The sequence below is a fragment of the Epilithonimonas sp. genome (assembly GCF_032055105.1).
Lineage (GTDB): Bacteria > Bacteroidota > Bacteroidia > Flavobacteriales > Weeksellaceae > Epilithonimonas.
In genome coordinates this window covers 1-115343 of sequence record NZ_DAMBRK010000012.1, presented here as the reverse complement: position 1 = coordinate 115343, position 115343 = coordinate 1, and the positions used below count along the sequence as shown (strand labels likewise).

The following is a 115343-nucleotide window of genomic DNA, read 5'->3' as shown; positions in this document are numbered from 1 at the left end:
GCACTTCCACTAAAGTTATCGTGGACAAAGTTAACACCTGTAATATTAGTTTGAGCAAAATTCGGAATTGTTTTGATTAATACGCCATCAATGTAAAATTTGATTTCGTTGCTGTTGGTTTCAGATCTTAGATGGTACCATCTGTTGGCTTCCCAAGTAAAATCGGTACTTTCATAGCCATAATCTTCATCATTTACTACTTCTAGATTACCTGTATAGTTGAAAGAGTAGATAGAAACCGGCATAAACTCGTCTGTATCTACAACTCCAAAAGTTCCAAACTCAAATGTAGAGCCTTCTAATTCTGTAATAAAAACATCAAAATCTACGATTGTATGTTGAAAATTATAAGCTCTATCAAACATTTTAGCAGCTCCATAGATTGGAAACCAGCCAAAATCTTCTGCTTCATCTACACTTATTTTCAAAGATTGAGTTCCTTCAAAAGCTTTTTCTGTGGAAATCGTTTGATTGTTGATAGGATTTTCATCATTATTAAGTGTAACTTCCCAACCATTTTGTGCGTTAATACTTCCAGCAGAATAACCTTCGGAAGCTTCGAAAGAAATGGTTTGTTGTGCCAATGAAAATGACGAGATAAAGGATAGAATCAATAAGTATTTGTTCTTCATAAATTAAAAATTTGCCAATGATAAGCAAAATAAAACTTAAATCAAATCATTTTTGATAATGAAATGTTTTTAATTGTGATTTTTTGTTAAAACAAGTTTTCGTTAAAATAAATTTTGATGGAATTGCTAAACCTTTTGGCTTAATTACCTTTTCTAGAAAAATTCAAATATTATATCGATGAAAAATAAAAGCTGAATCACTCAGAAATGATTCAGCTTTTTGATTCTTGAAAGGACTTTAGATTACCAATTCTTATCAATCATATAAATTAATTGTCCCATTGCAACTGCACCCAAAAGCATTTCTCTACGATTTACTTTTTCAAAAGTATCTTCTGCAGTATGATGAATGTCAAAATAACGTTGAGAATCAGGAACAAGTTCTGCCGTTGGAACATCTAATTCATTCAGAGGTTCTACATCTGTTCCCGAATATGTTTTCGTGAAATCATAAATGCCATAAGGGAAAAACAAACTTGCCCAAGATTGAATTTGTCTGCGTTTATCCTCTTTCATATCCAGCCCAAAACCTCTTGGTGTAAAACCTCCGCCATCACTTTCTATTGCAAAAAGATGTTTCTCATTATTTTTCTGAGCTTCTTCCTTATACTTTTTTCCACCTTTTACGCCGTTTTCTTCATTCGCAAAACAAACAACGCGGATTGTGTGATTATTTTGAAGATTAAGTTTTTTGAAAGTTCTTAGGATTTCGATACTTTGTACAATACCTGTTCCGTCATCAGAAGCGCCTTCTCCAACATCCCAAGAATCAAGATGACCACCAACCACAATCACGCTTTGGTCTTTCTTGCCAGTGATTTCTCCAATCACAGAATGTGAAAGTTTGTCCGGTTTCATTGTGCAGTTGGAATTCAGTTTCGCCAATATTTTTTCAGATTTGAGTGTTTTTTCAAGTTCATCAGCACTTTTTGGTCCTATTGCTACAGCGGGAATTTTTTCTATTCCTTCCTGATATCTCATCATTCCAGTGTGAGGCACATCATCAAAAGACGAAGAAAGCGAACGTATGATTACAGCTTTTCCGCCTTTTTTAGCAACTAAAGAAGCGGTTGTAGATCGATACTTTCCTGCATCACCATAAGCTTGTCCGGTAGAAATAAATGTCTGATTGAATGAATAATTAAAGAAAACAATTTTACCTTTTACATCAGCTTCAGACAGTTTATTGAACTCATCAAAGGATTTTACAAGGATAATTTCTGCAGTCAGATCTTGACCTTTTGTCCCTTCTGAATTTCCTAATGACAGCATATTCAATTTTTTCCATTGTCCTTTTGTTGTTTTGATTTGTAAAGATTCTTTGCCTCGTACCCAAACCGGAACCATCACTTCCTGATACCAAACTTTGTCTGCACCTGCTTCTTTTAGTTTGTTGAATGCCCATTTTGTAGCTTTCTCATAAGATTCGGATCCGCTGAGTCGATGACCGATATTTTTGGTAAGGTCATATAAATTAGAATAGGCTTGTTCGTTGATTAGGATTTCGTCTGATATTCTTTTGAACTGAATAGAATCCTGTTTGTTTTGTGCAAATAAAATTCCGCCCAGAAGGAGCGGAAGTATTTTGATTAAGGGCTTTTTCATTTATAAAGTAGATTTTTCATTTCAAAATTAAACAATTAATATCATTATCCGGTTATATTTTGAATTTGTCCGAATCAAATGCAGGAATAGGCTTAATTTGAAAAGTAAATTATTTATTTTTGCGGAATGGATTTGAATTCAATTTTTACCAATCAACGCACAGGAAATAATCCGCATACCAAAGTTTCCAGAACCGATTTTCAACGAGATTTTGACAGGATCATTTTCTCATCAGCTTTCCGAAGACTACAGAACAAGACTCAAGTTTTTCCACTTCCGGGAAGTGTTTTTGTACACAATCGTTTGACACATTCTTTAGAAGTTTCTTCTGTTGGTCGTAGTTTAGGAAGTGTGATTGGTGAGTTTATCCACGATAATTTCATCAATGATCTTAATGAAGATTCCAAGAATTTTTATCTTCATAATCTAGGAAATGTGATTGCAGCAGCTTGTCTTTGTCATGATATTGGGAATCCTGCTTTTGGACATTCGGGAGAAGATGCAATTGCGAGTTATTTCGATAGAAATGAATCTGACTTGAAATCAAAATTCAATGAAAAAGAATGGGCAGATCTTATTAATTTTGAAGGAAATGCCAACGCCATCAGAGTTCTTGCGCAACAACAGCAAGGCAAAGATGCAGGCGGAATTCAATTGACTTTTGCAACATTGGCAAGTATTGCAAAATATCCTTGCGAGGCGATTGCTAAGACGAAAGGTATTATTCATCGTAAGAAGTTTGGTTTTTTTCAGAATGAGAAAGATATTTTTCTTGAGATTGCAAAGGGAACATCAATGATTCAAGAAAATGAAAATCCTTATATTTTTAAAAGACATCCGTTTGTTTGGTTGGTAGAAGCTGCTGACGATATCTGTTACAACATCATTGATATGGAAGATGCGCACAGATTGGGAATTGTTTCTACTGCGGATTGTAAAAATCTCTTCTTCGAATTGGTGAAGTCTGAAACCAATGATATCAATAGAGTAGAGCAAAAACTGAATTCTATCAGTAACGAAAATGAACAAATCTCTTATCTGAGAGCCAAAGTTATTAATGCATTAATCAATAAATCTGTAGAACTTTATAAAAGTAATTTCAATACAATTCTGGAAGGTAATTTGGACAAAGGACTTTTGGATATTTACAAATCTGAGAACAAAACTTTACAGGATATTGAAAGTTTTTCTATTGAAAAAATTTACAATCATAAAGCGGTTGTTGAAATCGAAAATGCTGGTTACAACGTGATGTACGAATTGTTGGATCATTTTATTCCTTCGATTTTGAAATCTGTAGGTGAAAGAAAATCTTACGATAAAAAAGCATTAAAGCTTCTGCCAAAACAATTCTTTTACGAAGAAGGAACACATTATCAAAAAGTGCTTGGCGTAATTGATTTTGTTTCCGGAATGACGGATAATTTTGCAACCGATCTTTACAGAAAAATTAAAGGAATTGATATAGGAATGACAATGTAAATAAAAAAAACTCGGAAATTATATTCCGAGTTTTTTTATATTAATTCACAGCCAAAAACGTCAGCAAAATGTTTCTTGATTTTGACTTTTACTTCTTCATAATCTACTTCTTTTTCTAATTCCCGTTTCAAAGAAGTGACTTGTTTGTCAGTAATGCCGCAAGGAATGATATATTCGAAGTAACGCATATCTGTGTTCACATTCAAAGCAAATCCGTGGATCGTAACCCAACGTGAAGCTTTGACACCCATTGCGCAGATTTTTCTAGCATAAGGTTTTCCAACATCCAACCAAACGCCTGTTTCTCCATTCGAACGTTCTCCTTTCAGTCCATATTCTGCAATAGTTCGGATGATGACTTCTTCCAAATCTCGCATATAACGATGAATATCTGTGTAGAAATTCTCCAAATCCAAAATAGGGTAGCCGACAATCTGTCCAAATCCATGATAAGTAATATCGCCACCACGATTCACTTTGACATAAGTCGCATTGATTTCTTTCAGTTTATTTTCATTAGCTAAAAGATTTTCTTCGTGACCGCTTTTCCCTAATGTATAAACGTGCGGATGCTCTACAAATAACAGATAATTATTAGTTTCTTTCTGATCTTCCGGATTGTCTCTGTTGTGCTTCTTAGTATCGAGATTTTGTTTCAGTAATTCTTCTTGGTAATCCCAGCTTGGTTGATAATCTTTGATTCCTAAATCCTGAAACTTGACTTTTTTATTGATGATAGAATTCACTTCAATTGAATTAATTATACAAAATTACTCATTATTTCACCAAATAACAATAAACGAAAAAAACCACCCGAAGGTGGTCTTATAAAGAATAAAATCTGAAAATATAGCTTATTTTACAATAAGCTTTTTAGTTTCTATCTGTCCTCCGTAAGTGATTTTAACTAAATAAGTTCCTGTAGAAAGCTTGTTTAGATCCACTTCTTGGGTAGAGAATCCAGACTGATTAATAATCGAAGTTTCATATACTTTTTTCCCTGAGAAGTCAAATACTTCGATGTTTCCATTTTTAGAAGCGGCTTCTTTTACATCAAATAATATATTAACTTTTTTGTCTTCTTTTGTTGGATTTGGATAGATCCCGAAAGTTCCTTTTTTCCCAAAGTCTGCTACAGAAAGTTCTCCTGTAATATCTTTGTATTTGAAATACATATTACCAGTCGTTGCTCCTCCGTTTGATGTGAAGTACATTCTATAATATTTGTTCCCTTCTTTTACATAATAAACAACATCTTCATAAGCAATAGGAGTAAAACCACTAGTTCCTTTCCAAGAATGACCAATTGTTGTGATTTCTTTTTTGAACGCATTGGTTGTAGGAAGTGTATTTGTAGCAGTACTTTGTGTTTCTGGTTTTACATAAGCTACCGTTACGTTTGGAGATTGTATAGTTCCGGACATCAGATACATCATTATACCATTATAAAAAGTCCAATATCTTGTAAACATCAAGTCCCATGCATCTTTTGCTGGTTCTAGATTTTCAATTTTTTCACCTGTAGCGAAAGAGAAGTAGTTGAAGTATGCATTATCAGAGCCGTTAGCAATTGTTTTGGTTTGTGTAGTTCCCCAAGCACTACCATTCCATTTAGCATATTTGAAGGTGTAACCGCTGAAGTAATCTTCTATAAAAAATTTGTATAAGTCGCCATTACCATATTTTAAAATAAAAACCACTTTACCTTTGATATGATGATCAGAACCATAAGTTCCCCAACTGTAGTTTGGATGCCCCGGTGGTAGAAGTGTTGCATTATCAAAAGCTCCATCCTCAAGATAGTCGGTTTTATCAGGGTTGTAAAGTGGATCTCCAGCATTATCAATATCTCCAGGAACAACAGTGTCAAAATCTGCTGGATTAGATGAGATTTGATAAACATTTATTTTGCATCATTTATTTTTTCTCCAAAACCCATCGCTGAATTTCTGTAAAAAGCGATATCCCATCCTATTGCAGGTTGAGTAACTATTTTGTTTTCAGAAAAATCAAAAAAGACTCTATTTGCATATTGAGCTCCCATTGATAGATCAACCTGTGTGTAACCAAATTCATCAGTTTGGGATAAAATAGTCTGACTTACCGAAAGAGAAAGTACAGCTGCAAAAAATAGTTTTGTTTTCATAATTATAATTGAATTCTGTTATTTAGAATGATTCTACAAAACTAACATTTAATTCTTATTTAGAATTATTAAAAACTAAAATATTTTATGAAATGATAAATGTCATCAGCTGATTAGATTTTGTGTAACACAAAAAAAGCCTTTTAAGAAAACTTAAAAGGCTGGTAGTTTTAAAATAATTGTTAATTATTTTTTGATGAATTTAGATTTTACAGATTGTCCATTTTTGTTTTCAATAACGATGAAATAAACACCAGTTTTCAATCTTGTAATATCAAGTGAGTTATCAATTATTTTTCCTTCATTTGCAATTGCTCCGGTAGCCGAATAAACTTTTGCGCTAGAAAGTTGCTCTGTAGTAGAGAATTTTAAAGAATTGTTATCTGCAGAAACAGCAAATTTCAGGTTACTTGAGTTGAAAGCACTTTCGTTAACTGCTAAGTTTGCACCATATTTTACATTATCGATACGGATAGGTGTATGCATAGTAGCAGAAGTAGTTCTTATAACTAGATAAGTGTCTGTAGAAGCTGGGATTACCACTTTTACATTTTGAATAGTCGTACTTGTAAGTTCAATTGGATTACCTACAGCTACAAAGGTTGTCATATCCGCAGGGTTACTTGCAACTCCAACTTGTACGACTCCTGTTGTACCAAGACCACCGGCTTCCATTGCTGTGTCGAAAGATAGAGTTTTGTCTCCAGCTGGTGCTACAATCTGTGGAGTGATAAGGAACATGTCCTTTGCAACATTAATTCCTGGATATGCTTGGATATATTTATTAGAACCTGCAGTAACAATCATCATAGCTGGTGGTGCTGAGGTGAATCCAGGCAAACTTACAGACCATCCATTTTGAGGGAAAGTTGTGTTACCAGATGTGAAGTTATTGAAATCTTCATTAATTGTTATTAATTGCGCATTAGCAACTACCGCTAATAAAGATGCTGCCAAAAATAATTTTGCTTTCATATTAGATATTGTTAAACTTAAATTGTTATTTAGAATTATTCCACAAAAGTATGAATTTATTTTTAATCATTCTAAATAAAAGCTTATCTTCGCAAAAATTTTTTTCAATGAAGAAGCGAACGATGAGCCTTCTGTCCATAGCTGTTTTGAATTTTGCCTATGCTCAAATAGACTCAATTAATCAAAAAAATATTGAAGAAGTTGTTGTTACAGGACAATATAATGCTCAATCTGTTAACAAGTCAATCTACAAAGTTGAAGTAATCAATGCTGAGCAGATCAAAAATATGGCAGTAACCAATGCTGCTGAAGTTCTAAACCAAAACCTTAATATTCTTATTGTACCAAGCGCAAGTTCTGGAGATTCTCAAGCTAACATTATGGGTTTGAGTGGAGAATATACAAAGGTTTTGATTGATAATATCCCTGTAGTGAGCGATCAAGGAATGGGTAATATCTTTGATCTTACCAAGATCAATGTCAATAATATCGAACGTATAGAAATAGTAAAAGGCTCAATGGGTGTAGAATATGGTAACAATGCAATGGCAGGTGTTATTAATATTATTACCAAAAAGGATTATCAGAAGAAAATCAATATCAACGCTTCTTTGCAAGAAGAAACGGTTGGGAAAAATTATGATTGGTACAAAAAAGGAAACGGGAGACATATTCAGAGTCTTAATTTAGGATATAGAATATCAGATAATTGGACTTTTTCCGCAGATATTAATCATAATGATTTTCAAGGATTTCAAGGCATACAAAAAGGTTATAAACATTTTGATGAGAGCGTAAATGGAGAACGTGGTTATGAATGGCAACCAAAAGATCTATTAATTGCTAATGCAGCATTGCGATACGCAAAAAATAAGACGACATTGTTTTATAAAGTTAATTTTTTGATCGAAGAAATTAATTACTATGACCCTAATACTAATGTTTTACCTTTTGCTGGTGGTGAAAGAACATTTACTTCAAATGATGTGGATTATTTTACAAAAAGATGGATCCATCAGCTAAATGTGACTACTAAATTAGGCGCAAACATTAATTATACAGGAGATTTCTCTTATCAAATCCAAGAAAGACAATCTCAAGATAAACTTTATGATGTACCCAATAGGTATGTAAGATCTACAGATCCAAAAGAGACCTTTTATAAATCTGAAGTTCTATATTCTAGAGGCATGTTCAGTAACTTTTTAAATAGTGATAAAATTAATTTTCAGATTGGTTATGAGCTAGATCGTACAAAAGGTTTTGCAAATTCTTCTACTTTTGAAAATCAAATTGGAGATAACGACAAAAATATAAACAGAACCATTTTCAATTACGCTAATTTTCTTTCAGCAGAATGGAATCCTTTGAATTGGTTATCCTTTCGTCCAGGTATTAGATTGGCTTTGAGTGATAAATTTGATGAACAGTACAATTACTCATTAACTACCAGATTCAGAACATCGGAAAATTCAAATATCAGAACTATTTTAGGTTCCGCCAATCGTTTTCCGAAGTATGATGAGCTCTACACTTACATTGTAGATAGTAATCACGATATAAGAGGTAATGAAAATCTAAAGCCAGAAACGGGATATTCTGCAGGTGCTTTTTGGGATTATGCAACGGCTACTTCGGGCAATTGGAAACTTAATGTTGGACTTAGTGGGATGTATATGGATGTAAAAGATCGTATAGAAAGTGTAATTGTAAGTAACGTTCCATTACGATACACCTATCTGAATGTGGATAATTACAAATCAATACTATTTGGTGGAAGTTTCAGTGCAAGAAAAGATAATTTTTCTTTCAATGCTGGGATTTCTACACTAGGAATTTCACAAAACTTAAATACAGGAAATGCTACTTCCGATGATAATTTTAATTATTATATGGAAATTAATGCTGCTGCAAACTATACCTTGCCAGTAACTAATACTTTATTTGCCTTATACTACAAATATACCGGCAAAAGCAAATTATATTCATTAGAGTTTAAAGATGCTGCAGATACAGGAACATACGTATTAGGAGATATTGGAGATTTTAGTATGTTAAATTTTACAGTTAGCCAACCATTCTTCAACAACTATTTTGAACTAGCTCTTGGTATTAAAAACATTTTTGATGTTACTAGTATTAGAAATACTGTTCAGTCTGGCAATGCGCACAATGGTCCTGCTGATACTCAGAATTTGTTCTATGGAAGAAGCTATTTTGCAAGAGTTAATTATAATTTTTAAAAGCTGAGAAAATGAAAAAATTATTGTTCATACTAATATCAATTATTACACTTCAATCTTGCCTTAAAGATAATGAAGATCCAATTGCCGTTTCTCCAATAGAGGGAGCTATTGCTAATCCAAGCGTTGCGGGACCTACTCAGCCAAATCAAGTATGGGTAGATTTAAGTGATGTTGATGCTCAAGGTAATCCCAAACAGACGCTTAATGTGCGTACAGATTGGGATTTGGCTTTCTATTCTGGTGATCAATTTAAGGTCGTTCTCAATTCTTCAATAATGATGGCGGCTGGAAAAATTCCTAACGTTACAGATATTAATCTTGTAAAAGAATCAGAAGTTGCAGAGCTTAAAACTAAAGTTCAGGTTGCTAATTTTGATCCAACCAATGTTTCTTATGTTGATGATGTAAAAGGTAATTTTCCTACTGATTATACTGCTATTTCAGAAATTGCAATTAATGATGCAGATAATGCAGTATATCTTGTTAATTTAGGAAAAGATATTTACACTGGAACTGTACCTGTAGGTTCAATAACTACTGGAGGTAATGAAAGAGGCTGGATGAAAATCCAAATAACTAGAGCAGGATCCGAAGCGTATAAAATCAAATATGCCAATTTGGGCGATACAACTTATAAAGAATATACTATTGCTAAAAATACGGATTATAATTATACTTTTTTTAGTCTGAAGAATAATAAAGAACTTCTTATTCAGCCTCAAAAAGAAAAATGGGATCTTTGTTTTACGGTCTTTACTAATGTGATAGAAGGAGCGGGAACTTACATTTATGGAGATTTTGTATTGGACAATATAATGGGAGGAGCGGCTTCTTATCAGGTAACAATTCCTTCAAATGTTAATGCCACAGAGTATTATAACAATTTCAAAGCTTCTGATATTGATATGTCAAAATTTAATTATACAGATCAAAGAACAATCGGTGCAAACTGGAGAAATCCTGTTGGAACAAACGGATTAGAAACTTATGGAGACCGATTTTACGTATTGAAGGATCCTGAAGGTTTTTATTTCAAAATTAAGTTTCTGAGAATGACAAATGACGATGGCGTTCGTGGCTATCCACAATTCGAATACAAACCACTTTAATCAAACCAAAATAAACATATGAAAAATATCAAAATAGCTGTTCTCTCAGCGCTTCTTTTGGCAGGGTTTTCTTGTAAAAAAGAAGATTCTAAAGTTGCAAAACCGAAAGAATCTAAAACTGAAGTACCGGTTTCTAATCAAAAAATAGTAAGTATCAGTGGAGGTGTTACGGAGATTGTAGCTGCGCTTGGTCACGAGAAAGAAATCGTTGGGATTGATGTTACAAGTACGTATCCGGAAAGTTTGAAAACTACAGCTGAGGAATTAGGACACGTTCGTTCTATGACTATTGAACCGATTATGAAACTTAATCCAACTTTGATTTTAGCTTCTGATAAAGACATCAATCCGGATTTATTAGAAAAAATCAAAGCTTCTAAAATCAAAACGGAATTATTCAATCAAGAGTTTTCTATTGATGGAACTAAAAAGTTAATTGACCAAGTTGCAAAAGCTTTAGGAAATACAAATCAGCAAGCATTATTAGAGAAAATTGATGTAGACGTAAAACAAATCCAGCCAATCGCTAAAAAACCAAAAGTCCTTTTTATCTACGCTAGAGGAAATATGATGATGGTTGGCGGAAAAAATACACCAATGGCAAGTATTATAGAAATTGCAGGAGGGCAAAATGCAGCAAATGATTTCGAGGATTTCAAACCTTTAACACCAGAAGCGGTTGTGCAGTCAAATCCTGATGTACTGTTGTTCTTCTCAAGTGGTTTACAAAGTTCAGGTGGAATAGAAAGTGCACTTAAAATGCCAGGCGTTCCTCAAACCAATGCAGGTAAAAACAAAAAAGTAATCGCATTGGACGGCGGATTATTATCATCTTTCGGACCAAGAGTTGGAGAAGCTGCTTTAAGTTTAAACAGATTGTTAATCGAGTCTTCAAAATAAAACTTTGAACCTAAAAGTTCAACATTAATAGTTGTAGGTCTAACCTATGGAAAGAAATAATTAAGCGTTTTGAAATCAAAAAGTCTTACATTTTACGCCATCATCGGTATTATTTTATTAATAATGATGATGATTTTAGCTTTAAATATCGGGGTCTATGACTTCGGAGGTTCTTCTTCATATGAAGTATTGTGGAAGTTTTTTACCGATGATTCTTCATTATCATTAAGTGAAAAATATGTGATTTGGGATGTTCGAACTTCACGGATTGTAATGGCAGTTTTAATTGGAAGTATGTTAGCGGTTTCTGGAACAACCTTACAAGGAATGTTTAAAAATCCTTTAGCAACGGGAGAATCGATTGGTCTAACATCGGGAGCAACTTTACTAGCGGCGATTACAATCGTTCTCGGACATACTTTTGAATCTTATCTTCCTGAAATCATAAGAAATTCATTAGTTGGCGTTTCGGCGTTTGTAGGTGCATTCTTAGCAATGGTTATTGTTTACAGAATTTCCACAAGCGCAGGAAAAACAAATGTTGTAATGATGCTGCTTTCAGGAGTTGCCATTACATCTATTGGTTTTTCATTTGTAGGGTTTTTGATTTATATATCTAAGGACGAACAGCTTAGAGATTTAACATTCTGGAATCTAGGAAGTTTAGCAGGCGCAACTTGGACAAGGAACATTATTTTATCAATTGTTCTATTGTTTTCATACATCATTATTTTACCGAAAGGAAAAGCGTTAAATGCAATGTTATTAGGCGAAAAAGATGCACAGCATTTGGGAATCAATGTTGAGACTTTGAAAAAACAAATCGTATTGATAACTTCATTAATGATAGGGACTTGCGTTGCATTTTCGGGTACAATCGGTTTTGTCGGACTTATTGTTCCTTACATTTTGAGATTATTATTCCGTTCAGATTATCATTTCATTTTGCCTTTATCAGCAATTTGCGGAAGTATTTTGTTATTGCTTGCAGACACAATCAGTCGAACAATCGTTGCACCGTCAGAATTACCAATCGGAATTTTAACATCATTGATTGGAGGTCCAATTTTCATTGCAATTCTTATCAAATATAAAAATACTTTGAGATGATAAAAGGACACCAAATCAATTATCAAAGTCAAAACGTCAGTATCTTAAAAGGTGTTGATATCAATGTCGGTTACGGAGAATTTCTGGCGATTGTTGGTCCAAATGGAGCAGGGAAGTCAAGTCTGTTAAACGTTCTAGCCAACGAAATCAGAACCGATAAAAAACAGGAGATATTCTTCAAAGACAAAATAATTTACGCCTGGAAACTCGAAGAATTATCAAAACATAAAGCCAAATTTTCCCAGCACAACGCTCAGGATATCCCGCTTTTGGTGAAAGATGTTGTGATGATGGGGCGTTATCCTTACTTCGGTTCTCAGCCGACTTTGGATGATATAAAATCCACGGAAATTGCTATGGTGGAAACAGAGATTATTCATTTTCGAGACAGAGATTACAACTCGCTTTCCGGTGGTGAAAAGCAGAGAGTTCATTTGGCGAGAGTTCTTGCTCAGTTGGACAACGAGATTGCGCACAGGCTTTTGTTTTTGGACGAACCACTCAATAATCTGGACATCAAACACCAACACAATACATTAGAATTAATTAAAAAATTTACTCAAAATAATAACACCGCAGTCGTTGTTTTACACGATTTGAATTTAGCTGCCAGTTTCGCAGACAAAATTCTGTTGATGGAAAAAGGAGAAGTTTTAGCTTACGGTGCTCCGGAAGAGATTTTTACGGAGGAAAAAATCAGCCGAGCTTACAACTTTCCGTGTACCATTTGCAAACATCCGGTCAACGACAGCACAATGATTTTATTTGGTTAAAAGAATTATTTGGGCAGCTTAATCCGCCTTCCGCTCCCAATCTTTTCACTTCGCTACGCTGCGTAAAAAGGATTTCCGCTCAAGTCGGGCTGCGAGTGATTCAACGGTTAATCTGTAAAATCAGCGAGAAAAATAAATCTTAGCTTCAAAAAACTAAAAAATGACAGAACAAGAACTCAAAATATTAGCACAGCAATTATCCAATCCGGAAGGAAAAACCGGAAAAGAAGTCGCGAAAATGATGAACGAAACCAATATTTCGATGACCAAAGAAAGCATTAAAGCTTTACATTTGGCGGACAACGAAAGCGTTTTAGAACTTGGTCACGGCAATGCGGGACACTTGTCTTATCTTTTGGATTTTGCAGAAAATATCAAATACACAGGCTTAGAAATTTCTGGAACAATGAAATCCGAAGCTGAAAGTATCAATTCAAAATATCTTTCTCAAGCCAATTTTCAATTATACGACGGAAACAAAATTCCTTTTGAAAGTGAAAGCTTTGATAAAGTAATGACTGTCAATACAATTTATTTCTGGGAAAATCCCGTGGAATTCTTTAATGAAATTTACAGAGTTTTAAAGAAAGACGGAAGTTTTGTCCTCACATTTGCAAAGAAAGATTTTATGAAAAACCTTCCTTTTACAGCAGATTTCAAGCTTTACAATTACGAAGATGTGGAAGAATTAGTCGCACAAACCAATTTCAAAAGGATGATTCGCTCCGATAAAGAAGAATGGATAACCAGCAAAACCGGAACATTCGTAAAAAGAGAGTACAAAGTCCTAACAATCAAAAAGTAAAAAAAATAGTAGCTTATATTTTCAACTTTTCTAAGCGATAGCGCCTTTGTGAACCTTAAAACAATTAATAATAAAAAATCTTTGTGAGCTTTGTGTTAAATAAAGCAAGCACTTAAAATAAACAATCAAAAAACAAATCAATATGAGTACATTAATAAATGATTTAAAGTCAAAATGGGAAGTTCTGAAAGCAGAAAATCCACATCTTAGAATAAGAAACGCCGCAGAACAGTTAGGTGTTAGCGAAGCAGAGCTTTTAGCAACAAACATCGGAAATGGCGTTACAGTTCTTAAGCCAGAATTCTCATCGCTTTTGCAGGAAGTTGTAAAGCTTGACAAAGTAATGGCTTTGACAAGAAACGACGAATGTGTTCACGAAAGAAAAGGTGTTTATCTGAATCCTGATTTCAGCAATCCTCACGGACAGGTTTTCGTAGGAGAGGACATCGATTTGAGAATCTTTATCAACTCTTGGAAATTTGGTTTTTCTGTTGTTGAAGGCGATAGAAAAAGTTTCCAATTCTTCGGAAAAGACGGATTGGCACTTCATAAAATCTATTTGACAAACAAAAGCAACGAAGCAGAATTTGATGCTTTAACAGAAAAATATAAAGCTGACGAACAATCTTCCGAAATTGTAACAGAACCAATTGCTTCAAAACCTGCAGAAAAAGCAGATTCTGAAATCGATGTAGTAGGTTTTCAACAAGCTTGGAAAGATTTACAGGACACACACGATTTCTTTATGATGACTAAGAAATTCGGGGTTAGCAGAACGCAAGCGTTGAGATTGGCTCCGGAAGGTTTCGCTCAAAAAATCGATAATTCTAAAGTCGTTAATGTTTTGGAAGATGCTTCTGAAAAACACATTCCAATTATGGTTTTTGTTGGAAACAGAGGAATTATTCAGATTCATACCGGCGAAGTTAAGAAGACGCTTTGGCATCAACAATGGTTCAATGTAATGGATCCGGATTTTAACCTACACCTTGATACAACCAAAATTGGTGAAACTTGGATTACGAAAAAACCAACTGAAGACGGCGAAGTAACTTCGGTAGAAGTATTCAACAAAGACGGTGAATTTATCGTTCAATTCTTTGGAAAAAGAAAGCCGGGAAATCCAGAACTCCAGGAATGGAAAGACTTGGTTGCCGGCTTATAAATAAGAAATAATTATTAATCTGAAGTCGTTTTATAGCTTTAATTTACTTTAGAACGACTTCTTTATTTTATTGCTAATGAAAAAGTTATTATTGTTTATCGCTATAATAAGTTTAAGTAATATAAATGCACAAAATTTTGATGCATTTAAATTCTATAACAAGAAATCAAAAGAGGTTTCTTCCAAAAATTTAATTAAAGAATTGGCGGATTATGATGTTGTTTTTATTGGCGAACATCACGATAATTCTATTAACCATTGGTTGGAAAAAAGAATTACAGAAGCTCTTTTCGAAAAGAAAAACGGGCTGATTATTTTAGGAGCAGAAATGTTCGAAAGAGATAATCAACAAGCTTTGAATTCTTATTTAGCAGGAAAAATTGAAGCCAAAAATCTGAAAGATTCTTTAAGACTTTGGAAAAATTACGAAACCGATTACAGACCTTTGGTTGATTTTGCGAAAGACAAAAAACTCAGTTTCATTGCAACGAATGTTCCTAGAAAATACGCTTCCCAAACTTCCAAAAACGGAATTAGCAGTTTGAATGAACTACCAGAAGCAGAAAAGAAATTCATTGCGAAATTGCCGATAGAAGTGACCTTTGAAACGCCTGGCTACAAAGAAATGAAATCTCTGATGGGAGACCACGTTGACGAAATGAAATTAATGAATTTTGTCTCAGCTCAAGCCATAAAAGATGCAACAATGGCTGAATCGATTTTCCAAAATCTACAGTCCGGAAAGATTTTCATCCATTACAATGGCGATTATCACAGCAAGCAATACGGCGGAATCTATTGGTACTTAAAAAAGAAAAATCCAAATCTTAAAATCGCAGTTATTTCAGTTTTTGAATCTGAAAAACCGGATTTGTCTTTACCTGAGAAAGATTTTATTCCGACAGAATTTAACCTTGTGATTCCGAGTGATATGACGAAGACTTATTAGAATTGGTCTAATATTTTTTTAGGCAGAACTTTTAATAATTGAGACTTATAATCTTTTTCAACTATTACAAATTTCCATTCGTTTCCATTACTAGAAACTGCGCAAGCTTTCATTTTAGCATTAATTATATAATCATCTTGTTTTGAAGAATAAGTTACATTTTCTTTTCCAAACTTTTTGTAAAGACCATCACTAATTTGTGCTTTTATTTGTTGATTATTCGGAAAAGAAGTCCAATCAATTTTTAGATTCATTTGGAATCCATAATTTGTAAATGAGAAAAATTCATTATTAATTTTTTCTGGTTTTTCAACATCAAGAACTTTAAAATCTAAAATTGTTGTTTTAATAGCTGGATTGTTATAAGTGAAATTCAAAATTTTTTTCATTTGCTCTTTTGAAACAACATTAAAATATTTTGGATAGATATGTTCAACGGCTTTGTCCATATCTTTTGACTTCATATTTTGTACAAAAGAAGTTAAGTCTTTTTTTATAGTATTCTCATAATTATTTTGGCTGAATAAAAATGTATAAAAGACTGAAAGTAATAAGATTAATAGTTTTTTTCTCATCATTAAAAAATATCCTCAAAGATAATATTCTTAATTAAAGAATTGAAAAATATTTCTCCTTGTCTCTCTTCCCAAATTACTTTTTCCCATATTTGTAAAATAAATCATCACAAAATGCAGGCTTTACTTTTAGAAGACGATGCAATCTTGTCTTCAGAAATTGCACTTTTCCTAGAATCCAAATCCATCAAAACCGATAAAGCGGAAGACGGAGAAAAGTTTCTTGATATATTTTCAACCAAACCTTATGATATTTTTCTTTTGGATATCAATGTTCCGAAAATCAATGGATTAGACATCTGTAAAACCATTCGAGAAACCAATTCCGAAACGCCGATTATCATTATTTCTGCTTATGACGGAATCGAGGAAAAGAAAGAAGCTTTCTTGAGAGCAGCGGATGATTATCTGGTGAAACCATTTTTGTTGGAAGAATTGTTGCTTAGAATCAATTCTCAAATGAGAAGACTCTCGCCAAAAACAGAAGAGAAAGAAAAAATCGTTGTTGATGACTTAATTATTTATCCGGAAGACAGCAAAGTTTTCCGTTCAGGAGAAGAAATTAGTCTGACTGTAAAAGAATTTCAGTTATTGGTTTTATTAGCCAGAGCCAACGGAAGAACACTTTCTAAACAGTATATTTCTGACGAAGTCTGGAAAAACCAATTCCAATCTACAAACAATGCCATCGAAGTTTATATTAACTTCTTAAGAAAAAAAATTGATAAAAACTTCAAAACTAAACTCATCCACACAAGACCAGGTTTCGGATATTACCTAAGTCCACTTTAAAATTAATCATTCATCATTTATAATTAATCATTCTAAAAATGTCTTTGAAACGCAAAATCGCATTCAGTTTAAGCATCGCACTTTCCTTGATTTTTGGGATTATGATGTTTGTGGTTTACGTCTCTTTCAATGATTTTCGTAGAGATGAGTTTAAAGAAAGATTTCAGAAACGTTTGGTTTTCACGGTTAATTTTATTGAAAAGTCAGGCGATTTTGAAAAAGAAGCACCTATTTTCTTTGATGAAAACTCTGATAATGTTCTTTTGAATGAGAATATTATGATTTTTGGAGCTGAAAAGAATTTGGTTTACAGTACTTTAAAAGATAAAAAAATAACTTGGGATGAAGGTTTGTTAAAACGATTGGATGTAGAAAAGACGATTTATAACGAACGTTCTGTTCCAGAAATCTATGCGGTTTTACGAAACATCAAAGGCGAAAACTATTACATTCTAACTAGCGCTCAGGATGTTACAGGTCAGTCAAAACTTGATTTTCTAAAGTACACATTGATTTTTTCCTATTTTATAAGCATATTACTCATTTGGTTTTTTAGTTATTATTTAGTTTCAAAGTTCCTTGAACCTTTAGAATTTTTAAAACAAGAAATCTCCGATATCAGCGTTCACAAGCTCACTTCACAAGTTGTTGTGAAAAATACCGAAGACGAAATAGGTGTTTTAGCAAAATCGTTTAATCTGATGACGAGCCGTTTGGATGACGTTTTCCAATCGCAGAAAGATTTCAATTCCAGTGCAGCTCACGAGATGAGAACACCGCTCACAAGAATGGCTTTTCAGTTGGAAAATCTGATTCAGTTAGAAAATCATTCTGATAAAACTAAATCTACGTTACAACAAATGCTGCAGGATGTTTATCAATTATCTGACCTTACAAAATCATTGCTCTTGCTTTCCAAATTCGATAAAGAAGGCATTGCAACAGTTTACGAAGAAGTGAGAATTGACGAAGTGGTTTTCGATGCTTTTGAATCGGTTCATCGTAACTTTCCAGAATTCAAAATGGATTTTCAGATTGATGAAGAAAGTATTGATGATTCGGTTTTAACGGTAAAAGGCGTGAAGTCTTTGCTGGAGATTACCTTCATTAATTTGTTTAAAAACGCTGCATTGTATTCGGATAATCAAGAAGTTGATATTTCTATCAAAGAAACTGATTTTAGAATTATTGTTAAGGTTTATTCCGTGGGTTCTACCATTCCTATTGAAGAACGAGAAAGACTTTTCGAAGCATTCAAAAGAGGAAGTAATTCTCATAACAAAACAGGTTCTGGTCTAGGTTTACGTATTGTAAAACGTATCTTGGAATATCACAAATCCGAAATCACTTATTCATCACTTTCTGATAGAGAGAATCTTTTTACTGTGATTTTCAATAAGTAATTTTTTTTTTAGGGCAGCTTAATCCGCCTGTAGTTTATCCTGAGCTTGTCGAAGGGCTCCCAATATTTTTTGCTCGAAGATTTCAGAATAAGTAGAACTTTAAGGTTTGCAAAAAAGGATTTCCGCTCAAGTCGGGCTGCAGATTCGCATAGATTCAACATTCTAAGCTTAAACACAACCTTTGTCATTCCGTAGGAATCTTAACAGTTTAGATTCTTTCAGAATGACAAAGTGTGTACAAAATCTATCAAATATCCGTCTATTATCTCTCATCTCAACCAACAATTAAGCTTTTTTTAAGTCCTATTTAAGTCCGTTTTAATCTCATAAAGCCACTTTTGCAAAACCAAAACGAGATAAGAATGAACAAAATTACAACGCTGGTGTTATCCGTTTCGGCATTTGTTGGTCTTTCTGCGCAACAACAGATGTCTCTTCAGGATTGCGAATTAGCATTTCAAAAAAACAACCTCCAGCTCCTCGCCGCACAATACAATATCAATATGGCGGATGCCGATATTATTCAGGCAAAAATCTGGGAACTTCCTCAGATAGAAGGCTATGTGAATGCCGTGAATCCTCAAGACAAAAAGGTTTTCGATGTTAGCAAAGCCAAAGGAGTTGAAATCACGCAATTGATTTACTTAGGCGGAAAAAAGAAAAACGAAATCCAATTTGCAAAGTCAAGTAAAGAGCTTTCGCAACTGCAGTTTAATCAATTATTGGTTGACCTTCGTTCGCAATTGAGAAGTACATATTATAACTTGATTTATGAGCAAAAAAAGCAAATCAGTGTTGATGCGCAGTTGAAATATATGAACGAACTTTTGGCTGCTTACAAAGTTCAGACAGATAAAGGGAATATTTCGCTTAAGGATTTTGTAAGACTTCAAAGTATTGTAATTCAATTGAATAATGATAGAATTGAAATCAATAATAATATTCTTGGATTCCAACAAACGATGAAAGTTCTGACTGGAAATCAGGCAAAAACCATTGCCAATTTCTCAAAACCAGAAGAAAACGAAATCCTGATTTCTCAACCATTCGGAGATTTGGAAATCCTTCAGGAAAAAGCGTTGCAAAACAATGCAGATTATCTCTATAATTTGAAATTGATTGATAACAGCAAGCTTTACGCACAATGGCAAAAATCGCTCAACACACCAGATCTTAATCTCGGTGCCGAGTATGACCAAGCTTCTGGAACTTTTAATAATGAAATTAATCTGAAAATCGGCATTCCAATTCCGCTTTGGAAAGTTAATAAAGGTAATGTTGAAAAAGCAAAATATGCGATTCAGCAAAACGAAAAAAACTTAGAATATCAAAAACTGAATCTCCAAACTCAAGTAGAATCGGCTTATCAGACTTGGAAAAATCAATACGACCAATATTACGAATTGAAGCCAATCGATTTGGAAGACCTGCAATCTGTTTATGACGGAATCCTCAAAAACTTCCGAAATGGTAATGTAAGCTTGATAGAGTTCACCGATTTTATGGAGAGTTACAGACAGACTGTTTTACAGATTTATGAGATGAAAAAGCAGATTATGATTTCTGCAGAAGACCTGAACCAATTAGTACAAACCAAAATCTTTTATTAATGCGAAAAATTATTACACCCATTATCATTTCAGCAGTTTTGCTGTCTTGTTCCAAACAGGAAGAAGTAAAACCAGAGGAAACAAAAGGTTTTGAACTCAGCCAAACGATGTTAAAATCCACAACATTTGCGAAAGTTGAGAAGAAATATATCGAAGACGAATTCAATTTTTACGGTAAAATCTCTGCTGATAAAAATAAATATATTGACATTTTCCCTTTGGTTGGCGGAAACGTTCTCAGCGTGAATGTAGAATTGGGAGATTATGTCACCAAAGGTCAGGTTTTAGCAACGATTAGAAGTACAGAGTTGGCAGAAGTTCAGAAAGATGTCAGCGATTCCAAAACCGATTTGGTAGTTGCAGAGAATAATCTTCGTGTTGCAAAAGAACTTTACGCAGGAAAATTGAACACAGAAAAAGACGTTCTAGAAGCCGAAAGCGAAGTTAAAAGAGCCAAAGATGCAGCCAGACGATCTAATGATGTAAGCACAGTTTACAATGTGAAAAAAGGTAATATCTACAGCGTTATTTCACCGATTAACGGTTACATCGTTCACAAGGACATCAACAAAGATATGGAGTTGAGAAGCGACAGAAGCGAGAATATTTTTGATGTGGCTAATACCAAAAATGTTTGGGCAATAATGAACGTTAATGAAGCAGATATCGATAAAATCACGTTGGGAATGAAAGCTCAGGTTTCTACATTGTCTTATCCTGACAAGGTTTTTTATGGACAAATCGATAAGATTTTCAAAATTATAGACCCAGACACCAATGCGATGCAGGCTAGAGTAGTGTTGGATAATTCGCAGGGATTGTTGATTCCCGACAGCAAAGCGACGATAAAAGTTTCCAAATCCGAGAACACAACAGCCTTAGCAATTCCTTCCAAAGCCGTGATTTTTGACGACAACAGATATTTTGCTGTGGTTTACAAATCGCAGACCGATATCAAGGTCAAAGAACTTAAGATTTTGAAACAAAACTCGGAGACAACTTACGTTTCAGAGGGACTTTCCGAAGGAGAAAGTATCGTAACCAACAATCAATTATTGATTTATCGCTCTTTGAATAACTAATGAGATGAAAGATGATAGAGAAAAGATAAAAGACCTACAATTTTTTTGTTTTTATCTCTAAAGATATCTTCATAATTAATTTTAAAATTCATCGAAAGAATCCGAAGGATTCAATTTGAGTAGCCGTAGGTGAAACCTATGGATAGAATCAACATTTCATACGAATCCGAAAGGATTCAATTTGGATAGTCGTAGGTAAAACTATGGAACAAAATTCAACATACAAATAGAACCCGAAGGGTTCAATATCAATAACCGTAGATACAATCTATGGCAAAAACAAAAACGTATGAACAAATTCATCAAAAACATCATAGCATTCTCACTCAAGAACAAAGCTTTCACATTCATTTGGGTAGCGATTTTGGCGGTCTCGGGATTTATCAGTTTCAAAAATATGCCTATTGAAGCATTTCCTGATGTGACCAATACCCAAATTGTCATCATTACCCAATGGAACGGACGAAGTGCAGAAGAAGTAGAACGTTTCGTTACCACACCAATAGAGCTGGCAATGAGTCCTGTTCAGAAAAAGACCAGTGTCCGAAGTACCACAATGTTTGGACTTTCCATTGTCAAGATTTTATTCGAAGATGGAGTGGATGACATTTTCGCTCGAAATATGGTTAATAACCAATTACGAACAGTTAGTCTACCTGAGGAAATCGACCCAGAAGTTCAACCGCCTTACGGACCAACGGGAGAGATTTTTCGATATACGCTCGCAAGCAAAGACAGAGATTCCAGAGACCTTTTAACATTACAGACTTGGGTGGTTGACAGAGCACTTCGAAGTGTTCCAGGTGTTGCTGATATCAACGTTTTCGGAGGTCAGGATAAAGTTTTCGAATTAAGTATTGACCCAAGAAAATTAGACAAATATAATCTCACACCTTCCGAAGTTCTGGATGCTGTAACCAACAGCAACCTGAATGTCGGTGGAGATGTAATCGAGAAAAGTGGACAAGCTTATGTTGTTCGTGGAATTGGTTTGGTAAAATCGATTTCAGATATAGAAAATATTACTGTTCACAGCGACGGTGGAAACCCGATTTTGGTAAAATATGTAGCTGACGTTCACGAAGGTTCTTTGCCAAGAGTTGGTCAGGCTTCATTAGATAACGAAAAAGATACGGTTGAAGGAATTGTAGTAATGCGAAAAGGTGAAAATGCGCAGGAAGTTCTTCTAGCTGTAAAAGCTAAAATCGATGAGCTGAATAAAAAGATTCTTCCGAAAGATGTGAAGATGAAAACCTTCTACGATCGCCAAAATCTAATGGATTTCACCACCAAAACGGTAATGCATAACCTTTTGGAAGGGATCATTTTGGTAACCGTGATTGTCTTAATTTTTATGGCAGATTGGCGAACTACTTTGATTGTTTCTATTATCATTCCATTATCCTTATTATTTGCGTTTTTCTGTCTGAGGATGGCAGGAATGAGTGCTAACTTATTATCATTAGGAGCCGTCGATTTTGGGATTATCATAGATGGAGCCGTCGTAATGGTCGAAGGATTATTCGTAATGCTCGACCACAAAGCTCATAAATACGGAATGGAACGTTTCAACAAAATGGCGAAAGCAGGTTGGATAAAACAAACCGGAACAGGATTAGGAAAAGCAATTTTCTTCTCAAAACTGATTATTATTACCTCACTTTTACCCATCTTTTCTTTCCAGAAAGTGGAAGGTAAAATGTTCTCTCCATTAGCATTTACATTAGGATTTGCTTTGTTAGGGGCATTGATATTTACACTGACTTTAGTTCCTGTAATGTCGCATTTACTATTAAAGAAAAATGTAAGAGAAAAGAACAACCCATTTGTGAATTTCTGGGACAGAAGTGTAATGAAAGGCTTCAAATTCACTTTTAGAAATAAGAAAATAAGTCTTTTAGTTTCAACTGTAATTCTAGCCATTACATTATTCTCAGCTAAATTCCTTGGAACAGAATTCTTACCTCAATTGAATGAAGGTTCGCTCTGGATAACTGCAGAAATGCCGATGAGTTCATCGCTTAAAGAATCTCTGAAAACGGCTGATGTTCTCAAAAAAGATATTATGAGTTTTTCAGAAGTGACAGGTGTTTTAGCGCAGACGGGTAGAAGTAATGATGGAACTGACCCGAATGGATTTGGATTCGTGCAGTTTGCCGTAAGTCTGAAACCAAGAGAAGAATGGAAACGAAAAATCACTTATGATGAATTGGTAGAAGAGATTGATAAAAAACTGAAGAATTATCAGGGAATTACCTTCAACTATTCCCAACCGATTTCCGATAACGTTGCCGAAGCTGTTGCAGGTTTCAAAGCAGAAAACGGAATCAAAATCTACGGAGATAACCTTCATACATTGGACAGATTAGCTGAAGAAGTTTTGGTAGCAATCAAAGATGTGGAAGGTGTAAAAGAACCTGGAATTATCAAAAATATTGGTCAGCCCGAAATAAGTGTAGTTCTTGACCGAAATAAAATGGCAGCTTACGGTGTTTTACCAGCCGATGCACAAGCCGTTTTGGAAATGGCTTTCGGTGGGAAAACAGCGTCTGAGATGTTTGATGGCGAAAGAAAATTCCCAATCAGACTGCGTTATGCGGAAGATTATAGAAAGAGTGAAGAAGATATCGCTTCTTTGATGGTTCCGACTCAAGACGGTGCGAAGATTCCGTTGAAGGAAATCAGTACGATTGAAAAAGAAAATGGTGCTGCGTTCATTTACAGAGATGATATTAAACGTTACATCGGAGTTAAGTTTTCTATCCGTGACCGTGACCTTGGAGGAACGATTGCCGATGCTCAAAAGAAAGTGGAAAAAATCAAATTACCAGAAGGCTACAGAATCGGATGGACAGGGCAATTTGAAAACCAGCAAAGAGCTACGAAACGATTGGCTCAAGTTGTTCCAATCAGTATTCTGGGGATTTTCTTCCTGTTGTTCATTTTGTTTGGAAATATGAAAGATTCTCTTTTAGTTTTGGCAAACGTTCCATTTGCATTGATTGGAGCTATCATCGCGCTTCATTTGACGCATATGAACTTTGGGATTTCTGCCGGAGTTGGAATGATTGCCTTGATTGGGATTTGTATTCAGAATGGGGTGATTTTGATTTCGGAGTTTCATCAGAATGTCAAGAATGGTTTGTCATTAGATTCATCCATAATGGAAGGTGTGAAAGTGAGAACCAGACCTGTTGTGATGACTGCTTTGATGGCTTCGATTGGATTGCTTCCTGCGGCGCTTTCTACAGGAATTGGTTCGGAATCTCAGAAACCTTTGGCAATAGTCATCATTGGTGGATTAATTACTGCAACCGTTTTGACGCTTTTGATTTTCCCTATTATTTTCTGGATTTTCAATAGAAGAAAGAATGAAGTTATAAATTAAGAGTTAAGAATCTCAATATTAATTTGAGTTATAGTTGTTACATTTTTCTCTTTATTATTGGCGTTCCTCTAAGATTTTCTTTGAGGAACGTTTTATTTGTAATTATAGATTATAGAAAACGCCCTTATCTTTCACCTAAAACGTCGAAACATTCTACCCAAAAAGTCTCGACGTTTTTGATGTCCTCTACATATTTTCTATTCATCGGACTTTACAAAGATCATTTTTTGAACTTTGGATTAATTTAGATTTGGTTGAAAGTTGATTCGGATTGGTCAATTTCTATTAAGCGAAGCGCACCCCGACTTGAGCGGACTCTTCGAGAGCCTCAGAGTGACAAATTGGGAGCCCTTCCACAAGCTCACGATGAACTACGGAAATCATAAAAACATTATTCAAATTCTTATCTTTGATTTAAAATTAAAATTATGCGGAATTTTGCTTTAATATTATTACTATTCATAAGTTTTAACGGGTTTTCTCAGAAGTTTTCTAAAGAAGAAAAAGAATTAATCTTAGCTGGCGATGTAAAAACTGCTTTGCCTATTTATCAAACGGATAATGATGACCAACACAAGGTTCTGCTGGCTCAGTCCGAGGAGATTTCGCCCAAAGATAAAACTTTGCCGATTTTGATTGAAAGAATGAGGTTGGCTTTGGCTGAAACAGGCGGTGGTGTTGGAATTGCTGCGCCTCAGGTTGGGATTAATAGGAGAGTGGTTCTTGTTCAGCGCTTTGATAAAACGGGTCTTCCTGTGGAATATTTTATCAATCCAACAATCGTTTGGCGTTCGGAACTATTAAATAAAGGACCAGAAGGCGATCTTTCTATTGAGAATTTTCGCGATGCTTTCTACAGAAGCCACGTTATCCGATTGGAATATTATGACCTTGAAAACAAGAAGCACGACGAAATGGTAGAAGGCTTCACTGCGGTGATTTTCCAGCACGAGATAGACCATCTGTCGGGGATTTTGATTCCGGATAAATTGGAGAATGAAAAAGACTGGCAGTACAAAGAATTGAAATTTTATCAGAAATCTAAGAATTAGGTCTGCTTTTTGAATAGAAAGTTTTAATCAAATAAATCTTTAAACTATGAACTTTATTATCCGTTTGCTGATCACAGCCATTTCAGCTTTTTTACTTAGCAAATTCCTTACGGGAGTACATTTTGAATCATTTGGTTCTACCATTATTTTCGCTATTGTTCTGGGAATACTGAACATCTTTGTGAAGCCAATTCTATCAATCCTGTCTTTACCTATTACCATTCTTACATTAGGATTATTTGCGTTCGTTATCAATGCATTGATTATTCTTTTGACAGATTATTTTATGAGTAGTATGCAAGTCGATGGTTTCCTTTGGGCATTGCTTTTCAGTATTTTGCTATCACTTGTGACATCGGTTTTTACAACGATTTTTGAAAAAGATTAAGAAAAAAATTGTTGACAAAAAATGTAAAAAGAGCTGTCTTATGATTAAGATAGCTCTTTTTGTTTTTATCTGTAGGATTAAAATTATTGGGATTTTGGTACTTTAATTGATTCTTGTAATTTACAATCAAGGTTTGTATATATGAGTGAATTTTATGAGTTCTACAATAATCTAGAAATTGATAATGGACTTCTGGTTATGTTGATGATTATGAGTGTTTTTGTTGCTATCTTTCACACCATTATTACCATTGGACTATACGAAATCAACCTAAAACCAAAAGGGCTTTTCTTTGTCCTGAATCCTTTATTAATTTGGCAAAGTTTACTGTCTGACAATAGATTGGGAGCTTTGGTTGCTATTATTCTCTTTCTTTCTGTTTTTGTTCTGGGAATTATTGGGATGATTGTTTCGGCCGTCAGAAGTGGTTATCAAAGTTCAAAAGATGAAGATGCACGCCGAAGAAAAATGGGAAAAGAAACACTTCCAGTTTGGAAAAAGATTCTTTATACACTTTCAGGATTATTGTTATTTGGATTTGTATTCACTTTAGGAATTCCTTATTTCATCATTTTTGTATTCATCATTCTACCGTTTTTGACGTCATTAAAACCGAATAACAAAAAACGATTTTACAAATTCCAAAGGATACTTCCAATTTCCAATATCTGTTCTGTTGCGATGGGATTGGCAGAGATTTCTGGAAAGGTAATGACAATTGAACCAATGATTTCCCGGATTGGGAGTAAGCAATGCATAGAATTTCTCCACATAATTGAAAATATAACCACAGATGACGACGGCAAAGATTCTTACACTATGAATATTCTGAGACAATCTGCAAACAATTTTATGTTCAGGATAAATCTGGACAAATCAAAGTTGTTACAGACGAAATTGAATTCATAGATTTTGAGATTGATGAGCAATACCAATCTTTTATGAAACGATATACGGAATATCTTTTGAAAGATAAAATGGCAGTTCTTCTGATTGGAAAAGCAGGTTTGGGGGGAATAATGAAGCTGTTTTTCAGAAAGTAGAGATCAAAGATGTCTTCGGGATTTCGCCTGTTGCAAGTGTTGAAAACTATAATACTTTGCGTCCGATTTTACAATCTGCAGGCTATTTTGCTTACTTCTGGGTAATCTTGATTGCGCTTATTTTTCTGACACTTATTTCACTTAAAAATAATATGATTTTTAGAAAAATCAATGTTGATTTACCTTTTCAAAACTCAAAACCTGTAGAATCTGTATCGGATTTTTATGATAATATCTACGATAGTTACGAAAAATCAAATGATGTTGAGAATGATTACCAGAAAGAGGCCGATAGTTCAGAAGTAACACAAGCACCGAAATAATAATTAAAAAAAATAAAATTATGATACAAATTTTTGCTTATGTCATTTTAGTATTGGTCATTATTGGTCTTTTAAATGTTATCATTTCGACTTATAACAGACTTGTAATGCTAAGGAATAATGTAGATAAATTGTTTGTGAATATTGATGTGCTTTTGAAACAACGAGCAGATGAAATCCCCAATCTCATAAAGGTAGTCAAAGAATCTATGAGGTTTGAAGAATCTATGTTGACAAAATTGACAGAACTGAGAACGCAATTCCTCAATTCTAACTCGGCAGACGAAAAAGTAGAAATTTCTAGTCAAATGCAAAATGAACTGAAATCCATTTTCGTTGTCGCCGAGAATTATCCTGATATCAAAACCAATCAGAATTTTCAATTGCTTCAAAACCGTTTTTCTAGGATAGAAGACGCTATTGCAGACAGAAGAGAATATTATAATGAGACTGTAACAATGTACAATATCGGCATTCAGGAGTTCCCAAATTTTATCTTAGCAAAAATGATGTCGTACGGGGAAAAACAATTGTTGAAAATATCGGAACAAGAAAAAAAATACGATGGAATTGCCTTTTAGTATCATAGAGATTCTCAGATATATCGAAGAAGAACCAGGGATTTTGATCGCGTTTGCAGCTTTCCATTCTTTTGCCTTGATGTTATTGATTATTGCATTGTGGATTTTGAAGAAGATTGGGATTTATAAGCCGATTCAAAACTTAGGAATTTTTGGTTTTTCTGTCGTTCTTATTTTTACAGTAGGTTGGTTGCTAGGATTTGTTTCTCAGATATTACTAATGTTTATGGGTGTTTCTGTACTCAAGATGTTGATGATCTATATATCAATGTATCTCTGTATTACTGCTTTTGTGATTGTGAATGCAACAGGATTACAAAAGAAATTTGACCAATATCAATTGAAAAAGAAAACTTTGAACAACTGATTAAATTATTTAGATGATCTGTTTTTGTTGCTTTTGATTATTATCATAATCAAGGGATAAGTTCAATAATTTTTCGTTGTTTTGCAAAATCTTATTAAAATAGAGTTATGTCCAAGTTTGATGATATCAGACCTTTTTATGATGAAGAAGTGAATGATGCGCTGCAAAGTGTGTCCAAACATCCGATGATGAAAGCGTTGATGCGTTTTACTTTTCCGGATAGAGATGATAGTTTCTGGTTGGAAAAACTAGAAAATGTACATTCTATCTATGATTTTCAAAGTAAGGTAATTTATCAGACTGTTCTTCAGATTTTAGAAAAAAGTTCGGAAGGATTAAGTACTTCGGGCTTTGATAAGCTAGATAAAAATACATCCTATCTCTTCATTTCAAACCATAGAGACATCGTTTTGGATACATCTCTGCTTAATTTGGTTTTATTTGAGAAAGAACTTATTATGACTTCTTCTGCTATTGGAGATAATCTGGTGGGTAAAAAAATCCTTCATATAATTGCTAAGCTTAATCGTAATTTTTTGGTTCAGAGAAGTGTGTCTATTCGCGAACAACTTAGTAGCTCAAAAACATTATCAGATTATATCTATCAACTTTTGACAGAAGAAAACCGATCTGTATGGATGGCTCAGAGTGAAGGGCGTACAAAAGACGGAAATGATGTGACACAACAAGGTGTGCTAAAAATGCTGGCAATGGCAGCTGGTGATTCTTCTTTGATAGATTTTTTTAAAAACCTAAAAATTGTTCCCTTATCTATCTCTTACGAATATGATCCTACAGACGCTTTGAAAATGCCACAACTGATAGCAAAGTCTAAAAATGAAGTCTATGTAAAGAACAAAAATGAAGATTTCAAAACCATTATCAGTGGAGTATTGGGGCAGAAGAGAAGAATCCATCTACACGCAGGCAAAGTTCTGAATCAAGAATTAGATTGCATTGCTCATCAATTCGAAAATAAAAATAAGCAACTCCAAGCTATCGCTCAGATTATTGATAAATCTATCATCGGAAATTATAAACTTTGGCCAACCAAGTATATTGCTTACGATCTACTTTATAAAACCAATCTGTTTTCTGACCTTTATACCGAGGAAGAGAAACAACTTTTTGAACGCAGGCTAGAAATGCGAATCAAAGATTCTGATGAAACATTGAGAAAACATTTTTTAGAGATGTATGCCAATCCAATCTCTAATAAAATGAAATACGAACAGAAATCTACTGTCTAAGTTATAAAAAACACTATAGGAATTTGATAGTGTTTTGTTTTAAGATTATAAAAACTACAAACGATTCTGTTCATCTGTCTTTTGTCCAGCTTTAGCATCTTTCACTTTCTGATTTCCGAAATTATATTTCAAATTAATCATAAAATACTGTGTATCTCGATAATCTTTGAAGTATTGATTTTGATCTGCATATCTTGTCGAGATTGTGTTCTTATCCGTTCGGAAAATATCATTAAAAACCAAACCTACTTCCAGTTTTTTATCAAACATTTTCTTGTTGATGATAACATTAGTTCTCTGAGAAGAACTGATGTCAAAAGAGCCCTGAATCGTCTTTGAATTATAAACATAAGACAAGTTGAGATCCCAAGTTTTTTCTTTGTCCAAAGTGATTTGTGTGGAAACATTTGCATTGTAAAATAATACATCATTTTTGTACAGAATTTTATCTGTTCCCATAAAATAATTCTCCTGATATTCTCCTGCTCCCAAAACATTCAGTTTCCAGTAGGGCTTTATAGAAAAGCTTTTGGAGAAATTGATGCCCAGATTTTGTCCGTGGTCGATATTGGTATAATTATAAACTGTTTCAAAAGTCTGCGGATTCTGAACAGAAATTTCCATTGACGGGTCTTTAATATAACTGTAGTAAGTTTCAAAATTCCAATCTTTTACAGTGTAAGTCAAACTGATGTTATGAATAATTGTCGATTTCAAATAAGCATCACCTTGCAAGTAAGAATACAAGTTGTAATAAGATTTCGAAGGATTCAGGAAATCATAATTTGGACGGTCGATTCTTTTTCCATACGAGAATCCTAATTGCTGGTCTTCTTTTAAGTTATACATCAGATAAAAAGTAGGGAAGAGTCCGGTTCTTGTCGTCTTGTTTTCCACAAGAGGATTGTCCGAATTGGTTTTGATTAATGTTGTTTCCGAACGCAAACCAGCTTTAATTTCCCACTTTTTCCATTTGTATTCTGAGGAGATATAACCAGCAAAATATTCTCTTTATAATTAAACAGGTTACTTTTTGTCAAATCAGGAATCAAAGTTCCATTTGTTCCGTCAAAGAAATCGAGGTCGTTTTTATTCTTTACAAAACTATATTTCAGACCACTTTCCAGCGTGAATTTTTCATTAGAATATCGATAATCCAATTGCGTTGCATAAAGCGAAATATCCTGAATATTGTTGTTCGCGAATCTATTATTAGTTGCAGGTTGTCCTTCAAAATTCAATAAAGTGGCGACATCCTGACTTTCTTTGAAGCGTTTTGTACTCGAGTTATTGGTCCAAGTCAGATTATGATTTCCCAATTTTTTATCAAAAACCAGATAAGAATTAAAACTGTAATCATATTGATTTTCTGGTTGGATGTCAAATAATTGGATTGTAATTGATTATTTTCTGTGTTATAAATATTCGTTGGAACGTTATAATGACCATTATTATTTGGCGCATTATAACCATCAAAACCAAACAGAACCGTTACAAACTATCCAAAGTATTTTGTCCTGAAAAGTTATAAATGTGTTGCTGGTGTGAGTGAGTGATTCTCACCATATCACTTTCCCAACAGTTTTTGTCTTTTGTTGTACTAAAAAAATTGAAATTAGAATAATCTTGGTTTAATTTAATGTTAATTTTCCTAACGATGTTAATTTCAAGTTCAAAAAAAAATTACAATGATTTTATAAAAGCTGCAACTGTTTCGTCCAGTGTTGTTTTATTCATAGTAGAAGAAATGTCTGCATTTCTCATCATCATAATAGAAATCAAGCCGTGTAGAGCTGAAAACAAAGCGTGAGAAGAGTGGCAAGCATTATCCGTGTTTGAACCTTTTTTCTTGATAATTTCATATGTACAATCAAAAAGTAATTCTTGGAAAGAAGAAAACTCTTCCTTCATCAATCCTTTTCCACTGCACTGCATTCCTAGCCCAAACATCAATTGGTAGTATTCCTTATTCTTGAAAGCAAAGTTCCAATAAGCATCTACAATTGCTACAATTTGCTCTTCTGGAGTATCGTGTTTTTTCTGTGCTTTTAGAAGTTCGATGTGTAATTTATGAAAACCATTCAAAGAAATTTCGAAGAGAATAGCTTCTTTATTTTCGAAATAATCATAAACCACAGGAGCACTATATTCTATAGCGTCGGCAATCTTTCTGATAGAAAGGGAAGCCCAACCGTCCGTTTTAGCCAAAGAAAAAGCCGCATCCAAAATATTGGCGCGTATAGATTCTTTTTCTCTTTGACGACGTTCGTGTAAGTCCATTTTTATTATTTCTAACAGTGTTAGCAAAATTATAACATTTTAAAAATAAGTACCAAATAAATACTTAATTTTAAATGTTAAATAAAATAGGTTTTTCTTTAAAGTGTCGTTAGTTAGTGTTTTATTGTTTTTTTGTGATGATGTCGAAATTAATGAACAAATCAGGGTATTTATTCAAATTATGAACTTTTATATTCTTTAAATTTAAATAGATAATTTGATGAAAATAATTATTTGTATATTGAAAGTCGATTATTGTAAATTAATTTCTAACAAAATTATTTTATAGTACAGTATTTGTTATAGCTAATTTTGTAAACTATTAAGATTTGAAAAAACTCAATAAAAGAAAGATTCTTAAACGTACTTTAATAACCATTATTTCCATATTGGTTTTTTTTGTTTTGCTGATATTCAGTTTGAGATTGCCGTTTGTTCAGAATTTTATTAAGGATAAAGCAATCACTTATCTCGAAGATAAAATCAAAACAAAGGTAAGCTTGGAAAAGATTTACATTGGTTTTCCAAATAGTGTAATTATTGAAAATCTGTATTTAAAAGGTCAAAAAATAGATACATTATTAGCTGTAAAGAAATTCGATGTTGGGTTGGATATGTGGCAATTGATCAACTCCAAAGCTGATTTGACATCGATAGATTTGGAAGGTGTTCACGCAAATGTTGTAAGAGATCCGCAAGGCAAATTCAATTTTGATTATATTATTGATGCATTCGCTACTTCGGAAAAGGAAGAAAGCCCGTCAAAACCGTTTATTATTTCTTTAGATAAAATTAAATTACAAGATATCGGTGTCACTTTCAACGATCAACAGTCTAAGAATGACATCAAAGTTTACTTCAATTCATTCGATACAAGAGTAAAAACTTTTGATCTTCAAAATAACAATTATGCTGTTAATGATATCAATCTTGATGGATTGAAACTAAAACTGAAACAAGATCTGATAGAAGAAGTTTCCAAAAATGTCGAGAAAAAAGTAGATTCTCTGAATCAGCAAAAACCAATGAAACTGGGCTTGAGCGGAATTAAACTAACCAATTTCAATATCGATTATGGCGATGATAATACCAAGACTTTTGCTAAAGTTTTATTTAAAGAATTAAGTACGAAAGTCAATAACCTTGATTTGCAAAATAATTCTTATGATGTTGGAAACGTTTATTTTACAGGCGCAGATGTCATTGCTAATTTGTTTTTACCAACTTCCAATGCGAATCCGAAAGATGAAAAAGCTTCTGAAACTTCAACAGCTTCAGCGAAAGAAAAAGCAATGAAAGTGTTTCTCGGAAAACTGATTTTTGAAGATGTAAAAGTTGCTTATAACAATACAGCAATTGCTCCAACCAAAACAGGAATGGATTTCAATCATCTTAATTTTGGAAAATTAAATGTTGATGTCCGAGATTTCAAAATGGAGAATAATGGTTTTGCAGGAACTGTGAAATCAGCAGAAATTCAGGAGAAACGAGGTTTGGATATTCAAAAGTTCAATACGGATTTTGTTTATTCGGAGAAAGAAGCATATTTGAAAGACCTTTATCTTCAAACGCCAAAAACGGTTTTGAGAGACGAAGTGATCCTTAATTATAATTCGATTGAGCAATTATCAGCAAATCCAGGAGCTGTTAAGATCTCAGCCAATATTGAAAATTCTAAAATTGGTTTTTCTGACATTTTAAATCTAGTTCCGACTTTACGAAATACAGCTCCTTTCAACAAATATCCAAATGCAATTCTAAATGTCAATGCCAATGTAAAAGGTTTGGTAAATGATCTTATGATTAATGATTTGAAGGTTTCTGGCTTGGACCAATTGCGGGTTTCGGCTTCAGGAAGAATTAAAAATGCGATGAATCCGGATCAACTTTATTATGATTTAAGAATTGGCGAATTAGCTTCCTCGGGAAAAACTATTTTCAATTTGGTTCCGAAAGGCACGATTCCATCTAATATTTCTCTGCCGTCGCATTTCAGCATCAAAGGTTTTGCAAAAGGAACAACAAAAGTCGTGAATACGGATTTGAATTTACATTCAACTTTAGGAAATGCTGGAATCATTGCAAAAGTTGATATGCGAAGAAAGAACCGTGAATTGTTTGATGTAAAAGCTAATTTACAAAATCTACAGATCGGAAAACTGATTCAGAATAAAGATATTGGTGGAATCACTGCTCAGATTACAGCAAAAGGACAAAGTTTTGACCCTAAAATAATGTCAGCTCAATTGGCAGGCAATGTGAAATCTGCAACTTACAATGGTTACACTTATCAGAATATGAATCTGAAAGGGAAAATCAATCGTGGCGCTTACGATATTGAATTAAATTCCAAAGACCCTAATGCTAATCTGCAATTGACAGCTTCCGGAGTTTATGATGATAAAAATCCAACTGTGAAAGTCAATGGAAGTATCGAAAAATTGGATATTAATAAATTAGGTTTCTACAGTTCTCCAATGATTTTGGCTGGTGCGATTGACGGTGATTTCAAAAGTCTTGATCCGGATAATCTGAATGGTTATCTGAACCTGAAAAACTTTGCGATTTCTGATACTAAGGAAGTTTATCCAATTCAGGAGATTAATTTGAATGCGCTTTCTAGAAAAGATTCTACTCAGATCAAATTCAATTCCCAGATTGCCGATGTAGAATTGAATGGAAAATATAAACTAACTCAGATTTTTGGAGCTCTATCGCAGACTGTGAATCAATATTATCAATTCCAAAAACCTAAAAAGAACTCAAAAATTGATGCTGGACAGTTTTTTACTTTGAATGCAAAAATCAAAAATGATGATTTGATCAGGAAATTTGTTCCTGATTTGAAAAGCTTTGAAACCATTAATATCACAGGGAATTACAACGCTGATTCTCAAAAAATAGAACTCGATGCCAATATTCCACAGGTTTTATATGGAACCAATTCGCTTGAAAATACCAATTTAAAAATCACGAATGAAAATCAGGCTTTACAATATAATCTTGATGTTGCAGCTTTGAAAAGTGAAAGTTTTGCTTTGAATAAAGTCAATGTCAATGGAGATGTTTCGAATAATGTCATTAATTATAATATCACAACAAAAGATGCGAAAGATCAGACGCAATTCCTGATTGCCGGAAATGCCAAATCTATGAATGACATTACTGAAATTTCCTTAAATCCTAGTGGTTTAAAATTGAATTATATGAATTGGTCGGTTGCGGAAGGAAATAAAATTCAGATTGGAAGCCAAGGTATTTTTGCAGATAATTTTAGATTGTCAAATTCTGGAAGTGAAATTTTGGTACAATCCGAAAATAACTCTCCCAACAGTCCTTTGAATGTCACTTTGAAAGATTTCAAAATCGAAACGATTACAGAAATTATCAAAAAAGATTCACTTTTAGCAAAAGGATCTATCAACGGAACTGCTCAACTTCGAGACTTGAATAAGAAAATGAATTTCAACGCAGATATCAATGTTTCAGATCTGTTTGTTTACGGAAGTCCAGTTGGAAATCTTTCTGTGAAAGCTAATAATACTTCAGCGGATGTTATCAACGCAGATATTACACTTTCAGGGAACGATAATGATGTTAAAATCACAGGAAATTACAATACTTCAGCCAGTAGTTTTGACCTTGATCTGGCAATGAATCAGCTTCAGATGAAAACACTCCAAGGTTTTTCTATGAACGCAATTACGAATACAGAAGGTTATCTTTCTGGCGATTTGAAAATTACAGGAATTGCAACTGAACCAAAAATTCTTGGTGATGTAAAAATGAATAATGTCGGATTGATGATATCACAAACCGGAAGTGATTTTAGAAAAATTAATGATAAAATTTCGTTTACGAACCGAGGAATTGAGTTTGATAATTTCAAGATCAATGATAAGGACGGGAATTCGCTTAAAATTGACGGTCAGGTTTTGACACAGACTTACAGAGATTTTGGATTTAATCTGGATATCAATGCTAGAGATTTCAAAGTCGTGAATTCGGAAAAATCAAATGATGCAATGATGTACGGGATTCTAGCCATTGATGCAGGTTTACACGTTCGAGGGAATCTCGATTTACCAAAAGTTGACGGAAGATTAGCCGTTTCCGATGATACGGATTTTACTTTTGTTCTGCCTCAGTCCAGTCCTTCATTACAGGAAAGAGACGGGATTGTGGAGTTCATTGACCAAGATCAGATTGCTCTCAACAAAACTATCGTTGCAGATTCTTTGGCTGCTAAAAATAAGATCAAAGGAATGGATGTGAGTGTGAATATTGAAGTCAGCAAAGAAGCGAAAATGTCTATTATTATTGATAAAGCCAATGGTGATTTTGTAAAACTTCAAGGTGAAGCAGAATTAACAGGTGGAATTGATCCTTCCGGAAAGACAACTCTTGTAGGTATTTACCAAGTCGAGCAGGGAAGTTATGATATGACTGTGAGTCTTTTGAAGCGGAAATTCGATATCCAAAAAGGAAGTACGATTACTTGGAATGGAGAACCAACTTCTGCAACTTTGGATATTACTGCTGTTTATAAAACGGAGACTGCACCGCTGGATTTGGTTGAACAGCAGATCAGTGGAGAAAGTGCTTCAACACTTAATCAGTATAAACAAAGAATGGAGTTCAATACTTTGCTTAAAATGAATGGAGAATTGTTAAAACCAGTTATCACTTTTGATATTACTACAGCAGAAAAGGACAATTCGGTTTCTACCAATGTCAAAGATGTTGTGGATCAGAAATTAGCTCAGCTGAGAACCGATGAAAATGAAATGAACAAGCAGGTTTTTGCTTTACTTTTACTGAATCGTTTCATAGGTGAAAACCCTTTTGAAAGTAATGCCGGGCTTTCTGCAGAAGCTCTGGCAAGACAGAGTGTGAGCAAAATTTTGTCTCAGCAATTGAACAATCTCGCTTCTGGATTGATTAAAGGCGTTGACCTTAATCTAGGTTTAGAATCTTCCGAAGATTATTCAACCGGAACAAAAAATACCCGAACAGACCTGAATGTTGACATCAGTAAAAAATTATTGAACGACCGTCTGAAAGTTTCTGTAGGAAGTAATTTCGGAGTAGAAGGTGATGCGAGACAAAATGAAAACACAACCAATATTGCTGGTGATGTAACTGTAGATTATAGTCTGTCTAAAGATGGAAGATATATGCTGAGAGCCTATCGAAAAGATGAGTATCAGGTTGCGCTTCAAGGTCAGATTATCGAAACGGGATTAGGTTTTATTATCACTTTGGATTATGATAAATTCCGTGAGATTTTTCAAAAATCTAAAAGAGAAAAGTCCAGAACTAAAAGAGAAAATAAGAACAAAGAAATTGTAGATTTTAAATAATGAAGATTAGGATTAATAATCATTTCCAAATAATAATTGCGATTTCAACTGTAGCAATTGTGTCGTCGTGTAGTAATGTGAAATTTCTGAAAGAAGGACAAATGCTCTACACAGGCGCCGAAGTGAAAATCGAAAATGATAGTATTTCTAAAAAAGAAAAGAAAGCTCTAAAAGTCGAACTTGAGGAAAATCTTACACCGAAACCCAACTCGACTTTCTTAGGATTACGTCCAAAATTGTACGCTTACAACATTGCTAAAGAACCTAAAAAAGACAAAGGATTCAACTATTGGCTGAAATATAAATTTGGAGAAAAACCGGTTTTGCTAGGCGATGTTGATAGAGAATTTAATAAAGATATTTTGGTTAATTATTCCGAAAATCAAGGCTATTTCAATGCGCAGGCAACTTACGACACAATTTCAAAAAATAAAAAAGCACAGGTTATTTATAGAGTTAATCCCGGAAATCAATATTTGATTAGCCAGGTTAAATTTCAGGAAGACTCAACTCTGGTTAATAAAGAGATCCAAAATTTAAAAGATAAATCTCTGCTTAAGGTCGGAAATCCTTTTAATCTTGATGTTATCAAAGCTGAAAGAGAAAGAATTGATAATGGTTTGAAGGAAAAAGGATTCTATTATTTTCATCAGGACAATATCATCGTTCAGGCTGATAGTACGGTTTCCAAGAACCATAAAGTGGAACTGAATGTCAAATTAAAAGATGAAACGCCAGATCTGGCAACACAGCAATTTTCTATTGATAAAGTGGTTGTATTCCCCAATTATAATATCAGAGATGTAAAACAAGGAAAGTACAGCGTTCCTATGAATGCCGATTCTCTTGCTAAATATGCTCACGACGATATTTATGTCATTGATCCGGATCATAAGTTCAAACCGAAGATTTTTGATCGTGCTTTGTACTTTAAAAAGGGAGATTTGTATAATCGTGCAGATCATAATTTGACCTTGAGTCGATTGATTAGTTTAGGAGTTTTCAAATTTGTTAAAAATGAGTTTGTAGTTTCAGATTCTTTGAATCATAAATTTGATGCTTATTATCTGTTGACGCCAAGACAGATTCAGTCTTTAAGATTGGAAACTTTGGCAAGAACCAATTCCGCAAATTATGGTGGAGGAGAAGTTAATTTGAACTGGACTCACAGAAATATTTTCCGAGGAGCAGAACAGTTGAAAGCTTCAATTTATGGAGCATTTGATGTGCAGATGGGAGGAGCAAAAGATGCTAACAACATCATTAGAGTTGGTGCAAATACACAGCTTTCTATCCCGAGAATTGTTGCGCCTTTTCGTTTTAATTCTTCCAGCGAGTATGTTCCAAGGACTAATATTACTCTTGGTTACGAATATCAAAGCCGAACACAGTTATATACACTTCATAATTTCAATGCGTCATTTGGATATGCTTGGAAAGAAAACATCAGAAAAGAACACGATTTAAAAGTGATTGATATTACGATGGTTGCGCCTCAAACTGTGACTGCAAAATATCAAGAACAGATTGATGGAAATATCGAAAAAGGTATTCCGCCTAATCCAACTTTGGGAAGAGTTGTAGCGAAACAGTTAATTTTTGGACCAACGTATAGTTATACTTATACCAACACAACTTCTCCAAAAACTAATACTATCTATTACAAAGGAATGCTGGATTTAGCAGGAAATATCACAGGTCTTGTAACCGGTGCCAATGCTAAAAATGGGAAGGAAAAAGAAATTTTCAATGTTCCTTTCAGCCAATATTTGAAGATGGAAAATGATTTCAGATTCTATCACAAGTTCAGTGAGAAAACTAATTTTGCTTCCAGAATTATTGCAGGAGTTGCTTATCCTTATGGTAACTCAGAATTGATGCCTTATTCCAAGCAGTTTTTTGTTGGAGGAAGTAACAGTATCCGAGCTTTCCGAGCAAGAACATTGGGACCGGGAAGTTATGATCCAAGAACTCAGAATGCGAGTTTCTACTTTGACCAGTCAGGTGATATTAAGTTAGAAATGAATGCAGAATACCGCGCCAATATCTATAAATTTCTAAATGTTGCTGCTTTTGTTGACGCAGGAAATATTTGGCTTATGAACGAAGATTCTACTAGACCGGGCGGAAAATTCTCAAAAGATTTCCTCAATGAATTAGCGGTTGGAGCTGGTATTGGAATGCGTCTGGATTTTTCAATTTTGATTTTAAGATTAGATCTTGCAATGCCGTTGAGAGTTCCTTATTATGAAAAAGGCGACCGCTGGGTTTTAGATAGAATCAAATTCGGAGACAGTTCTTGGAGAAAAGATAATCTGATTCTGAATATTGCGATTGGATATCCGTTCTAATTTAATATTATAGAATTTAGTGTATTTTCTGTTATAATAAATTATTCTAGATTTTACATTTGATAAATATTTCAAATCAACAAAAAAATAATTAAATTGAGCCTTTAAGTTTTTAAAGGCTTTTTTATGCAATTTCTTCAAAAGATCATTTCAGAATTATTAGAAAATCATCAGGACATCTCCGAGTTGGATATTGTTTTGCCTGGAAAAAGACCAATGGTTTTCATCAAAAGAATCTTGCAGGAAAAACAATATCAAGGGCTTTTACCCAACTTCGTTACAATCGATGAGCTAATTGCCGAACTTTCTGAAAATGTAGAAATCAAAGGCATTGCACTTTGGTTGTTCTCATTCCGTATTTATAACAAAATTGATTCTTCCGAAGATTTTTCTGGTTTTCTAAAATGGTTTCCGACTTTACAGAAAGATTGGGACGATATGATGAAGTTTTCCGATGATGATCAGAAAATCCTGCTTTGGATGTTAGACGAAGAACGAATCAAAAACTGGGGAGAAAACCTCGGAGACGATGATAATCCAAGAAAACGAAACCTGAATTTTTGGAGAAAAATGAACGAGTTTCTACCACTTCTGAAATCAGAACTCAGAAAAGAAAATCTCGCTACTTCCGGAATGTTATATCAGGAAGCATTTTCCAAGATTGAAAACTTTGCCAAACAAACCAATCGTCAATTTGTTTTTTGTGGTTTCAATGCGTTGTCTAGAGTAGAAGAGCAATTGGTAAGACAACTTTTGCAATGGAACAAAGCCGAAACTTATTTCCAAGCCGACCAATATTACATCGATGACGAAAGACAAGAGTCCGGAAAATTCCTGCGAGAAACTTTGAAATGGAAAGAGTTTAATGATAGCAGAGATTTTAAATGGATTGAAAATCAATTCGATCAACCAAAAAATATTAAAACTTACGAGGTTTCGGGAAATATCGTTCAAGCGAAATTCCTTCCCGAAATCCTAAAAAAAATTCCGAAAAATGAATTGTCAGAAACGGCTTTGGTTTTGCTGGATGAAAATCTTTTGCCGGCGGTTTTAGACAGTTTAAACGTTGTTGAAAGTGTCAACATTACAATGGGATTTCCATTGAAGAATCTCTCGTTCAGTAATGCGATTAAAAAACTGTTTTATCTACAAAAACAACAAGAGAAAAAATCATCTAGCTATTATTACGCCGATGTTTTACCAATCTTGGAAGAATTACCGAATGACAAAAAAGATTCTGAAGTTATCCGGAATTTTGTCGCAACAATTGAGGAAAGAAACATTGTTTATATTTCTAAGTCATTATTACAGGAATTACTGGGAAATCTAAGTTACTTCCAACTTTTACAAAAACCGGAAAGCTCTCAACAGTTTTTAGATTTATTAATTAAATTCTGTTACGAACTCAAATTCAAAGAATTAGATGATATTCAGTACGAAAATATTGCATTGTTTGAGAATGTTTTCAAAATCATCAAAAATCAATTATTACCTTATCAGATTGATGTCAAAATAGAAACTTTGGAAGTTCTCATCAATCAATTGGTCAATTCAGAAAGTATTGATTTTGTGGGAGAACCGTTGGCTGGATTCCAGATTATGGGACTTTTGGAGACGCGTCTTTTGAACTTTAAAAATATCATTCTATTATCTGTCAACGAAGGGAAGTTACCTTTAGGAAACACTCAAAACACTTACATTCCGTTTGATGTTCGCAAGAATTTTGGTTTGAATACTTTTCTTGAAAATGACAGTATTTATGCTTATCACTTTTATCGATTAATCCAGAATTCAGAAAACGTTCATTTGCTTTACAATGCGTTGAGTTCGGGCGTAAATACAGGCGAAAAAAGCCGTTTCATCACCCAATTGGAAATGGAAAGTTCACACAAGATTGAACACATTATTATCGATAATTCCTCGGAGCCAATTGCTCAGGAACTGATGAAAATCGATAAAAATGAAGAAGTAATGCGACTTTTGAACGAATGGAAAAACCGAGTTTCTCCTTCGCATCTTGTGACTTATCTTTATAATCCGATTGATTTTTATCTTAATAATCTTCTCAAAACCAGAGAAACTAACGAAATTGAAGAAGAACTTTCGCAAAGAAATTATGGGAATTTGGTTCATTATGCATTGCAATTTTTACATGAACCAATTAAAGGTAAAATATTATCGGTTAATGATTTAGAAGATTTACTTCAACAAACAGATTCAGCGATTGACTTTGCGATTGAAAAGCTAAAACATCAGCAGGAATTCTATGAACGTGGAATGAATTACATCCACAAAGAAATTGCCAAAAGGGTCGTTCGTAATATTGTTGAGTATGATTTGGAGTTAGTCAAAAATGGTTCTGCTTTTGAGATTTTGGATTTGGAAAAAGAAATCAACTGTGATTTTTTCCTTGATGAAAATCAAAATAATAAAATCAGTTTTTATGGTTTCATTGATAGAATCGACAGGCTGGACGGAATCACAAGAGTCATTGATTATAAAACTGCAAAACCTAAAAAATTAACCGTTAATCTTGGGAAAAATAAGGAAGAGAAACTTCCTGAATTATTTTTTAATGATGATTACAAACAGGCTTTACAGCTTTCTATTTATAAATATTGTATCAAGAACGTTTTGAATATCAATCCAGATCATATAGAAACTGCAATCTGGTCTTTTGCAGAAGTCAACAATGGTCCACAAAAACTAAACTTTATTGACATCGAAGATTCGGAAGTAGAAGACTCCATCAGAAATTTAATTTTTGAAATCCTGAATCCTGAAATTCCTTTTGAGGAAAAAGAAAAAATGAGTTGGTGAAATAAAAAAAAAGACTTCCCAAATCTGGAAAGTCTTTTTTATTATTTCACTTCATTGTAATAAAGCAATCTGTCATTTTTATCAAAACTGATAATGGTAATTTCTCGGTTTTTTGCATTGTCGTTGTTGAAAAATTTTGCTCTTGGCGCTAATCCTGCATCTTCCGAAAGATTTGGATTCCAATATAGAGTTTCTCGAGTGTCGTTTTTGATTTTTTTGTAGGCATCACTTGTAATATCTGGCAATTCAAATTCCACAGATTTATCATAGCCTCTTAAAACAACTTTATTGATTTTTTCGGTTGTTTTATCTTCATCAGAAATCATATTTCCTCTTTTAGTATAGATTGCGATAGTATTACCAACCAAACCATCGTTCTTCAAAACTTTTACCATAGCAATGTTACTGACTGGTAGAGAATTAATCATACTTGCATCTATTGGCATCTCATCCAGGAACAAACTTGCCTGAGAACCTCTAATACTTGGCACGTAATTTCCAGAACTATCCATGGTAAAAGTAACTCCAGCAACTCTTCCTTGTAGCCATTGGAAGATGTTGTAAGACGATTGTGCATCTTTGTTCTCATTTACTAAATCAAAGATGGTAGCGTTCATGCCAGTGAACTTTCCACTTGAAAGTTCTTTGTCCAATTCTGCTTTTTTATCTACCTTTTTTGCAGTTACTTTCACTTCCTCAATTTGAGTTTCTTTGTTAAAGTCATCTATTCCTTGTCTGTTTTTTCTATTCTGAAGTGCTTTTGCAATACTCGGGTCAGGTGTTGTATTTTTATCGTTGACTAAGTGGTAATTTGTAACAGGAAGAGCACTTTTATATGGGATATTATTGACTAAAGATTGAAAACTAATATTCAGATTATCATTTTCAGAAACTTCTTTTTTGTCTTTATTAAGATAAAAAGAAATGGTCAAAGGTTCATCAAAATAAATATTATCTAGATAAATAAAACCTTTGTCATCTGTAACTGCCGGAACAAAATTTTTATCAGAGTTTTCTGTTTTAAGTAAAAGATTAATGTTTTTATTAGGAATAAAACGTCCGTTATTAGTCACTTTTCCTTGGAATGATAAATTCTTCTGCGGTTTATAATTAAATTCTGGAGTTTTTCCAGCCAATAAAGATTCCCAATCAAAACGTTTCCATTTTTCAGAAATCAGTAATGCATCAAAAGCTTCGGGATTAGCATTCTTTTCAAAATATTGAGACGGATTGAAAACTGGAGATGTGAAATCTCCGGTCAACCATTGTGCACTTAAAAGTGTGTTTTCATTTTTCGTTTCTGACGGCGAAATTTCCTTTACCAAAACCGTATAACTTTTATAATCATCATCAGGCTCAATATCAAAACTATTGAAAGCTCTCGGCTCATTATTCATTGAGAAAGCCAAAGTAGGTTTTTCAAGATTTAGTTTTTTTGGATTGACGAAAAACAATCGTTGCGCTACCGGATTTTGTTGTTCATCAAAGATTGTAATCTGCAAAACTGCAGTTTCATCATTACTGACTTTTGTAGGAATTGTACTAGAAGCTTCGCTTGCAGGTGTTTTTATATTAGCTCTATAAACCAATTGGTTATTGATTGTTCCAATAATGCTGTAACCTTGTAAACCTTGAGAAAGATTGGTTCCTTTTATTTTATAATTGATTCCTTTCTCATCATTCGTTAATTGAAGATTGATTCCAGAATTCGAAACTGAAGGTAAAGCAACTGTCTGCTTTATTCCTTTATTATCTTCAATAATCGCTTTGTAAGTTTTTCCAAGTTTTGGAGTGATAGTAAACGTGCTTACATTCTGATCTAAGTTTTTGAAAGTGGCTAACTTCTCATTAGGTTTTTCCGAATCGATTACATAACCGCTCCAAGAAGTTGGCGGAATTCCCTGCGAAAATAGTCTTACAGCAAATTTGGTTGGAATATTATCTATGAAAGTTCCGCTTTCTGGAAACACATTAGAAGTCCATTTGGTATTTTTATCGAGAACTAATTTCTGTTCAGAATTAGGGTTGTAAATTGGTAATTCTTTTATGAAATTAAATTCCTCAGAAAAATTCGCCATCCAAGTTGTATAAGCTCTAATAAAATAGACATCTTCATTCAAAGCATTAGTCAAAACAAAACTTCCATCGCCTTCACCATTTTTTAGGAAAATCGTTCTTTTGTCAATAAGGTTTTTGTTGTGGTCATACAACTCTACAAACAAAGTATTGGAAATAGGTGAGCGGTTATAACCATTAAGAACAAAAGATTTGAAATAGATATTATCGCCAACAACATATTGGTCTTTATCAAAAAGAAGATAGACTTTTTCCTGAGTATAATTATGTTCCAGATTCTGGATGGCTTTATCTATCTTGTCTTGCGCTTTAAACTGCATCATTCCTACTACAAAAAGAAAAGGTATAAACGATTTTCTCATATCAAAAAGCTTAATTATAATTGATTGTTAATTCTTTCTGCAAATTAATTAAACAAAAGAAAACCCTCAACATTTGTCGAGGGTTTTATGTTAATTTTAACAAGAATCAGATTAGAGTCCGTTGACGATTTCATTAAGAGTTACTGAAGGTCTCATTGCAGAATCAGTTTTTGCGAAATCTGGTCTGTAATAACCATCAATTTCCTGAGCTTTACCTTGAGAACCAATTAATTCTTCATTGATTTTGCTTTCGTTTTCTGTCAATGCTTTTGCAACAGGCGCAAATTTAGCAGCAATATCAGCATCTTTAGTTTGGTTTGCCAAAGCTTCTGCCCAATAAGTTGCCAAATAGAAATGTGAACCTCTGTTATCGATTGTTCCTAATTTTCTTCCTGGAGATTTATCTTCAGCCAAGAATTTAGCATTAGCTTCATCTAAAGCATCAGCCAAAATCTGAGCTTTTGGATTATTCTGAGTTTGAGCTAAATGCTCCAAAGAAGCCTGCAATGCTAAGAATTCTCCAAGAGAATCCCATCTCAAATAACCTTCTTCGATGAATTGCTCGATGTGTTTCGGCGCAGAACCTCCGGCTCCTGTTTCGAACAAACCGCCACCATTCATCAAAGGAACGATAGACAACATTTTCGCAGAAGTTCCCAATTCCAAAATAGGGAATAGGTCAGTCAAATAATCTCTCAAAACGTTTCCAGAAACAGAGATGGTGTCTTTTCCTTCTCTTGCTCTTTTAAGCGTTTCTGTCATTGCATCTTTCACATCTAGGATTCTGATGTCAAGTCCAGTTGTATCGTAAACTTTAAGATATTTTTCTACTTTTTTGATGATTTCTCTATCGTGCGCTCTTGCTTTATCCAACCAGAAAATAGCTGGTGTATCAGATAATCTTGCTCTGTTTACCGCTAATTTTACCCAATCTTGGATTGGTGCATCTTTAGTCTGACACATTCTGAAGATATCAGATTTCTCAACTTTTTGTTCCAATAGAACGTTTCCGTTTTCATCAAGAACTTTAACAGTTCCGTCAGCTTCTGCTTGGAAAGTTTTGTCGTGAGAACCATATTCTTCAGCTTTTTGAGCCATTAGACCAACGTTTGGAACAGAACCCATTGTTGTTGGATCTAATTTTCCGTTAGCTTTCATATCATCAATTGCAGCTTGGTAAAAACCTGCATAAGAACGGTCTGGGATAATCGCTACTGTATCATCTTCAGCACCAACTTTGTCCCACATTTTTCCTCCGTTTCTGATTAATGCAGCCATAGATGCATCAACGATAATGTCAGAAGGAACGTGGAAATTCGTGATTCCTTTATCCGAGTTTACCATTGCAACTCTAGGTCCGTTTTCAAGCGCTTTATCGATGTCTGCTTTGATTTCTGCTTCTTGAGGAATTCCAGCGATTTTATCGTAAAGGTTTTGTAATCCGTTGTTTGGATTGATATCTAGAGATTTGAACGTCTCAGCATATTTTGTAAATACATCTTTGAAGAAAGTCTCAACAATTGCCCCGAAAATAATAGGGTCAGAGATTTTCATCATCGTTGCTTTCAAGTGCGCAGAAAGGATGACACCTCTTTCTTTTGCTTCATCAATTGCAGTTTGTACAAACGCTTTCAATGAATTAAGATTCATTACAGAAGAATCAATAACTTCACCAGCTTTAAGATTTGCGAAATCTTTCAAAACTTTCTCAGAACCGTCATTTCCAAAGAAAACGATTTTGAATTTAGAATCAGATTCCACAGTTGTAGAAGTTTCAGTTCCGTAGAAATCGCCACTTTCCATATGTGCCACATCCGTTTTGCTGTCAGATGCCCAAGCTCCCATTTTATGTGGATTAGCTTTGGCATAATTTTTAACAGCTTTTGGCGCACGTCTGTCTGAGTTTCCTTCTCTTAGAACAGGATTCACGGCAGAACCTAGAACTTTAGCAAATTTAGCTTTGATTGCTTTTTCTTCTTCAGTTTTTGGTTCAGCAGGATAATTTGGAACTGCAAAACCTTTAGCTTGTAATTCTGCAATAGCCTCGTCTAACTGAGGAACAGAAGCAGAAATGTTTGGTAATTTAATAATGTTTGCTTCCGGAGTTGTAGCCAATTGTCCAAGTTCCGTTAAAGCATCACCGATTTTTTGATCTTCAGTCAAGAACTCTGGAAAGTTAGCCAAGATTCTTCCTGAAAGTGAAATGTCTTTTGGAACGATGTTAACGTCTGCAACCGAAGTAAAAGCCTTAACAATAGGCAAAAAAGAATGTGTTGCAAGCATTGGCGCTTCATCCGTAAGCGTGTAGATGATTTTTGATTTTTCTGACATTATAGTAGTTGATTTTATTTACTGTTTTTTCAAAACATACAAATTTAGTGTTTTTATAATAATTTTCTAATAGTAGAAATATGATTTTTATTCAAATAGATAATTAATTACTCTTTGTAAATTAGTAAAAGTTAAATTTTATTAAAGTCAATTTTAAAATTTGAAAATTCAGAAATCAACCATTAACTTTGAAGAAATAAATTATACGAAATAATGTCACAAATTACATTCAAAGGAAGTCCTATCAATACAGTTGGAGCTTTGCCAGAAGTTGGAACTATCGCTCAAGAGTTTACATTAGTTGCTGCAGATTTATCAGAAAAACATTTGGCTGATTATACCGGCAAAAAAGTATTGTTGAACATCTTCCCAAGCATTGATACAGGTGTTTGTGCAGCTTCTGCAAGACAATTCAATAAAGAAGCTAGTTCTTTGGAAAATACAGTTGTTATCAATGTTTCTAGAGATTTGCCTTTTGCATTGAGCAGATTTTGCGCTGCTGAAGGTCTTGATAATGTAGAAGTTTTGTCTGATTTTAGAGGGAATTTTGGAGAAGATTACGGAGTGACTTTGGATGATTCTCCATTGAGAGGATTGTTGAGTAGAGCTGTAGTTGCTTTGGACGAAAAAGGTACAGTTATCTACACAGAACAAGTTTCGGAAATTGGTCAAGAACCAAATTACGAAAACGCAATCAGCGCGTTGAAATAAAATTTCAATTAAAATAATTCATATTAACGGGGGATCTATTATTTTAGATTTTCCGTTTTTTGTTAAAAAAACGGAAAGCAGCCTTACTAAAAAAATAAGACTGCTTTTTTATTAATTTTTTACACTTTGGATAAAGCTTTTCCCTTCCTCTTTCCAATCTTGATTTTCCAGTAAGATTTTCACAAAAGCTGTTCCAATAATTCCGCCTTGTGCTTTTTCGGTTACGTTTTCAAAATCGGACTTATTTTTAATTCCAAAACCTATGAAAACTGGATTTTTCAGATGTAATGAAGCTAATCTGTCAAGATAATTTTCATTCTTTAAAACTGCATTTTCGTTTCCTGTTGTGGAAGAAGAACTTACGGCATACAAAAATCCTGAACTCAAAGAATCCAAATATTGGATACGCTCTTCCGAAGTTTCCGGTGTTACCAAAAATGTGAGATTGAGATTGTATTTTTTTAGAATTTCGCCATATTTATTTTCGAATTCAATAGGAGGTAAGTCAGGAATAATTAATCCTGAAACACCAACTTCTGAACATTTCTGGCAAAAGTTATCGAATCCAAATTGAAGAACTGGATTCAGATAACCCATTAATATTTTCGGAATCGTTACCGAATCTTTGATTTCTGCCAATTGCTCGAATAGTTTTTTGATTGACATTCCGTTTTTCAAAGCCAAAGAATGGGCATCCTGAATCACAGGTCCATCCGCAACAGGATCGGAATACGGAATCCCGATTTCCATCATATCTGCTCCCGATTCCTGAATCAGTTTGGCAATTTTTCCAGTGTCTTCCAAAGATGGAATCCCTGCTGTAAAATATATGTTTAGTTTTTTCATTTTGTTTTAATGTATTATAGTATTGACGTAGAATGTATTAACGATTGAGAATCATAAATACATTAATACGTTTTACATTTTACAGATTTAAAGATGTTTCAAATACGTTTCCATATCTTTATCGCCACGACCAGAAAGACAAATTACAACAACATCATTTTTCTCAAATTTCTTTTTGTCCAAAACAGCCAAAGCGTGAGCACTTTCCAAAGCAGGAATTATACCTTCGATTTTTGTCAGTTCAAAAGCAGATTTCAAAGCTTCATCATCATTAATACTGAAAAATTCTGCTCTTTTTTGATTGAAAAGATTAGCGTGCATCGGTCCAATTCCTGGATAATCCAAACCTGCAGAAATAGAATGTGGCTCAATCACTTGTCCATCTTCAGTCTGCATTACCAAACTTTTACTTCCGTGGAGAATTCCTAAAGTTCCTAAGAAAGTTGTTGCCGCAGATTTTCCTGAATCAACGCCAAAACCTCCTGCTTCCGCCGCAATAATTTTCACGTTTTCTTCATTCACAAAATGATAAAAAGTTCCTGCTGCATTACTTCCGCCACCAACGCAGGCAATCACATAATCAGGATTTTCTCTTCCGATTTTTTCGTTCAGTTGTTCTTTGATTTCTTTCGAAATTATTGATTGAAATCTAGCCACCAAATCCGGAAAAGGATGCGGACCAACCACACTTCCGATAATATAATGCGTAGTGGAAGGATTATTAATCCAATCTCTCAAAGCTTCATTTACTGCATCTTTCAAGGTTTTTGAACCTGATGTCGCAGGAACAACAGTTGCTCCTAACATTTTCATTCTAGCAACGTTTGGCGCTTGTCTTTGGATATCGACTTCGCCCATATAAACAATGCATTCCAAACCAAGCAAAGCACAAGCTGTTGCTGTTGCAACACCGTGTTGTCCCGCTCCGGTTTCTGCAATAATTCTATGTTTTCCTAGTTTTTTTGCAAGCAAAGCCTGTCCTAAAGCATTATTGATTTTGTGCGCTCCGGTGTGATTCAAATCTTCTCTTTTCAGATAAATTTGAGTCTGATATTTTTCGCTTAGATTTTTTGCAAAATAGAGTGGTGTAGCACGTCCAACATAGTTCTTCAACAAATCCTGAAATTCTGTTTGAAATTCGTCAGACTCGATGATTTGCAAATATTTTTCCTGTAATTCGGCAACGTTCGGATAAAGCATTTCGGGAATGAAAGCACCACCGAAATCGCCGTAATAACCGTTTTTATCTGGGTTTTGAAAGTTCATAAATTTTAATTTTTGCGAGATGTTATAAGTAAGATGTGAAAAGTTGTTGAAAAGAAATACGTGAATTCATAATTTTCAATACATCTTACTTAAAACTTTTTACTTTTAACAGTTTTATAAATTCTTTTATTTTTTCTAAATCTTTATTTCCAGCCTCAATTTCAAATTTTGAATTAATGTCAAGAGCAATTGGTTTTTGATTAATATTTTTTAAATCTCCTGCATTTTCTAATGAAATTCCGCCACTTAAAAAATAAGGAATTGGAATTTTGATTTCATTTAAAATGTTCCAGTCGAAGGTTTTTCCTGTTCCTCCAAATGCTTTTGAATCGGTGTCAAAAAGAAGATTCGAGATTTGAGATTTGAGATTCGAGATTTTTTGAATTTCATTTATAACTTCCGACTTCTGACTTCCTATTCTAATAACTTTAATAATTCCAATTTCCGGATTCAGTTTTTGTCTTAATTCTGAAACAAAATCTTCAGTTTCATCACCGTGAAGCTGAATGAAATTTAAGTCGGCTTGTCCCGAAATTTCTATAATTTTTTCTAAATCTTCATTCACAAAAACACCAACTTTTGCTTGATGATTGATTTCTGAAATTTGCTCCAAACTCAAATAATTCAGAACATATCTCGGAGATTTTTCATAGAAGATAAATCCCAGAAAATTGACTTTCAAATCAATTAATTCTTTAATCTGATTGAGTTTTGTTAATCCGCAGACTTTAACTTGAAATTGACTTTCCATCTTTACTAAATTGATACATTTGAAATGAATTCTCCGAATTTATCTCCAGGATTGTCATTCTTCATAAAATATTCGCCCATTAAAAATCCGTCAAAGCCTTTTTCTTTCAGGAATTTAAAATCTTCTTCATTATAAATTCCGCTTTCCGCAATCGAGAAAATATCTTCTGGTAGTTGATTTTTCAAATCTACAGAATGTTGTAAATCCACTTTAAAATCTTTCAAATTTCGGTTGTTAATTCCAACAAAATCCACGTTTTTATTGATATGTTTTAATTCTTCCTCAGAATGTATTTCTAGTAAAACTTCAAGATTGAGAGAATGAGCCAATTCTGTAAATTCCAAGACTTGAGTTGGAGAAAGACAAGATGCAATCAACAAAATAATATCTGCTCCAATTGATTTTGCTTCGTAAAATTGATATTCATCAATCATAAAATCTTTTCTCAAAATCGGAATATTGATGTGATTTCTAACGCTCAAAATATCTTCAAAACTTCCACCAAAAAAATTGTTATCTGTCAAAATAGAAACTGCACTTGCCCCGAATTTTTCATATTGATAAACCACGTTTAAGGGCGAAACTTTACCATTGATAATGCCTTTGCTCGGCGATTGTCTTTTAAATTCTGCAATGATTCCGGATTTGGATTTCAAAGTTTCTTTCAACGAAAAAGTTGGTCTTCCGAAAAACTCAGAATCTTTCACTTGTTCAATAGAAAATTTTGATTTTGCTTCCGCAACTTCCTGTTTTTTTCGTTCTATTATTTTATCGAGAATGTTCATTTTTAATAATACTTTATAATTAATCATTAACAATTAATCATTAATAATTGAGCGAAGCGATTTCAACGCTTTTCCACTTTCCAAACTTTCTTTTGCTAAAGCCAGACAATCGTCATAATTCCCATATTTTCCAGTGTTTTCCAAAGCAATTGAAGCATTAGCTAGAACTACTGAATTTTGTTCCTCAGTTCCGTTGCCTTCCAAAATTTTAATAAATAATTTCGCAGCATCTTCTTTAGTTTCACCTCCAAAAATACTTTCAGCAGATACATTTTTGAATTTTAAATCTTCCGCGGAATAGATTTTTTCTCCAATTTTGCTGATGATTTTTGTGTCACCAGTCAAGGAAATTTCGTCATAACCATCCAAAGCGTGAACAATCATAAACTCGCTTTTTTGTTTTTGCAAAAGATATTGATAAACGCGCGCAATTTCAAGATTTGCAACACCAATCATTGTGAAATCCGGACGAACAGGATTCACCAAAGGTCCAAGAATATTGAAAAAAGTTTTCAACCCCAATTGTTTTCTGAGAGGCGCCACCGACTTCAAAGCGGGATGAAACAACGGTGCGTGAAGAAAACAGATATTTCCTTTCTCCAAGTCGGCTTTCAAATCCTCAGAATTATCCTTGAATTGATATCCCAATTCTTCCAAAACATTGGACGAACCAGAAATAGAAGATGCTCCATAATTGCCTTGCTTGGCTACTTTTTGTCCGGTTCCTGCAACAATAAAACTCGCTAAAGTCGAAATATTGAATGTGTTTTTTCCGTCTCCACCAGTTCCAACGATGTCCACCAAATCTTTGGTTCCTAAATCGACAGGTTTCGCTAATTGTAATAAAGCTTCCCGGAAGCCTTCAAGTTCTTCCAAAGTAATCGTTCTCATTAGGAAAACTGTGATGAAAGAAATGACTTCGCTTTCGTTGAATTTATTTTGTGAAATTTCAATCAAAATGGCTTTGGCTTCGGCTTTCGTCAAAGTCTGATGATTGAAGAGATATTGTAGGATTTGTTTCATAATATTAGTCCGAAGTCAGAAGTCTGAAGTCGGAAGTTTTTTGCGTTAAATTTTATTCTTCGGTCTTTTGACTTCCAGCTTCCGACTTTAAAAAATTTTCTAAAATCTGTTTTCCATAAGGTGTCAAGATACTTTCAGGATGATATTGGACAGCGTGAACATCGTAAGTTTTGTGTTTCAAACTCATAATCATTCCGTTTTTGTCAATGCTTGTGATTTCTAATTCAGCAGGGAAATCATCAGGATTTACAGCCCAAGAATGATATCTTCCAACTTCCAAATTTTCGGGTAAATTATTGAAAATCTTATGTTCTTTGGTTTGAGTAGCTTCAGTCGCAACACCGTGATAAATTTCAGACAAATTAATCAAACTTCCACCAAAAGCTTCCGCGATCGCTTGTTGCCCCAAACAAACTCCGAAAATAGATTTAGTAGGTGCATATTTTTTAATCACGTCTAGCAAAATCCCAGCTTCTTCCGGAATTCCCGGTCCCGGAGAAAGAATAATTTTATCGTATTTTTCAATGTCTTCCAAAGAAATCTGGTCATTTCTATAAACATCTACTTTTTCGCCAACAATTTGTTCGATGATTTGAACGAGATTGTATGTGAAACTGTCGTAGTTATCAAACACTAATATTTTCATAATTTTTCTGCTCTTAAAATGGCTTTTTTCAAAGCGCCCAATTTGTTATTAACTTCCTGAAGTTCATTTTCTGCAATAGATTTTGCAACAATTCCTGCTCCGGCTTGATAGAATAGAGTATTGTTTTTACTCAAGAAAGTTCGAATCATGATCGCTTGATTACAACTTCCGTCAAAACCTACAAAACCTATACAACCTGCGTAATAGCTTCTGGAAGTTTTCTCGTGTTCGTCAATCAATTGCATTGCTCTGTATTTTGGTGCACCACTCAAAGTTCCTTGTGGGAAAGTTGTTGCAATCATTTCATAAGGATTTTGGTCTTCTTTGACATCCGTTACAACCTCGGAAACCATATGAATCACGTGGGAGAAAAAGTGGATTTCTTTCAATTTCGAAACGGTTGTATTTTTCCCGTGAATGCTTAAATCGTTTCTTGCCAAATCTACCAACATCGTATGTTCTGCATTTTCTTTCGGATCTTTTTTTAGTTCTTCTGCAGATTCCAAATCTTTTTCGATGTTTCCGGTTCTTTTGAAAGTGCCTGCAATTGGATGAATAATGGCTTTCCCGTTTTTGATAATCAACTGACTTTCCGGACTGGAACCCATTAATTTATAATCGCCATAATCGAAGAAGAATAGGTAAGGAGAGGGATTGATATTTCTCAAAGCACGATAAACATTGAATTCGTCACCTTGGAATTTCTGTTCAAATCTTCTGCTCAAAACCAATTGGAAAACATCGCCACGGAAACAATGTTTCTTCGCAAATTCTACAGATTCCAGATATTCTTCATCAGTCAGATTTGAAGTTTCTTCTGATGTAATTTCGAAAGGGAAAACCGGTGCATTTTTTTGATTGATGATGCTTTCTAATGTTGAAAGTTCTGATTTTAAAACATCGATTTTATTTTCAATCAAGAACATTTCGTCGTTATGATGATTGATTGCAATCACATATTGATAAATACGATAACGCATCAACGGAATTTTATTTTCCTCCGATTGTTCTTTGAATTTAATATTCTCAAAAAACGGAATCGCATCATAACTTGTATATCCGAAAAATCCCTGCGCTTGTTTTCCAATCTCGTGGTTGGGTTTTTCGCATTTGAAACAGTTGGAAAATTCCTGCATCAAATCTGACAATTTTTCATTTTCTAAATTGATTTTTTGAGGATTCTCAAGCGGGAATTTCAATTCTGCTTCGTCGTAATTTCGGATTTCAATTCCTGCAATTGCGTTGACACAAATGAATGAAAACGAATTTTCAGAATTCTGATTTCCTGCGCTTTCCAAGAGAATCGTATCACGAAACTGGTCGCGAAGACGGAGATAAATCCCAATTGGCGTATAAAGGTCTGCTAAACGGGATTTAACAGAGGTTTTTATATTGATTATGTTATTTAATTTCATTTAAGATTGGTTTAAAAATAAAAAAGACTTCAACAAAATTTGTCAAAGTCTATTATGATTGAGTTATAGTTAGTTCACAATTTAGAACACCGATAATCCTTTCAGACCCGACAAAGAGTTTGAAAGCCACCACCAGTTTTTTGTGTTCATTAATTTCATCTGAGAATATTTATTTTTTTATCTGACAGATGTAACTGTCGTTTCATAAGAGCAAATTTAGAAATGATTTTTAATTCTGCAACTATTTTTTTTGAAAAATTTATAAAAAAGGTTTCATCTCGTCTTCGATATTTTTTCTCAGATCTTTTAGCTTTATTGCATATTGCTCCATTTGTAATTCTTTTTCGGTTGTAGGAATCCATTTTGGAACTTCCATCGCTTTTCCGTTTTCGTCAACTGCTACAAAAACAATGATACAATGCGTTTTCTTCTCGAATTGTTTTTCTTTTACATTTCTCGAAAATACATCTATCGAAATATGCATACTAGAGTTTCCCGTCAAAATGACCTTAGATTCTAGCTTTACAATTTCACCGATTTTGATAGGCTGATAAAACCGAATTCCACCAACATAAACCGTCACACAATAAGTTCCCGACCAATTACTCGCGCAAGCGTAACCGACTTGGTCTATCCATTTCATCACGCTTCCCCCGTGAACATTGCCTCCAAAATTAACGTCTGTCGGTTCAGAAATGAACTGAAACGTAATCGGTTTATTTTCCATTTTATTCTTATTAAGAGTCAAAAATAGGGAAGAATTTTTAGATTACAACCTTTTATTTATTTGACATTTGCACTAAATTTGTCTTTCTTAAATTCTATTTTAAATCTCTTGATTTTAACAACAATGAAAAAAGTATTCTATCTCAAAACCTGCGGAACCAACAAGAAAATAATGACACCTCTTGACCTTTCTGATTGGGAATTGAGAGAAATAAAATCTCAACCTGTGACTGAAGCTGAACTGGAAGAGATGTACGACAAAACTAAATCCTATGAAGCGCTTTTCAGTAAAAAATCGACGCAAATCAAAGAAAGAGGAATTGATGTGAGTTCTTTGAAAGAAAAGGATTTTAAGAAGTTGATTCTTGACCATTATAGTTTTTTGAAACGTCCTGTTTTCATCACAGATAACGAAGTTTTTGCAGGAAGTGATAAAAAGAATCTTGAAAATCTGAATGCTTTTTTTGAGAAATAGTTTTAACCACAAAAAGTTACAAAAGTTTTAGATGCTTTTCTAATGTTAAAAGAATAAATAAACTGATAATTCTGACTTTTGTAATCTTAAAAAGATAAATTCCACATCATTCTTTTGTGACTTTTGTGGTTTAAAAAAATAAAATATGAAACGTTCCGGAACTGCAGATTTGCCACTTCATTACGGTCAGGTTCCGCCTTGGCTGTATGAGCGTATGTCAAGACTTGGGCTGGCGATTGTGGAAGTGATTCTTGCAGATTACGGAAAAGATGAAGTGTTGCGACGATTGGCAGACCCGTTTTGGTTTCAGAGTTTTGGAGCAGTGATGGGAATGGATTGGCATTCTTCAGGTATCACAACGTCTGTAATGGGTGCATTAAAACGAGCCATCAATCCGAATTCTAAATCTCTTGGAATTTATATCGCCGGAGGAAAAGGAAAATTCTCCAAAGATGCACCAAATGAACTTTTGAAAATTGCAGATTCAACCGGATTGAATGGTGATGAACTGGTGCGTTGCAGTAAGTTGTCTGCGAAGGTTGATAACACGGCGATTCAGGATGGTTATCAGCTTTATCTGCATAATTTTATTTTGTCCGACCAAGGGAATTGGGCGGTCGTTCAGCAAGGGATGCACGATTCTGACGGAACGGCGAGACGCTACCATTGGCTGTCAGAAAATGTCACTTCTTTTGTGAATGAGCCTCACACGGGAATCTCCGGCGTTAACCGTGGGAATATTCTTAATCTGACTTCTTCCGAAGCGGAACGAAATCGAAAAGGCATCGTTGACATCACCAAAACCGATTCCGAGAAATGGATGCAGGATTTTCAGCGTTTGATATTGCCGGCTCATCACGAAGTTTTGGCGAGTGATGTTGATATGAAAAAACTTGGCAATATTCTTTGGCTGGCCAGGGAAAACGAACCAGAGAATTTTGAAGATTTGCTGATGCTGAAAGGTGTTGGTCCGCGAACGATGCAATCTCTGGCTTTGGTAAGCGAAGTGATTCACGGGGTGCCTTCCAGATTTATAGACCCGGCGCGGTTTTCTTTTGCACACGGCGGGAAAGACGGTCATCCGTTTCCTGTTCCGACTAAAACTTATGACGAAACAATTTCTATCCTAAGAACCGGCATCGAGAAAGCTAAGTTGGGGAATACGGATAAGAATCTTGCGATTAAAAAACTACACGAAATTGCAGTGAGAACCGAAGAGAATTTTACACCGGATTTTAATCTTGAAAAAGTGATAGAAGAGGAGCGACAAAACTCTTGGCGATTTGGTGGGAAAACAGTTTTTGGCGATGCAAAACCTCCGAAACCTAATGACGGGATTCAGTTGAGTTTGTTTTGATTTTCAGTAATTTGATTTAATAATCTAAAACATTCTTTTCTTTTTGTTTCACTTTAGTGAAACTTTTGTATTTTTATAATGTAGAAGAAATACTGAGTGTAAAATCAGATTGAAATATGAAGACAGAAAATAAACATCTAACCACTCTTGAAGAGTTTAAAGAGAAAAACTACGGCAAACGTGGTACAAAAGAACGCGATGAATTGGAAGCTGGTTATGACAATTTTAAAATTGGAGCACTTATCCACGATACACGTTTAGAACTTGGAATGACACAAGAAGAATTGGCGGAGAAAGTAGGAACAAGCAAATCTTATATTTCTAAAATTGAAAATAATCTGAAAGAAGCCCGAATCACGACGCTTCAAAAAATTGTTGAACTTGGGTTTGGTGGACGATTGGAATTGAGTATTAAGATTTGATATTATAAGTTTTTTTTTTTAATACAATTAGAACATTTATTTAAATCTGATTTTTTCAAAATACGGATTTACATAATTTTAATCGAATTTATCCTTGTATTTTTGTATTTAATGAACTTAGATTAATAAATATAAGTGTGGATTGAGTTTTAATTATAAATATTGACAATTTTAATATGCAATTATTAACGACAACAGATGTAAAAGAATATTTTCTGAAAAATAAAATTATATCTGTCCATAATAGAATTAAAGAAGATGAAAACAAAAGACCATATGTAACTGTATATTTTGAAAAAGGAAATAGTAAAGACATATATTTTGAAAAAAAAATATCAACAAACTACAAAGCGGGAGAATTGATAGTACGATTTTTCTTTAATAACTTGCTAATAGCAAATCATATTTCTGACAATAGTGAAACTGTAGAATTTATAATTAAAGAATCTGAAAAAGAATCATCAGGTATTAAAAATATAATCGATTTAATTGAAGAGAATTTCCTTTCAAATGTTGAGAATGAAGATACTTATCCATATATAATTCTTCCAAACAAAATTGAAAATATAGAAAAAGGATATTTGACGGACTTAGAAAATTTAGATATACCTCAAAAACCCAAATTCACAACTCTCAATTATTCTGATTATTTTTTTTGTTTTTTAATTTTATCATTTTTGTTTTCATCATATTATTTTAATTTGTTGAAAAGTACAATTTCTTACCTTGTGTTTACTTTAGGAATTTTATTCTTTTATCATTTTATTAAAGGAACTATTAAACTTACAATAGAAAGAAAAAGACAAAACACAATTGATTTTAAAACCTTCGAATTAGAAAAGCAAAAAATAATTAAAGAAAATAAAAAAAGACAAACGTTATTTGAAACTTTAAAAGAAGAAAATAAAATTCAGGAATATAAAAATGACTTAATATTAAAAATTCTTTCCGAACATATTTATGATGAAGAGTATATCAACTATAATTTTGAGATAAAAAATGGTAGGTTTGAGGAGAAGTTCAAAACATTGTTATGTCTCATTTTTGAGGATAAAATAAAATATAATAAATTATTTAATTTTATGATACACAATGATAATTATATTAATGACTGCGTAGATTTGTCAACTTCTAGCGATGATGATTTTTATACATTTAATAAATTTGAGAAAAAGTGGAAACACATATATTATATTCCGGATTTCATATTTAAAGATGAAAATATTTGCATTGATATCGAAATCGATGAGCCATATACAACCGATTTAAAACCGATACATTGTAAAAATGATATGAAAGAGTTGGAAAGAAATTTATTTTTTAAAGCAAAAAATTGGATTATTATCAGGTTTTCAGAAAATCAAATAGCTACATCTCCTTTAAGTTGTTGTTTATTTATTGCATATTTAATAAATAGATATACTAAAAATTCAAAATATATTAGTAAAATTATTCAAAACTATACTCAAGAATACAGTCTTAAAGTGGAAAAAAGATGGACAAGCGTTGACGTTACTGAATATATAGAAAGAAAATATAGAGAAGAAACAATTAAAAATAGTATTATTTAATAAATCTAAATAATTTACAGAGTATATTAATGTTGTTTTCCTTAAAATATCAATAAAAAATGACAAACTATAAATTCGACGGCAAAAGCTATTTCTACGTTTTGTTTGAGAGTGGAAAAAACGGTTTCATTTTGAGCGAAAAAAACTTAGACCTTACTTTTTTTAGAAAGTTAGAAGATGAATTTTTTCAGTTAGCAGAATCAATAGCAGAAAAACTTCTAACTATATCTGAAGGAACACTTTTAACTGAGATTGGATATATAAGTTCTTATGAAATAAAAACTCACAAAGCAGAAATTGACACAACTAATACAATAGGGGTTAGCTATGATAAACAAAGGAGAAATACAATGTATTTAATTCATACAAAAGAAAAAGTCTCTGACTTTTCTAATTATCAAAGATTACATCCAAGTCGAGAACAATTTTTCTTCAGTAATCCAAGAATAGCTGAACTCCCGAAAAAATCTGAGTATTATTTAAACTAACAAACCCTCCGAAAAATTCAGAGGGTTTATTATTTCAATTAAATTGATTATTTAGTAAGAACCTTTCTCAATAAAATGAGCGGCAATTTTTTCTGTCAACGCAATTGGGTTTGGCGTGTTTACGTATTTTGTAAAACGTCTTAATCCTGCTAACATCATTCTTTGCTCGTCGCCTTCTGAAAAAGAAACGATACCTTCTTTGGCGTTGGTTGTGATGATTTCAACTGCTTTGTAAAGGTTCAATCTTGCCATTGCAGCTTCCACAGAATCTGTTGAGAAATGTTTCTCGGCTCTTAGGATTGCTGATTCTGCCATATAGATTTGGTTCAGGATTTCGGACGCGTTTAGTAGCAAATGCTGCTGTTTCTCGATGTCCATCATATATTTTTGAAGCGCAGAACCGGAAACCATTAAGAATACTTTCTTCAAGTTCTTAATCACTTCTTTTTCCTCAGACATATATTCTGAATAATCAGGAATGTCAAAAGACGGAATGCTCATTAATTCTTTAGCTACGTTTTTCGCAGGCGTTAACAAATCGATTTTGCCTTGCATCGCACGTTTGATTAACATCCCAACTGCCAAAAGTCTGTTGATTTCGTTGGTTCCTTCGTAGATTCTGGAAATCCTTGAATCTCTCCAAGCAGATTCCATTGGTGTATCTTCTGAGAAGCCCATTCCACCGTAGATTTGGATGCCTTCATCTGCTGTATGTTGTGCTAAATCTGACACGAAAACCTTCAGGATAGAACATTCAACCGCGAATTCTTCCACACCTTTCAGTTCTGCCTGTTCGTGGTTCATTCCTCCGGCAACCAATTCTTCGATTTTGTCTTCTACATTTTTCGCTGCTCTGTAAGAACCGGCTTCACTCACGAAAGCACCCGTTGCCATTTCCGCCAACTTCTTACGAATCGCTCCAAATGTATTAATAGAAACGCCGAATTGCTTTCTCTCTGTTGAATAAGTCAAAGAATGATTCAGGATTCTTCTTTGTGCATCCAGACAAGCCGCCGCTAATTTGATACGACCAACGTTAAGCGCATTAAGCGCGATTTTGAAACCGTTGTTTCTTTCGCCCAAAAGATTCTCAACAGGGATTTTCATATCATTAAAGAAAACCTGACGCGTAGAAGACGCACGAATTCCCAATTTGTGTTCTTCTTCTCCGAAAGTCAGACTTTCCGGATTTTCTAATTCAGAACGGTTGATAACGAATCCTGTAATGTTTTTATCATCATCAATCTTAGCAAACAAAGTAAATGTATCTGCAAATCCTGCATTGGAAATCCACATTTTTTGTCCATTAATAATATAATGTTTTCCGTCCTCGGAAAGTTTAGCTCTTGTTTTCCCGCTGTTGGCGTCCGAACCTGCATCCGGCTCAGTCAAACAATAGGCTCCGAATTTAGTTCCGGCAGCCAAGTCCGGAAGATATTTCTGCTTTTGTTCCTCGGTTCCGTAAAGCAGGATAGGAAGCGTTCCGATTCCGGTATGCGCGCCATAAGCCGTGGCCAATGAACCTGTAGAACCGGAAAGGTAATCGCAGGCCAGCATTGTGGTCACGAATCCCATTCCCAAACCACCGTAAGCCTCAGGAACAGCGATTCCCAAGAATCCCATTTCTCCGATTTTACGCATTACTTCTTCCGTGTAAGCGTAATCTTTTTTCTCGAATCTTTCCTTATTCGGAACGACTTCTTTATCTATGAATTCCTTTGCAGAATCGCGAAGCATCTTTTGTTCTTCGGACAATTCTTCGATGCTGAAAATTTCCTGAGAAGAAATATCCTTTACCAAGAATTCTCCGCCGTCTAATGTTTTAGTATCTGTTGACATAATATTTTTGTGATTTTAAATTTTTATTTGAGATTATAGATAATAGACGGATAGATGATAGACCTTTAAAATCTGAATTTGTCTATTTTCTATCAGTCTATCATCTCTTAGTCTTTTAAAGTGTTTTGAAATACCATTGTTGCTCTTTGAAATTCTTCAATTTTTATTTCGAAGATTTCACTTTGTTCGTCGGACAAATATTTTCGATGATTTGCTAATAAAATTTGAGTTTGCAATTCAAATGATGAACCTAAAGAAATATCTAAAAAATGACTGAAAGATTTGTTTGTTCTGTTTGAACCTTCTGCAATATTTGAGGGAATTGAAATTGAACATCTGTCCATTTGACTTTTCAAACCATATTTTTCATAAGTTGGAAAAGTATCAGTTAGGTCTAATGTCAATTTTGATAATTCCATAGCCATCTGCCAAATCTTAAGCTTTTTAAAATTGTGTCTTTTGAATTCATTCATTTGTTGTATTTTTTAATTTTTATTTATGATGATAGACATTGTTGAATAGTTTGAAGTATCAATGTTTGTCTATTTTCTATCAGTCTATTATCTCTTAGTCTTAAAGCAATTCAAATACACTTGCTGCGCCTTGACCTGTTCCAACGCACATTGTCACAACGCCGTATTTGTTTTGTCTGCGTTTCATTTCGTCAAGAAGTTGAACAGTTAATTTAGTTCCTGTACAACCAAGTGGGTGTCCAAGTGCAATTGCTCCTCCGTTTACGTTTACGATTTCAGGATTGATGTTCAATTCTCTTAAAATGGCAACGGATTGAGAAGCAAAAGCTTCATTCAATTCAAATAAATCGATATCCGATTGTTTAAGTCCAGCTTGTTCCAAAGCTTTTGGAATGGCGTACATTGGTCCAATTCCCATAATTCTTGGCGGAACTCCGACAGTTGAGTAGGAGAGAAGTCTTGCAACCGGTGTCAGATTTAATTCTTTGACCATTCTTTCGGACATTACCATTGTGAAAGCCGCGCCGTCAGAAGTTTGAGATGAATTACCTGCTGTTACAGAACCATTCGCTGCGAAAACCGGACGAAGTTTTGCCAAAGCTTCGATTGAAGTATCAGCTCTTGGACCTTCGTCTTGTTTGAATGCATATTCTTTGGTCTGAATTTTTTCCTTCTCATCAAGGAAATTATATTTCACATCAATTGGAACAATCTGATTTTCAAATTTTCCTTCCTGTATCGCTTTAATTGCTTTCTGATGAGAATTATATGCAAATTGGTCTTGCTCTTCACGACTTACCTTAAACTCATTAGCAACCGCTTCTGCTGTCAATCCCATTCCCCAATAATAATCGGGATTTGATTTAGCTAAATCCGTATCCGGAATCGGCTTGTACCCCCCCATTGGGATATAAGACATACTTTCTGCACCGCCTGCGATGATACATTCTGCCATTCCGGTTTTGATTTTTGCTGCTGCAATCGCAATTGATTCTGAACCCGATGCACAATATCTGTTCACTGTTAAACCCGGAACTTTATCAGTATCTAATCCCATTAATGAAATCAGTCTTGCGACATTCAGTCCTTGTTCTGCTTCCGGCATTGCACAACCGACGATTAAGTCATCGATGCGAGCTGGGTCAAGATTTGGAACATCCTTCATCAGACGTTCTATTACAGTTGCCGCCATATCATCCGGACGTGTAAAACGCAAAGAACCTTTCGGAGCTTTACCAACTGCTGTTCTGTATCCTGTTACTATATATGCTTCGTTCATTTTAGTTGTATTTTGTATTAAAGTATAATGTAAAATGTATTTTTATTTATTACCGTAAACTTGTTTTAATTTGGCTATCATATTCTGAATATGATGAATTTCTTTGAGCACAATTTCAAAATTTTCTAATGGAAAGAATTCACACTCTTTTGCAATAATAATTTGAGTTTCAAATTCAAAAGAAGAACCTAAAGCTATATTTAGAAAGTTAGAAAATTGAGCATCTGTGTCTCTTCCAGCTCCTTCTGCAATATTTGAAGGTATTGAATACAAGCAACGTCTTGATTGCGAAGTAATTCCAAACAGCTCATCTTTTGGGAAGTTTTTTGAAAGAAAATAATATGTTTTGCAAAGAGCAATTGATTTTTTCCAAACTTCTAATTCTCTGAAATTGTGCATAATACTTTTTACGTTAATACATTTTACTTTTTACAAATCCTTAGTTTCTAAGCGGTTTCCCTGTTGTCAACATCGTTTGGATTCTTTCTAAAGTTTTTCTTTCTCCACAAAGTGAAAGGAACGCTTCTCTTTCCAAATCCAATAAATATTGTTCAGAAACTTCTGTCTGTTCAGAAAGATTACCGCCGGTCATAACATAACCGATTTTGTTAGCGATTTTTCTGTCGTGTTCTGATGCGTAACCACCTGCAACCATTTGGTCAGTTCCAACATAGAACATTCCCATTGCTTCATTTCCAAGAACTTTAACTTTCTCAGGAACCGGTGGTGTGTATCCTAATTCATCTAAAACAATTGCTTGACGTTTTGCTTCAGCAATTTGTCTGTCTTTGTTTACAACTATGATATCTTTGTCTGTCAAAATTCCCATTTGCTTTGCTTCGTGAGCAGAAGTTGCCACTTTTGCTGTTGCAATATTCATAAAGTAATTTCTCAAATGATTGGTTTTAACATCATCAGGAAGTGTTCCTTTCAAGGCTCTTAGTGCAAATTCTTTAGTTCCGCCACCGCCAGGAATCAAACCAACACCGACTTCAACCAGACCGATGTAAGTTTCTGCTGCAGCAACGATTTTGTCTGCGTGCATAGAGAATTCGCAGCCACCGCCAAGTGTCATTCCGAAAGGAGCAGCGATTACAGGAATTGATGAATATCTCAGTTTCATAGAAGTCTGCTGGAACATTGCGATTGCCATATTCAATTCGTACCAATCTTGTTCAACTGCCATCATCATTACCATTGCTAGATTAGCGCCGACTGAGAAATTATCAGCTTGATTTCCTACAACCAAACCTCTGTAATCTTTTTCAGCAATGTCAATGGATTTATTAAGCCCTTCCAAAACGCCTCCTCCAAGAGAATTCATTTTTGAACGGAATTCGAAGTTCAAAATACCATCGCCAAGGTCAATCAAAGCCGATTCGGAATTAGACCAAACTGTTTTTTCTTTTCTGATATTATTAAGAATAATGAAAGCATCCTGACCAGGAATTGGCTCGTAAGTTTTCGTATTCTGATTGTAGAATAATTGTTTCCCGTTTTCCAACTTGTAGAAAGATTCGTTTCCAGAAGCCAGCATTTCTTTTACCCAATCTGCAACTTTGTAACCTTCACTTTCAACTAAGTCAATTCCTTTTTGGATTCCAACGAAATCCCAGTTTTCGAATGGTCCATATTTCCAAGCGTAACCGGTTTTCATTGCGTCATCGATAGAGTAGAACACATCCGTGATTTCCGGAACTCTTTGAGAAACGTAAGCGAACAATGAAGCGAAATGTTTTCTAATCAATTCTCCGGCTTTGGATTGGTCTTTCAACAAAATCGGTAAACGGTTTTTCAAACTTCCTGCTTCTTTCGCAGTTGTAACAATAGAAAGTTTCGGCTGTTTTGTCGGTTCGTAGCCAAGCGTTTCATAATTAAGTACGAAACGATTCACATTTCCACCGGCATCTTTTTCTTTATAATAAAATCCTTTTTTAGTTTTATCGCCAAGGAATTTATTTTCAATAAGGAAATTCAAAGTTTTGGAATCTATAAGCGCCTGAACCATTTCATCGTCTTTAAGATTCGCTTGAAGTCCTTTTGTTACATTGAAAGCCGTATCCAAGCCAACCAAATCTCCCAATTTGAAAGTTCCGGTTTTTGGACGATTCAATAAATCTCCAGTCAAAGAATCGGCTTCTTCAATCGTTAAACCGATTTCTTCAGTCAATTCCATAATCTTTGCCATCGAGTAAACACCGATTCTGTTTCCTATAAATCCCGGTGTATCTTTACAAAGAACGGTGGTTTTTCCAAGGAATTTTTCGCCGTAAGACATAAAGAAATCAATCACAGATTGATCCGTTTTCGGACCTGGAATCACTTCAAATAATTTCAAATATCTCGGTGGATTGAAGAAGTGCGTTCCACAGAAATGTTTCTGGAAATCCTCTGACCTTTCTTCCGACATCAAGTGAATCGGAATTCCTGATGTGTTAGAAGTTACCAAAGTTCCTTCTTTACGAAGTTTGTCCACTTTCTCAAACATCGATTGTTTGATGTCCAATCTTTCAACAATCACTTCAATGACCCAATCCGAATTTTTGATTTTCTCCAAATCATCTTCAAAGTTTCCAACTGTAATTCTGGAAGCGAAAGATTTGTCATAGATTGGTGAAGGATTACTTTTCAAAGCGTTGTTAAGATGACCTTGTGCAACGCTGTTTCTTGTTTTTTTGTCGGCGTTTTCCGAATCTTTCGGAGGCATATCCAACATCAAAACCTGAATGCCGTTACCCGCTAAATGACAAGCAATTCCGGAACCCATCACGCCGGAGCCGAGGACTGTAACGTGTTTTATTTTTCTGTTCATTATTAGAATTATTTTATGATTTAATATTTTACAGAAGAGTTTTTCTCTCAAAGATTTATTTGCTTAATCAGCGAGAGTTTATCTTTCTTGATAATTATTTCTTATGATTAAGTTCGTTCGCGATTTTTAAGATGTCTGTCATTACTTCTTTGAAAACTTCAAATTTCTCTGGAGCAATTCTTTCAACCACTTTTTTATTGAAATTAACTACAACTTCTTTTGAAAGATTTCTGGAGTTGACTCCTTTTTCCGTCAGTTTTATAATCACTTCTCGTTTATCAGTTGTGGTTTTTTCTTTGTAGATATAACCATTGTCTTCGAGTAGTTTGATGATTCTCGTCAAAGAAGTAGGTTCAATTGCCATTTTGGGACCAAGATTCGTACTTCTTGTTCCTTCTTTTGGGTCAATTTTAAGTAATGTAAGTGCTTGAACTGCAGTTGAATTGTACAGGGAAGCTTGGTCCGAGTACATCTTCGAGACCGCTAACCAAGCCGACTTTAACATCAAGTCAACACTTTCGACTTTTTCTGAATTTTTCTTTTCCATAACTAGCATATTGAAGTGCTTTTTACAAATATAAAAAAAATACTATGCATGCATAGTATTTTGTTGTTGAGTTGTTTAATTTGTTGATTTATAATTGATTAATTATTATGCAAATCTTATTAAATAAAATTGATAAAAATCTATTTAGTTAAAATTGCTTGTTTTAATCAATGTTTGCAGAGACTGTTTAATTTCGGATAAATTATGATAATTATCATAAAAACCCTCCGAATTTAGTTCCCAAAAATCATTTTTAAACGTCAATTTGATTTTTCGTAAATCTTGAGAGAAGTTTTTTTGGAGATAAGAAAACATCATTTCTTTTTCCAATTTCGGCGCATCAATTTCAGGAGCGTGAAAGGTTTGGTTAAATTCTAAAATCTTTGGTGTAATCAATTCGGGATTGTTTAGAATAACTTCTTCTGAAATTCCGCTGATGAGTTTTTTATCTTTTATCCACAAGATTTTATCGGAAAATTCCTTTGCCAATCGCCAATCGTGGGAAGAGAAAAGAATTAATTTGTTTTCAGATTTGGCGAGATTTCTGAGAAGTGAGAGAATCATCAGTTTATTTTCTTCATCAAGATGCGTTGTTGGTTCATCCAAAATAATGAATGGAGAATTCTGAGCCAACACTCTTCCAATAAAGGCTTTTTGGAGATTTCCGTCTGATAATTCGGTGAGTTTTTTATTTTGATATTCTGTTAGATTAAGTTTATTGATGATTTCTGAAATTTCTTGTTTATCAGTTTCATTCAATTTAAAATAATAAGGATAATGAATGTATTTCCCTAACGAAATTAAATCTGTAACCGTGTAATTATCTGGAATTTCAGCTTTTGAAAAAACGATTGCAATTTGAGAAGCTATTTCGTTCGAATTCAGTTTTTGAATCGATTTTCCGTTGATAGAAATTTCGCCTTTCAACAGTTTATTTTGACCAAGAATAGATTTGATTAAAGTTGTTTTTCCGATTCCATTATTTCCCATTAATAGACAGACTTCGCCTAATTCCAAAGAAGAATTAATCTCCGAAACCAAAGGATTGGAGTAGCCGATTGTTGCTTGTTTTATTTCTAAGAAATTACTCATCGTATTAATTCTCTTTTTGTCATTCCGTAGGAATCTAAACTGTTGAGATTCTTCAGAATGACAATATTATGTTTTAATCTTTTTTAAACCTTCTTCATCAACATCAGCAATATCACAGGAATTCCAAAAAACGTCGTAATAATATTAATTGGGAATTGGCTCAACTCAGAAATAATCGAAAAAACCTGCATTATAAAAACACCCAAAATCATATTCAGAATCCATTGATGCCAAAGTTGTGCAGGATTCCAAATCATTCTACAAAAATGTGGAACGACAACTCCAATAAATAAAATCGGTCCTAAAAAAGCTGTAACAGAAGCAGAAAGCAGGGAAGAAGCTACAATAATGCTTATTTTTAGTTTGGATTGACTGATTCCAAAACTTTGTGCATAAGCTGTTCCAAGAGCATTTCCAATCAATGGTTTTATGGATTTGAAAGTGAAAATCAAACCAATAATAATCAAAACTGTAAGAATCGAAATCTGGATCAAACTCGCTTGATTATTTGCTCCAAATGTCCATAGAATGTAATTTTTCAAACTTTGACTTTCCACATAAAACTGAAGAAAAGAAACAACAGCTCCAGCCAAAGCCGAAATCAAAAACCCAAAAATAATAATGAAACTTTTATCCCGAAATCGATTCGAAAATAAAAGCAAAATCATCATCAGAATAATACTTCCAACGATTGATGATAAGCTTATAAAACTATTTTGTAGAAAATCAGGAATCAGAATATTCTGTGAAAAGAAAATGTAAAATGCGACAAATAAACTGGAAACCGAAGTGATTCCCAAAACATCTGGTCCAGCCAATGGATTTTTGAAATATTCCTGCAAAAGAAATCCACTTGTTGGAATTGCAATTCCTGCCAAAAGCATTGCTAAAGCACGATTAATTCTGAATCCAGCGATTTGAAAATTATCAGATTCGGAATTGAAAAAATCAGAAAAATTCAGTTTTGCAAAACCAATATTGAGATTGATGAAAAACGCAATAATCGCAAAGAGGACTATTAAAATTACCAAAACGGGAAAACGCTTCATCAAGGTTTAATTATTATTTCAAAGATTTTTTAGGACTAGCAATCATTGCTTTTTCCTTATTATCAATCGCTTTTGCAGAAGAATTATCGGCCAAAAGTTTATCGATTTTCTGATTCAGCATTTCTTCGGTCATAGAACCAACAGTTTCGTCAGATTTATCGCCTTTTCTGATTAAGGTAAACGGAATTGCCTCTCCGTTCCAAGATTGGAAATTTTGAGCGAAAAACTCTTGCTTCAAAAGCATTCCGTCAAGAAGAATTACGTTTTTTCTGATGTCATATTCGTCTGCAAAATCACTGACTTTGGTTGCCCAATCTGTTTTGTTGTCAAGACTTACGAAAGTGAATTTTACAGGTTGATTAGTCAATTCATCCATTTTTTTTCTGAAATGCGGAATCTCCTGCATACACGGTCCACACCAAGTTGCAAAAAAGTTCGTCACATAAAGCGTGTCAGAATGATTAGATTTCAAAACTTCCGAGATTTTTTCAGGAGAAAGTTCTGTTAGTTCAGCAACGTCGGCTTCAGATTTTGTAGGTTCAACTTGTATCGAATCTTCTTTTGCTTCAGTTTCAGCAACTTTTTCATCGTTCTTTTTACAAGCTAAAAGGCTGATTGACAAAACGGAATATATCAGGAATTTTCTCATAGTTTTATTTTATTTAAAAATGAAAGTAAAGCTTGACTATTTAGATTTTTTGTTTTCTCAATTTTCATTAAATTTGATTTTTGACAATGGAGAATCAATTAACTATCGCGAATCAACCTCAGTTTCACAGGCTAAAAATAGCTAAAAAACGACAATTGACCAAAAATGCTTTTGCATTGGAATTGGCAATTCCCGAGGAGTTGAAATCTCATTATCAGTTCCAAGCAGGACAATATGTGACGTTGAAATATCATTTTAATGAAAAGGAAATTCAGAATGATTATTCGTTTACATCAGCTCCTTTTGAAAACAAAATTGAGTTAGCAATCAAAATCAATGGAGACGAAAGTTCAACTAATTTCTTATTTGAAAGTTATCAGATTGGTGATGAAATCTCTGTGAGCGAACCTCTCGGACGTTTTTTCATTCCTTCAAGACCAAACGAAAAACGTACAATTTTGGCTTTTGCTTCTGGAATTGGAATCACACCTATTTTTAGTCATATTAAAAATATTCTTCACGAAGAACAATTCACAAGAATCTTTCTTTTTTATGGAAATAAAAATTACGAAGATGTTGTTCTGAAACAGGAATTGGAAGATTTGCAGAAAGAAAATTTTGGCAGATTCGAAGTGTTTTATTTTTTGTCTCAGGAAAAAGTAAAAGACCAATTATTCCAAGGACGATTGGATGAAAAAAAGATTTCACTTATTATTAATCAAATTCTGCATTTGGATGAAGATGATGAAGAATCTACAATCTGGGACAGCACTGATAAAGTTTTGATTTGTGGTCCCGGCGCAATGATAAAATCTGTTGCAAATGCTTGTTACAATCACGGAATTCCGAAAAAAAATATTCATTTTGAATTGTTCGAAGCTTTTAATGAAGATATCTATCCGACTGAAAAAGAGTTTCCATTAATTGAAAATGTAAATGTCAAAATTAAATTCAATCATATTGAAAAAGACGGAATTATTCTGAAAAATAACGAACGAAAAATCCTTCAGCAATTATTGGATTTGGGTTACAAACTGCCATATTCCTGCAAATCGGGAATCTGTGGAAGCTGTCTTTGTTATTTGAAAAATGGGGAAGTAGATATGACAGAAGACGAATATTTGACAGAAAGTGAAAAACTTCAGGGAAAAATATTGCCTTGCGTTTCCGTTGCAATGAGCAAAAATGTATCTTTAGATTTTGATTTGTATTAAATGCTCAAGGCGATAATAAATATTACGAAAATAGTTTTAAAACTATTTGAACTCGGAATTTTGCTGATGATTTTAGCAAACTTCTGGGTTTATGCCCTTACGAGCGGACGAACATATACGAAAATCAGTAAAGTTCCGCCAAGAGATTGTGCTTTGGTTTTAGGAACTTCTCCGAAAATGCGTTCAGGTGTTGCCAATCCTTATTTTGTGGCGAGAATGGATGCTGTTGGAACGCTTTATCACCACGGAAAAATCAAAAAAATCATTGTCAGCGGAGAGAAAAGTGAAAATTATGATGAGACGGAAGCAATGACAAAATTTCTTGTTTATAACGAAGGCGTTCCAGAAAATATCATTATCAAAGACCCGAAAGGTTTCAATACACATAAGAGTATTCTTCGCTGTAAAAACATTTACAAACAGAAGAATGTCATCATCGTTTCACAAGGTTTTCATAATCTAAGAGCTTTGTTTTTTGCCAGAAATAACGGAATGAACGCGCTTGGATTTGATGCGCAGGATGTCAGCAAAAATGAGAGTTTCTATAGAAATCATACCCGTGAATTCTTTGCCAGAGTTTTGGCAGTTTTTTATTATGTGTTGGGAATTTCTCCTGAGGAATAAGAGATTTTAATGTATAAAGTAATTTCCATATTAACTCTAATATTTTTTCTAAATTCTTGTAATGAAAGTTTCACCAAATTACCAGAACAAGAAACATATGATGAGGAATTATTGAAGTTTATAATTCCAAATAAAAGTGTGGAATATTGGCAAGTTGATTATGTGTATGGTTTTTCTCCTAAAAAAATATTTTCTAAGGGTAATGCAGAACTTGCAAAACAAATTCCAATTCCCGAAGTTAGAACTGGAAACGGATTCTTTTCAGGATGTCAGCCAAGTTATTGTAATTACAGAATTCTGTATCTGAAAAATAAGTTTTGGTATTATGTTCAAGATACAGAAGAATTAAGCAATTTTATTGCAGAAATAGATAATGAAAAAGAAGCTTTTTTAATTGCTCGTATTAATGATTATGATATTGATTCTCGGTCTTCAAAAGGGAATGATTATGGCTATAAACTTAAAGTAAACAAATACGTTAGTTGTCCTGAATCGAAAGAAGCTTTTATCGTATCCGTACAAAAGAATAGAACATTATCAAAAGTAAAAGACTTAGGATATTATTATAAATCTAAAAATTGTATAGTCTATTAAAAAAGTGTCTCACAAAAGTTGTATTTTGGATGAAAATAATATAGATAATTCTATGATTTTACAATTAATTCCATCTTGGCAGATTCTTTGTAATTTATATTATGGAAAATATAAAAATCGAAGAAATGAAAAATTCAATCAAAATATTAATGACAGTTTTTGCAATGAGTTTGGTCTCGTGTGTTGCAACAACAGATTCTTATGGATATAATGACCCTTATTATCAAGGTTATTCAGATGGTTATAGAGACGGTTATTATCAATCGCCTGATGGTTATTGGTACGCTCCAAATGTAGTTTATTACGATTATAACGGAAGTTATTACAGAAATGGTAATGTTTACAATTATAATAATAGAAGCAGAAATACTGTAATTGTTTCTCCAAGAAGAAGTTCTTTGCAGAATAAACTTCCAAATAACGGTCGTTCTACATCCAATAATGGTACAAGAATCCAATCAAATAATGTGAGAACTCAATCTAACAATAATATCAGAGTTCAACCGAATAGTGTAAGAACTCAGCAAAATAACAATGTCAGAGTTCAACCGAATGTTAGGACTCAACAAAACAATAACACTCGAGTTCAGCCGAATACGAGAACTCAACAAAATAACAATCAAGTTCAACCGACCAGAAATACACAAAATAATATCAGAGTTACACCTCAGAATCGGGAACAATCGCAACCGCAGATTAGAAATAACAATTCGGGAAGACGATAATAAAGAAAGCTGTAAATCACAGCTTTTTTTGTGAAATCAATTTTTAATTTGAGTCCGAAAAAAAAATTATACTATTTTTGTAAAAAATGTAGAGATGCTCGTGATTGGAATTGCCGGAGGAACCGGCTCCGGAAAAACAACCGTGGTTAACAAAATTCTTCAACAACTGAATGTAGAAGGCGTGAATGTTCTTTCTCAAGACAATTATTACCACGATAATCAGAATCTAACTTTGTCCGAAAGAGAAGTTCTGAATTATGACCATCCAAAATCCATCGATTTCGAACTTTTGCTGGAGCACGTAAAAGCACTTAAAAATCACCAGCCTATCGATCAGCCGATTTATTCTTTTGTAACACATTCTAGAACAGGAGATCATATTATTGTAGAACCAAAAAACGTTTTGATTGTAGAGGGAATTTTGGTTTTGACGAATAAAGAATTACTGAAAGAATTTAATCTGAAGGTATTTGTTCACGCAGATTCTGACGAAAGATTAATCCGAAGAATCCGCAGAGATACACAAGAAAGAGGAAGAGATTTGCAGGAAGTTCTTCACCGTTACCAAACGACTTTGAAACCGATGCATCAGGAATTTATCGAACCTTCTAAAAATGAAGCTGATTTGATTGTTCCAAATATGAGACAAAATTCTGTCGCCATTGATTTCTTAACGACTGTGATTAACAATTCGCTTAAAAAGGTTCATTAAAAATAGATGTTAGAAGTTAGACATCAGATTTTAGAGTTAAAATCAATGTTTTAAAAATTTATTTTATGAAAGAACTAATCAAAGATATCAAGAAAAAATCACCAACACTTAAGTTTTTCCAGACTTATGTGTTCAACAAATATGTGTTGACATTGACCGGATTTTTGATTTGGATGATATTTTTTGACAGCACATCTTTTCTGGTTATCAATGAGTTGAATGGTGAAATCGGACGTTACGAAAACCAACGTGAATTCTACAAAACAGAATATGAAAAGAATGACAAATTCTACCGTAAACTGATGAATAACAAACAAGAAAAAGAAAAATACGCTCGTGAAAATTACTTTATGAAAAAACCGAACGAGGAGATTTTTATATTGGTAGTTGACAGTTCTAAAATCGCTAAAAAATAATACAAAATGAGTTTCATAGAAAATACGTTGGAAGATTGGGAACAGCTTGTGAAAAAGCAACTCAAAACAGAAAATATTTATGAAATTCTATCTAAAGATAATCTGGAAAACATTATTGTAAAACCATATTATCAAAATAATTTTGAGACTGAAATCCTTCCAAAAGTTGAAGAAAGTACACATCTTGTTGCCGAATTTCAAGAAGGTTTGGAAGAACAAGCTTTCGCATTTTTATTAAATGAGAATGTTGAAGGCTTTGAAGAAAAAGCAATTTTTGTCAATAATTCAGATTTAGCTGAACATATTTTAGCTGACGAATCTAATCGATATTTTTCTTTGATTGATGTTTTTTCTGATGATAAAAATGCTGAAATCAATGAACATTTGGTCGGAGAGTTATTGTCAAAATCATTCGAAAGACAGATTTGTGTTGATATTAGTTTACATCAAAATGCCGGAGCTTCAATCATTCAGCAATTGGCTTTTGCATTAGCAAAATCTAAAGAATTAACAGAAAAATACGGTTCGGAGATTCTTGAAAAATTGGTTTTCCGATTTGCTATTGGTTCTAATTATTTTTTCGAAATTGCTAAAATCAGAGCTTTCAAATATCTGTTCAATCAGTTGTCTAAGGAATTTGATAAAGATTTGATTCCATACATTTTCGCTGAAACTTCATTTAGAAATAAGGCTAAAAATGACGCAGATAATAACCTGATTCGTTCAACTCTGGAATTGGCTTCTGCAATGATTGGCGGAGCTGATGCGGTTTTTTCTAATGATTATAAATTCGATAATTCGTCAGAACTTTCAAAAGAAATTTCTTTTAAACAACAGATTGTTTTAGCTTACGAAAGTATCATTAATGTTTTTGAAGATGCAACTTCAGGAAGTTATTTCGTGGAAGATATTACACAACAATTTGCTGAGAAATCTTGGAAATTATTCCTTGAAATCGAAGAAAAAGGAGGTTATCTTGAACTTTTAAAATCTGGTGATATTCAGAAAATGATTTTTGAACACGCTGTGAAAGAACAAAGTTGGGTAGAAGAAGGCAAAATCAAATTGATTGGCGTGAATCTTTATCCAAAATTAGATGCCACAAAATCAATAGATGAACTTTATAATGCTGATGAAATAAAGAAAGTTCGTTTGGCTAAAATGTTTGAGTAATGAAAGAGCAATTCATTGATTTATTAGAATATAATTCTCATTTTAATCAGTTGTTGATTAAGATTTATCTTGAGAACAAAGATTCTTTTAATGAAAAAATGACTTTGCTTCTTAATCACATTCTCAATGCTCAACAAATCTGGAATTCCAGAATTATTATTGAAGAATCATTCGGAGTTTGGCAAATTAATCCTGATGAAAAACTTTCGGAAATCAATCAATCTAATTTCGAAAATAGCATCAAAATTCTGAACGAAAGAAATCTTGATGAAATCATCGCTTACAGAAATTCAAAAGGGGATGATTTTCAAAACTCGATTCTGGAGATTTTGTTCCATTTTATCAATCATTCGACTTATCATCGCGGTCAGATTGCAATGTTGATGAAGCAAGTCGGATTGGAACCGATTAATACAGATTATATTTTTTACAAAAGGAAATAATAATTAAATTTTCAAACCACATAGACACATAGAAAATGATATACTTTTCTATTATAAGATAAAATAGACTTTTAAAAACTATTTAATCTATATTTTCTGAAAGAATTATGTGCCTATGAGGTAAATATTTTGTTCATAATTTGCCATCTTAGAATAAAATAAAGTTTTACATTATTCTCAAATTTATTAAATATTAGCTAAGAATTCGTAACTCTTAACTAAATCACTATCTTTGCAAAAATTTTATAGAATGAGCGGAGACGGAAATCAATCAGGTAGAAATAGAAAACCAAGAACTTCTGGAGGTGGCAGACCTTCCGGAAACTCCCGTAGCTCAAGCGATAACAGAGGTGGAAGACCTACTGGGCACTCTCGTGGACCTAAAACCAAAAGAGGTGCAGACCGATTTGACAGCCGTGACAAATACGAAAATGGCGAGAGAAAATTTGGGCCGAAAAAACCTTTTAGCAGAGCCGAAAAAGATGAAGACAAAACGAAATCTTTTATTCAAAGAAGAAGATTCGAGAAAATAAGCAAAGAAGTTTTCAAAGATAGCATTAGACTTAATAAATATATTGCGAATTCTGGGATTTGCAGTAGGAGAGAAGCGGATGAACTCATCACACAAGGTCTTGTAGAAGTGAATGGAAAAGTGGTAACCGAAATGGGTTATCAGGTTCAGAAAACTGACAGAGTTGTTTTTGACGGACAAAATATCACGCCGGAAAAACCTGTTTATGTTCTATTGAACAAACCAAAAGGTTATATCTCGACAACTAAAGATGATAAAGCGAGAAAAACAGTAATGGATTTAACTGCGAATGCTTCTCCATACAGAATTTTCCCAGTCGGAAGGTTGGACAGACAAACGACAGGTGTTATTCTTTTGACGAATGACGGTCATATGACGAAGAAGTTGACGCATCCGTCTTTCAATATGAGAAAAATCTATCACGTTACGCTGGACAGAAAATTGACTAATGATGATATGAGATTGATTGGTGAAGGAATCCGTTTAGAAGAAGGTGTTGCAGAAGTTGACAGCATTTCTTTCATCGAAGGGAAACCTAAGAACGAAATCGGAATTGAAATTCATATCGGTTGGAATAGAGTAATCAGAAGAATCTTCCAAAAACTTGGTTACGAAGTTGAAGCACTTGACAGAGTTATGTTTGCGGGATTGACTAAGAAAAACATCAAGCGAGGACACTGGAGAATCCTTACGGAACAAGAAGTGAACAATTTGAAAATGTTATAAATTAAAAGACTGAAATTTTTCAGTCTTTTTTTATATTTAAATATGAATAAAATTTATGTTTTCAGTGGATTGGGTGTTGATGAAAGAGTTTTTGATAATATTGACTTTGGAACTTTGGATGTTGAATTTATAGATTGGATTCAACCTTTAGAAAATGAAAGTCTGGAAAGTTATGCGCTTAGAATTTCGAAGAAAATCATTTATAAAATCCAATTTTGATTGGTTTATCTTTTGGTGGAATGTTAGCTGCTGAAATTTCCAAAATCATTAAAGTAAGAAAAGTCATTCTGATTGCTTCTGCAAAAAATAAATTTGAACTTCCATTCATTTATCGATTATTTGGAAAATTGAATCTCATCAAATTAATTCCAAAAAAGATTTTCAAACAACAAAACTCAATCACCAATTGGATTTTCGGAATCGAATCTGATTCGGAAAAACAACTTTTGAAAAGTATTCTAAAAGATACAGACCTTGATTTTTTCTCTTGGGCAATCAATGAAATCGCGAATTGGAAAAATGAAATCTATCCTGAAAACAGTTTTCATATTCACGGAAATAAAGACAGAATAATTCCAATTAAAAATGTGAAAGCTGATTTTGTCATTGAAAATGGCGGACATTTTATGACTGTTAATAAAGCAAAAGAGATTGAAAATGTTATTTTGAATTTAATCTGATTTTGATTCAAGGTTGACTTTTCAACTTCAAATCCGTCAGTTTCATTCTTACTTTTTTCATAAAAGCAGAACCTGGGTCTTCTTTGCCCGTAAAATATTTCGAATCAGTTTCTTTCCAAAGTTTAGAATTCCTGAAAACACCATATTCCGAATGCCCGATGAGATATTCTATTGGATATTTTTTTGCAAGATATTTGACTAATTCTGCGTTAGCTTCAACTTGTTTATCGGTCAAAGGTTGGAATTTACTTCCGATATTTTCCACACCGATGGCGCAATAATTTAATCCAATCGTATGTCTGGCAAATAATTCCGGGTCAACCAATTGATAAACGGTTCCGTCTCTGTCAATCAGAAAATGGGCAGAAACATTCAGAGAACTTTGTTTCTTAAGCGTTGCTCTTTGATTCTCTAAATATAAATTATTAAAATACCTAAAATTAGATTCTATCGTTCCACCTGCTGTGTAATGAAGAACAATGATTTTCGGAGTGATATTCGGGGTTTTCTGGGTTAGATTGTGATGTTCTTTCATATAATCTAGACTCAGCTTCATTCTGTCCTTAGAATAATCAATCGGTTTTTGAATGATTTTAAGGTTTTGAGCTTGAGATGTTAGACAAAAAAACAGAAATAATAATTGGAAAATCCTTTTCATAATGCCTCAAATTTACTTAAAATAAATTCTATTTCTGATATTGATAATGTCCCGTAATTGTCCAACTAAAAAGACAATCCTCCAAAACCTGTCCTGCGCCAATGTTATGGGAAATCAAATAACGTTTTCCATCGGCTGATTTTTTATTGACTACAATTCCAATATGGGTCAGATTTTTAGGCAAATCCCAAGTGACGATATCGCCCGGAACATAATCTTTTGCATCATTCGTAATCGGTTTTACTTTCCCGAATTTTGCAAAAAATACTTGTAGATTTGGAACTCTACGATGGTCTATGTTTTTGTCTGGTCTTTTCAGTCCCCATTTCTTTGGATATTTGGAGAAATTTTTCGCCATATCTTCGTGAACTTCCTTCTGCAAATCAATTCCCAGTGCTCTATAAGCACGGATTACTACATCTGTGCAAACACCTTTTCCTTCCGGAACATCGCCGTTTGGATATTTCAAAACGAAATAAGTTGGGTCGTAAACCACTTTGTCTTTGGTCAAATTAATGGCAGCATTGGAAAGTTTCGTTTGAAAATTCTGTCCAAAAATGGTGATGGAAACAAAGAAGAGAATGGCGAAATATTTTTTCATCTTTTATGGATTATCTTTTTATGATGGGCTTCCCTTCGTCAAGCTCAGGATAAACTTTGCCTCAGCCTGACATTGCAACCATCTAATTAAAAAGTTGTTATCTTGAGGTTCTCGAAGGATTAATAATTTTCAAACGAAAAAACCTGCAAAAATATTCCGCAGGTTTTTGTTAAAAATATATAAGATTGATTTGGTCTTATCCAAAGGCATTGATGCCTGTAATATCCATTCCCGTAATCAAAAGATGAATATCGTGTGTTCCTTCGTAAGTAATCACAGACTCCAAATTGGCAGCGTGGCGCATCATCGGGAATTCTCCCATTATTCCCATTCCACCAAGCATTTGGCGGGATTCTCTGGCGATATCGATTGCAATTTTGACGTTGTTTCTTTTCGCCATAGAGATTTGTGCCGGCGATGCTTTATGAGCGTTTTTAAGATTTCCTAATTGAAGGCAAAGCAATTGGGCTTTGGTAATTTCAGTCAAGAATTCCGCTAATTTCTTTTGCTGAAGCTGGAAAGAAGCAATTGGTTTTCCAAATTGTTTTCTCTCCTTAGTATATTGAACAGCAGTACAATAACAGTCCATTGCAGCACCAATTACACCCCAAGAAATCCCATATCTAGCTGAATTAAGACAAGATAAAGGTCCTTTCAATCCTTCAATATTAGGAAGAAGATTTTCTTTCGGAACTTTCACATTATTGAAAACCAATTCTCCGGTTTTTGAAGCTCGAAGACTCCATTTGTTATGAGTCGTTGGTGTGGTGAAACCTTCCATTCCGCGTTCTAGAATCATTCCTCTTACTTTGCCGTCTTCACCTTTTGCCCAAACTACTGCGATATCTGCAACGGGGGAGTTGGTAATCCACATCTTGGCACCATTCAAAAGATAATGGTCGCCTTGATCTGTGAATTTGGATTCCATAGAAGAAGGGTCGGAACCGTGGCTAGGCTCTGTCAAACCAAAACATCCAATCATATCACCGGACGCCAAATTCGGAAGGTATTTTCTTTTTTGCTCCTCAGAACCATACTCGAAAATAGGAAACATTACCAAAGAAGACTGTACAGAAGCTGCAGAACGAACTGCCGAATCGCCTCTTTCCAATTCCTGCATTATCAATCCATAAGAGATTTGATCCAATCCAGGGCCGCCATATTCTTGAGGAATGTATGGGCCAAGCGCCCCGATATTTCCCAATTCTTTCATCAATCCCGGGATATCGGTATGATTTTGTGCTGCTTCATCTATTTGTGGCATTACAAAACTCTCCACCCAGCTTCTTACAGAACCGCGGATAAGCTTGTGTTCTTCGGTCAAAAGAGCGTCTATAGAGTAATAATCTGGTATGCTTGTTAACGGGTAATATGACATTGTTTTTGTTTTGCCTAAAAATAAAGCTTTTCCTGAATTACCAAAAAGTTTTGTTAACAAATAATTCACTTTCTGAAAAACGTCATAATTGTGTGCTAAGTCTGTTTGAAACTTCTTGTGCTTGCATTTTTTTTTCAAGTTATTGGAGAAACTTCTTGAAAATTTGTTTAGCTTGAAAATCAATAATCTATAATCGTTGTTTCGCTTTAGCGTTTATCTTTGTCGAAAGAATATTATTCATAAACATTATCTGTAAGAATAGAACAGTCTATATTTTGGATAAAATAGGATTATGGAATTTGTTTAATTTGTCCAGAATTTTAATAAGCTCAATTTTTTCTTGATAAGTGATGTTTCCAGTCACTATACTAATCGATTTACAAATTTTACTTATTTGCTTCTCTATATTAATGATAAGAATGCCTGCAGATTTTCTTGGATATGGCTGACTTAGAGTAAGTTTTTGCATATCGGTTAAGGTGAACCAACAAGGGTGCTGATAATGCTTTCTGGACTTTTTCCATTTTCTTTACCTTCCCAAACTGGTTCATCCGTAACTGATTTTATTCTTTAGACTTCATTGTCATAAATTCATTTTTTGAATCCATTAATGTCACCAGAATAACTCTTCAATGTGTTTTCAGAATCAAAATTGTTCTAACAGTTCTTTATATAGCTGTAATTGTGCCAAAATCTATTTCTATCAAGAAAAAAATTTAACTGCATTCTTATTTAATAAAAGGTAAATAATCTAAATACAATAAAATTCAAACAAGTGTTTTAAATTTTCTTAAATCTTATTTATTTATTCTTAAAAAAATCAAAAAAAAATTAAAGTTTGAAAATTTTTAACTTTTATGGAATTGTACTTGCCTTTCAAATTTCAACTTTAAATAAAAGATTATGAAAACGGAATTGAAAATTAAAAGTCTATTGTTTGGATTATCATTAGTAACAGTCGGTTATGCAAATGCCCAAACAACTACGGAAACACAAACACCTACAACAACTCAAAGTCAATCAGTTAATCCACAAATAGATGCACTTAAACAAAAAATTGCTACCAATCCGCAAGATACGCAATCTCTTGTAGCTCTTGCGACAGAGTACCAAAATGCTCAAGATTACACGTCTGCCATTGCAACTTGGAATCAGGTTACAACCTTAATTCCAGATTGGGCACCAGCTTATTACAGTATAGGATATGCTAATCAAGCAGCAAAAAATAATGAAGGAGCAAAAGCGGCTTACGACCAATATATCGCAAAAGTAAAACCGGAAGAAGTAGAAGCTAATAAGCAGAATCTAGCTTACGCCTATTTTTTTATCGCATTTGTTGATAAAGACACAAATCCTGAAAAAGCGAAACAGTATGTTGCAAAATCTCTGCAATATGACAGTACCAATCAAGATGCGCTTAACCTAAGCAAAAGCTTGATGAACTAAAATCAAATGTTTCAATCATAGAAAAGACGCTAAATTTAAGCGTCTTTTATTTTTTGCAAGATTCAAATCAATTTCAAAGAAGTTGAGATCTTTGCACCTTAAATCATTAGATTTAATTTAAAAACTTTGTGCCTTTGCGATAAAACTACAAGTTTTCATTCTGATTATTTTCTTCTTTTGAGGAGTTCTGATTCTTATCCTGATTTTTCTTTTTGTAAAAATAATAACCAATCCCTGCAATCAAAAACACTGGCCAAAAGGGTAGAAGGAATAACAAAATACTTCCAATAACATTCCAGCCTGATAAAATGGCGTCTGCAGATTTTTCTCCGAAAGTTTTATCTTTTTCGTTTTCCTGAGGTTTCAAATGATTGTCATAAAGGGTGATTTCCAGATTTCCTAATTTATTCGGATTGTAATTTTCACCTTTCACTTCTAGATTTTTATTTCGAATCATTCCAAGATTTTGAAGGTCTTCAACCAAATAATCGAATTTTTCAAATGGAACTTTTGCAGTCAAATAAAACGTTTGGAATTCATCATTACTTACGAGGTTTTCGGTTTTGACAGTTCCGTCATATTTTCTGATGATTTCTCGTAGAGATGGTTTGGCTTGGGAGATATTATCGACATTGATTTCCACTGAGCCATTTTTTACCATTGGAGAAGGTTCTGGAACTGCATTTTCCTTTTTTGAAGGTTTGTCTTTGTAGATAACTTTAGTGAGCGTTTTTGTGGCTTTTGGAATTTCTTTTGTGATTTGATTCTTTATCGAATCGATATTAGAACTGATTTTCTTCTCTTCAATATCTTTTTTGAATTTCTCAACATTTTCAGAAATGGAATCGATTTTTTCTTTGCTATTCTCAAAAGCTTTTTCGATGTCTTCTTTATTTTTAATCAAATCTTTGGCTTTCAGATTGACTGAATCCAAAACAGAATTGGTATCAAGATTATTTACAGTTTCAGAAGCTTTATCCATCAAAGAATCTGCGTTGGCGATTGTATTATTAGCTTGTTCTAATTCTGCTTTTTTACACATCGTAAGTGTGCTCAAAATAACGGCGGTCAATATTAATTTTTTCATTGGGATAATTTTATGATGTAAAGCTATCCAACAACCGAAAGAATGATTTGTAAATGAATCCGATAATTTTTGTAATATTTTAATCTAACGAAAATCAAATATTTAAATTGATTTTACAAATGATTTACAAGAAATTGAAAAGAAAAGTATCCAATTTAAAAGAATTAAAAATTTAATATTATTATCTAATGAAATTAGTAAAATCTATTTTTGTCATATATCGCTAACTCAATTCCTAAATTTAATTTGCTAACTAAATTGATTAACCTAGGAGGTAAATGATTGGTTTGTACAGCTACATTTTTATTAAAACGAGAATCTAATGGAAAATCTAAGAATGCATATTTGATATGATAATTAGACATTAATAATTCTAATTCATTAAAATTGCTTTCAATAAACTCAATAACATCCTTAATTTGAGCTTCTAAATCGTTCCATTTTTTATCAGAAATATTAAAAAAGATTCCATAATCATCATATTTAGATTTTTGTAATTCATTTTTAAAATCACCTTTTTCAAAGATTTTACAAATTGGAATTTTTGTTGATTCTACAAAAGATTTAAATGATTTATTTTCACTGTAAACTTTTAATAAACACATTATTTTAATTTTGTTAAAGATAATATTAATTCAAAACAGCTCAAACAAAAAAAATCCGCAGAAAACTCTGCGGATTATATATTTTAATCATTAGCAAACTCACTAATAAAATGCAGTTTCACATTCGGAAACTTTTCCTGAGTCATTGTAATCGTAAAAGACGAATCGGCTAAGAAAACCAATTGGTCATATTTGTCTCTTGCTAAGAAACGCTGTTTCAGTCTTGCAAATTCTTTGAATTCCTCAGACTTTTCATCCGCTTCCACCCAACACGCTTTATGGATGCTGATTGGCTCATAAGAACATTTCGCACCATATTCGTGTTCCAAACGATATTGGATAACTTCGTACTGAAGCGCACCAACCGTTCCGATAATTTTTCTGTTGTTCATTTCCAATGTAAATAACTGAGCAACACCTTCATCCATTAGCTGATCAACACCTTTTGCCAATTGTTTTGCTTTCAGTGGATCATTATTATTAATATAACGGAAATGTTCCGGAGAGAAACTCGGGATTCCTTTGAAGTTCAATTTTTCACCAGCTGTCAAAGTATCACCAATTCGGAAACTTCCCGTATCGTGAAGTCCGACAATATCGCCCGGGAAACTCTCGTCCACAACTTCTTTTTTGTCAGCGAAGAACGCGTTAGGAGAGGAGAACTTCATTTTTTTACCTTCTCTTACAAGCAAGTAATTTTCATTTCTTTTGAAAGTTCCGGACACGATTTTCACAAACGCCAAACGGTCTCTGTGTTTCGGGTCCATATTTGCGTGGATTTTGAACACAAATCCTGTAAAATTATTTTCTTCAGGCTTTACCAAACGGGTTTCACTTTCTTTTGGTTGAGGCATTGGAGCGATATCGATGAAAGCATTCAATAGCTCACGAACTCCGAAATTATTAAGAGCAGAACCAAAGAAAACCGGCTGTAAATCGCCATTCATATAATCTTCACGATTAAACTCCGGATAAACAGACTGAATCAAATCCAATTCTTCACGTAAACTTGTCGCCGCTTTTGCACCAACCAATTCATCAATCTGAGAATCGTTGATATCATCAATTTTCAGAGATTCACCAACTTTCTGTTTTTTCTCTTCCAAAAACAATTGGATATTATTTTCCCAAATATTATAAATCCCTTGAAAGTCACTTCCCATACCAATCGGTAGAGAAAGCGGGCAAACCGTCAAACCTAATTTCTGTTCCACTTCATCCAGCAAATCAAAAGCATCTTTACCTTCACGGTCCAATTTGTTGATGAAAACAATCATCGGAATGTTTCGCATTCTACAAACCTGAACTAGTTTTTCCGTCTGTTCCTCAACCCCTTTTGCAACGTCAATTACAACAATTACAGAGTCAACCGCAGTCAAAGTTCGGTAAGTATCTTCCGCAAAATCCTTGTGACCAGGTGTATCCAGAATATTGATTTTGTGGTCTCTATATTCAAAAGCCAAAACCGAAGTCGCCACAGAAATCCCTCTCTGACGTTCGATTTCCATAAAGTCAGAAGTTGCTCCTTTTTTGATTTTGTTGGATTTTACAGCACCAGCTTCCTGAATTGCCCCTCCAAAAAGCAGGAGTTTTTCCGTGAGCGTGGTTTTTCCCGCATCGGGGTGGGAGATGATTCCGAAAGTTTTTCTTTTGCTGATTTCTTGTTGTAAAGACATAATAAAATTTGAGATTGCAAAAATCGTGATTTTAGTTGGATTTTGAAAATCGAGTTTTTACAAAAGAAAATCTTCGAATATTAATTTAAGACTCTCACTGATTACTCAGATTTTGCAGATTGAAAACCCAATGGAAAATCTGCTAAATCAATTTAATCTGCGAGAGAATTATTTCAAACCTTTATTTTAGGAGCTATTTCCCGCTTTTAGTTTATACTGAGCTTGTCGAAGTGCTATATCTTTTTTGTCTCAGAAGTTTTTGTTATCCAAACAACTTTTCCGGTTAAGACAAAAAAGGATGCCACTGCAATCGGGGCTAGGGGGTTTGTCTTCCAAATCAGCATAAAAGCTTAACCACGATCTTTGTCATTCCGTAGGAAACCTAGCGGAGTGGTTCGATGAAGTCAATCTCGACAGTGAAATTTAGATTCCTACGGAATGACAAACTAAACGCTAAAAAATGTCTGTCTGAAGCTCTCGAAGACATATAAAAAATAAAATTCCTTATAAAACCTCAATATTTATTTTGTGCCTTTTAAAGAAATAAAAAATCTTGCGCCTTTGCGATAAAAACTTTAATTCTTCAAAACCCCATATTCCGGGTCTTCGATAATATTAATATCAACTACGTTCTCCGCATTTTTTATCAATCGTCTGCAATCAGGACTAAGATGTTTTAAACGAACAATTTTCCCTTGAGTGTGATAACGTTCAGTCAGTTTATTCAGAATATCAATCGCAGACATATCTACGACACGGCTTTCTTTAAAATCGATGACAACTTCTTTTGGGTCATTCATTACATCAAATTTCTCCGCAAAAACAGTTGTAGAACCAAAGAATAATGGTCCAAAAATCTCGTAATGCTTCACACCATTTTCATCAACAAATTTCCTTGCTCGGATTCTTTTTGCACTTTCCCAAGCAAAAACCAAAGCTGAAATAATCACACCAATCAAAACAGCCAAAGCCAGATTGTGAAGGAAAACAGTAATCAAAGTCACAACAACCATTACAAAAATATCAGATTTAGGAAATCGCTTAATAGCTTTGAAGCTTGCCCATTCAAACGTTCCAACAGAAACCATAATCATCACACCAACTAAAGCCGCAACTGGCATTTTTCCAATAATTGGCGCACCAAAAAGAATGATGGAAAGTATAACCAAAGCGGCAATAATTCCTGATAATCTGGCTCTTGCTCCGGCTGATAGATTTACTAAAGTCTGAGCAATCATCGGACAACCGCCCATTCCGAAAAAGAAACCGTTCAGGATATTCGCTGTTCCTTGTGCCACGCATTCTCTGTTGCTGTTTCCTTTGGTGTTTGTGATTTCGTCAACTAAGTTTAAAGTCAATAAACCTTCCGTTAATCCAACCGTTGACATTATTAAAGCAAATGGAAAAATGACTTTCAGAACTTCAAAAGATAATTCCACATTAGGGATATGAAATGGAGGGAAACCTCCGGCAATATTAGCAATATCGTTAACAGTTCTAGTTTGGATTCCGAAAATCATTACCAAAGCAAAAGTGACAGCAATCGCTACCAAAGAAGCAGGAATTTTCTTCGTTAACTTCGGAAAAATTAATACGATAGAAATCGTCAGAGCTACCAAAGCAATCATTGTATAAAGTGGATTTCCTGACAACCAATTCTCCGTTCCTTGAACCTTAAACTGATTAATCTGCGACATAAAAATCACAATCGCCAATCCATTCACAAAACCATACATCACAGACTGCGGAACTAATCTTATAAATTTCCCTAATTTAAAAATTCCGATAATGATTTGGATAATTCCGGCTAAAATGACGGTTGCAAAAACATACTCGATGCCGTGAGACATCATTAATGGAATCAAGACAATAACAGTTGCACCTGCGCCACCGGAAATCAATCCAGGTCTTCCACCAAGAATCGCTGTCACCAATCCCATTATAAATGCGGCGTATAAACCTGTCAATGGAGAAAACCCTGCGAGAATGGCAAACGACAAAGATTCTGGAATCATAGTCATTGCGACGGTTAATCCAGCGAAGATTTCGTTTTTATAATTTACTTTTTGAGAGAAATCAAAAAGATTGAGAACTTTCTGCATATCAATTTAAAATGCGAAAATAGTAGAATTAATTATTATTTTGATTGATTCATTTTCAGATAATAAGCTAGGGCTAAACCTAACATCACAATCCCAATACTGAAAGGGAAAATATATGGCAATCCAAAAGCATCGGCAACACCACCAATTAATGGACCTGTAACACCAAGAGAAATATCAATGAACAATCCATAACCAGCCAAAGCCGAACCTTGGTTGGAAGAAGGAACGGTTTTCATTGCCATAACTCCCAAAGCAGGAAAAATTAATGAAAATCCTAAACCTGTGATGCCTGCACCAATCAAAGCAAAGTAAGGATGATAAGACAAACTTATAATCGTTAATCCAAGGGTTTCTACAACCAAACTTGCAATCGCAACGTTGATTCCGCCAAATCGATTTATCGCATTGCTAAAAACTAATCTTCCTGCAACAAATAAAATTCCGAAAACAGACAAGCACATTGCTCCATTTTGCCAATGGTAATAATCATAATAAAGTGTAATAAATGTAGAAATAGTAGCAAATCCTAATCCTCCTAAAGCTAAACAAAGTCCAAAAGGAGCAACTTTTCCAAGAACATTCCAGAAGGATTTTTGTTCTTCTTCAGAGGAATGTTTTCCGGTTCTATTTTCTTTTGTTCTTGCCACGAAAAATCCGATTAATCCTAAAATAACAATCAGAATTCCTAGACCATAAAAATTGAAATATTTTACAATCGTAACACCTAAAGACGCACCTAAAGCCAAAGCTCCGTAACAAGCAACACCGTTATAAGAAATGATTTTCGCTGTATATTTTTCTCCGAAAGTCATAATTGCCCAGTTAATTGGACTTGCTCCAACCATTCCTTCCGCACCTCCTGTAAAAAGTCTTGTAACAATTAGAAATAACAAACTAACAATAGGAGAGAATCTGAAATAATAAGCCATTATCAATACCAATCCTGTAAAAGCAAAGCTCAGCATACTTGCTAAAACAGCGGGTTTAGGACCTTTGCTATCGATAATTTTTCCGGAATAGGCTCTCATTAAAAAAGTCATTATGTATTGTAAACTAATCACAATTCCTGCAACCAACATACTAAATCCGAGACCTTTGCTAATAAAAATTGGTAAGACAGATAATGATAATCCGATGATGAAATAACCTATAAACGTGAAAAAGACGTAGGAAATAACGGAATATGAGAAATTCTTGCTTTGTCCAATCGTTGCATCCATAACATTAAATTAAAAGATACAAAATTACTTCTTATAGGCTTCTTAGTAAGAATCTTTACAGTTAATAAATTAATAAATTTTTATAGACGGAGTAAATAATCAGCAGAAAATTCTATAAAAATCTGTAACTTTCAGGTTTTAATAATTAATTTGAAATTCCTTATTATAATTCCATCACACAACGAAGAAAGTAACATTTCTTTTTGTCTCGAATCTTTGAAAAATCAGAGTTTTCAGGATTTTGTTTGTGTGGTTGTGAATGATGGTTCAACTGATAGAACTTCTGAAATTATTAATGATTTCAAGTTTCATGATTCAAGATTTAAGATTTTGGACTTAGAAAAATCTGAACATTCTCCTGGTGCAAAAGTCGTGAGAACTTTTAATAGTGGTTTGGAATCTGTTGATTGGAAAGACTTTGATGTGATTTGTAAGTATGATGCAGATATTGTTTTTCCTCAAAATTATTTAGAAAAAATTAATCAAGTTTTCGAGACAAATCCAAAAGCTGGAATTGTTTCAGGTTTAGTTTATATCAAAAATTACAAACAAAATCCTGAAATCAAAAACCTCAGAAATCCGAATGAAAATTGGAAAGATTTCAGCAATAAAAATCAGGAATGGGTTTTCGAAAATCTTTCTTCCAAAAATCACGTTCGTGGTCCGATAAAAGCCTATAGAAAAGAATGTTTCGAAGATATGAACGGTTTGCGAGCAGTTCTTGGCTGGGATAATCTCGATATTTTATTAGCTAAAAAAAGCAAATGGGAAGTTGTAACAATCAAAGAACTTTGGGTAAAACATCTTCGTCCGACTGCTTACAAATACAAATCTCAAAAGGCTGAGAAACTTGGTCAGTATTTTTATAATATCGGTTTGAGTTTGCCTTTAGCAATGATTTCTTCAGCAAAATCCAGTTTCAAAAATCGTTCTGCAAAAGAGTTTTTTATCACAATCAATTCTTTTCTGAAACAAAAAGAACAACGAAATCTAAGTAAAGAAGAAATCAAATTCATCCGAAATCTTCGCTGGAAGGAGTTTTTTAGAAACTTTAAAAGATAGAAACAAAAAAAATAGTTGGTTTAAATTTAACCAACTATTTTTTATTTAAATGATTTTATCCTAATTTCTTAGAATCAGCAACAAACTGAGCTAGTCCAGAATCCGTTAATGGATGTTTCAATAAATTAAGGATTGATGGCAGAGGAGAAGTGATAACATCTGCTCCAATTTTAGCACAATTGATGATATGCATAGGACTTCTGATAGATGCTGCAAGAATCTCTGTGTCAAACATATAATTGTCATAAATGGTTCTGATTTCTTCAATTAGATTAAGACCATCAACAGAAATATCATCTAATCTTCCTAGAAACGGAGATACATAAGTTGCACCAGCTTTTGCCGCTAATAAAGCTTGACCAGCAGAAAAAATCAAAGTACAGTTTGTTTTAATTCCTTTGTCAGAGAAATATTTAAGAGCTTTCACGCCGTCTTTGATCATTGGGATTTTTACAACGATTCTTTCGTGCAAAGCAGCTAATTCATCGCCTTCCTTGATTATTTCTTCGTAGGTTGTAGAAAGAACTTCTGCAGAAACATCTCCGTCAGAGATATTACAAATATCAACATAATGTTTGTTGATAGCTTCTTTGCCAGAGATTCCCTCTTTTGCCATAAGAGAAGGGTTGGTTGTAACGCCATCTAGGATTCCCAAATCTTGAGCTTCTCTAATTTGATCTAAGTTGGCTGTGTCGATAAAAAATTTCATATTAAGTTTTTTGAAAAATTATTAGCAAATATACATTATTAGTTTGTGAGATAGAAGCAAAAAAAGAAGCCAATTGGCTCCTTTTAGATTATTTTATTGCAGCTTCTTTAGCTTTGAACTCGTTATACTTTGCAGTATTCTGAGTTGTCATATACATCCCTTTTAGAAGGGTTACAACCTCTTTGTTGTTAGGATCGTTTGCATACATTTTTTCTGCATAAGGTAAAGCTTTTTGGAATCTAGCTCTTCTTTGTTCAAGAACTTTGTTCGCTTCATCTATTTTTCCAGCTTTTTTCAAGTCTCTGTATTGGTTGATTGCAGCTTCATCTTCTCCAAGAATTGCAAAAACCAAATTGTTCATTGCATTTGGGAATTTTGGATCAATATCAACTAATTTTTTGAAAGTAGCCTCTGCTTCAGCTTGTTTTGCAGGATCTTTACTCAACATTACTCCAAGATTATACAAGCTTTCTTTGTCGTTTGGATTAGAAGCAATTTTTGTTTTTAAGTTGTTTATAAACTCGTCTGTTTTACCAGATTTGAAGTAAGAATTGCTTTGTGTCTGCGAAAGAGATTGGTTTTTAGGGAATTTTTTAAGTCCTTCTTCTGCCAATTTTCCTGCTTCGTCATATCTTTTTTGTTCAAAAAGTAATGATGCCGCAACCTCATAAAGTTCCTCTTGTTTGCTTGGTGTTTTTTCGGTTTTGAAATCCGTATAATCCTTAGTCTTTTTATAAAGATCAAAAGCTGCTTTGTCAAGCGTTTCTACTTGGCCTGTTTTAGTATTTTTGGCAGTATAAACCGTTTCTTCGCCAGTGTATCCGTCTTTGATTAAAGATACAAGAATGTCTGCTCCTTTAGACTTGCTGTCGGTTGACTGTGCATAAGCAATACCAGAGTAGTATAGATAGGTTTTATTATCTTGGCCTCCTGCTTTTAAGAGATAATACGTTTCAGCGAATTTTTCTCCAGCTTTGTCATAGTTTTTATTTCCGTATTCTTTTGTTGCTTCGGTACTAGCCGTTTGTAGAAGAGCGTTTACGTTACTTCTAACTTTTTCGGATAAAGAAGGCGAATATTTTTCTTCTTTCAAAGATAATCCAGCTCCGAATTTATCAGCTGCTTCTTTTCCGACAAAATAAACCTTATTTTTTCCCGCATCTTTTCCTGTGAAAATAGCTGCAGAACTAAGGCTATTAATTTTTGAAAGATATTCTGCTCCTTCAATATTTTTTCCTGCTTTGATTAGTGATAATCCTTTTGCATAATAATATTGCTCAAGAACAGATGGTTCTAATAAATAAGTTTTATCACCAAAAATACCTTCAGCTTTTGAAATTTCTGAATTAGCCGTTGAAAGATCTCCAGAGTCAACTGCTTTTACAGCATTAGCAATTTCTTTTTTCTGCGCCAAAACAAATGTTGCAGATAAGATAGCTAAACTTAAAACTAATTTTTTCATTTTATAAGTACTTTTAATTTTTATTCGTTGTTGTCAGAAGATTCTTCACTGTTTTCGTTTTCAGAATTGTCCTGATTTTCTTCTATTTGAGATTGGTTGACGATTGTTTCAGTGTTATTGTCTTCATTTTCAAGGTCTTCTTCGTTTTCATCTTCTACATCTCTGTCCATTTCAACTTTTGCAATGGCAGCAATCTCGTCCTTAGCTTTAAGGTTGATCACTTTCACACCTTGAGTATTTCTACCCATCACGCGCATTTCGTTCATATTCATTCTGATAGCAACTCCGGACTTGTTAATGATCATTAATCCGTCTTCATCTGTTACACTTTGAATAGCGATTAGATTCCCCGTTTTTTCCGTAATGTTAAGCGTAATTACACCTTTTCCGCCACGGTTTGTTATACGATAATCTTCAACTGCTGTTCTCTTACCATAACCTCTTTCCGAAACTACTAAAACAGTATCATTTTCCAAGTCATTTACAACAATCATACCGATAACCTCGTCGTTATCTTCAAGAGAAATACCTCTTACACCAATAGAACTTCTACCAACTGCTCTTGCTTTTTCTTCAGGGAAACGGATACATTTTCCGTTTTTGGTCGCAATCATTATTTCAGAATTTCCGTCTGTTAATCTTGCACCTAATAATGCATCATTATCACGGATTTCAATAGCATTCACACCATTGGTTCTTGGTCTAGAATAAGCTTCCAAAGACGTTTTCTTGATGGTTCCGTTTTTGGTAATCATCACCACATTCATTTGGTTGATGTATTCTTGATTCTTAAGATCTTTTGTTCTGATATAGGCTTTGATCTTATCATCTGGTTCGATATTGATCAAATTCTGAACAGCTCTTCCTTTTGCGGTTTTGGAACCTTCTGGAACTTCGAAAACTCTCAGCCAGAAACATTTCCCTTTTTCTGTAAAGAATAGAAGATATTCGTGGTTGGTTGCTGTTACGATATATTCAAGGAAATCCTCATCTCTTGTAGTTGCGGCTCTGTTTCCAACACCACCTCTGGATTGTACTTTATATTCCGATAAAAGAGTTCTCTTGATGTAACCAGCGTGAGAAATCGTCAAAACAACTTTTTCATCAGGAATGATGTCTTCGATAGAGAATTCTCCACCAGAATAATCGATTTCGGAACGTCTTTCGTCGCCATATTTTTCTTTAATTTCAAGAAGTTCGTCTTTGATGATTTGATAACGTCTTGGTTCATTAGAAAGAATATCTTCCAAATCTTTGATTAAAGCCATTATCTCTTCATACTCCGCACGGATTTTATCCAATTCCATTCCCGTTAGACGAGCTAGACGAAGATCTAGAATAGCTTGAGCCTGGATTTCTGACAATTCGAACTCGGTAATCAAACCTTCTTTTGCAGCTGCTGGATTTTCACTGTGACGGATGATTGCAATTGCTCTGTCAAGAGAATCCTGAGTTCCTATGACTTTCATAAAGCCTTCAAGAATGTGTGCTCTTTCTTTGGCTTTTTTTAGTTCGTATTCTGTTCTTCTTATAATGACTTCGTGACGGTGATCTACGAAATGATGAATTAGACTTTTTAAATTTAATTGTTCAGGTCTTCCTTTAACTAAAGCGATGTTATTAACTGAAAACGAGGTTTGTAGAGAAGTATATTTATACAAAAGGTTTAATACAACATTTGGAATCGCATCATTCTTTAATTCGTAAACAATTCTTAAACCAGTTCTATCAGATTCATCACGGATTTCATAGATTCCAGGAAGTTTATCATCTTTTACTAATTCTGCAGTTCTTGCAATCATCTCAGCTTTGTTCACTTGATAAGGAACCTCAGTTACAATAATTGCATTTCTATTTCCAATCTCTTCGAAACCAACTTTTGCTCTTAGAACTATGCGTCCTCTTCCTGTGTGAAAAGCATCACGAACACCATCATATCCATAGATGATTCCACCAGTTGGGAAATCCGGAGCAATGATGTGCTTCATTAGCTCATCAATTGTGATGTCTCTGTCATCGATATAGGCGCAGATTGCATCAATACTTTCAGATAAGTTGTGTGGCGCCATATTCGTTGCCATACCAACTGCAATTCCGGAAGTTCCGTTAACTAAAAGATTTGGGATTTTTGTTGGTAGAACAGTTGGTTCTTGTAAAGAGTCATCAAAGTTATTTTGAAAATCAACTGTTTCTTTATCTAGGTCGGCAAGAATCTCATCGGAGATTTTTTTAAGTCTTGCTTCTGTATAACGCATTGCTGCAGGAGGGTCACCATCCATAGAACCGAAGTTACCTTGACCATCAACTTGCTCATAACGCAAACTCCAAGGTTGTGCCATTCTCACCATTGCATCATAAACAGAACTGTCACCGTGTGGGTGATATTTACCTAAAACGTCTCCAACGATTCTGGCAGATTTCAAATGTTTTCTATTTGAAAATACATTGAGACCATACATACCGTAAAGAACACGTCTGTGAACGGGTTTTAAGCCGTCTCTTACATCAGGTAAAGCTCTTGATACAATTACCGACATCGAATAATCGATGTAGGAGGTTTTCATTTCATCAACAATGTTGATAGGTATTAACCTTTCTCCTTCCTTTTGCATAAATATTTTTAATTTATTGTAAATCAGAAAATTATATTAAATTCTGACTCGTTGAGTTTTTCTGTTTTTTGTAACGGGCTAATTTACAAAAAAAATACGATTTTTGCATTCTGAATTTATCAACATTAATCATAAAAAATTAAAAATATGAGCATCCTTAGTATAACATTTCATACGATCGAAGATAGAATAGAAGAGTGGGACATTTACGTCGAAAATGATCTTCACCAGATGGTTAAAAATCTGATAGATGTAGAAAAATACATCCTATCGGAAGTTCATTCGGATATGATCAATGAAGGGAAAAATACCAATCTTTTTCTATGGTTTGATAATGATCAGATACGCGATCAGTTTATGGAAAGCGAATTGGTCAATCTTGAGGAAAGAATTGCACAAAAATTTGGTCCCGAAGTGATGGTTTTTCCAACTTTTCTTAATCCAAAAAAGAAGAGGTTTTAAACAGAGCTTACTTAGATTTTTTTAACCACAAAAGTCATAAAGTCATATCTTTCTTAAGTTTTGTCAAAGTTCAAAAAAGTTTTTTTTAAGTTGGCTGTTTGTTCTTTTCCAGATTTTTATTTTAGATTTTCTTTTGAGACTTTTGTGGTTAAATGATTTTCTAGACAGTAGGAATAATTTTTGGAGTTACTTTGTAGCTCCTTTATATTTATCAATATGTTCGACAAACAACAACGAAAACTGAAAAGATCTGCCAAATTAATCTCTGTTCTAAGCAAATATGGATTCAAGGATTTGATTGCAAGAATGGGGAAAAAGCCAGAAGTGAATTCTGAAGAAATTGTTTCGAAAGGTACAATTTATGAAAGGATCAGATTGGTTTTGGAAGAGTTAGGGCCGACTTTCGTAAAGTTGGGTCAGACATTCAGTAATCGGGAAGATTTGTTGCCAGCAGAATTGATTCAGGAGTTGCAGAAACTTCAGGATAGAGTGGAAGTTGTCGAAATGAATGTTGAAGAAATTCTTGAAAACGAATTCAATATTTCTGTCAAAGAACATTTTTCAGAAATTATCACAAAACCTGTGGCGACGGCTTCTATTGCCCAAGTTTATAAAGCGACTTTGATTTCTGGCGAAGAAGTGATTCTTAAAATCAAAAAACCAGATGTTTTATCAGTCATTGAAGACGATTTATTGTTGATTAAAGATTTAATAAAACTAATTTCAACATATTCCGAAATAGCTTCAAAACTGAATCTGAAACAAGCTATCGCCACTTTTGAAAAGTCTTTGTTAGAAGAAGTTTCGCTGGTAAATGAAAGAAATAATATCAAACAATTTGCTTTAAATTTTAAAAATAATAAAGAAACTTATGTTCCGATTGTTTATGACGAATTTTCCAATAATAATGTCCTCTGTATGGAGTTTATTGATGGAATAAAGGTTACAGACAAAACAGAACTTTTAAATAACAATATCGACCCAATCAAAATTTCTGAAGTTGGTTTAAGGCTTTTTGTTTCTCAGATTTTGGATTTTGGATTTTTCCACGCTGATCCTCACGCTGGCAATATTTTGGTTAAAAAAGATGGGAGAGTGATCTTTATAGATTTTGGTGCAGTTGGTAAAATTCAGCCGAATGATAAGGATATTCTTGAAAGTCTTATCGTTGCTTTCGTTGCGAAAAATTCTAATAAGATTGTTCGTTATCTCAAAAAAATGGCGGTTAGTTATGAAATTCCGGATGAAAAAAGATTTGAAAGCGATGTAGAAGACGTTTTGAATTTTGTTCACAGTAGTTCTCTTAAAGACATCGATCCTCATATCATCATTAATAAAATGAAAGATGTTTTAAAAGATAATCGAATCTATATGCCAGATTATTTTTATCTTTTATTTAAAGGAATTGGCTTGATAGAAGGTGTTGGGAGAAGCATTAATCCTGACCTTGATATTGTAAAGAGTCTTCGTCCATACACTAAAAAGATATTAACGAGAAAAATTAGTCCAAAAAAACTGTTCAAGAACGGAATGGATAAGATGATCAATTTCACTGAAAATGTGGATGAGATTCCAAAAGAATTGCGATCTGTTCTTCAAAAGCTGGATGATAATAAATTCACTATCTCGAGTGAAATTAAAAATATTGAGAAGACTAATCAACTTATCAAATCAAGTATTATTAATCTAATATTAGCAATGGTTTTAGGAGCCAATATTATTGCAACAGCGATTGTTTTTGTTTCAGAGTCCGGACCTAGAATTGGAGAGATGTCTCTGGTTGCTGTTCTAGGATTTTTACTTTCTGTTGTTTTAGTTGCAGTATTATTATTAAGAATTGCTAGGAAATAATTTCGGATAAGTGTTTATTCTACACTTTTGTTAACTCAATATTAAGAGATTACTAGTCTATTTTAACGTAATGTTAAATTTAGTTAAAAACTAAACTTTATTATTTTTATTTAATCTAATTAAGTTTTAATTTTGCACTGAAAATGGTCTTGAGTAGGCTTTTTGTATCTTATTATGACTTCGGAAAGTTACTCAAATTAATTTCCTTTTCAAAAATATTGTACTAAAAGTTCTCATTTAATTTCTATGAATAAAAAAATCACTTTACTAAGTGCTTTAGCTTTCTATTTTTTTGCTTCAGAGCGTTTTTCAGCTCAAGAAACTAATCAAAACAAACCAACTAATGATACTATTGCTTCAGTAAAAAATGAAGCTACTAATTTGAATGTAAAAAAGAACCACTCTTCGGACGATAATACATTTGAGATTCACACTGTTGAGATCATTGGTCGTAAAGAACGTGGTTATAAGAACACCAAAACTTTTAGTGCAACAAAAACAGATGTGGATCTTATGGATGTTCCTCAGTCTATTAATTATGTTACGAAAGAAACGCTTGATGATCAGGCCGCTTTCAAGACAAGTGATGCAGTGAAGAACATCAGTGGAGTGAATCAAAGTTCCTATAATAATAATGATTTTGTTTTGCGTGGTTTCCGAGCTTCCAACACGTTGATTAACGGGCAAAGAATCTCTACCAGAGGTTGGGCACAAAATCTTACGCCATATGTGGAAAGGATAGAAGTGATTAAAGGTCCAGCATCGGCATTGTTCGCGAATACAGATCCAGGTGGTACAATCAATACTGTAACCAAAAAACCTTTGAAGGAAGTCAGAAACTCCGTTAATTTTTCTACCGGAAGTTTCAAAACGAATAGAATTTTGGGAGACTTTACAGGTCCTATGAATGAAAAGAAAACCTTATTGTATCGTTTAAATTTGGCTTATCAGGATACTGAGTCTTTTCGTATTCTTCAGGATCAGACCGCTTATGTTGTAGCGCCATCATTCTCTTTTATCCCGAATGAAAAAACCAGTGTCAATTTTGATTTCGTGTATCAATATACCGATGGAAGATTGGATCGTGGACAGCCTATTTTTGGTGCAACTCAAGGAACAAATCTTTATTCTGTACCAATTTCCTTTGCTATTGGAAAGAAAAATGACTATCAAAAAGAACTAAGTATTTTCACAACAGTTTCTTTGCAACATAAGTTCACTGAACATATTTCATTCAATGCTTCTTATTTGAGATCGATGTATGATGAAGATCTTTTGGAACATCGTACGTCTAATAATTTTGCTGTGGATGTTGCAGGTAATGAAATTCCTACATTGATGGGAATGCAGACCATTAAAAGACTTCGTAAGAATTACATAGATAATTTTACAAGTTATTTGACCTTTGATTATAAAACAGGAGAATTCAACCATAAAACTTTGGTTGGTTATGATCATATTCAGGAGATATTTCCTAAAGGTAATTCCACTTATAATGCTTCAGGTTTTCTGTCTGCTGATGGTAAAAGTGTTATTTCAAAATACGATCCCAAACATCCTGAAAAATATATGATCAAGGACAATATGCCTGTTCCTAACGTACCTTATTTTAATTTAGCAAATCCGGATTATTCTATTTCAGAGATATCCAATTATATTAATGTTAGTAAAGAAGAAATGCCATCAAAATATTTTCTAAATGGTATCTATGTACAGCATCAGATCTCGTGGAGAAGATGGAAAGCTTTGATTGGATTGAGACAAGAATATTACACAGATGTTCAAGGTTACACTACCAATTCGGAAAAGAATATTCAGCAAAAGGCATTCACGCCTAGATTAGGAATTGTTTACGAACCTACAGATAATATAAGCGTTTATGGAACTTACAATCAGGGATATCAGCCACAAAGTGCCGGAACAATAGGTAGTCCTGAAACTTTCGGTGGACCTTTTGACCCTTTGAAAAGTAAAATGGTAGAATTTGGGGCTAAGTTTGAGTTATTCCAAAAAATGCTTTCTCTTACAACAGCTGCTTATTATATTGAACAAAATAATATTCTTATCAATGCTTTGGATACTACTAATCCAGACTTGTTAAGACAAGTTGGACAACAGCAGGCAAAAGGTGTAGAACTGGATATCAATGGACGTATCCTTCCGAATCTAAGTTTAACGGCTGCTTTCTCTTATAACATTGCTAAAATAACGGAAAGTGATATCCCTGCAGAAGTGGGAAGTATTATGCCTAATGCTCCAAAAAGCCAAGGGAATATCTGGGCAAGATATAGTTTTAAACACGGTAGTTTTCTAGATGGGATAGGCTTTGCTGCTGGTGCTAATTATGCAACCAAAAGACTTACCAACGAATCTATTTTGGAATTACCTGCTTATGTAGTTGCTAATGCTGCAGTATTCTATCAGATTGATCATTTCCGTATGGCAATTAATGTCAACAATGTTTTTGATAAAATCTACTGGGTTGGTGGATTTAATTATGCTCGATTATTTCCAGGAGCTCCACGTAACTTTATGCTATCTGTAGGTTACACGTTTTAAAAGATAATCATGAAAAAAAAGAATAAACCTTCTTTCTTCAAAAAGCTGGTTTCTACGGTTCATTTGTGGGTTGGTTTGGTTGTAGGTCTTGTTTTTGTTCTTGTTGCAGCAAGTGGTGCGGTCTTGTCTTTTGAAGACGAGCTTGAACCTGTCATTTATCCTGAGTTCTATTTTGCAAAAGATGGAAGTAATACTAATGCATTATTACCAATCAAAAACTTACTGGAGTCAGCCAAACAACATTCTGAAGATAAAAAAATCGCACGAATAGTTCTTACCAAAGATTTGGGGAAAGGAGGGAATGTTCTTTTTGTTACAGCAGGTTCTCGTCTGGAGAGAAGTTTTATTGGCGTTAATCCTTATAATGGAAAAGTCCAAAACGTTATAAAGCCTGGCCGCAATCTGTTTACTTGGATGGAAGAGTTTCATAGAAAACTCATCATGGGAAAAATAGGTAAAACCATAACAGGCATCTGTTGCATTGCTTATATCTTGATTATTTTAACGGGAATCATCTTATGGTGGCCAAAAAATAAAAATATACTGAAGCAAAGGACTAAAATAAAATGGGACGCCAGTGCAAAACGCTTGAATTGGGATTTTCACGCAGTAGGAGGTATCTACTCAGCGCCTTTATTAATGCTAATGTGTCTTACAGGAATCACTTGGAGTTATCCTATATTTAAATCCGATGATGATATTAAGTTCAATACAAATAGCCACAAAATAAGTGCTCAAACTTATGAGATGCTTTCTCAGGAATATTACCTGAAAGCAAGGAATGAGAATGTAACAATTGGTCTTCCGGATAAGAAAAAAGATTATGTCAATGTTTCTATAGGTAAAGATGATTTCTATTATCATCCGGAAACAAGTGCTTTACTTAGAGACGCTTCTTATGAAAAAATTAGTATTAATTCACAGATCAAATCTTGGATGAAACCTTTGCACACAGGGAGTGCTTTTGGCTTTATCGGAAAGTTAATTTATTTTCTTGTTACTCTTATAGGAGTTTCGTTGCCTATAACTGGTTTTACTATTTGGTTTGGAAAAAAGAAAAAGAAGAAACCGAATACTTATAAGAAAGCTATTGCTTAATTAAATGATGATTAGAATTAATTAGTCTCTGCTGGTTTTACATTACCAGTTTCTTTCAAGAAAAATGAAATAATAACAGTTCCAAAAATCCCAATAACGAAAAATAGTAAAGAGTGCTGAAGCAGGGAATTATCATTTAAACCAATTGTAAGTTTAGAACCAAATAATTTTGAAAACAAAGGTGCTAAAAGTGTGGTTACTCCAAAAGTTAAAAAATTAATGGCACCAGCTGCACTTCCTTTTACTTTGTCAGGATTTACTTCTTTGATGATAGAATAAGGAATCATTGCTGCACCAGAACCAATTCCTAAAAATAAAAACGAGATATTTTCTGAAACCAAATCTGGTAAATAAGATAATTGTAAGAGACTAGTAGCCATCAAAATTGCACCTCCAACTATTACAGGAATTCTTCGTTTTATCTTGTCGGCAATCCAACCTAGAAGTGGACATCCAATTGCCCATCCAATAGGAACTAAAGCACAAGCTACAGTGGCACTTTCCAGAGATATATTTCTTGTCTTCTGTAAAAAATTAACACCCCAAATCATTGCGAAAATCGTTGTTGGAGCAAACAAAAAACCCGAAATCAATCCGCATAAATAACTCTGCGGATTACTAAAGATGATTTTATAGTTATCAAAAATATTCTTTTGTTTTTCTGAATTTGTATTAGTGTCTGTTTTAGGGATAAATACAAATGCTAGTAAAGCTAGAATCAAAGAAATCACACCAAAAATTATCCAAATACTATTTACAGAATTTCCACCAGATAAATAACTGTTGCTTAATTTCTGTCCTGCAGACCCACCTAACATCCCCAAAGTTTGTGTGACTCCGATAGCTGTAGCAAGATTTTTTCCCGAGAAAGCTTTAACCGCAATATAAACTGCAGCAGGAAAAGCCATAGCAGAACCCATGCCTTGCATCAGTCTACCAGCATATCCAATATCATAATAAGAACCTCCGAAAAGTAAACAGCCTATAGCTAAAACCAATATTCCGAAAAAAACTGGTTTTTTGGCTCCGTACCTGTCGAGGAATAATCCGGCAGCAAGACTGGTGATGGAGTAAGTGATGTAATAAGCGCTTATTAAAGAGCTTATTTCCGTAGAGCTGGTGTCGTAATTTGTTTGAAGATTACCAATCATCACGCTAGGTGATGAGCGAATAGCATATTCTAAAGAGTAAAATAGTAGTGCTAAAATCCAAGAAATAAAAAATGGATTTTTGAGAAAAGAAGTTTCGTTTTTCATAAGAAATATTCGAGAAGTAAAATGTAGGATTTTTACTTGATTTAAAGAGATTCATAAACCTCTTTTGATTAATTGTTATGTAAAAATAGGGTATTAAAATCTATATTTCGATGGATTTTCAAAAAATTAAAACAAAAAGACTAATTTTGCAACAAATTTTAGACGAAATACATTAATTAAAAAGTGCTCAATACGGAGCGCAACACAAACAATTTATGAGTGCACCTCAAGCAATTACAGAGCTGATTACTCTTGCAGACGGCAGAGAAATCACAATCGAAACAGGGAAATTGGCAAAACAAGCTGACGGATCTGTAGTAGTAAAAATGGGCGGAACTATGCTTTTAGCAACAGTTGTAGCCAACAAAGAAGCCAATCCTGGTGTAGATTTTCTACCTTTAACAGTTGATTACAGAGAAAAATTCTATGCAGGTGGTAAAATCCCTGGAAACTTTTTCAGAAGAGAAGCTCGTCCTTCAGATCAGGAAATCCTTACAATGCGTTTGGTAGACAGAGTTTTGAGACCTTTGTTCCCTGAAGATTTCCACGCGGAAGTTCAGGTAATGATTTCATTAATTTCTTATGACGGACAGTCGATTCCTGATGATTTAGCAGGTTTGGCGGCGTCTTCAGCGATCGCAATTACTGATATTCCTTTCAACGGACCAATGTCTGAAGTAAGAGTGGTAAGAATCGATGGTCAACTTTCTATCAATCCAAAATTCGAAGATCTTGCAAAATCTGACCTTGATATTATGGTTGGAGCAACAAAAGATTCTATCGTAATGGTGGAAGGTGAGATGAAAGAAATTACAGAAGCAGAAATGCTTGAAGCGATTACTTTTGCTCACGAAGAAATCAAAAAACAAGTAGAAGCTCAGGAAAGACTAGCTCAAAAAGTTGGTAAATCTTTCCCTAAAAGAGAATACAACCACGAAAATCACGATGAAGCCATCCGTGAGAAAGTGTGGAAAGAAACTTACGATAAAGTTTACGAAGTAGCAAAAACGCCTTCAAGCAAAGAAGAAAGAGGTGAAAAATTCAAAGCAGTACGTGATGAATTCTTAGCTCAATATGTTGAAAATGCTGAAGAATTGGAAAGAGTAACACCTTTCGTAAAAGTATATTACCACGATGTGGAAAAAGAAGCGATGCGTCAGATGATTTTGAATGATAAAATCCGTCTTGATGGTCGTGATCCTGAAACAATTCGCCCGATTTGGAGCGAAATCGATTATTTACCGGGAGCGCACGGTTCTGCAATCTTTACAAGAGGGGAGACTCAGTCTTTAACGGCTGTAACACTTGGTTCTGTGAAAGATGCAAATATGGTGGACAGCGTAATGGTAAATTATGACGAAAGATTCTTCCTTCATTATAACTTCCCTCCATTCTCAACGGGTGAAGCTCGTCCTTTAAGAGGAACTTCTAGAAGAGAAGTTGGTCACGGAAACTTAGCTCAAAGAGCTTTGGCAAATATGATTCCTGAAGAAAATCCTTATACCATCCGTGTAGTTTCTGATATCCTTGAATCTAATGGATCATCTTCTATGGCGACTGTTTGTGCAGGAACTTTAGCATTGATGGATGCAGGTGTTCAAATCAAGAAGCCGGTTTCTGGTATTGCAATGGGATTGGTAACTGATGTTAAAACGGGGAAATTCACTGTGCTTTCTGATATCTTAGGAGATGAAGATCACTTAGGGGATATGGACTTTAAAGTAACTGGAACTGAAGACGGAATCACAGCTTGCCAGATGGATATCAAAATCCAGGGTCTTTCTATGGATATTATGGAGAAAGCGCTTCTACAAGCTAGGGACGGAAGACTTCATATTTTAAATAAAATCACTGAAACTATTGCTGAGCCAAGAGAAGATGTGAAACCTCACGCTCCGAAAATGGTGATGATGGAAATCTCTAAAGATTTCATTGGAGCTGTCATCGGGCCTGGTGGAAAAATCATTCAGCAGATGCAGAAAGATACCGATACGGTTATCGCTATCGAAGAAGTTGGAGAAATCGGAAGAATCGAAATTTCCGGTATCAGCAGAGAGAAAATCAATGAAGCGGTTGCGAAAATCAACGAGATTACTTTTGTACCTGTTGTAGGTGAAGTTTATCAAGGCAAAGTAGTGAAAGTAATGGATTTCGGAGCTTTCGTAGCGATTGCTAAAGGTACTGAAGGCTTACTTCACATCTCAGAAATCGAGTGGGCAAGACTTGATAAAGTGCCTTACAAAGAAGGGGACGAAGTTGAGGTGAAATTTATGGGTTATGATGACCGTAAGAAAATGAAGCTTTCTAGAAAAGTTTTGTTGCCAAGACCACCAAGACCAGAAAAGAAAGAAGGTGAACAGAGAGGTCCAAGACCGGAAGGTAACAAACCTGAAAATAAAAATCCTTCATCTGAAGCTTAAGATTTTAATCTTAATTATATTAAATCCCTCGAATATTCGGGGGATTTTTTTGTTGGAATAGTCTTCTTTAAATTTTGCAACCAGCTCAGGTGACCCATTTTTTTCGACATCGTGAAAATGTTGTCTTGGAAGAGGTTCTAATCCGCAGAATGCGTTCATTCTGTGAAATGGGAAAAATACACCATCATCAACACTTTTGCCTTGGAAAAATTCTTCGGGAATAGTAAACGCCGTATCCGGTGCATTCCAAGTGCTGGTGATGAGATATTCTCTTCCATGCATCAATCCTCCGGTTCCATAGTTGTGGGATGGGTTGTCTGTTTTTCTTCCGTCACTGTAATACATACCTTTTCGATGCCCAGTCGTAAAGACTTTATCAATATATTCTTTAAGAGAAAAAGGAATATACATCCACCATATCGGAATGGATGTACTAATTTAGTGTCCAGTTAAAGTTAAGCATAAACCTTAATTTTAACTTATAAAACAAGAGCGAAAAATCTACGACCCTGCTTTTAAAATCAAAGCTGTTCAGCTAAGCAAAGAACGAACTAATGTGTCAGAACTCGCAAGGGAGCTGGAAAAGATTCATGAGTTGGAAAAAACCTGAAAGATGCAGAACTGGAATGCGATATATTAAAAAAAGCAATCGGCATCTTTTGTTCATTATTTTTAATTTATTTTAAAGGAATTCACGAATCTTCGATTTCCAAGAGCGGTCGATGAAATATAAATTCATAAAAAATAATGAATCTATTTTCCCTATTGAAAAGATGTGCCAGTTTTTAAAACTGAGCTCCAGCTGTTATTATAAGTAGAAAAGCAGACCGATTAGCAAGAAATTGCTTTTGAAAGAAAAAGTAAAACAGCAAATCACATCAATATATTTTTCATCAAAACAGCGTTACGGAAGCCCAAGGATTACTTTTGAATTGAATTCTTTAGGCTATGAGATCTCCAGAATAACCATTGCAAAATATATGAAAAAATTTGGTTTGAGAAGTAAATAAAGCAAGACATTTAAAGTGACTACAAACTCTAAACACAATTATTTGGTGGTAGAAAAAGTGTTGGACAGAAATTTTATAACCGAAAAACCTGCTTAAGTTTGAGTTTCAGACATCACTTATATTCAGACCAAAGAAGGATTTTTATACTTAACAACAGTGATTGATTTATATGATCGAAAAATTATTGGATGGAGTTTAAGCAACGGAATGAGCACCGAAGAGACCAGTCTTGCTGCCTGGAAAATGGCTGTCAAGAACAGAAAAATAGGGGAAAGTCTAATTTTTCATAGCGACAGAGGCGTTCAATATGCAAGCCGGAAATTTGCAAATACTTTGGAATTTTATGGCGTTACAAGAAGTATGAGTCGCAGAGGAAATTGTTGGGATAATGCTGTGGCGGAGAGCTTTTTCAAATCTTTGAAAACAGAACTCATTTATGGAAACAAGTTCATCAAAAAAGAAAAGATGGAGTTGGAAATTGAATACATTGAAATCTGGTATAACAAAAAAAGACGCCATAGTACCTTGAATTATCAAACTATTGAAGAGTTTAACAATCAAAAAAAAATTATAAAAATGTAGCTTAACTTATACTGGAAATTTTGTTTGCATATCCAATTTTTCATTATACCTATAAATTATAGTTAGAAATTTGAAATTAATAAATATTGAGATTATTTTTGGATGTTTTAGTTATCTGAAAATCTTTTTAATGATATTTCCGATTTCCATAAAATCATCGTGATTTCCTACCGAACGCTTCTCAGAATTGATCTTATCAAACTCAGAAAAAGGAAAAATTAGCAAATAATTTTTATCATTTAAATACCTGTTGAGCAACTCTGGAATCAATCGCATTTGTGGGATATAAGATCTCATTCCTCTTTTTGCCATAAATGCGATAAGCGCTTCATCATCTTTTAGCTGAATTGCTGTTTTTTCACCATCTTTCCAGGTATTCATAATGATAAACTCTGCCTCGATATTGGCTTTCTTAATAATTCTTTGCAGGATATCGATAATTTCTTCCGAGGCATAAAATGTAGTCGTAGCGCCTGAATTTCTCGCAATATTCCATACTCTCAATAAAGCGTGAAAGAAACCTGCTTCTTTATGCGCCTTTTCAGGAATCATTACAGCATATTTTTTTATGGTTGATAGAGGTTGTGCAGCGTGATAAACCAAAACATTCACATCATCACTTTGCAGATAGCCGTTGTATAAATTATAAGCGAAAGAAGGGGAAAAGCCTTTTTCATCTTCTAAACCGATAATCAAATCGGTAATATTTTGTTCTTTGATGACATTATTAACCCCATTAATGACATCATTGTCATATCTTTTTAAAGACTGAACTTTCACATCTGCTGCGGCGGCTGCATCTGTTGCGTTGTGTAAGAGCTTTTCCGCATTTTTTACCGAAGATTCATTTTTATCTTCATTAATGACATTTAAAGCAAATAAATTTTCAGTGTTGGAATGGGCTTTAATTAAAATCCCGAGGTTGACCATTCTTTCAACAGTTCCCTCGTGATTTAAAGCTAAAAGAATATTTTCCTGTTCGTGGCTGTTTCCTGAAACGGTCTCTTCATTATCCTGTTCTGCAATTTTCTGTGCACTCGACATGGAAATAAATGATGAAATCGTACATGAAACAAGTATTAATAAAATACTACCGTTCAAAACGTGTTCATTTAATAATCTGATGGGTTCTCCGGTTTCAGTTTCGGAAAGGATAATGTTGTAACCCACCATTACAGAAGCTAAAGTTGCTGCTGCCGAAGCGGAACTCAAGCCAAAAATAAGTTTTCCTTCATCTTTAGTCAGTCTGAATGTTTTTTGTGTAGCTACTGCTGAAAGATATTTTCCCCCAATGGATGCAACGAGCATAATTCCTGCAACTTCCAGAGTTTCCCAGCTTTTAAAAAATACTTTAAAATCAATCAACATTCCAACGCTAATCAGAAAAAACGGAATGAAAATGGCGTTTCCAACAAATTCCACTCGGTTCATTAATGAAGAGGTATGCGGAATCAATCTGTTTAGAGCTAGCCCGGCAAAGAAAGCTCCGATTATGGCTTCAACACCTGCAAATTCTGCTAAAAGTGCTGCCAGATAAATCATCACTAATACAAAAATATACTGCGAAATTTTATCATCCACTTTTTTGAAAAACCATCTTCCAATTATCGGGAATATGAATAAAACAACCAGTGCAAAAACGATAAATGAAATAGAAAGTTTTAACCAGAATTCTGTTCCGACATCACCTTGAGACATTCCTACAATAATAGCAAGAACCAATAATGCTAAAACATCCGTAATCATCGTTCCTCCAACCGTAATGTTGACTGCTGGATTTTTAGCAATACCTAATTTACTAACTAGAGGATAAGCTATTAAGGTATGTGAGGAAAATAAACTTGCAAAAAGTATCGAAGTCAATACCGAAAAGCCAAGAACATAAATTCCACCGAGATAACCTAAAACAAAAGGAGCAATGAAAGTATATAGCCCAAAAGTTAGACTTTTCCATTTGTTTTTCTTGAAATCTCCCATGTCAATTTCCAGACCTGCAAGAAACATAATGTAGAGCAATCCTGTTGTTCCTGTAACGACAATGCTGCTGTCTCTGGCTAAAACATTGAATCCGTTTGGGCCAATCACTGCTCCGGCAATAATTAATCCCAACAAATGCGGAACTTTGATTTTATTGAGTAAAAGTGGTGCTGCCAAAATAATGATGAGCACCAAAAGAAACTTCAGTACCGGGTCTTCAATCGGAAGACTGAGGTTGTGTATGCTTAGTAAAGTCATTTGTGTTATTTTTTAGAACGTACCAATTCTACGGAGAACTTTGCCATACAGTTATCAACGGCAATGGTTCTTACTCCTTTCATCTTTGTTTCTGAAATATCATTCAGAAGAACATTCATGTCCACTTGTTTTTTTGCGGTGGAATCTGTTTTAAAATTCAGCTTGATTTCATTATTCTCAAATTTTCCTGAGTATAACCGTACCAAATTATTATTGTTAATGATTTTGCTGAAAAGCTGTAGAGAATCGCTGGCAAATTCCCAAGTATCTGTCCGTTGGTCGCCTACAACATAATCGCTGCAGTTAGATTCTGTACAGATTACTTTTCCTGTCCAAGAACCTGCAATTTCATCTGGCCATTTTATAATTTTAATGGAGTCTGAATGTTGTTTGCTAAAAATACTGTCTCTCATTTTAAGCAAAGATTGGTATTCTGCTTCTTTCTGTGCGAATATTTTTTCTTTATCCAATAGCTGTTGTTCTCGCAAGGCTAGGTCATTTGCTTTGTCTTTGTTATCGCAATTTATAAGAAATAATAAGAGGAAAATTAAAAGTATTGGATTTTTCATAGAGCTAAGTTGTAGCCTAAATATAAGAAAAATTTAAACCAAAATCCAAGCTTTCGCAGTGAGAATAATTTAAGTTAGAAGACGGATTAATAAAAAATGAGTAAGAAAACATGATATTTGAATATACCAACAAATATCTTGCTTCCAAAAATTAGGTAACGATGTGCTTTAATATACCAAGAAAGTCCTAATGATTTGCAAGAATTATTATTTACTGAAAATTATTATTTTTTTGTATTTTGAACTTAAATTTAATAAAACAAAAAAGATATTAATCTAACCAAAAGCAAAAAAACCAATTTGGATTAAATTGGAACTATTTTGGCGTTTGTGAACTCGACAGAACTCTATCAAAACCATTTATTAGCAGATATAGATAATATTTTGAAGGTGCTAAATGACATTTACCAACTTCACTGTAGTTGCCACTTCCAAAGCCTGTGTACCGTATTTGCTGGCTGTTCCCAATACTGAACTGGTATCGTGAATAGCAATAGCACTCCATAAACGAAACTGGGTCTGAGACAAATTCAATGCGTGACCGATTATTGGGAAAATGAATAATGCAATTGAATTAAGGATGAAAACCATACCCAACGCTACAGAAATCTGCTTTTCTTCGGCTTTGATAACCTGTGAATTGGCTGCAATGGCACTGCCTCCACAGATAGCTGTTCCTGCAGAAATCAGATAGGAACTCTTTTTGTCAATTTTGAGGAATTTTCCCATCAAATATCCGATCACCAAAGTTCCTATGATGGAAACTATGGTAAAAACAATTCCTTCCTTGCCTGCTTTCATTGCGCTGGTTACATTCTTCCAAAGCCTAATCCTACGACTGAGACCTGCAAAAGAATATGCGTTGCCTTGTGGTTAAGATGGAGATAAGGATGGCCGATGAACTGTGAAACAATCAGCCCAAAAAGCAATGCAATAAGGGGCGATACAAAAGGAGAAAGACATAACACAACGAGTATGAAAAAAATAACTTCTCTGACTATTATACTTTTTTCTAAGAATCTTCGTAAAGACTTTTTTTCTGTATTATTTTGATGATCTTACATAATATGATTCTTTAATTTTATAGTACAAAATCCATCAAATCATCAGTAGAAAAGAAATCAAAATAAATAATCTTCCATTACTTAAAGTTATAGTTAAGTGCAAATCTTATAAATAGATCGGAAAGATTTTCGCTGTCGCCTTGTATTTGAATGAAATTGAATTCCCTCTCGATAGTAAGCCCTTTCACATCAATAACTGCACATTCGTTATTTTTAAGTTCTTTAAAAAATAGTATATATGGAAAGAAAAGCCAAGGCTTCAGAATTGAGTAAATATATTTTGATGCTTTCCGAACTATCCAACTGCATTTCTAAATTGAGATCACTTATTTTTATACCTGACTGCTTGAGGACGCGTTCAATGACTTCAAGTGTTCCAGAACCCGGCTCGCGTAAAAGAAAAATATACTTTATTAGATCATCTACTTTTACAGATGATTTTTTTGATAGAGGATGTCCTGATTTTCCAACCAGTACCAATTCATCTTTAACGAAAGGAGTATATTTAAATATTGTATTTCTTGATTTTCCTTCAATAATTCCAAGGTCGATATTTTTATTTTGAAAAGCTTGCTCAATCTGTTCTGTTTCCCGTAACCAACTGTACTTTTATATTGTCAAACTTGTGATGAAAAGCCGCCAACATAGGTGGCAACAGATATTGTGCAGCCTTTGTACTTGCACCAATAATCAGCGTTCCTGATTTGTTTTGAGTAAAAGCATTCAGTTCAAATTCCAATTTTTGGTAGATTAAAAATACCTATTCCGCATACTGAAGTAAAGATTCGCCGGGTGGCATTAGTTTTATTTTTGTTCCGTTTCTGTCAAAAAGTTTAACCTTGAAATGGTGTTCAATCTCTTTGATATGCTTAGTAACGGCAGGCTGCGTGATGTACAATTCTTTCGCAGCTTTGGTAAAATTGAGCCTTTTTGGCTACGGTAAAAAATACTTTCAATCTGAAATCGAACATCTGCTATTTATTTTCTTTTAAATGTAAAAATAAAAAATTCTGAATCGTATCAAAAGGAATAGAATGGTCAATATATTGAAAACTAATTTGCTTAAAAAAGTATCGTTCAGTGATTTGTTTGTATATTGTTTTATTTCCGGTCCACTAGATTTGATTGGATCTTTATCTGATAAAGTTCCCAGAATTTCAAAGATATTAAGCCTTTCAAAGTTCTGAAAGGCTTAGATTTTAATCATCTTAATAAACAATCGAAATTCCCGCTCCCCAACCCATATCGCTGTCGTAATGAGCTCGGATGCCGATGTTTTTATTAATGATGTATTTGAGTTCGCCCATATATTCTTTATCGGTATTCACCATAAATCCTCCTCTCAATCTTTTAGAAATCGGAATATCTTCACGCATCAAGGCTAATCTTATAATACCATCGTGATAAACTTCCGCTTGAAAATTGACCAACATCGGCAAAGTGTACATTATCCCTAAACTAAAGGCTCTTCGGATATCTTTTTCGTTGGTCTGCCCAAACAGGTTTTTCTCCTGCTGATCCATTCCCATTTTGCGGTATCGCCAATCAAATCCAATAAAAGGCATCAGCCACTGCATTTTTCCGATGTATCTACCGAGGTGAGTTTCCACTTCATAACCGTGCATACTGTTGTAGCCCAATCGCCATTCTGTACCTACGCTCCATCGGGTATTTTGTAACATTGCCTGTCCGTCGTTTCCATTGGTTGCAAAATCATTTTCTGCCATAAAATGAGGCATATTGCTTTCTCTTTGCAACATATTGTAGGCTTGTTTTTTGTCCGGCAAATTAGGATTGTGATAATTACCGACAGCAAAAACACGGTTCATCCCCGACATCATATGATAAAGGATGTGACAGTGGAAAAACCAATCTCCTTCTTCATTTGCGAGGAATTCAATGGTATCGGTTTCCATTGGCATAATATCCAAAACGTTTTTTAGTGGCGATTTTTCTCCTTTTCCATTAATTACCCTGAAGTCAAATCCGTGAAGGTGCATCGGATGACGCATCATCGAATTGTTATAAATGGTAATGCGTAAAATTTCACCTTTTTTTACAGGAATTTTATCTGTTTCGGAAAGGATTTTATTATCCATACTCCAAACATATCGGTTCATATTTCCGGTAAGGGTAAATTTCAATTCTTTTACAGGCGCATCTTTAGGCAATGTCGTATTGTATGGTGACTGCAACATTGAATAATTAAGCGTTGTAATGTCTCCCAAAGCATTGGCGTTGTATCGATTTGGGTCGTCGTCCATCTTCATTCCGGATTTCATATCCATAGTATGTTGGCTGTGGTCTCCTTTCTTTCCAGCTTGTCCGGTAATTTCCGGATACATTACAACGTTCATATCCATTTTGTTCAGACTCATTTTCATTCCCATATCATCTAGGTCGCCGTTCATTTTCATCATACCGTTCATCATTTTCATTCCTTCAAAATATTTGAGGCGGGGAAGTGGGGAGATCAACTGTTTGATACCGTTACCCACAAAATAACTTGCAGACTGCGTTCTATCTTCGGTTGTTGCCAAAAATTCATAAGCCACACCATCAGAAGGAATCGTAACGATCACATCATAGGTTTCAGAAACCCCAATAATTAATCGGTCAACATCTACAGGTTCTACATCGTTTCCGTCGTTGGCGACTACCGTAATTTTTCCACCTGCATAACGCAACCAGAAATACGAAGAAGCTCCACCGTTGGATATTCTTAACCTGACTTTATCGCCTGCTTTCAATGATTTGCCATCGATGGTTTTCAAATCTGTGGCATTGCTGCCATTCATTAATACTTTGTCATAATAAACGTCACTGACATCCATTGCCAACATCCGTTTCCATTCGTTTTTGAGCTTGGTTTTAAAATATCCTTCCCGAATGGCTTCTGCATAAGATTGTGTTGCATTTTTCTTAATCGCAGCCCAATCATTGGCATTATGCAGCATTCTGTCAACATTTTTTGGATTAAGGTTGGTCCATTCGCTTAAAACAATATGAACTTCCGGTAAATCATCAATGCCTTTTCTAAATGTTTTATCGTCCTTTCTTTTCTTCATTACAAAACTGCCGTACATCCCAATCTGCTCCTGCAATCCCGAATGGGAATGATACCAGTGTGTTCCGCTTTGTATGATTGGAAAACGATACGTGTAAGTTGCGCCTGGCGCAATCGGTTTTTGGGTAAGCCAGGGAACGCCGTCTTCTTTGTTGGGCAGAAATACGCCGTGCCAATGAAGAGAAGTACTTTCTTTCAATTGATTATGAACAACAATTTCTGCGATGTCGCCTTCAGTAAACGTAAGTGTAGGCATCGGAATTTGTCCGTTCACGGCAATGGCTCTTTTTTCTTTACCTGCATAATTAACTAAGGTGTCTTTTACAAACAGCTCATAACGTATGACTTTCTGTGCGAAAAGTGATTGTGAAAATAGCAGGAAGAAAATAGCCTGAAATAATAGTAAAATATTATTTTTGAGTTTAATCATATTTCTGTTATTTTAAAGTTTCAACCGTACTTCCACAAGTCAACATCTGTGAGCCGTAATAAGGGTTTTTAACAGCTTCCTCTTTGCTTAACCAATTGGCGCCTTTACCATTGTTAAACATTGGACAATGTTGATAGTACACTGGAGTATCCAGTTTTGTAACTTTCATTAATTTATACATATTCCCAGAAAGCGATGTAAAATGGTCTCTCTGCTGTGAAACATCTTTTGTGTCTGAGATGTGTTCTGCATCAAAAACAAGGTCTTTCATTACTTTCATCCAAACGGTATGTTCTTCGGTTGAAAGTTTGCTCATATCAACGTTTTGTATCGCTTTTGTCAATGCTAAAGCTTTAGCAGACGCATTGCTTCCGTCAGATTTTATCAAAGCATCTTTCAGAGAAAAGTAGTTTTCAAATACTGATTTTAATTGTGATTGATTTTCTTGCGTTGAATTTCCCATCATCATTTCATTATGGTTATGATTACCGTGTTCAGATTTCATATCCATTCCAGAATCTTTTACCACTGCAATTGGTTTTAGTTCGCGTTTGTATAGGCAACATTCCGGAAGTTTGGCATAAACATCGTCAGGAGCTAAAAATTTTTCACTGTCATAACCGGCTAAGGCAATACGTTTCAAAATTTCATCCTGATTGGTTTTCTTTTCGTCATAAATGATGGTTGCCATTTTAGTGTCTTTATTCCAATCTACTTGGGCTATATTTTTTAGATTTCCCGCTTTTTCAATATTCGATTTGCACATTCCACAGTTGCCGTAGATTTTAATGGTTTCCGTTTTTGCGTTTTTAATTTGAGCGAATATGTTGATTGATGATAGCAATACGGTGATAACCATCAATATTTTTGATATTGATTTCATAAGAATTGTATGTTGAGAAACAGATTTTTGAGCATCCATTTCTGATTAATTTTAAAATTGATTGTATGTACTTAAATCAAAATGAAGTTCGGTTTTTACAAGACGTAATTATGGCTGTTAGCCAATATTTTTAACCTATTTTTGGAGGTTGCCAGATAGAGTAGTGACCTAAAGAATAATAGGATTGTGTGAATTCAAACTGATGTTTCTCAATGACATCAAAAGAAGTATTTATTTTCAACTCAGTTGGTAGGAAAAGGCTAAATGATGAGTTGCCACATCTACAAGAGCTGTCTTTGCATTTGCCATTACAATCATTTTCATTGTGATGATTTTCGCAAGATTTGGTTTTGCAACAGTCTTTTTTTTCTGCTTTTTCGTGATGATTTTTAGAAACTTTCTGATGTTCCGTTTTAATTGAAATTTTTGAACAGGCGTAACTTAAGTTGGGAGTCAAGAAAAATCCCAAGAATAGAAATAGAATAAAAGTGATATGTCTGCTCCAATTTTTCACTTTGACAAATTTATGAATTTATTTTTTTGTGATTATTAAATACAAACTGTAAAATTTATACAAAGTTAAAATTGAATTTGGAAGAATTTCTGAATTTTGTAACTCTGTGTTGAATTGTTGAGAAAACTATCATGTATTAGAAATTAATTTCGCAAGCTAAAATTAAATGGAAAAATCAATTTTAGAATCTGAATTTAATTCGTCATCAGAACTGATGGAAAAGCTTTACGAAAGAGGAGTTACAAAAAGCTATAATGAGGATGATATTATTTTGGAAGAAAACTCTTCAATACGCTCTATTCCGATTGTAATGAAGGGGATGATGAAAGTGATGCGGACGGAAGAAGATGGGAGAGAGATTCTTCTATACTACATATAAGCTGGCGAAAGTTGCATTATGTCTTTTCTTGGCGGAATGCATAACGAAAAAAGCATTATAAAGGCAGAGTTGGAAGAAGATACCGAAATTCTTTTCCAAATTGCTTTGATGAAAACGGAGATTTAGGTGTTACCGAAACACAAAATAATTCAGTTAAAGTTTATTTGAAATATGGAGAATCTTTAATTATAAAAGCTTCAGAAACTCCAGATAATTCAATTTCAAAATGGAACTATATTGAGAAAATCGAAGCTCTGATTGTTTTAAACCAACCTTGGCAGCTTGCTTTCAAAGAAGGCGAGCCCGAAATTCCGAAATCAAAAACTTTAGAGAAACTTCAACCGTGGACGAATTTCACGGAAGATGCTTCAACGCAGAGTTTTTCGGGAACAGGAGTTTACACGACTTCATTTAAATTAAAGAAAAAAGCAGACGATTTTGTACTGAAATTCGACAAATTGTATGAAAGTGCAAAAGTCATCATCAACGGGCAAGATGCAGGAATTGTGTGGAGCCTTCCATATGAAATCAACGATGGAAAATATTTGAAAAAATACCATTAAGATTGAAGTTTCCAACCTGATGGCCAACCGAATCCGTTATATGGATCAAAATAAAATTCAATGGCGAAATTACCACGAAATTAATTTTGTAAACATCGATTACAAACCGTTCGACGCTACCAACTGGAACGTACAAATTTCAGGTTTGGATGGCGAAATCCAATTAATTCCTGTATATTTCTCAAAATAATTTAAAAACACCCTGCAAATGAAACAATCTTTGTGTTCTTAGCTGAGTTTACGCCTTTGTGAACTTAAAAACAGTTAGTAATTAAAAAAACTTTGCGGACTTTGCGTTAAAAAATTATAGAGAAACAGGTCAAAATAAATAGTATAACTCGTAGTGCATTATTAAATTAATTCAATTTTAAGTCTATTCATTTTT

General features: G+C 34.1%; 99 protein-coding genes and 3 pseudogenes (1 of these 102 running past the window's edge). 53 read left to right on the top strand and 49 right to left on the bottom strand.

Annotated elements, in window-relative coordinates:
- Window positions 1-632, bottom strand: partial view of a T9SS type A sorting domain-containing protein gene (locus RTY06_RS11515; RefSeq protein ID WP_312825021.1) — the 5' portion only. The gene continues 286 nt to the left of window position 1, outside the view; 632 of the gene's 918 nt are visible here — the first part of the coding sequence; its start codon is at window positions 630-632; its stop codon lies off the left edge, out of view.
- 243 nt (window positions 633-875) lie between these two features.
- Complete coding sequence (locus RTY06_RS11510) at window positions 876-2237, bottom strand: M20/M25/M40 family metallo-hydrolase (protein WP_312825019.1); 1362 nt, start codon at window positions 2235-2237, stop codon at window positions 876-878.
- A 126-nt stretch (window positions 2238-2363) separates the two neighbouring features.
- On the opposite strand from RTY06_RS11510, the gene RTY06_RS11505 reads away from it, so the two are divergent.
- Entirely contained in the window at window positions 2364-3719 is a 1356-nt protein-coding gene (locus RTY06_RS11505) for a deoxyguanosinetriphosphate triphosphohydrolase (RefSeq protein ID WP_312825018.1), read from the top strand.
- A gap of 35 nt (window positions 3720-3754) precedes the next feature.
- Here RTY06_RS11505 and lipB read toward each other — a convergent pair whose 3' ends face one another.
- From lipB to RTY06_RS11485, 4 genes are all read right to left on the bottom strand, one after another.
- Window positions 3755-4465, bottom strand: coding sequence for a lipoyl(octanoyl) transferase LipB (lipB, locus tag RTY06_RS11500; protein ID WP_312825017.1), 711 nt, complete (start codon window positions 4463-4465; stop codon window positions 3755-3757).
- A 108-nt stretch (window positions 4466-4573) separates the two neighbouring features.
- Entirely contained in the window at window positions 4574-5419 is an 846-nt protein-coding gene (locus tag RTY06_RS11495) for a T9SS type A sorting domain-containing protein (RefSeq protein ID WP_312825016.1), read from the bottom strand.
- Between the two features lie 203 nt (window positions 5420-5622).
- Window positions 5623-5865, bottom strand: coding sequence for a hypothetical protein (locus RTY06_RS11490; protein ID WP_312825015.1), 243 nt, complete (start codon window positions 5863-5865; stop codon window positions 5623-5625).
- A gap of 186 nt (window positions 5866-6051) precedes the next feature.
- Window positions 6052-6840 (bottom strand): T9SS type A sorting domain-containing protein, encoded by a 789-nt coding sequence (locus RTY06_RS11485; protein WP_312825014.1) that lies wholly within the window; start codon window positions 6838-6840, stop codon window positions 6052-6054.
- A gap of 107 nt (window positions 6841-6947) precedes the next feature.
- Here RTY06_RS11485 and RTY06_RS11480 point away from each other — a divergent pair, with 107 nt between their 5' ends.
- The 8 genes from RTY06_RS11480 (at window position 6948) to RTY06_RS11445 (ending at window position 15897) form a co-directional block, all read left to right on the top strand.
- Entirely contained in the window at window positions 6948-9083 is a 2136-nt protein-coding gene (locus RTY06_RS11480) for a TonB-dependent receptor plug domain-containing protein (protein WP_312825013.1), read from the top strand.
- 11 nt (window positions 9084-9094) lie between these two features.
- Window positions 9095-10195: an HmuY family protein gene (locus RTY06_RS11475; RefSeq protein WP_312825011.1), complete on the top strand. Its 1101-nt coding sequence runs from the start codon at window positions 9095-9097 to the stop codon at window positions 10193-10195.
- Window positions 10196-10213: 18 nt separating this feature from the next.
- The gene (locus RTY06_RS11470) at window positions 10214-11095 is read left to right on the top strand and encodes a hemin ABC transporter substrate-binding protein (RefSeq protein WP_312825009.1); all 882 of its coding nucleotides are present in this window, start codon (window positions 10214-10216) and stop codon (window positions 11093-11095) included.
- Between the two features lie 69 nt (window positions 11096-11164).
- On the top strand, window positions 11165-12205 hold the full coding sequence (locus tag RTY06_RS11465; RefSeq protein WP_312825007.1) for an iron ABC transporter permease: 1041 nt from the start codon (window positions 11165-11167) through the stop codon (window positions 12203-12205).
- Window positions 12202-12978 carry a heme ABC transporter ATP-binding protein gene (locus RTY06_RS11460; protein ID WP_312825006.1) on the top strand — a complete coding sequence of 259 codons (777 nt, stop codon included), beginning with the start codon at window positions 12202-12204 and terminating at the stop codon, window positions 12976-12978. The genes RTY06_RS11465 and RTY06_RS11460 overlap by 4 nt, the downstream gene beginning before the upstream one ends.
- Window positions 12979-13138: 160 nt before the next feature.
- Window positions 13139-13783 (top strand): class I SAM-dependent methyltransferase, encoded by a 645-nt coding sequence (locus tag RTY06_RS11455; protein ID WP_312825005.1) that lies wholly within the window; start codon window positions 13139-13141, stop codon window positions 13781-13783.
- Window positions 13784-13925: 142 nt separating this feature from the next.
- Window positions 13926-14948, top strand: coding sequence for a ChuX/HutX family heme-like substrate-binding protein (locus tag RTY06_RS11450; protein WP_312825004.1), 1023 nt, complete (start codon window positions 13926-13928; stop codon window positions 14946-14948).
- Between the two features lie 76 nt (window positions 14949-15024).
- Entirely contained in the window at window positions 15025-15897 is an 873-nt protein-coding gene (locus RTY06_RS11445) for a ChaN family lipoprotein (RefSeq protein WP_312825003.1), read from the top strand.
- Here the strand turns inward: RTY06_RS11445 and RTY06_RS11440 are convergent.
- Entirely contained in the window at window positions 15894-16475 is a 582-nt protein-coding gene (locus RTY06_RS11440) for a hypothetical protein (protein WP_312825002.1), read from the bottom strand. The two genes, RTY06_RS11445 and RTY06_RS11440, sit on opposite strands and share 4 nt — an antisense overlap.
- A gap of 111 nt (window positions 16476-16586) precedes the next feature.
- On the opposite strand from RTY06_RS11440, the gene RTY06_RS11435 reads away from it, so the two are divergent.
- From RTY06_RS11435 to RTY06_RS11380, 12 genes are all read left to right on the top strand, one after another.
- Complete coding sequence (locus RTY06_RS11435; RefSeq protein ID WP_312825001.1) at window positions 16587-17264, top strand: response regulator transcription factor; 678 nt, start codon at window positions 16587-16589, stop codon at window positions 17262-17264.
- Between the two features lie 38 nt (window positions 17265-17302).
- Window positions 17303-18667: an ATP-binding protein gene (locus RTY06_RS11430; protein ID WP_312825000.1), complete on the top strand. Its 1365-nt coding sequence runs from the start codon at window positions 17303-17305 to the stop codon at window positions 18665-18667.
- 362 nt (window positions 18668-19029) lie between these two features.
- On the top strand, window positions 19030-20277 hold the full coding sequence (locus RTY06_RS11425; RefSeq protein WP_312824998.1) for a TolC family protein: 1248 nt from the start codon (window positions 19030-19032) through the stop codon (window positions 20275-20277).
- Window positions 20277-21359 carry an efflux RND transporter periplasmic adaptor subunit gene (locus RTY06_RS11420; protein ID WP_312824996.1) on the top strand — a complete coding sequence of 361 codons (1083 nt, stop codon included), beginning with the start codon at window positions 20277-20279 and terminating at the stop codon, window positions 21357-21359. Before RTY06_RS11425 ends, RTY06_RS11420 begins: the two co-directional genes overlap by 1 nt.
- A gap of 289 nt (window positions 21360-21648) precedes the next feature.
- The gene (locus RTY06_RS11415) at window positions 21649-24747 is read left to right on the top strand and encodes a CusA/CzcA family heavy metal efflux RND transporter (RefSeq protein WP_312824994.1); all 3099 of its coding nucleotides are present in this window, start codon (window positions 21649-21651) and stop codon (window positions 24745-24747) included.
- A gap of 428 nt (window positions 24748-25175) precedes the next feature.
- A complete protein-coding gene (locus RTY06_RS11410) occupies window positions 25176-25799 on the top strand; it encodes a peptide deformylase (RefSeq protein ID WP_312824992.1) in 624 nt (207 codons plus the stop codon).
- A gap of 46 nt (window positions 25800-25845) precedes the next feature.
- Window positions 25846-26187, top strand: coding sequence for a phage holin family protein (locus RTY06_RS11405; protein ID WP_116033708.1), 342 nt, complete (start codon window positions 25846-25848; stop codon window positions 26185-26187).
- 141 nt (window positions 26188-26328) lie between these two features.
- The gene (locus tag RTY06_RS11400; RefSeq protein ID WP_312824989.1) at window positions 26329-27096 is read left to right on the top strand and encodes a hypothetical protein; all 768 of its coding nucleotides are present in this window, start codon (window positions 26329-26331) and stop codon (window positions 27094-27096) included.
- 190 nt (window positions 27097-27286) lie between these two features.
- Complete coding sequence (locus RTY06_RS11395) at window positions 27287-27553, top strand: hypothetical protein (RefSeq protein WP_312824987.1); 267 nt, start codon at window positions 27287-27289, stop codon at window positions 27551-27553.
- A 20-nt stretch (window positions 27554-27573) separates the two neighbouring features.
- Window positions 27574-28134, top strand: a complete 561-nt coding sequence (locus tag RTY06_RS11390; RefSeq protein WP_312824985.1) for a LemA family protein — start codon at window positions 27574-27576, stop codon at window positions 28132-28134.
- The gene (locus RTY06_RS11385; RefSeq protein WP_312824984.1) at window positions 28118-28501 is read left to right on the top strand and encodes a hypothetical protein; all 384 of its coding nucleotides are present in this window, start codon (window positions 28118-28120) and stop codon (window positions 28499-28501) included. The genes RTY06_RS11390 and RTY06_RS11385 overlap by 17 nt, the downstream gene beginning before the upstream one ends.
- A gap of 107 nt (window positions 28502-28608) precedes the next feature.
- Window positions 28609-29751 carry a 1-acyl-sn-glycerol-3-phosphate acyltransferase gene (locus tag RTY06_RS11380; protein ID WP_312824983.1) on the top strand — a complete coding sequence of 381 codons (1143 nt, stop codon included), beginning with the start codon at window positions 28609-28611 and terminating at the stop codon, window positions 29749-29751.
- A 54-nt stretch (window positions 29752-29805) separates the two neighbouring features.
- Here the strand turns inward: RTY06_RS11380 and RTY06_RS11375 are convergent.
- Both RTY06_RS11375 and RTY06_RS11370 read right to left on the bottom strand, forming a co-directional pair.
- Window positions 29806-31070 (bottom strand): annotated as a pseudogene (locus tag RTY06_RS11375) (outer membrane beta-barrel family protein).
- Between the two features lie 364 nt (window positions 31071-31434).
- Complete coding sequence (locus tag RTY06_RS11370) at window positions 31435-32031, bottom strand: TetR/AcrR family transcriptional regulator (protein WP_312824982.1); 597 nt, start codon at window positions 32029-32031, stop codon at window positions 31435-31437.
- 329 nt (window positions 32032-32360) lie between these two features.
- Between RTY06_RS11370 and RTY06_RS11365 the strand changes: the two genes are divergently transcribed.
- From RTY06_RS11365 to RTY06_RS11355, 3 genes are all read left to right on the top strand, one after another.
- On the top strand, window positions 32361-37394 hold the full coding sequence (locus tag RTY06_RS11365; RefSeq protein WP_312824981.1) for a translocation/assembly module TamB domain-containing protein: 5034 nt from the start codon (window positions 32361-32363) through the stop codon (window positions 37392-37394).
- Window positions 37394-39745, top strand: a complete 2352-nt coding sequence (locus RTY06_RS11360) for a BamA/TamA family outer membrane protein (RefSeq protein WP_312824980.1) — start codon at window positions 37394-37396, stop codon at window positions 39743-39745. The genes RTY06_RS11365 and RTY06_RS11360 overlap by 1 nt, the downstream gene beginning before the upstream one ends.
- 126 nt (window positions 39746-39871) lie before the next feature.
- Window positions 39872-42565, top strand: coding sequence for a PD-(D/E)XK nuclease family protein (locus RTY06_RS11355; RefSeq protein ID WP_312824978.1), 2694 nt, complete (start codon window positions 39872-39874; stop codon window positions 42563-42565).
- A gap of 41 nt (window positions 42566-42606) precedes the next feature.
- On the opposite strand, the gene RTY06_RS11350 is transcribed toward RTY06_RS11355, so the two are convergent.
- Window positions 42607-45003 carry a hypothetical protein gene (locus RTY06_RS11350; protein ID WP_312824976.1) on the bottom strand — a complete coding sequence of 799 codons (2397 nt, stop codon included), beginning with the start codon at window positions 45001-45003 and terminating at the stop codon, window positions 42607-42609.
- Window positions 45004-45114: 111 nt separating this feature from the next.
- Window positions 45115-47334 (bottom strand): NADP-dependent isocitrate dehydrogenase, encoded by a 2220-nt coding sequence (locus tag RTY06_RS11345; RefSeq protein WP_312824974.1) that lies wholly within the window; start codon window positions 47332-47334, stop codon window positions 45115-45117.
- A gap of 213 nt (window positions 47335-47547) precedes the next feature.
- Here RTY06_RS11345 and tpx point away from each other — a divergent pair, with 213 nt between their 5' ends.
- Window positions 47548-48045, top strand: a complete 498-nt coding sequence (gene tpx, locus RTY06_RS11340) for a thiol peroxidase (protein WP_312824972.1) — start codon at window positions 47548-47550, stop codon at window positions 48043-48045.
- A gap of 111 nt (window positions 48046-48156) precedes the next feature.
- Here tpx and trpA read toward each other — a convergent pair whose 3' ends face one another.
- The 8 genes from trpA to RTY06_RS11300 all read right to left on the bottom strand — a co-directional run bounded on the left by trpA (window position 48157) and on the right by RTY06_RS11300 (window position 55504).
- Entirely contained in the window at window positions 48157-48891 is a 735-nt protein-coding gene (trpA, locus tag RTY06_RS11335; protein ID WP_312824970.1) for a tryptophan synthase subunit alpha, read from the bottom strand.
- Window positions 48892-48978: 87 nt separating this feature from the next.
- Window positions 48979-50157: a tryptophan synthase subunit beta gene (trpB, locus tag RTY06_RS11330; RefSeq protein WP_312824968.1), complete on the bottom strand. Its 1179-nt coding sequence runs from the start codon at window positions 50155-50157 to the stop codon at window positions 48979-48981.
- Between the two features lie 85 nt (window positions 50158-50242).
- Window positions 50243-50908: a phosphoribosylanthranilate isomerase gene (locus RTY06_RS11325; protein ID WP_312824966.1), complete on the bottom strand. Its 666-nt coding sequence runs from the start codon at window positions 50906-50908 to the stop codon at window positions 50243-50245.
- A 5-nt stretch (window positions 50909-50913) separates the two neighbouring features.
- Window positions 50914-51693: an indole-3-glycerol phosphate synthase TrpC gene (trpC, locus tag RTY06_RS11320; RefSeq protein ID WP_312824964.1), complete on the bottom strand. Its 780-nt coding sequence runs from the start codon at window positions 51691-51693 to the stop codon at window positions 50914-50916.
- 33 nt (window positions 51694-51726) lie between these two features.
- Window positions 51727-52716: an anthranilate phosphoribosyltransferase gene (gene trpD, locus RTY06_RS11315; protein WP_312824962.1), complete on the bottom strand. Its 990-nt coding sequence runs from the start codon at window positions 52714-52716 to the stop codon at window positions 51727-51729.
- A 52-nt stretch (window positions 52717-52768) separates the two neighbouring features.
- Entirely contained in the window at window positions 52769-53362 is a 594-nt protein-coding gene (locus RTY06_RS11310) for an aminodeoxychorismate/anthranilate synthase component II (RefSeq protein WP_312824960.1), read from the bottom strand.
- Window positions 53359-54777 carry an anthranilate synthase component I family protein gene (locus RTY06_RS11305; protein WP_312824958.1) on the bottom strand — a complete coding sequence of 473 codons (1419 nt, stop codon included), beginning with the start codon at window positions 54775-54777 and terminating at the stop codon, window positions 53359-53361. Before RTY06_RS11305 ends, RTY06_RS11310 begins: the two co-directional genes overlap by 4 nt.
- Before the next feature lie 259 nt (window positions 54778-55036).
- Window positions 55037-55504, bottom strand: coding sequence for an acyl-CoA thioesterase (locus tag RTY06_RS11300; RefSeq protein ID WP_312824956.1), 468 nt, complete (start codon window positions 55502-55504; stop codon window positions 55037-55039).
- A 123-nt stretch (window positions 55505-55627) separates the two neighbouring features.
- Between RTY06_RS11300 and RTY06_RS11295 the strand changes: the two genes are divergently transcribed.
- The 5 genes from RTY06_RS11295 (at window position 55628) to RTY06_RS11275 (ending at window position 59816) form a co-directional block, all read left to right on the top strand.
- Window positions 55628-55978, top strand: coding sequence for an ArsC/Spx/MgsR family protein (locus tag RTY06_RS11295; RefSeq protein ID WP_312824954.1), 351 nt, complete (start codon window positions 55628-55630; stop codon window positions 55976-55978).
- A gap of 145 nt (window positions 55979-56123) precedes the next feature.
- On the top strand, window positions 56124-57335 hold the full coding sequence (locus RTY06_RS11290) for a DUF763 domain-containing protein (protein ID WP_312824953.1): 1212 nt from the start codon (window positions 56124-56126) through the stop codon (window positions 57333-57335).
- A 116-nt stretch (window positions 57336-57451) separates the two neighbouring features.
- Window positions 57452-57757: a helix-turn-helix transcriptional regulator gene (locus RTY06_RS11285; RefSeq protein WP_312824951.1), complete on the top strand. Its 306-nt coding sequence runs from the start codon at window positions 57452-57454 to the stop codon at window positions 57755-57757.
- A 176-nt stretch (window positions 57758-57933) separates the two neighbouring features.
- Window positions 57934-59328: a hypothetical protein gene (locus RTY06_RS11280; protein WP_312824950.1), complete on the top strand. Its 1395-nt coding sequence runs from the start codon at window positions 57934-57936 to the stop codon at window positions 59326-59328.
- Window positions 59329-59387: 59 nt separating this feature from the next.
- Window positions 59388-59816 carry a hypothetical protein gene (locus tag RTY06_RS11275; RefSeq protein WP_312824949.1) on the top strand — a complete coding sequence of 143 codons (429 nt, stop codon included), beginning with the start codon at window positions 59388-59390 and terminating at the stop codon, window positions 59814-59816.
- 51 nt (window positions 59817-59867) lie between these two features.
- Here the strand turns inward: RTY06_RS11275 and RTY06_RS11270 are convergent, their stop codons facing one another.
- The 9 genes from RTY06_RS11270 to RTY06_RS11230 all read right to left on the bottom strand — a co-directional run bounded on the left by RTY06_RS11270 (window position 59868) and on the right by RTY06_RS11230 (window position 69556).
- Window positions 59868-61655: an acyl-CoA dehydrogenase family protein gene (locus RTY06_RS11270; protein WP_312824948.1), complete on the bottom strand. Its 1788-nt coding sequence runs from the start codon at window positions 61653-61655 to the stop codon at window positions 59868-59870.
- Window positions 61656-61762: 107 nt separating this feature from the next.
- Window positions 61763-62128: a four helix bundle protein gene (locus RTY06_RS11265; protein WP_312824947.1), complete on the bottom strand. Its 366-nt coding sequence runs from the start codon at window positions 62126-62128 to the stop codon at window positions 61763-61765.
- 100 nt (window positions 62129-62228) lie between these two features.
- Entirely contained in the window at window positions 62229-63407 is a 1179-nt protein-coding gene (locus tag RTY06_RS11260; RefSeq protein WP_312824946.1) for an acetyl-CoA C-acyltransferase, read from the bottom strand.
- 42 nt (window positions 63408-63449) lie between these two features.
- Entirely contained in the window at window positions 63450-63806 is a 357-nt protein-coding gene (locus RTY06_RS11255; RefSeq protein ID WP_312824945.1) for a four helix bundle protein, read from the bottom strand.
- A gap of 40 nt (window positions 63807-63846) precedes the next feature.
- On the bottom strand, window positions 63847-66219 hold the full coding sequence (locus tag RTY06_RS11250; protein ID WP_312824944.1) for a 3-hydroxyacyl-CoA dehydrogenase/enoyl-CoA hydratase family protein: 2373 nt from the start codon (window positions 66217-66219) through the stop codon (window positions 63847-63849).
- A 94-nt stretch (window positions 66220-66313) separates the two neighbouring features.
- Entirely contained in the window at window positions 66314-66766 is a 453-nt protein-coding gene (locus tag RTY06_RS11245) for a MarR family winged helix-turn-helix transcriptional regulator (protein WP_116033760.1), read from the bottom strand.
- A 144-nt stretch (window positions 66767-66910) separates the two neighbouring features.
- Window positions 66911-67858: an ABC transporter ATP-binding protein gene (locus tag RTY06_RS11240; RefSeq protein WP_312824943.1), complete on the bottom strand. Its 948-nt coding sequence runs from the start codon at window positions 67856-67858 to the stop codon at window positions 66911-66913.
- 83 nt (window positions 67859-67941) lie between these two features.
- On the bottom strand, window positions 67942-68907 hold the full coding sequence (locus tag RTY06_RS11235; RefSeq protein ID WP_312824942.1) for an iron ABC transporter permease: 966 nt from the start codon (window positions 68905-68907) through the stop codon (window positions 67942-67944).
- Between the two features lie 13 nt (window positions 68908-68920).
- On the bottom strand, window positions 68921-69556 hold the full coding sequence (locus RTY06_RS11230) for a TlpA family protein disulfide reductase (protein WP_312824941.1): 636 nt from the start codon (window positions 69554-69556) through the stop codon (window positions 68921-68923).
- Window positions 69557-69642: 86 nt separating this feature from the next.
- Here RTY06_RS11230 and RTY06_RS11225 point away from each other — a divergent pair, with 86 nt between their 5' ends.
- The 11 genes from RTY06_RS11225 (at window position 69643) to RTY06_RS11175 (ending at window position 77395) form a co-directional block, all read left to right on the top strand.
- A complete protein-coding gene (locus tag RTY06_RS11225; RefSeq protein WP_312824940.1) occupies window positions 69643-70770 on the top strand; it encodes a 2Fe-2S iron-sulfur cluster-binding protein in 1128 nt (375 codons plus the stop codon).
- A 66-nt stretch (window positions 70771-70836) separates the two neighbouring features.
- Window positions 70837-71394, top strand: a complete 558-nt coding sequence (locus RTY06_RS11220) for an ElyC/SanA/YdcF family protein (RefSeq protein ID WP_312824939.1) — start codon at window positions 70837-70839, stop codon at window positions 71392-71394.
- A gap of 9 nt (window positions 71395-71403) precedes the next feature.
- Window positions 71404-71988 carry a hypothetical protein gene (locus RTY06_RS11215; protein ID WP_312824938.1) on the top strand — a complete coding sequence of 195 codons (585 nt, stop codon included), beginning with the start codon at window positions 71404-71406 and terminating at the stop codon, window positions 71986-71988.
- Window positions 71989-72113: 125 nt separating this feature from the next.
- Entirely contained in the window at window positions 72114-72713 is a 600-nt protein-coding gene (locus RTY06_RS11210) for a hypothetical protein (RefSeq protein WP_312824937.1), read from the top strand.
- Window positions 72714-72807: 94 nt separating this feature from the next.
- Window positions 72808-73425, top strand: a complete 618-nt coding sequence (gene udk, locus RTY06_RS11205; RefSeq protein ID WP_312824936.1) for a uridine kinase — start codon at window positions 72808-72810, stop codon at window positions 73423-73425.
- Between the two features lie 65 nt (window positions 73426-73490).
- A complete protein-coding gene (locus RTY06_RS11200; RefSeq protein WP_312824935.1) occupies window positions 73491-73841 on the top strand; it encodes an FtsB family cell division protein in 351 nt (116 codons plus the stop codon).
- A gap of 6 nt (window positions 73842-73847) precedes the next feature.
- On the top strand, window positions 73848-75014 hold the full coding sequence (locus RTY06_RS11195) for a methylmalonyl-CoA mutase family protein (protein ID WP_312824934.1): 1167 nt from the start codon (window positions 73848-73850) through the stop codon (window positions 75012-75014).
- Window positions 75014-75457, top strand: a complete 444-nt coding sequence (locus RTY06_RS11190; RefSeq protein ID WP_312824933.1) for a DinB family protein — start codon at window positions 75014-75016, stop codon at window positions 75455-75457. The genes RTY06_RS11195 and RTY06_RS11190 overlap by 1 nt, the downstream gene beginning before the upstream one ends.
- 250 nt (window positions 75458-75707) lie before the next feature.
- Window positions 75708-76715, top strand: a complete 1008-nt coding sequence (locus tag RTY06_RS11185) for a pseudouridine synthase (protein WP_312824932.1) — start codon at window positions 75708-75710, stop codon at window positions 76713-76715.
- A 42-nt stretch (window positions 76716-76757) separates the two neighbouring features.
- Window positions 76758-76934 carry a hypothetical protein gene (locus RTY06_RS11180; RefSeq protein WP_312824931.1) on the top strand — a complete coding sequence of 59 codons (177 nt, stop codon included), beginning with the start codon at window positions 76758-76760 and terminating at the stop codon, window positions 76932-76934.
- Complete coding sequence (locus RTY06_RS11175; RefSeq protein WP_312824930.1) at window positions 76931-77395, top strand: alpha/beta hydrolase; 465 nt, start codon at window positions 76931-76933, stop codon at window positions 77393-77395. Before RTY06_RS11180 ends, RTY06_RS11175 begins: the two co-directional genes overlap by 4 nt.
- A gap of 7 nt (window positions 77396-77402) precedes the next feature.
- On the opposite strand, the gene RTY06_RS11170 is transcribed toward RTY06_RS11175, so the two are convergent.
- The 3 genes from RTY06_RS11170 to RTY06_RS11160 form a co-directional block, all read right to left on the bottom strand.
- Entirely contained in the window at window positions 77403-78053 is a 651-nt protein-coding gene (locus RTY06_RS11170; RefSeq protein ID WP_312824929.1) for a peptidoglycan recognition family protein, read from the bottom strand.
- A gap of 28 nt (window positions 78054-78081) precedes the next feature.
- Window positions 78082-78654 (bottom strand): DUF1287 domain-containing protein, encoded by a 573-nt coding sequence (locus tag RTY06_RS11165; protein ID WP_312824928.1) that lies wholly within the window; start codon window positions 78652-78654, stop codon window positions 78082-78084.
- 196 nt (window positions 78655-78850) lie between these two features.
- A complete protein-coding gene (locus RTY06_RS11160) occupies window positions 78851-80032 on the bottom strand; it encodes an acyl-CoA dehydrogenase family protein (RefSeq protein WP_312824927.1) in 1182 nt (393 codons plus the stop codon).
- 903 nt (window positions 80033-80935) lie between these two features.
- On the opposite strand from RTY06_RS11160, the gene RTY06_RS11155 reads away from it, so the two are divergent.
- Window positions 80936-81478, top strand: coding sequence for a hypothetical protein (locus RTY06_RS11155; RefSeq protein WP_312824926.1), 543 nt, complete (start codon window positions 80936-80938; stop codon window positions 81476-81478).
- A gap of 145 nt (window positions 81479-81623) precedes the next feature.
- On the opposite strand, the gene RTY06_RS11150 is transcribed toward RTY06_RS11155, so the two are convergent.
- From RTY06_RS11150 to RTY06_RS11130, 5 genes are all read right to left on the bottom strand, one after another.
- The gene (locus tag RTY06_RS11150) at window positions 81624-82565 is read right to left on the bottom strand and encodes a DUF4349 domain-containing protein (RefSeq protein WP_312824925.1); all 942 of its coding nucleotides are present in this window, start codon (window positions 82563-82565) and stop codon (window positions 81624-81626) included.
- Between the two features lie 194 nt (window positions 82566-82759).
- Window positions 82760-83170 carry a hypothetical protein gene (locus RTY06_RS11145; protein ID WP_312824924.1) on the bottom strand — a complete coding sequence of 137 codons (411 nt, stop codon included), beginning with the start codon at window positions 83168-83170 and terminating at the stop codon, window positions 82760-82762.
- An 83-nt stretch (window positions 83171-83253) separates the two neighbouring features.
- Complete coding sequence (locus RTY06_RS11140; protein WP_312824923.1) at window positions 83254-84846, bottom strand: peptide chain release factor 3; 1593 nt, start codon at window positions 84844-84846, stop codon at window positions 83254-83256.
- A gap of 575 nt (window positions 84847-85421) precedes the next feature.
- A complete protein-coding gene (locus RTY06_RS11135) occupies window positions 85422-86948 on the bottom strand; it encodes a SulP family inorganic anion transporter (protein WP_312824922.1) in 1527 nt (508 codons plus the stop codon).
- A 35-nt stretch (window positions 86949-86983) separates the two neighbouring features.
- On the bottom strand, window positions 86984-88171 hold the full coding sequence (locus RTY06_RS11130) for an MFS transporter (protein WP_312824921.1): 1188 nt from the start codon (window positions 88169-88171) through the stop codon (window positions 86984-86986).
- A 150-nt stretch (window positions 88172-88321) separates the two neighbouring features.
- Between RTY06_RS11130 and RTY06_RS11125 the strand changes: the two genes are divergently transcribed.
- Window positions 88322-89233, top strand: a complete 912-nt coding sequence (locus tag RTY06_RS11125; RefSeq protein ID WP_312824919.1) for a glycosyltransferase family 2 protein — start codon at window positions 88322-88324, stop codon at window positions 89231-89233.
- Between the two features lie 55 nt (window positions 89234-89288).
- On the opposite strand, the gene fsa is transcribed toward RTY06_RS11125, so the two are convergent.
- The 3 genes from fsa to gyrA form a co-directional block, all read right to left on the bottom strand.
- Window positions 89289-89942, bottom strand: coding sequence for a fructose-6-phosphate aldolase (fsa, locus tag RTY06_RS11120; RefSeq protein WP_312824917.1), 654 nt, complete (start codon window positions 89940-89942; stop codon window positions 89289-89291).
- 88 nt (window positions 89943-90030) lie between these two features.
- On the bottom strand, window positions 90031-91404 hold the full coding sequence (locus RTY06_RS11115; protein ID WP_312824915.1) for a hypothetical protein: 1374 nt from the start codon (window positions 91402-91404) through the stop codon (window positions 90031-90033).
- A 20-nt stretch (window positions 91405-91424) separates the two neighbouring features.
- Window positions 91425-94016, bottom strand: coding sequence for a DNA gyrase subunit A (gene gyrA / locus RTY06_RS11110; RefSeq protein ID WP_312824914.1), 2592 nt, complete (start codon window positions 94014-94016; stop codon window positions 91425-91427).
- Window positions 94017-94163: 147 nt separating this feature from the next.
- On the opposite strand from gyrA, the gene RTY06_RS11105 reads away from it, so the two are divergent.
- The 4 genes from RTY06_RS11105 (at window position 94164) to RTY06_RS11090 (ending at window position 99986) form a co-directional block, all read left to right on the top strand.
- Window positions 94164-94478: a DUF4286 family protein gene (locus RTY06_RS11105; RefSeq protein ID WP_312824913.1), complete on the top strand. Its 315-nt coding sequence runs from the start codon at window positions 94164-94166 to the stop codon at window positions 94476-94478.
- A 216-nt stretch (window positions 94479-94694) separates the two neighbouring features.
- Window positions 94695-96329 carry an AarF/UbiB family protein gene (locus RTY06_RS11100; protein WP_312824912.1) on the top strand — a complete coding sequence of 545 codons (1635 nt, stop codon included), beginning with the start codon at window positions 94695-94697 and terminating at the stop codon, window positions 96327-96329.
- A gap of 246 nt (window positions 96330-96575) precedes the next feature.
- On the top strand, window positions 96576-98888 hold the full coding sequence (locus RTY06_RS11095) for a TonB-dependent siderophore receptor (RefSeq protein ID WP_312824911.1): 2313 nt from the start codon (window positions 96576-96578) through the stop codon (window positions 98886-98888).
- A 9-nt stretch (window positions 98889-98897) separates the two neighbouring features.
- Entirely contained in the window at window positions 98898-99986 is a 1089-nt protein-coding gene (locus RTY06_RS11090; protein ID WP_312824910.1) for a PepSY-associated TM helix domain-containing protein, read from the top strand.
- Window positions 99987-100003: 17 nt separating this feature from the next.
- Here the strand turns inward: RTY06_RS11090 and RTY06_RS11085 are convergent, their stop codons facing one another.
- Window positions 100004-101242 (bottom strand): MFS transporter, encoded by a 1239-nt coding sequence (locus RTY06_RS11085; protein WP_312824909.1) that lies wholly within the window; start codon window positions 101240-101242, stop codon window positions 100004-100006.
- Between the two features lie 215 nt (window positions 101243-101457).
- On the opposite strand from RTY06_RS11085, the gene RTY06_RS11080 reads away from it, so the two are divergent.
- The gene (locus tag RTY06_RS11080; protein ID WP_312824908.1) at window positions 101458-103662 is read left to right on the top strand and encodes a polyribonucleotide nucleotidyltransferase; all 2205 of its coding nucleotides are present in this window, start codon (window positions 101458-101460) and stop codon (window positions 103660-103662) included.
- On the opposite strand, the gene RTY06_RS11075 is transcribed toward RTY06_RS11080, so the two are convergent.
- Entirely contained in the window at window positions 103648-104082 is a 435-nt protein-coding gene (locus RTY06_RS11075; RefSeq protein ID WP_409450849.1) for an NAD(P)H-dependent oxidoreductase, read from the bottom strand. The genes RTY06_RS11080 and RTY06_RS11075 overlap by 15 nt on opposite strands.
- A gap of 422 nt (window positions 104083-104504) precedes the next feature.
- Here RTY06_RS11075 and RTY06_RS16215 point away from each other — a divergent pair, with 422 nt between their 5' ends.
- Both RTY06_RS16215 and RTY06_RS11070 read left to right on the top strand, forming a co-directional pair.
- Window positions 104505-104672, top strand: coding sequence for an IS3 family transposase (locus RTY06_RS16215; protein ID WP_409450848.1), 168 nt, complete (start codon window positions 104505-104507; stop codon window positions 104670-104672).
- A gap of 156 nt (window positions 104673-104828) precedes the next feature.
- Window positions 104829-105254, top strand: a complete 426-nt coding sequence (locus RTY06_RS11070) for an IS3 family transposase (RefSeq protein ID WP_409450847.1) — start codon at window positions 104829-104831, stop codon at window positions 105252-105254.
- Window positions 105255-105365: 111 nt separating this feature from the next.
- Here RTY06_RS11070 and RTY06_RS11065 read toward each other — a convergent pair whose 3' ends face one another.
- The 8 genes and pseudogenes from RTY06_RS11065 to RTY06_RS11030 form a co-directional block, all read right to left on the bottom strand.
- A complete protein-coding gene (locus RTY06_RS11065; RefSeq protein WP_312824905.1) occupies window positions 105366-107489 on the bottom strand; it encodes a cation:proton antiporter in 2124 nt (707 codons plus the stop codon).
- A 5-nt stretch (window positions 107490-107494) separates the two neighbouring features.
- A complete protein-coding gene (locus RTY06_RS11060; RefSeq protein ID WP_312824904.1) occupies window positions 107495-108058 on the bottom strand; it encodes a hypothetical protein in 564 nt (187 codons plus the stop codon).
- Between the two features lie 393 nt (window positions 108059-108451).
- Complete coding sequence (locus RTY06_RS11055) at window positions 108452-108859, bottom strand: putative sulfate exporter family transporter (RefSeq protein ID WP_312824903.1); 408 nt, start codon at window positions 108857-108859, stop codon at window positions 108452-108454.
- A 485-nt stretch (window positions 108860-109344) separates the two neighbouring features.
- Window positions 109345-109777 (bottom strand): annotated as a pseudogene (locus RTY06_RS11050) (LysR substrate-binding domain-containing protein).
- A gap of 105 nt (window positions 109778-109882) precedes the next feature.
- Complete coding sequence (locus tag RTY06_RS11045) at window positions 109883-110020, bottom strand: LysR family transcriptional regulator (RefSeq protein WP_312824901.1); 138 nt, start codon at window positions 110018-110020, stop codon at window positions 109883-109885.
- A gap of 310 nt (window positions 110021-110330) precedes the next feature.
- Complete coding sequence (locus RTY06_RS11040; RefSeq protein ID WP_312824899.1) at window positions 110331-112619, bottom strand: multicopper oxidase domain-containing protein; 2289 nt, start codon at window positions 112617-112619, stop codon at window positions 110331-110333.
- 7 nt (window positions 112620-112626) lie between these two features.
- A complete protein-coding gene (locus tag RTY06_RS11035; RefSeq protein ID WP_312825029.1) occupies window positions 112627-113502 on the bottom strand; it encodes a DUF3347 domain-containing protein in 876 nt (291 codons plus the stop codon).
- Between the two features lie 130 nt (window positions 113503-113632).
- Window positions 113633-114016, bottom strand: coding sequence for a hypothetical protein (locus tag RTY06_RS11030; protein WP_312824897.1), 384 nt, complete (start codon window positions 114014-114016; stop codon window positions 113633-113635).
- Window positions 114017-114182: 166 nt separating this feature from the next.
- Here RTY06_RS11030 and RTY06_RS11025 point away from each other — a divergent pair.
- The 3 genes and pseudogenes from RTY06_RS11025 to RTY06_RS11015 all read left to right on the top strand — a co-directional run.
- A pseudogene (locus RTY06_RS11025) lies at window positions 114183-114491 on the top strand (Crp/Fnr family transcriptional regulator); the annotation flags it as partial.
- Between the two features lie 68 nt (window positions 114492-114559).
- Window positions 114560-114958, top strand: coding sequence for a glycosylhydrolase-like jelly roll fold domain-containing protein (locus RTY06_RS11020; protein WP_312824894.1), 399 nt, complete (start codon window positions 114560-114562; stop codon window positions 114956-114958).
- Window positions 114959-114998: 40 nt separating this feature from the next.
- Window positions 114999-115148: a hypothetical protein gene (locus tag RTY06_RS11015; protein ID WP_312824893.1), complete on the top strand. Its 150-nt coding sequence runs from the start codon at window positions 114999-115001 to the stop codon at window positions 115146-115148.
- Window positions 115149-115343: the final 195 nt, after the last annotated feature.

What these genes read in the sequence shown, in the direction of transcription:
- RTY06_RS11510 (WP_312825019.1), bottom strand. Translation starts at nt 2,237, where the DNA reads ATGAAAAAGCCCTTAATCAAAATACTTCCGCTCCTTCTGGGCGGAATT.
- RTY06_RS11505 (WP_312825018.1), top strand. Translation starts at nt 2,364, where the DNA reads ATGGATTTGAATTCAATTTTTACCAATCAACGCACAGGAAATAATCCG.
- RTY06_RS11490 (WP_312825015.1), bottom strand. Translation starts at nt 5,865, where the DNA reads ATGAAAACAAAACTATTTTTTGCAGCTGTACTTTCTCTTTCGGTAAGT.
- RTY06_RS11485 (WP_312825014.1), bottom strand. Translation starts at nt 6,840, where the DNA reads ATGAAAGCAAAATTATTTTTGGCAGCATCTTTATTAGCGGTAGTTGCT.
- RTY06_RS11480 (WP_312825013.1), top strand. Translation starts at nt 6,948, where the DNA reads ATGAAGAAGCGAACGATGAGCCTTCTGTCCATAGCTGTTTTGAATTTT.
- RTY06_RS11475 (WP_312825011.1), top strand. Translation starts at nt 9,095, where the DNA reads ATGAAAAAATTATTGTTCATACTAATATCAATTATTACACTTCAATCT.
- RTY06_RS11470 (WP_312825009.1), top strand. Translation starts at nt 10,214, where the DNA reads ATGAAAAATATCAAAATAGCTGTTCTCTCAGCGCTTCTTTTGGCAGGG.
- RTY06_RS11460 (WP_312825006.1), top strand. Translation starts at nt 12,202, where the DNA reads ATGATAAAAGGACACCAAATCAATTATCAAAGTCAAAACGTCAGTATC.
- RTY06_RS11455 (WP_312825005.1), top strand. Translation starts at nt 13,139, where the DNA reads ATGACAGAACAAGAACTCAAAATATTAGCACAGCAATTATCCAATCCG.
- RTY06_RS11450 (WP_312825004.1), top strand. Translation starts at nt 13,926, where the DNA reads ATGAGTACATTAATAAATGATTTAAAGTCAAAATGGGAAGTTCTGAAA.
- RTY06_RS11445 (WP_312825003.1), top strand. Translation starts at nt 15,025, where the DNA reads ATGAAAAAGTTATTATTGTTTATCGCTATAATAAGTTTAAGTAATATA.
- RTY06_RS11440 (WP_312825002.1), bottom strand. Translation starts at nt 16,475, where the DNA reads ATGATGAGAAAAAAACTATTAATCTTATTACTTTCAGTCTTTTATACA.
- RTY06_RS11435 (WP_312825001.1), top strand. Translation starts at nt 16,587, where the DNA reads ATGCAGGCTTTACTTTTAGAAGACGATGCAATCTTGTCTTCAGAAATT.
- RTY06_RS11430 (WP_312825000.1), top strand. Translation starts at nt 17,303, where the DNA reads ATGTCTTTGAAACGCAAAATCGCATTCAGTTTAAGCATCGCACTTTCC.
- RTY06_RS11425 (WP_312824998.1), top strand. Translation starts at nt 19,030, where the DNA reads ATGAACAAAATTACAACGCTGGTGTTATCCGTTTCGGCATTTGTTGGT.
- RTY06_RS11420 (WP_312824996.1), top strand. Translation starts at nt 20,277, where the DNA reads ATGCGAAAAATTATTACACCCATTATCATTTCAGCAGTTTTGCTGTCT.
- RTY06_RS11415 (WP_312824994.1), top strand. Translation starts at nt 21,649, where the DNA reads ATGAACAAATTCATCAAAAACATCATAGCATTCTCACTCAAGAACAAA.
- RTY06_RS11410 (WP_312824992.1), top strand. Translation starts at nt 25,176, where the DNA reads ATGCGGAATTTTGCTTTAATATTATTACTATTCATAAGTTTTAACGGG.
- RTY06_RS11405 (WP_116033708.1), top strand. Translation starts at nt 25,846, where the DNA reads ATGAACTTTATTATCCGTTTGCTGATCACAGCCATTTCAGCTTTTTTA.
- RTY06_RS11400 (WP_312824989.1), top strand. Translation starts at nt 26,329, where the DNA reads ATGAGTGAATTTTATGAGTTCTACAATAATCTAGAAATTGATAATGGA.
- RTY06_RS11390 (WP_312824985.1), top strand. Translation starts at nt 27,574, where the DNA reads ATGATACAAATTTTTGCTTATGTCATTTTAGTATTGGTCATTATTGGT.
- RTY06_RS11385 (WP_312824984.1), top strand. Translation starts at nt 28,118, where the DNA reads ATGGAATTGCCTTTTAGTATCATAGAGATTCTCAGATATATCGAAGAA.
- RTY06_RS11380 (WP_312824983.1), top strand. Translation starts at nt 28,609, where the DNA reads ATGTCCAAGTTTGATGATATCAGACCTTTTTATGATGAAGAAGTGAAT.
- RTY06_RS11370 (WP_312824982.1), bottom strand. Translation starts at nt 32,031, where the DNA reads ATGGACTTACACGAACGTCGTCAAAGAGAAAAAGAATCTATACGCGCC.
- RTY06_RS11360 (WP_312824980.1), top strand. Translation starts at nt 37,394, where the DNA reads ATGAAGATTAGGATTAATAATCATTTCCAAATAATAATTGCGATTTCA.
- RTY06_RS11355 (WP_312824978.1), top strand. Translation starts at nt 39,872, where the DNA reads ATGCAATTTCTTCAAAAGATCATTTCAGAATTATTAGAAAATCATCAG.
- RTY06_RS11350 (WP_312824976.1), bottom strand. Translation starts at nt 45,003, where the DNA reads ATGAGAAAATCGTTTATACCTTTTCTTTTTGTAGTAGGAATGATGCAG.
- RTY06_RS11345 (WP_312824974.1), bottom strand. Translation starts at nt 47,334, where the DNA reads ATGTCAGAAAAATCAAAAATCATCTACACGCTTACGGATGAAGCGCCA.
- tpx (WP_312824972.1), top strand. Translation starts at nt 47,548, where the DNA reads ATGTCACAAATTACATTCAAAGGAAGTCCTATCAATACAGTTGGAGCT.
- trpA (WP_312824970.1), bottom strand. Translation starts at nt 48,891, where the DNA reads ATGAAAAAACTAAACATATATTTTACAGCAGGGATTCCATCTTTGGAA.
- trpB (WP_312824968.1), bottom strand. Translation starts at nt 50,157, where the DNA reads ATGAACTTTCAAAACCCAGATAAAAACGGTTATTACGGCGATTTCGGT.
- RTY06_RS11325 (WP_312824966.1), bottom strand. Translation starts at nt 50,908, where the DNA reads ATGGAAAGTCAATTTCAAGTTAAAGTCTGCGGATTAACAAAACTCAAT.
- trpC (WP_312824964.1), bottom strand. Translation starts at nt 51,693, where the DNA reads ATGAACATTCTCGATAAAATAATAGAACGAAAAAAACAGGAAGTTGCG.
- trpD (WP_312824962.1), bottom strand. Translation starts at nt 52,716, where the DNA reads ATGAAACAAATCCTACAATATCTCTTCAATCATCAGACTTTGACGAAA.
- RTY06_RS11310 (WP_312824960.1), bottom strand. Translation starts at nt 53,362, where the DNA reads ATGAAAATATTAGTGTTTGATAACTACGACAGTTTCACATACAATCTC.
- RTY06_RS11305 (WP_312824958.1), bottom strand. Translation starts at nt 54,777, where the DNA reads ATGAAATTAAATAACATAATCAATATAAAAACCTCTGTTAAATCCCGT.
- RTY06_RS11300 (WP_312824956.1), bottom strand. Translation starts at nt 55,504, where the DNA reads ATGGAAAATAAACCGATTACGTTTCAGTTCATTTCTGAACCGACAGAC.
- RTY06_RS11295 (WP_312824954.1), top strand. Translation starts at nt 55,628, where the DNA reads ATGAAAAAAGTATTCTATCTCAAAACCTGCGGAACCAACAAGAAAATA.
- RTY06_RS11290 (WP_312824953.1), top strand. Translation starts at nt 56,124, where the DNA reads ATGAAACGTTCCGGAACTGCAGATTTGCCACTTCATTACGGTCAGGTT.
- RTY06_RS11285 (WP_312824951.1), top strand. Translation starts at nt 57,452, where the DNA reads ATGAAGACAGAAAATAAACATCTAACCACTCTTGAAGAGTTTAAAGAG.
- RTY06_RS11280 (WP_312824950.1), top strand. Translation starts at nt 57,934, where the DNA reads ATGCAATTATTAACGACAACAGATGTAAAAGAATATTTTCTGAAAAAT.
- RTY06_RS11275 (WP_312824949.1), top strand. Translation starts at nt 59,388, where the DNA reads ATGACAAACTATAAATTCGACGGCAAAAGCTATTTCTACGTTTTGTTT.
- RTY06_RS11270 (WP_312824948.1), bottom strand. Translation starts at nt 61,655, where the DNA reads ATGTCAACAGATACTAAAACATTAGACGGCGGAGAATTCTTGGTAAAG.
- RTY06_RS11265 (WP_312824947.1), bottom strand. Translation starts at nt 62,128, where the DNA reads ATGAATGAATTCAAAAGACACAATTTTAAAAAGCTTAAGATTTGGCAG.
- RTY06_RS11260 (WP_312824946.1), bottom strand. Translation starts at nt 63,407, where the DNA reads ATGAACGAAGCATATATAGTAACAGGATACAGAACAGCAGTTGGTAAA.
- RTY06_RS11255 (WP_312824945.1), bottom strand. Translation starts at nt 63,806, where the DNA reads ATGCACAATTTCAGAGAATTAGAAGTTTGGAAAAAATCAATTGCTCTT.
- RTY06_RS11250 (WP_312824944.1), bottom strand. Translation starts at nt 66,219, where the DNA reads ATGAACAGAAAAATAAAACACGTTACAGTCCTCGGCTCCGGCGTGATG.
- RTY06_RS11245 (WP_116033760.1), bottom strand. Translation starts at nt 66,766, where the DNA reads ATGGAAAAGAAAAATTCAGAAAAAGTCGAAAGTGTTGACTTGATGTTA.
- RTY06_RS11240 (WP_312824943.1), bottom strand. Translation starts at nt 67,858, where the DNA reads ATGAGTAATTTCTTAGAAATAAAACAAGCAACAATCGGCTACTCCAAT.
- RTY06_RS11235 (WP_312824942.1), bottom strand. Translation starts at nt 68,907, where the DNA reads ATGAAGCGTTTTCCCGTTTTGGTAATTTTAATAGTCCTCTTTGCGATT.
- RTY06_RS11230 (WP_312824941.1), bottom strand. Translation starts at nt 69,556, where the DNA reads ATGAGAAAATTCCTGATATATTCCGTTTTGTCAATCAGCCTTTTAGCT.
- RTY06_RS11225 (WP_312824940.1), top strand. Translation starts at nt 69,643, where the DNA reads ATGGAGAATCAATTAACTATCGCGAATCAACCTCAGTTTCACAGGCTA.
- RTY06_RS11220 (WP_312824939.1), top strand. Translation starts at nt 70,837, where the DNA reads ATGATTTTAGCAAACTTCTGGGTTTATGCCCTTACGAGCGGACGAACA.
- RTY06_RS11215 (WP_312824938.1), top strand. Translation starts at nt 71,404, where the DNA reads ATGTATAAAGTAATTTCCATATTAACTCTAATATTTTTTCTAAATTCT.
- RTY06_RS11210 (WP_312824937.1), top strand. Translation starts at nt 72,114, where the DNA reads ATGAAAAATTCAATCAAAATATTAATGACAGTTTTTGCAATGAGTTTG.
- udk (WP_312824936.1), top strand. Translation starts at nt 72,808, where the DNA reads ATGCTCGTGATTGGAATTGCCGGAGGAACCGGCTCCGGAAAAACAACC.
- RTY06_RS11200 (WP_312824935.1), top strand. Translation starts at nt 73,491, where the DNA reads ATGAAAGAACTAATCAAAGATATCAAGAAAAAATCACCAACACTTAAG.
- RTY06_RS11195 (WP_312824934.1), top strand. Translation starts at nt 73,848, where the DNA reads ATGAGTTTCATAGAAAATACGTTGGAAGATTGGGAACAGCTTGTGAAA.
- RTY06_RS11190 (WP_312824933.1), top strand. Translation starts at nt 75,014, where the DNA reads ATGAAAGAGCAATTCATTGATTTATTAGAATATAATTCTCATTTTAAT.
- RTY06_RS11185 (WP_312824932.1), top strand. Translation starts at nt 75,708, where the DNA reads ATGAGCGGAGACGGAAATCAATCAGGTAGAAATAGAAAACCAAGAACT.
- RTY06_RS11180 (WP_312824931.1), top strand. Translation starts at nt 76,758, where the DNA reads ATGAATAAAATTTATGTTTTCAGTGGATTGGGTGTTGATGAAAGAGTT.
- RTY06_RS11170 (WP_312824929.1), bottom strand. Translation starts at nt 78,053, where the DNA reads ATGAAAAGGATTTTCCAATTATTATTTCTGTTTTTTTGTCTAACATCT.
- RTY06_RS11165 (WP_312824928.1), bottom strand. Translation starts at nt 78,654, where the DNA reads ATGAAAAAATATTTCGCCATTCTCTTCTTTGTTTCCATCACCATTTTT.
- RTY06_RS11160 (WP_312824927.1), bottom strand. Translation starts at nt 80,032, where the DNA reads ATGTCATATTACCCGTTAACAAGCATACCAGATTATTACTCTATAGAC.
- RTY06_RS11155 (WP_312824926.1), top strand. Translation starts at nt 80,936, where the DNA reads ATGAAAACGGAATTGAAAATTAAAAGTCTATTGTTTGGATTATCATTA.
- RTY06_RS11150 (WP_312824925.1), bottom strand. Translation starts at nt 82,565, where the DNA reads ATGAAAAAATTAATATTGACCGCCGTTATTTTGAGCACACTTACGATG.
- RTY06_RS11145 (WP_312824924.1), bottom strand. Translation starts at nt 83,170, where the DNA reads ATGTGTTTATTAAAAGTTTACAGTGAAAATAAATCATTTAAATCTTTT.
- RTY06_RS11140 (WP_312824923.1), bottom strand. Translation starts at nt 84,846, where the DNA reads ATGTCTTTACAACAAGAAATCAGCAAAAGAAAAACTTTCGGAATCATC.
- RTY06_RS11135 (WP_312824922.1), bottom strand. Translation starts at nt 86,948, where the DNA reads ATGCAGAAAGTTCTCAATCTTTTTGATTTCTCTCAAAAAGTAAATTAT.
- RTY06_RS11130 (WP_312824921.1), bottom strand. Translation starts at nt 88,171, where the DNA reads ATGGATGCAACGATTGGACAAAGCAAGAATTTCTCATATTCCGTTATT.
- fsa (WP_312824917.1), bottom strand. Translation starts at nt 89,942, where the DNA reads ATGAAATTTTTTATCGACACAGCCAACTTAGATCAAATTAGAGAAGCT.
- RTY06_RS11115 (WP_312824915.1), bottom strand. Translation starts at nt 91,404, where the DNA reads ATGAAAAAATTAGTTTTAAGTTTAGCTATCTTATCTGCAACATTTGTT.
- gyrA (WP_312824914.1), bottom strand. Translation starts at nt 94,016, where the DNA reads ATGCAAAAGGAAGGAGAAAGGTTAATACCTATCAACATTGTTGATGAA.
- RTY06_RS11105 (WP_312824913.1), top strand. Translation starts at nt 94,164, where the DNA reads ATGAGCATCCTTAGTATAACATTTCATACGATCGAAGATAGAATAGAA.
- RTY06_RS11100 (WP_312824912.1), top strand. Translation starts at nt 94,695, where the DNA reads ATGTTCGACAAACAACAACGAAAACTGAAAAGATCTGCCAAATTAATC.
- RTY06_RS11095 (WP_312824911.1), top strand. Translation starts at nt 96,576, where the DNA reads ATGAATAAAAAAATCACTTTACTAAGTGCTTTAGCTTTCTATTTTTTT.
- RTY06_RS11090 (WP_312824910.1), top strand. Translation starts at nt 98,898, where the DNA reads ATGAAAAAAAAGAATAAACCTTCTTTCTTCAAAAAGCTGGTTTCTACG.
- RTY06_RS11085 (WP_312824909.1), bottom strand. Translation starts at nt 101,242, where the DNA reads ATGAAAAACGAAACTTCTTTTCTCAAAAATCCATTTTTTATTTCTTGG.
- RTY06_RS11080 (WP_312824908.1), top strand. Translation starts at nt 101,458, where the DNA reads ATGAGTGCACCTCAAGCAATTACAGAGCTGATTACTCTTGCAGACGGC.
- RTY06_RS11065 (WP_312824905.1), bottom strand. Translation starts at nt 107,489, where the DNA reads ATGACTTTACTAAGCATACACAACCTCAGTCTTCCGATTGAAGACCCG.
- RTY06_RS11060 (WP_312824904.1), bottom strand. Translation starts at nt 108,058, where the DNA reads ATGAAAAATCCAATACTTTTAATTTTCCTCTTATTATTTCTTATAAAT.
- RTY06_RS11055 (WP_312824903.1), bottom strand. Translation starts at nt 108,859, where the DNA reads ATGAAAGCAGGCAAGGAAGGAATTGTTTTTACCATAGTTTCCATCATA.
- RTY06_RS11040 (WP_312824899.1), bottom strand. Translation starts at nt 112,619, where the DNA reads ATGATTAAACTCAAAAATAATATTTTACTATTATTTCAGGCTATTTTC.
- RTY06_RS11035 (WP_312825029.1), bottom strand. Translation starts at nt 113,502, where the DNA reads ATGAAATCAATATCAAAAATATTGATGGTTATCACCGTATTGCTATCA.
- RTY06_RS11015 (WP_312824893.1), top strand. Translation starts at nt 114,999, where the DNA reads ATGGATCAAAATAAAATTCAATGGCGAAATTACCACGAAATTAATTTT.